The organism is Streptomyces sp. NPDC026394 (assembly GCF_055567735.1).
Map to the genome: position 1 here is coordinate 57,672 of NZ_JBVHPX010000019.1, position 112,202 is coordinate 169,873.

Sequence of the window (112,202 nt, forward strand, 5' to 3'; positions counted from 1 at the left end):
GTCGTCATCGCCCAGCTCAGAGGGGCGGGAAAGCACGGCGCCGGCAAGGGAGCCGGACTGGGCGGGCTGGTCGCGGGGGCCGGCATGGCCCTGGGACCGGTCGTCGGCGGACTGCTCGCCGAACACGCGGACTGGCGCTGGATCTTCTACGTCAACCTGCCGATCGGCCTGGTCGTGCTCGTCGTGTCGGCACTCGTCCTCAGACTCCCCCGCCACGGCGAGCGGCGACGCATCGACTTCGTCGGAGCCGCGCTGGCGGCCGCGTTCTCGACGGCGCTGCTGCTGGTGACGGAGTGGGGCGGCCGGGAGCACCCCTGGGGCTCCCCGGTGACACTCGGCCTGGCCGGCGGGGCCGTGGCGCTGCTCGCGCTGTTCCTGTGGCGGCAGGCCACCGCCGCCGAACCCCTGCTCCCGCTGACGATGTTCCGTATCCGTACGCTGCGTGCCGCCTTCGCCGTCCAGGGCCTGGTCGGCGTGGCCCTGACGGGCTCGCTGGTGTACGTGATGATCTATCTCCAACTGGTGCGCGGCATCGATCCCACCTCGGCCAGCCTGTTCATGATCCCGGTGGCGCTCGGCATCGCCGGTTCGGGCCTGATGACGGGCCGGCTCGGCGCCCGCGGCTGGTCGGAGAAGCGTTCCGTGGTCAGCGGTGCGGCCTGCGCCGCCGTGGCCGCGCTGCTGCTCTCGACGAACGGCGCAGACACCGGCCTGTGGAGCGTACGGGCCGAACTCTTCCTGCTGGGTGCCGGGTTCGGCCAGACGCTCGGGCAACTGATCGTGCTGGCGCAGCAGGCCGCGCCGCGCCACCAGCTCGGGGTGGCGACGACCGGCATCCGCTTCTTCCAGACCCTCGGCAGCTCGCTGGGCGTGGCCTTCTTCGGAACGGTGCTGGCCCGCGTCTACGCCGACCGCGGCCCCGGCGGTTCCACCAGCGCCATACCGGCCCTGAAGGGCGAGGCCCACACCCGCGCGGTGGACGCCTTCGGCTCCTCCATATCCGTCGTCTTCCTCTGCTCGACCGCCGTACTGGTACTGGCAGCGCTCCTGGCGCTCCGCATACGGGGAGGAGATGCGGCCGGGGAGCCGGCGAAGACGGCAGCCGGGAGCGAGTAGGACGGAGAAACGGGGCCCGGGGGGTGAGTGGGGCGGGGACGAGGGCCCAAGGAGGGCAAGTGGCTCGGGGAGGGGCCCCAAGGTGGGCGAATGGCTCGGACGGGGAGCCAGGGGCAAGGGGCAGAGAGGACAGAGAGGGAGGGGGCAGAGAGGGGGCGGGGAGGGAGGGGGCGGGGAGGGAGGGAAGAGGCAGAGGATCTGCCGCTGCGGAGGCCGGAACCGGCAGGGCCTACGACAGTGGCCCGCCCCGGAAGGGACGGGCCACCGTGCGGGCGGACGGCGCCCGGTACGGCGCCCTCCGGCCGGGTCAGCCGAACAGGGACGGGATGGTCGCCTCGTGCGCTGCGCGGAGGTCGCTCAGCGGCAGGGTGAACTGGCCCTGTACGTCGATCGCGTCACCGTCGACCACACCGATGCGGGTGGCCGGGAGGCCGCGCGCACCGCACATGTCGGTGAAGCGCAGCTCCTCGCTGCGCGGGACCGCGACGATCGCGCGGCCCGCCGACTCCGAGAAGAGGAGGACGAAGGGGTCCACTCCGTCGGGGACGACGATCCGGGCGCCCTTGCCGCCGCGCAGGCACGACTCGACGAGGGCCTGGATCAGGCCGCCGTCGGAGAGGTCGTGCGCCGCGTCGACCATGCCGTCGCGGGAGGCCGAGATCAGGATCTCGGCCAGCAGCTTCTCGCGGGCGAGGTCCACCCGCGGCGGCAGGCCGCCCAGGTGGTCGTGGACGACCTGGGACCAGGCCGAACCGCCCAGCTCGTCCTCGGTGTCACCGAGGAGGTAGACGAGATGGCCCTCGTCGGCGAAGGCGACCGGCGTGCGACGGCTGACGTCGTCGATGACGCCGAGCACCGCGACCACGGGGGTCGGGTGGATGGCGGCCTCGCCGGTCTGGTTGTAGAGCGAGACGTTGCCGCCGGTGACGGGCGTACCGAGCTCCAGGCAGCCGTCGGCGAGACCGCGGACGGCCTCGGAGAACTGCCACATGACCGCCGGGTCCTCGGGCGAGCCGAAGTTCAGGCAGTCGGAGATCGCCAGCGGCTTGGCGCCGGTCGCCGCGACGTTGCGGTACGACTCGGCCAGCGCCAACTGCGCGCCGTGATACGGGTCGAGCTTGGCGTAGCGGCCGTTGCCGTCGGTGGCGATGGCCACGCCCAGCCCGGTCGTCTCGTCGATCCGGATCATGCCGGCGTCCTCCGGCTGGGCCAGCACGGTGCCGCCCTGCACGAAGTGGTCGTACTGGCTGGTGATCCAGGACTTGGACGCCTGGTTGGGCGAGGCGACCAGCTTCAGGACCTGCTCGCGCAGCTCCGCGCCGGTCTGCGGCCGCGCCAGCTTGCCCGCGTCGTCGGCCTGGAGGGCGTCCTGCCACGCGGGGCGCGCGTACGGGCGCTCGTAGACCGGGCCTTCATGGGCGACGGTCTTCGGGTCGACATCGACGATCTTCTCGCCGTGCCAGAAGATCTCCAGCCGGTCGCCGTCGGTGACCTCGCCGATGACGGTGGCGGTGACGTCCCACTTCTCGCAGATCGCCAGGAACCGTTCGACCTTCGCCGGCTCCACGACGGCGCACATCCGCTCCTGCGACTCGCTCATGAGGATCTCCTCGGGCGAGAGCGTCGAGTCGCGCAGCGGTACGTCGTCCAGCTCCACCCGCATACCGCCGGAGCCGTTCGAGGCCAGCTCGCTGGTGGCGCAGGACAGTCCGGCCGCGCCGAGGTCCTGGATACCGACGACGAGCTTCTCGGCGAACGCCTCCAGGGTGCACTCGATGAGCAGCTTCTCCTGGAAGGGGTCGCCGACCTGGACGGCGGGGCGCTTGGACGGCTTGCCCGTGCCGTCGGCGCTGTCCGGCGCAGTGTCGAAGGTCTCGGAGGCCAGGATGGAGGCCCCGCCGATGCCGTCGCCGCCGGTCCTGGCGCCGTAGAGGATGACCTTGTTGCCGGCGCCGGACGCCTTGGCGAGGTGGATGTCCTCGTGCCGCATCACACCGATGGCACCGGCGTTGACCAGCGGGTTGCCCTGGTAGCAGGAGTCGAAGACGACCTCGCCGCCGATGTTGGGCAGGCCCAGGCAGTTGCCGTAGCCGCCGATGCCCGCGACGACGCCCGGCAGGACGCGCTTGGTGTCGGGGTGGTCGGCGGCGCCGAAGCGCAGCGGGTCCACGACGGCGACCGGGCGGGCGCCCATGGCGATGATGTCGCGGACGATGCCGCCGACGCCGGTGGCCGCCCCCTGGTAGGGCTCCACGTAGGACGGGTGGTTGTGCGACTCGACCTTGAAGGTGACGGCGTAACCCTGGCCGACGTCGACGACGCCCGCGTTCTCGCCGATGCCGACGAGCATCGCGTCGTTCTCGGGAACCTTCTGGCCGAACTGCTTCAGGTGGACCTTGCTGCTCTTGTAGGAGCAGTGCTCGGACCACATGACGGAGTACATGGCGAGTTCGGCGCCGGTGGGGCGGCGGCCGAGGATCTCGCGGACGCGCTCGTACTCGTCCTGCTTCAGGCCGAGTTCGGCCCACGGCTGGTCGGTGTCCGGCGTCTCGGCTGCGTGCTTGACCGTGTCGAGCGTCATGCGTTGACCAATTTCTTCAGGATCGAGGTGAAGAATCCGAGGCCGTCCGTACGGCCGGTGCCGATCAGCGGCTCGACGGCGTGCTCGGGATGCGGCATGAGGCCGACGACGTTGCCCGCCTCGTTGGTGACGCCGGCGATGTCGCGCAGCGAGCCGTTGGGGTTGCCGTACCCGTCGGCGGTGTCGCCCTCGGTCAGGTAGCGGAAGGCGACCCGGCCCTCGGCCTCCAGCATGTCGAGCGTGCGCTCGTCGGCGACGTACCGGCCGTCGATGTTCTTCAGCGGTACGGAGATCTGCTGGCCGGCGGTGTAGTCGGTGGTCCAGGCGGTGTCCGCGTTCTCCACCCGCAGCTTCTGGTCGCGGCAGACGAAGTGCAGGCTGTCGTTGCGCAGCATCGCGCCGGGCAGCAGGTGCGTCTCGGTCAGGACCTGGAAGCCGTTGCAGATGCCCAGGACCGGCAGGCCGCCCCTGGCCTGTTCGATCACGGTCTCCATGACCGGCGAGAAGCGGGAGATGGCGCCGGCCCGCAGGTAGTCGCCGTAGGAGAAGCCACCGGGCAGCACCACGGCGTCGACCTGCTTGAGGTCCTTGTCGCGGTGCCACAGCGGCACCGCCTCGGCCCCGGCGAGCCGGATGGCGCGCTGGGTGTCACGGTCGTCGAGCGTGCCCGGGAAGGTGATGACTCCGATGCGTGCCGTCATGATCCGGGCCGGTCTTCGACATGGACAGTGAAGTCTTCGATGACGGTGTTGGCCAGGAAGGTCTCGGCCATCTCGTGGATACGGGCGAGGGCGGCGTCGTCGACCGGGCCCTCCACCTCAAGTTCGAATCGCTTGCCCTGACGGACGTCGCCGATCCCCTCGAATCCCAGGCGTGGCAGTGCGCGCTGCACCGCCTGGCCCTGCGGGTCGAGGATCTCCGGCTTGAGCATGACGTCGACTACGACGCGTGCCACTGGCACTCCCGATGGTGTGGTGCGTAAGGCGGTGCCATCACAGTACCGTGTTCGAAAATCTACGCGCATAGATATCGTGACGGCGCGGTCACGGTACGGCGTCGGCCGCGGTAAGCGGTGGGGAAAATCTCAGAAAAGACCTAGGGTCCGCATTGCGGACGGACACGCTGAGGAAATTAACTGGGCTTCACCATGCAATGCCCGCCGCTGTACAAATGAAAATGCATTGATCCCAATCAGCCGGATCTGCAGCGTCCCCCCATGTCAAGGCGGGGTTGCTGCTCGAAAGGACCGATATCCGTGGCGCAGCGCGTAGTAGTCACGCTCTCCGATGACATCGAAGGCGGAGAAGCCGCAGAGACGGTCACCTTCGGTTTGGACGGGAAGTGGTACGAGATCGACCTCAATCCCGCCAATGCGAAGAAACTGCGCGGCACCCTCGCACCGTTCGTGGAGGCCGGCCGCAAGCGGTCGAAGTCCGGCAAGGCGTACCACCACACCTCGGTGACCCCGGACCCCTCCGCCGTGCGCGCCTGGGCCCGCTCCCACCACATGGACGTGCCCCCGCGCGGCCGGATCCCGAAGAAGATCTACGAGGCTTTCGACGCGGCCAACAACTGACCCGGAAGGCCCGCCTTCCCCCACACACCGCCACCCGCCCCCCGCCTCCGTCCGGCCGCCGGTCCGCAGCCGGGCGGAGTGGGAGCGCACGGACCGGGGACAGTCGGACTGGGGATGCACGGAGTGGGGACGCACGGGCCGGGGACGGACGCGGAGGCGAGGAGCGAAGACGGGGGCGGCCGCGGCCGGTTCCGGCTGTCCCGCAGCGGAGTTGCACAGCACCCCCGTTGATCAGCTAGAGTCTGGAGCACGCCGAGGGGCGAGGCCGAAAGGCCGGATCCCGAGGAGTCATGCGGGTGTAGCTCAGTAGTAGAGCGCCCTCTTTCCAAGAGGGAGGCGCAGTGTGCGATCCCTGTCACCCGCTCTGACAGCATCAAGAAGTCCGTACGGACCGATTGATGGTGGTCATGCGGGTGTAGCTCAGTAGTAGAGCGCCCCCTTTCCAAGGGGGAGGCGCAGTGTGCAATCCCTGTCACCCGCTCCGACAGTACCGACCACTCCGGTGGATCAGGTAGAGTAGCTGTCGCGCCGCCCGGTGAAAGCCGGTCGGATGCCTGCGGACGTAGCTCAGTTGGTAGAGCGCAACCTTGCCAAGGTTGAGGTCGCGAGTTCGAGCCTCGTCGTCCGCTCAGGAAAAAGACCCCGGTCATCGCGACCGGGGTCTTTTGTCTTCTCCCGCACCGGACCTCGCCCCGGCCCACCTCGACCCCCGCCTCGGTACCGGGCCCCTCCCTGCCCTCCGGCTCCCCCGCCCCCGCCCCTCCTGACATTTGTCATCTGCGGTGATGACAAGCCGCACTGCCCGGAGCCGGATTCCGGCGGGAGCCTTGAAGCATGAACATCGGGGACACGAGCGGGTGCGTGATCGACGTCACGGGCCTGCGCAGGCGGTACGGGCCGTCCGGGGGCGGCCGGAAGAACAAGAAGGACACCACGTCCTTCGAAGCGGTACGGGGCATCGACTTCTCCGTCGACCGCGGCGAGCTGTTCGCCCTGCTGGGGACGAACGGGGCGGGCAAGACCTCCACCCTCGAAATCCTGGAGGGACTGGCCGCGCCGACCGGCGGGACGGTGCGGGTGCTGGGCCACAATCCGTACACGGAGCGCGCGAAGGTCCGGCCGCGGGTCGGCGCGATGCTCCAGGAGGGCGGCTTCCCCGCGGAGTTGACCGTGGAGGAGACCGTACGGATGTGGGCCGGGGCCACCACCGGCGCCCGGCCGGTCGGCGAGGCGCTGGCCGCGGTCGGCATGACCAAGCGCAAGGACGTACGGGTCAAGCAGCTCTCCGGCGGTGAGCGGCGGCGGCTGGACCTGGCCACGGCGACGCTGGGCCGGCCCGAGGTGCTCTTCCTGGACGAGCCGACCACCGGCCTGGACACCGAAGCCCGCCACACGACCTGGGAGTTGATCCGCGAGCTGCGGGCGGGCGGCACGACGGTCGTGCTGACCACGCACTACCTGGAAGAGGCCCAGGAGCTGGCCGACCGCCTCGCGATCATGCACCAGGGCCGGATCGCGACGGCCGGCACCGTCGCGGACGTGGTGGCCACCCACCCCGCGCAGATCTCCTTCGAACTGCCCCCCGGCTACACGCCGGGCGACCTGCCGCCGCTGGCGGCGCTGGGCGTCGACGGACACGAGACGGTGGGCCGGACCCTGCGGCTGCAGACGTCCGACCTGCAGCGGGCCGCGACCGGCCTGCTGCTCTGGGCACGGGACGAGGGCGTCGAGCTGCGGGGGCTGGACGCCCGCTCGGCATCGCTGGAAGAGGCGTTCCTGCGGATCGCCAAGGGTTTGGAGGACAAGTGAGCGTCGCCGACGTCAAGGCCGTCGAGCAGGAGCCCGGTACGGGCGCCGGGGCGGCCGCCCGTAGGGGAACGCGGGAGCGGCTGACCGCCCTGTTCCGCGCCGAACTGATCCTTCTGGGCCGTAACAAGACCGCGCTGTTCATGACGCTGCTGATGCCGCTGATCATGGCCTTCGCCATGCGGCAGGCGGTCTCCGAGATGCCGTTGCAGGCCAACGGCCTGTCGGTCGGCACGGTGCTGCTGCCGGGGACCATCGGCTTCGTGCTGCTCTTCGCGGTGTACTCGTCCGTCACCGGGTCGCTGGTGACGCGGCGCGAGGAGCTGGTGCTCAAGCGGCTGCGCTGCGGTGAGCTGTCGGACCGGGAGATCCTGGCCGGCTCGGCGCTGCCGGCGGTGCTCCTCGGGCTGGCGCAGATCGTCCTGCTGGCGATCCTCGGCTCAATGGTGCTGGACGCGGGCGCGCCCCGCTCCCCGCACCTGGTCGTGCTGGGGGTGGCCCTGGGCATGCTGATCGCGGTGGCGATGGCCGCCGCCTCCACGGGCATCACCAAGAGCGCCGAGGCGGCGCAGCTGACGACGATGCCGTTCGTCTTCGTCTCGATGGGCGGCTCCGGCATGATCCTGCCGCTGGACATCCTGCCCGACAAGATCGCCAACATCCTGGAGCTGCTGCCGCTCTCCCCGGTGATGGGGCTGGTCCGGGACGGCTGGCTCGGCGAGGGCGACCTCACCGAAACGCTGAAGCGGCTGGTCATCGCGTTGGTCTGGGCCGGTCTCGCGGTGTTTGCTGTACGACGGTGGTTCCGTTGGGAGCCACGGCACTGACGATGTACAGCGATGGGGACGACGGGGGTGCGGAGCCGGTGATCCACGGGCAACTGCGCAAGTTGCGGGGGCGCGGCAGGGTCGCGCAGGTGTACTTGTGGGCGCGGTGGACGCTGTACGTCACACCGTGGCTGCTGTTCCTCGGCTGGCTCGCGGGGCCCCTGGTCGCCGCGGCGGCCGATACGCACCGGGTGCCGCCGCTGCTCGTGGCGACCGTGGTCCTGGGGCTGGTGCAGTGCGGCATCTACGTTCCCGGTGTCCGGCGCGGACTGTCGCACTATGTGTACGGCACTCCCGCGCCGTGGCTGCTGATCGCCGTGTCCGGGGTGCTGTCGGCCGTGTCGGTGGGCCTGCTGACAACGGTCGCCGTCACCCTGCCGTTGCGGGTGGCGGTCTACTGCACGGCGATGCTGTTCCCCACCCTGCCCGCCGGGTCCCTCCTCTCCCTGGTCGTCAAGAAGCGCTGGCAGGCCCTGGTGTGCCTCGTGGTCTCGGTGGTCGCCGTGGGGGCCCTGGCCCTCGTGGGCGTCCCGCTGAAGTACGCAGGAGGGCTGCCGCCCACCTTCGCCTTCTCCGCGGGCTTCGCCGCGCTGACGTGCCGCAGCTGGGCCTGGATCCTCGCCGCGATGCGGGAGCTGGACGAGGCCAAGGGCGACCAGGCCCGGCTGGCCGTCACCGAGGAGCGGCTGCGGTTCGCGCGCGACATGCACGACGTGGTCGGCCGGAACCTGGCCGTGATCGCGCTCAAGAGCGAGCTGGCGGAACGGCTCGCGCTCAAGGGGCGCCCGGAGGCCGCCGGCCAGATGGCGGAGGTCCAGCAGCTGGCCCAGAACTCCCAGCGGGAGGTACGGGACGTGGTGCGCGCCTATCGGGAGGCCGACCTGGAGGTGGAGCTGGCGGGGGCCCGGGCCGTGCTCCAGGCGGCCGGGGTGGAGTGCCTCATCGACCAGGAGGACAGCGCCGGGGTACCGCAGCAGATGCAGTCGGTGCTGGCCTGGGTCGTACGGGAGGGCACCACCAATGTGCTGCGGCACGCCGACGCGGTCACCTGCTGGATGACGCTGCGGGTGACGGGTGACGGTCCGGACGGCGCCGGGCGGGCGGCCACGACGGCACGGACCGGACCTGCGGTGGTGTTCACGATGGAGAACGACGGCGTGGTGGAGGATGCCGTGCGCCGCGGCGGCGGGAGCGGCATAGCCGGACTGCGGGAACGGCTCGCCGCCCTCGGCGGCACCCTGACCGTCGGTCCCCGGCCGGACGGGCGCTTCTGGCTGCGTGCTCACGTACCGCTGGAGAAGGATGAGCCGCAGGGGTACGGGCCGGAGACCACCGCGGACGGGCGGGTTGCCGGGACGCAAGGGTAGGCGCCACCGGGACGCGGGGGGGGAGGCGCGGGGACAGGCCGGGCGTGGGGCCCGCAGGCCATCGGATGCCGCCGGAAGCCCCGGCGCAGGGACGGAACGACGTGAGAGAAGCGGAGAGCATGGTGGAAGCGCAGCGGGCCGAGGGGCGGGGGCCGGACGCGGCTCCGGAGCGGGTTCCGGGTGCGGCCGGGGCTCCGGATGTCACCGGGAATCCGGATACGGCCGGGGCCCCGGCGCCGCTGCGGGTGCTGCTCGCCGACGACGAGCATCTGATCCGGGGAGCCCTGGCGGCGCTGCTGGCCCTGGAAGACGATCTCCAGGTGGTGGCGGAGGCCGCTTCGGGGCCGGAGGCCCTGGCGATGGCGCTGGCCCAGCGTCCCGACATCGCCGTACTGGATCTTCAGATGCCGGGGATGGACGGTGTGGCGGTGGCCACATCCCTGCGCACCCGGCTGCCCGGCTGCCGGACCATGATCGTGACCAGTCACGGGCGTCCCGGCCATCTGAAGCGGGCTCTGGAGGCGGGGGTCAAGGGGTTCGTCCCCAAGACCGTCTCGGCCCAGCGGCTGGCCGAGGTCATCCGCACGGTGCACGCCGGAAACCGTTACGTCGACCCGGAGTTGGCGGCCGACGCGATCAGCGCCGGGGACTCGCCGCTGACCGTACGGGAGGCGGAGGTGCTGGAGTACGCGGAGAACGGCGCGCCCATCGCGGAGATCGCTCAGCGGGCCGCGCTGTCGCCGGGAACGGTGCGCAACTACCTGTCCTCGGCCGCCGCGAAACTGTGCGCGGAGAACCGGCACGCGGCAGCGCGCATCGCCCGCGCCCGAGGTTGGCTATAGTGGAGCCCGCACCGCGCCGCTGAGCGCGGGGCAGGCGGACGTAGCTCAGTTGGTAGAGCGCAACCTTGCCAAGGTTGAGGTCGCGAGTTCGAGCCTCGTCGTCCGCTCAGGGAAAAGGCCCCGGTCATCGCGACCGGGGCCTTTTGCGTACGGGGCCCTCACCTGCGGGCGGGGAGTGACGCCGGTCGCCGCTTCCCGACCGGCGACCGGCGTCGCTCCGTCCCCGGTGTCACGACCAGGGCAGCCCGGTGAGCCGCTCGTACGCCTCGATGTACTTGGCGCGGGTCTGCTCGACCGTCTCCTGCGGCAGCGGCGGAGGCGGCTGCTCGCTCTTGCGGTCCCAGCCGGAGGCGGGCGAGGTGAGCCAGTCGCGGACGTACTGCTTGTCGAAGGAGGGCTGGGCCCGGCCCGGCTGCCATTCGTCCGCGGGCCAGAAGCGCGAGGAGTCCGGGGTGAGGACCTCGTCCGCCAGCGTCAGCCGCCGCTCCCCGTCGAAACCGAACTCGAACTTGGTGTCGGCCAGGACGATGCCGCGTTCGCGGGCGATGTCGCGGGCGCGCCCGTACACGGCGAGGGTGGTCTGCCGGAGCTGGGCGGCGACCTCGGCGCCGACCTGGCGGGCGACCTCCTCGTACGGGACGTTCTCGTCGTGCTCGCCGACGGCGGCCTTGGTGGCGGGGGTGAAGATCGGTCCGGGTAGTTCCGAGCCGTCGGCCAGCCCCTCCGGCAGCGCCAGCCCGCACACCGTACGGGTCTGCTGGTACTCGGCGAGGCCGGAGCCGGTGAGGTAGCCGCGGGCGACGCACTCGACGGGGACCATCGCGAGGGAGGTGCAGACCGTCGTACGGCCTTCCCAGTCCGCCGGGGCGCCGGGGGGCAGGTCCGTGGAGAGCACGTGATGGGGGACCAGGTCGGCGAGCTGGTCGAACCACCACAGCGACAACTGGGTCAGCACCCGTCCCTTGTCGGGGATCTCGGTGGGCAGCACCCAGTCGTAGGCGGACATACGGTCACTGGCGACCATGACCAGGTCGCCGTCGGCGTTCTGGTAGAGGTCGCGCACCTTGCCGGTGTGGAGGTGGGAGAGCCCCGGTACCTCCACGGCCTCGGGCTTTTCTACAAAACCGGACACGCTGCCTCCGCGTAGGTTGATCCAGGCCCCTCCTGCCGATTCTCCCGTATGCGGGGTGGGAACGGCGGCGCAGGGTCCGGTCAGGTGCGGGGCAGGTCCGGACCAGGTCCGGGTCACACCCCGTCCCGGCGTGCCGCACGGCCGACCCCGCCCAGCGTCAGCAGGGCCAGCGCCGCGGCGACCGTGAGGATGACCGGCGGCGACACCGCCGCGCCGACCAGGGTGATCACGTACGGGGCGAAGAAGCCCAGGTAGGCGAGGGTCCAGAAGCGTGCGGTGAGGCGGGCCAGCCGGTGCGGCGGCGCCAGGGCGGCGACCTCGGTGAGCCCGTACGCCACGCACAGCCCGTATCCGCCGCCGAGCACCACCGCGGCGATCAGCGCCACGGCGGGCTGCCCGGCCGCGACGGCGCCGGCGGCGACGAGGAGGCCGAGTGCGACGGCCACCAGTCCGGCGGCCGCGGTGGCGAGGCGGTGCCGGGCGGCGAGCCGGCGGGCGAGGGGCGCGACGAGGAGCCCGGCGCCCGGGGTCACGGCGGTGGCGACGCCCGCGTACACGGTCTGCCAGCCGTCGAGGCGGGCGCCGACGAGTCCGGGCAGGGTCACGAAGGCGATGGTGGGGGCGGCGAACACCCAGGGAGCCACCGGGGCGACCAGCCGCCGGAAGGGGGCGGCGGACGTCCCGTGGGCTTCGGACGTCCCATGGGCGGCGGGCCGGGCCTCGCCGGCGGCGGACTGTGTCTCCTCGGCGGCCGGACGGTGCGCGGCCTCGGCCGCCCGGCCCGTCTCCGGCGCCCGGGCGGCCGCCACCGCGGCCACCGCCGACAGCACCAGGTGCGGGACGTACGCCGTGATCATCGGGTGCGGTGCCCACTGGGCGATCAGTGCGGCGGCCAGCCCGCCGGAGGCGAAGCCCGCGGAGAGGAAGAGCCCGGAGCGGCGGGCCGCCGTGCCGGGTGCGGTGGCCGGGTCGTACGGGGCGGACGAGAGTTCCTTGATCCACACGCTGCCCGCGGTGAGCAGGGCGCCCGCGCCGAGGCCGGTCAGGAAGCGGCCCGGCCACAGCAGCCAGGCGGCGGCCGGACCCGCCATCAGCAGGCAGGTCGCCACGGCGGCGGTGGCGAGCGCGGTGAAGACGACGGGGCGGCGGCCGCGCCGGTCGGCGAGCGGGCCGCCCAGCAGCAGCCCGGGGATCAGGCCGAGGACGTACACCGCGAAGAGGGCGGTGGTGGTGGCCGTGGTCAGGCCCAGGTCGTCGCGGTAGGCGCCGAGGAGGGCGGAGAACTGGTTGGCGCTCCAGCCGGAGGCGGTCATCATCCAGCCGGCGCGCAGCCAGTGGCGGTGGTGGGAGTCGGTGCGGGGACCGGTACGGGAGTCGGTACGGCAATCGGTACGAGGATCGGTACGGCCATCAGAACGGGGCTCGGTGCGGGGCTCGGCGGCGGACGTGCTCATGAGAGCCGTTGTACGAGGCCGGAGGCCCCGCGCGCCGCCTCCGTTCAGGAATCGTGAACGACCGCCGCGACCGGGTGCCGGATCGTTTTATCGTGGCACTCATGGACCTGCGACGCCTGTCTTCCTTCTTGGCGGTGGTCGAGGAAGGACACTTCGGGCGGGCCGCGTCGCGGCTCTTCCTCTCACCCGCCGCGGTCACCCAGCATGTGCAGCAGCTGGAGCGCGAGCTCGGCACCCGGCTGCTGGACCGCGGCAACGGTCCCGTGCGGCCGACCGCCGCCGGCCGGCGGCTGGCCTCCCACGCCCGTACGCTGCTGGCCGCCGCGAACGCCGCCGTGGAGGACGTGACCGAGGCGGCGCAGCGCGCTTCGGCCGCGTCGTCCCTGGCCGCGCGCGGGCTGCGGGTGGGGGTGATGGGCCACGGTTCGGCCGAGGTCACCCCGGCGGCCGTCAACGCCTTCCGCCGGGCCCGCCCGGACGTCCCGCTCCAGCTCGTCCAGCTGACGTTCACGGAGCACTGCAGCGCGCTGCGCGAGGACCGGGTGGACGTCGCGTTCGTACGGCCCGCGATCCGGAGCGAGGACATCGAGGTGGACATCTTGACCACCGAGCAGCGGATCGTCGCCGTCTCGGCGGCGTCGCAACTCGCGGACGCGGCGGCGACGGGCGTACGGGTCGCGGACATCATCGACCTGCCGTACCTGCGGCTGCCCCGGCACACCCCGCGGCCGTTCACCGACTACCTGTACTTCGACGAGGGCGAGCGCCGCGCCCCGGACTGCGCGCTGACCCCGCACGACGTGCTGACGAGCGTCGCGGCGGGCCGCGGCGCGGGTTCCGGACTGAAGTCCTTCGCCCGCTACTACCCGTGGCCCGGGACGGTGTACGTGCCGGTGCTGGACGCGCCGTGCGCGCACAGCGTGCTGGCGACGCGGGCGGGCGACCCCAACCCCGAGGTACGGATCTTCCGGGCGCTGACGGTGGCGCTGGCCCGGGAGCTGGGGGCGTTCGCCGCGCGGTAGCGGCGGAACACCCCGAAGCCCCCGCTCCCCGCTGCTCCCCCACTTCCGTCCCGCTTCAGTCCCGCTTGCAGATGCGGTCGAGCAGGTTGGCCGTGGCGCGCTGCACGCGTTCGTCGACGTGGCCGGGGCGGTCCAGCGCCGGTGACCAGGCGAAGGTGCCGGACGCGAAGACCAGGGCGCCGCTGAGGGCCCGGTACAGTGACGTCTCCTGATGGCGGCGGGTGCCCTCGCCGTCCTCGTACGGGGAGTGCGCCAGCAGGATGCGGTGGCTGTGCTCGGGCAGTGGTGTGCGCGGGAAGTATCGGTCCGCCTCGCCGGCGACGAGGCCCGGCAGTTCGTCGCCCTCGTGGGCGCCGGTCGCCTCCCACATCCAGTGGTCGGCGTTGCGGACGACCAGCGGCGCGGGCTCCGGCACCCGGCCCGCGTACTGGATGCCCATCAGTTGCTGTTCCGGGTCCCCGGCCTCGCGCCACAGGGCGGGCCGCCCGGGGCCCTGCCGTTTCCGGCAGCTGAGCAGCGAGTCCGGTCCGGCGGGCGAGGGGGCCAGTTCGACCTGCCAGTACATGGTGTTGGCGGACAGGAAGACCAGCGAGGTGCCGCTGTCGCGGGCCAGTTCGGCGGTCCGCCGCATCGGCTGGGACCAGTACTCGTCGTGGCCGGGGAAGACCAGGCCGCGGTAGCGGGACGGGTCGACCAGCCCGGCGTGCAGGTCGCGGGCGTCGGCGTAGGCGAGGTCGTAGCCGTAGCGCTCGGCCCAGCGGATGAAGTCGTAGGCGTGGCCGACGTGCAGGGGCAGGCCGGCGCCCGCGTACGGGCGGTCGAAGGAGACGGTGGTGGCGGCGTCCGGCTCGCCGAGCAGCGCGCCGTCCGCGTCCCAGGCGTGGTAGAGGCTGGCGCCGGTGCGGCCGTCCTCCGGGTAGAGGTTGTAGGCCTGCCAGGTGATGTCGGGCAGGAGCAGCAGGAGATCGGCGGGGTGCGCGTCGCGGACCGTGAAGGGGACGTGGCTGCGGTGGCCGTCGGCGGTGGTCAGGACGGCGACGTAGGCGCCCAGCTTCCAGTACGTGGGGACCTGGAGGCGCCAGGACAGCCACCAGTGGTGGCAGGAGACCGTCCGGTCGGCGGCGAGCGGTGCGGGCTGCACGATGCCGGCCAGCCGGGGGCTGGTCGTGATCTTGGCGGCGCCGGTGCCCGCGTAGTGGCCGATGCGGTAGATGTCGATGCTGAAGGGCTGCGGCGGATCGACCGAGACGCGGAAGTCGATGGCCTCGCCGGGGGCGACCGCGCCGGTGCTCACGAAGCCCTTGATCTGCTGCCGTACGTCGTCGGCCGTACGGGGTCCTGCGCTGGAGCGGGGCGAGGGCAGGCGCTTCTCGCCGGGGGCCACCGCCGGGTCGACGTACCAGGGGACCACCTGACCGGAGTCGAAGTAGTTCTCGCTGCCGCGCAGCCAGGGCAACGGGCCCTGTCCGAACGGATCCGTGACCGCGTGCGCGAGTGCTCCCGACTCCCAGCGCCGGATCTGCTCCGTCCCCATTCGTACTCCCCTCCCTGCGTCCCCCCGCCGACTGAGCAGGCCGCCGCGGCACTCAGATGTCGTGCTCGATTGAACGACTGGGGCCGACCCCAGCACATCACATTACGCACTTGCTCCGTCACCCTTCGTCGTGAATTCGCAAGGGTTCCGGCCATGAACGGCGAACTGGAGGGGAACATTCAGCCCGGTCGTGCGGGTGATGCCCGGTGGGTGCCGACAACAGGCGCACTCGGCTCCTTCATGCCCCCGAATGCGCCCCCGTACGCTCCCTACGCGCCCTTGGCGCCCCTCACACGAGCCGGACCGGCTTCTCCGGCCGCACGCCGACCTCGCCGAGCCAGTCGCCCAGCGGGCCCGCGTCTCCGTCGTCGACGAGCCGGAGCACCGGGTGGCCCAGGTCCGAACGGCGCGCGCCGTCCACGAGCAGCACCGGGCCGTCGAGCCAGTCCAGACCGGGGGCGGCGCCGGCGGTGTCCACGGCGGCACAGCACACCATCGCGGTCACATGGTCGGCGAGCAGCTCACGGCCCGTGCGCGGGGGCTGCATCGGGAACAGCGGGAGCCCGTCGGCGAGGCCGTCGCCCCAGGTGACGCCGGGGGAGCCCGGCGCACCCGGTACGCCCGGTACGCCCGTGTCCGGGCCGTCGGCCGCCGGCCCGCGGGCCGCCCGGCGCTCCGCCTCCGCGCGCTCCTCCCGCGCCAGCTCGGCACCGAGCCGGGCAGCCACGAGGTCGCTCGCGCGCTCGTTCGCCGTCAGCCGTTCGATGACCCGTATCAGCGTGGGGCCGGAACTCCCCGGGCCGGGGTCGGCGGACCGCCCGCCCGGCGCCGGGGACTGCGGCCGAGCCGACTGCGGCGCCGGGTGGGGTATGCGGCATTCGGGCCGGGCGGGGCGCTCCGGCTCCGCCGGGGGGCGCGAAGGCTGCGCGCCCTCGCCCGGCTCCGGCGGGAGGGCGTCCAGGACACGGTGCAGACGGGCGGCCTCCTGGCGCCACTTGCGGTCCACGACCTCCTCCGGATACTGCTGCCAGCCGACCGGCGACCAGTCGGGCCCCGGCTCGGCCGGGCCGCCGTGGAAGAGGCGGGCGGCGAGGAGGGAGGCGGCGCGGTCCACGGCGCCGGGCTCCTCCAGGAGGTCGCACGCCGGGCGCTCGCCCAGACGGGAGGTGAAACCTTCGGCCAGACGGTCGCGGCGGGAGAGTTCGGTGAGCGCGGAGACCACCCCGGCGTCCAGCCGGGAGGGCCAGCGGCCCATCCGCCAGGCGGGCAGGGCGACCCGGGTCAGCAGCCGGTCCCAGCCCGCGTACGCCAGCCCGACCTGCTCCTGGGCGACGATCCGCAGCCCGTAGTCGACGCTCTGGGCCCGCTCGGACGCGGCCGCGGCCACGCACCGCTCCATCTCCAGGGCGTGCTCGCGGCAGGCCCGCAGCAGCAGCCGCGCGACCCAGCCGACGAAGGCGGGCGCCGGCGCGGCCAGGGGGCTCTTGGCGCGCGCGGAGACCGCCACCGCGGCGTCCAGCCCCCGTACGAAGCGGCGGGCCGCGGCTATGTCGGGGTTGGCGGAGGGGCCGGTGCCGGCCACGACGGGCGCCAGCAGGGCCCGCAGCTCGGCGACCCGCATCCACCACATGAACGGCGAACCGATCACCAGGACCGGCGCCTGCTCGGCACGCGCGCCGTCGCGCGCTCCCGCGCCCCCGCCACCGCGCGCCGCCCGGCCGCGCGGCGGGGCGTGCGCCCGATGCGTACGGTCCTCCAGCCAGCTGTCGCAGTCCGGGGTCAGCGCTATCGCGGACGGCGCGGGCACCTCCAGGCGGTCGGCGAGGTCCCGTACGAGGCGGTACAGGTCGGGGGCCGAGGACTCGGCTATCGGTACCGACGGGCTCAGCGCGGGCCGCGCCCGGACGACGACGGCCGTGACCAGCGCCGCCAGCAGCAGCACGACCAGCGCGAGCCCCGTCACCGCCCAGCGCGCCGTGTCCCAGCCGCTGGAACTCGTGACCGGGTCGGCGCGGCCGATGCGGCCGGTGAGACCGCCGACGAGCAGCACCACGGCCACCGCCGCGGGCACCAGGGCCACGCCCAGCGCCGCGCCGCGGATCCGCAGCACCGCGAGCGCGCGGGCGCGCGCCGCCTCTGCTCCTGCTTCCGGACCTGCCACCAGCCTGTACACCCCCTGCTGCCCTGACCGACGGACGTTGAGAACACGGGACGAGACGAGAGCGGGGCAACGGTGCCGCGGCCGCGGACGGCTTCCGGCGGCTTCGCTCACTCTCCACCACTGTGGCACCGGCCACCGACATCGCAATGCCGGTGAGCCACTTGCCGGACGCCGCCGTGACAGCCGTGCCGCCGGGCGGCACGGGCGCCACACGACGCTTGCCGGGAACCCTAGTTGGGGCTTCCCTCCCCGTCAGCCGGATGGCGGTGCGGTCACTCGATGGAATGGCTTTGGGTAAAGCCGGGAGCCATTTCCCGGCCAAAATCGTCCGCTCTGCCCGGAACGGCGCGTAGCGGGCACGGCGCGGGCCGGGCGCGGCCCGGACCCAGCCGGACGCCGACCGGCCCGGAAGCGGTCCGGTCCGGCCGAAAGCGGGCCGGTCCGGACCGGAACAGGTCCGGCGGGAGCCGTACCGGCGCCGGTACGGGCCCTCAGCTCTCCCCCGCCGCCCGCGCCGCGATGTCCGTACGGTGGTGGGACCCGTCCAGCGTGATCCGGCCGAGCGCCCGGTAGGCGCGCTCCCGGGCCGCTGCCAGGTCGGTGCCGATGGCCGTCACGGACAGCACCCGGCCGCCCGCGCTGACGACCTCGCCGGTGGCGGCGTCCTTCTCCGTGCCCGCGTGCAGGACGTACGCGCCGGGCGCGTCCTGCTCCGCGACCTCGGTCAGGCCGCCGATCGGGTCACCCGTGCGCGGCGTACCGGGGTAGTTGTGCGAGGCCACCACGACCGTCACCGCCGCGTCGTCGCTCCAGCGCAGCGGCGGCAGCGCGGCCAGCGTGCCGGTCGCGGCGGCGTGCAGCAGCGCGGACAGCGGGGTACGCAGCCGGGCCAGCACGACCTGGGTCTCCGGGTCGCCGAAGCGCGCGTTGAACTCGATGACGCGCACGCCGCGCGAGGTGATCGCCAGGCCCGCGTACAGCAGCCCGGAGAACGGCGTGCCGCGGCGGCGCAGTTCGTCGACGGTGGGCTGGAGGACGGTCTGGAGCACCTCGTCGACCAGCTTGGGGTCGGCCCAGGGCAGCGGGCTGTAGGCCCCCATGCCACCGGTGTTCGGGCCCTCGTCGGCGTCGTGGGCGCGTTTGAAGTCCTGGGCGGGCTGGAGCGGCACGACGGTCTCGCCGTCGGTGACGGCGAACAGGGAGACCTCGGGGCCGTCCAGGAACTCCTCGATGACCACGCGGTCGCACGCCAGCGCGTGGGCGCGCGCGGCCTCGACGTCCTCGGTGACCACGACGCCCTTGCCGGCCGCCAGGCCGTCGTCCTTGACCACGTACGGGGCGCCGAACGCGTCCAGCGCGGCGTCGATCTCGGCGGGGGTGGTGCACAGGTAGCTGCGGGCGGTGGGCACCCCGGCGGCGGCCATCACGTCCTTGGCGAACGCCTTGGAGCCCTCCAGCTCGGCCGCCTGCGCGGACGGCCCGAAGACCGGGACGCCGCGCTCGCGGACGGCGTCGGCGACCCCGGCGACCAGCGGCGCTTCGGGTCCGACCACCACCAGGTCCGCTTCCAGGCGCTGCGCCAGGTCTGCCACCGCCGCGCCGTCGACGGCATCGACGGAGTGCAGCTCGGCCACTTCCGCGATGCCGGCGTTGCCGGGGGCGCAGTGCAGCGCGGTGACGTCGGGGTCGAGGGACAGTGAGCGGCACAGGGCGTGTTCGCGGGCGCCGCCGCCGATGACGAGGACCTTCACGTGAGCAGCCTAGTCGCCGTCGGCACGGGCGCGGGGCGGCGCCCCCGCGGGCTCCCGGCGGCCGGGCGGGAGAGGGGGACGGGACCGACGAGAGAGGCGAACCAAAGAGGCGGAAGCCGTGGAAACCGTACGCCACCGGGCAGTGGCAACTCTTTCGAGTGAGAGCGGGCATGGTCCTATACCTGATTCCGCACCACTTCCGGGCGGAAATATAGCGATCTTGGGGGCGAGGCCCACCGTTCGGCGGTAGGAAGGAGGATGCGCACCGGCCGTCTCGTACGTACCGCGCGCATCGCACGTATCTGCATGAGGGAGTGCACGGGTGAGTCAGCCGGAGATGCAGCCCGAGGGACTCCCTCGGGAGGAGCGCGGGCCCGGGGGCGGCCGCGGCGATCTGGGGAGCCGCACCTTCCCGCTCGGGGACTGGGGCGAGCCGGCTGAGCGCCTCGACGAGCTGTACCACTGGGTCGAGGAGGGCGCCTTGCGGGCCGCTTCCTGGTATCTGCACGACCGGGTGGCCAAACGCCGCGGCGCGCGGGCCCTGCGCCTGGGGGCCGCGGCCGGAGTGGCGGCGGGCGGCCTGATGCCGCTGCTCGACCTGACCGGGGTGGCGCCCGGGGGCGCGAAGTGGGGGTACCTGGCGCTGCTGGTCGCCGCGGTGTGCGTGGCCGGCGACCGGTTCTTCGGGGTGACCGCGGGCTGGATGCGGGACGTGGCGACCGCGCAGGCCGTGCAACGACGGCTGGAGACCTTGCAGTTCGACTGGGCCTCGGAGAACGTCCGCGAGGTCCTCGGCCCGACGGAGGGCACCGCCGGCGAGGCGGCGGAGCGCTGCCTGGGCGTACTGCGCCGGTTCAACGAGGACATCGCGGAGCTGGTGCGGGCCGAGACCGCCGACTGGATGGCCCAGTTCCGTCCGGGCCCGCTGCCGCCGGCCGCGCGGGCGACGGCGCAGTGGGGTCAGCGCCCGGAGCCCGGCGGTCCGCAACCTGGCCGGATCACGCTCCCGCCGGGCACCCGACCGAACATGCCGCGGCAGCGGCCGCCCGAGTCGCCGCGCTGAGGCGTACGCCCGCTCGCACGGACCGGCGACCGCGCCCGCACCGGCCGCCGCCGTCGGCCGTCAGCCGTCAGCCGTCAGCCGTCAGCCGTCAGCCGTCAACTGAAGACGATCATCGATCCTTGGCCCAGGCTGCGCGTGGCCGCCGCGTGCAGCCCCAGCCAGACGTGCCGCTCCCGCGCGAACGGGCTGTCGTCCGGCGGCAGCCCCTCCACCCGTTCCTCCAGCGTGGTGGGCCGCGTCGGGGCCTGCGGCGCGGCCGGCGGATTGGCCGGATCGATACCGATGGCCGGCGCGACCAGTTCGAGGTCACGCAGCAAGCCGTGCGCGGAGCCCAGCGGCCCGCCGCCCTCCAGGAGTTCGTCGGTGGCCAGCGGGTGCGGGAAGTCGACCGGGACGTACGCCCCGGCGTGGTCGTAGTGCCAGACCAGGTGCGACTGCTGGGCCGTGGTCTCGAACATCTCCAGCAACTGCTCGTAGTCGCCGCCCAGTTCGTCCACCGGTGTCACTTCGAGGCCGCAGATCTTCAGCAGGTAGGCGCGCCGCAGGAAGTGCAGGGCGTCGTAGTCGAAGCCCGCCACCGGGGCGACGTCCCCGGAGAGGCCGGGCATGTAGCTGAAGACGGGGACCGGCGGGAGCCCCGCTTCCGTGAGGGCCTGGTCGTAGGCGGCGATCTCTTCGGAGAAAGGGTTGTCGGGGCTGTGGCACAGCACATCGACAAGGGGGACCAGCCACAGGTCACATGCCACGAGACGAGACTCGCTTCCAGTCGGGTGGGGGGCGGTCGGGACAGCGTAGTGCTACCCGGGTCCACCGACGAGGGCGAGGGAGTGCTCGTTGTACTCGCGTACCAGCCGTTGTGCCTCGGTCAGGTCGCGCCGGACGACGGCGCCGACCAGATCGCGGTGGCCGTGCCACAGCCGGCCGCGCAGATCCGGCTCACGCCGCAGCAGCGGCACGGCGAAGACCCAGCTCTGGACCCGCACCCGGTCCAGGAAGTCACTGATGTACGGGTTTCCCACCAGACTGCCCAGTTCGCGCCAGAAGCGCAGGTCGTACCCGATCAGTACGTCCATGTCACCGGCCCGCGCCGCCCGTTCGGCCTCCTCGGCACGGCGCCGGATGGACATCATCACCGCGGGCGAGGCGGTGCTCAGCGCCCGCTCGGCGCGGGTGCGGAAGATGCCCTCGACGATCAGGGTGCGGGCCTCGATCATGGCGCGGTAGTCGGCGGCGGTGAAGGCGTGCACGCGGAAACCGCGGTGCTGCTCGACGTCGAGGAGGCCCTGCGCGCACAGGTCGAGCAGCGCCTCGCGCACGGGCGTCGCGGAGACGCCGTACTGTTCGGCGATCTCCTTGACCGTGAACTGGTCTCCGCAGGGCAGCCGTCCGGCCAGCACCTCGTCGCGCAGCGCGTCGGCGATCTGCTGGCGCAGGGTGTTGCGCCGTATGACTCCGCTGCCTGGGCCGGCGGGCATCGTGTCCGTCTCCTTCGGCGGCCTCGTGGGCCCGGGGGCCCGTGCGACCGCATGGTCCGTAGACCGCGCAAGGAGAGCGGCCCTCGCCCTCACGATAGGCGAGGGGGACGGGCGGGGCGACGGTGGTGCGGGGAGCGGCCCGGGACGGCCGGGGCCCGGCGGCCCGGCCGTGCGCCCGGATCCGGGCCCGGGCCCGCGCCCGCCCCGGCCCTCAGCGCGTGTGCGCGTCCGCCACCGACAGGGCCGCGTCCAGGGCCGCCAGGCCCTCCTTCACCTCGGCCTCCGTGACGGTGCAGGGCGGCACGACATGCGTACGGTTCATGTTCACGAAGGGCCACAGACCGCCGCGCTTGCAGGCCGCCGCGAACTCGGCCATCGGGGCGTTGGCCGCGCCCGACGCGTTGTACGGCACCAGCGGCTCGCGCGTCTCCTGGTCCTTGACCAGCTCCAGCGCCCAGAAGACGCCCAGGCCGCGCACCTCGCCGACCGAGGGGTGGCGTTCCGCGAGGGCGCGCAGCCCGGGCCCGATGACCCGCTCGCCGATCTCCGCGGCGTTCTCCACGATGTTCTCCTCGGCCATCGCGTTGATCGTGGCGACGGCGGAGGCGCAGGCCAGCGGGTGCCCGGAGTAGGTCAGGCCGCCCGGGTAGGGGCGCTGGTCGAAGGTGGCGGCGATCTCGGCGGAGAGGGCGACGCCGCCCAGCGGTACGTAGCCGGAGTTCACGCCCTTGGCGAAGGTCAGCAGGTCCGGCGTGACGCCGAAGTGGTCGGCGGCGAACCAGTGGCCCGTACGGCCGAAGCCCGCCATGACCTCGTCCAGGACGAAGACGATGCCGTACCGGTCGCAGATCTCGCGGACGCCGGCCAGGTAGCCGGGCGGGGGGACCATGATCCCGGCGGTGCCCGGGACCGTCTCCAGGACGACCGCGGCGACCGACTCCGGCCCCTCGAAGGCGATCGTGTCCGCCAGGTGCGCGAGGGCGCGCTCGCACTCCTGGGCCTCGTTCTCCGCGTGGAACGGCGAGCGGTACAGGAACGGTCCCCAGAAGTGCACGACACCGGCCGAGGCGGTGTCGGACGGCCAGCGGCGCGGGTCGCCGGTCAGGTTGATCGCGGCGGCGGTGGCGCCGTGGTACGAGCGGTAGGCGGACAGCACCTTGGTCCGGCCGGTGTGCAGCCGGGCCATGCGGACCGCGTTCTCCACGGCCTCGGCGCCGCCGTTGGTGAAGAAGATCTTGTCGAGGTCGCCGGGGGTGCGCTCGGCGACCAGCCGGGCGGCCTCGGAGCGGACGTCCACGGCGAAGCCCGGCGCGAGGGTGCACAGCTTGCCGGCCTGCTCCTGGATCGCGGCGACGACCTTCGGGTGCTGGTGGCCGATGTTGGTGTTGACCAGTTGGGAGGAGAAGTCGAGGTAGCGGTTGCCGTCGTAGTCCCAGAAGTACGAGCCCTCGGCGCCGGCCACCGGCAGCGGGTCGATCAGGCCCTGCGCGGACCAGGAGTGGAAGACGTGCGCGCGGTCGGCGGCGTGCACCGCCGCGCCGGCTGCCGGGTCGGGTTGCGTCGTGGTCACGGGCACTACCTCGGATCGCTCGGGCCCGCCAAGGGGCACGGTACGGCGGACGCCTTCAGCCTAGGGACGGGTGCGGGGCGTCAGGTACCGACACTGTGTATGGCGCTCACCACGGGCGCGGACAGTCTGTCGGTGGGGCTGGAGGAAACTCCAGGGCCGGCGGCCTCGGCGGCTGCCGGGGCGGCTAGGGCGTTTCTGATGGATCTCCGCGGCGTCACGGAGATCCATCAGAAACGCCCTAGTCGTCATCGTCGTCGTCCGGGGCCGATGCGGCCTGCGGGCGGCCGTCCGCCGCGCAGCGGAGCGTGTAGGAGTGGTCGTCGCCGGAGTGGTCGTCGAGCGGCTCGAACTCGATCGCGGCGGTGGCGGCCGGCCCGCGCCGTACGTCGTCGGCGCGGTAACCGGTGGCCGGGCTCCAGACCGTCAGGTAGATCCGGCCGTCCGTACGGCACTCGGCGGTGGCGCTGCCCCCGGCCAGGCGAACCGTGCCGCCGCCCACGGGGCGGGCGGGGGAGGGGGAGGCGGAGGCGGCCCCGGTACCGGACGGCGCGCCCGACGGCGATCCGGTCCCGGCGGAGCCCGAAGACGCCCTCGGCCCGGGATCCTGGGACGCGGCGCGGGCCGCGGCGAGCTTGTCCCGTACACCCCCGTCGTCCAGCGGTACGGCCCGCGCGTTGCGGCCACCGGTGTCGGCGCTCGCCAGCGACCAGGCGCCGAGTCCGCCCGCCGCGGCCACCGCGCACATCCAGGCCGCCGTCGCCGCCACACTGCGCCACGCCATCGCGCCGTCCTTCCTGCCGTTCCGCCGTACGGCCCCGGCGCCCGTACGGCCCGTGCCACCGTCCCGGGCACCTTCCCGCACCCTTTCCTAACGTCCGGTTAAGGCGCGGACAAACCCCTGGCCCGGCGTGTGCCGTAACTCGCGGCGTCTCCCGCCGCGGCCGGGTGCCTGGTTACGGTGACGGGCATGTCCCATCTCCTCGTCGTCGAGGACGACCCCCAGTTGCGCGGCGCCCTGCTGCGCGCGCTGCGCGACCGCGGCCATGCCGTGGCCACCGCGGCGACCGGCATGTCCGGCCTGGACGCCGCCGTCACGGACCGCCCGGACCTCGTCGTCCTGGACCTCGGACTGCCGGACGTGGACGGCGCGCAGGTGCTCCGGATGCTGCGGGCCGTCAGCGACGTACCGGTGATCGTGGCGACCGCGCGCGACGAGGAGCCGGACATGGTCGCGGCCCTCGGGGACGGCGCCGACGACTACATCGTCAAGCCCTTCGGGGCTGCTCAGTTGGACGCCCGTATCAAGGCGGTGCTGCGCCGCCTCGGCACCGCGGAAGCGGAACCCGCGCTACGGGTCGGCGGCCTGCGCGTGGACGCGGCCGCGCGCGAGGTGTCCCTGGACGGCGAGCCGCTGGACCTGACGCCGCGCGAATTCGACCTGCTCGCCTACCTGGCGCGCCGCGCGGGGCAGGTGATCTCCCGGCGGGAGCTGCTGGCGGAGGTGTGGCAGCAGCCGCTGGGCGGCGCGGACAAGACGGTGGACGTCCACCTGTCCTGGCTGCGGCGCAAACTGGGCGAGACGGCACAGCGGCCGCGCTACCTGCACACGGTCCGCACGGTGGGCGTGAAGCTGGCGGCACCGGAAGCCCCGGACGGAACCGGCCCGGACGACGGCCCCACCCCGCCCCGCAAGCCGTAACCATGCGCCGCAGCCTGCTCCTCCTGACCGCCGCGACCACCGCGCTCGTCCTCGCCGCCCTCCTGGTCCCGCTCGCCCTGCTCACCCGCAGCCACGCCGCCGACCGGGCCACCGCCGACGCCACCTCGCGCGCCCACTCGCTGGCCACCGGGGTCGGCCAGGCGCTGGCCGGCGGGCGGGGCGCGGGTTCCGGCGGGGCGCCGGACGCGCGCCGGTCCGCCGCGGGCATCGTCGACTCCGCCAACGGGCCGGGGCTCCCCCGTACTTCGGTCGTGCTCGCCGACGGCGCCGTGCTCGGGCCCGCCACGCCCGTCACCGACGCGGTACGGCTGGCCCGTTACGGGCGGGCGTTCACGTACGAGCCGCCCGCCGGGGGCCGTACCGTCCTGGTGCCGGTGCAGGGGGTGGCGGGCGGCACCGCCGTCGTCCTCGTCGCGCTGTCGGAGAGCCAGTTGTACGCGGGCACGCTGGCCTCCTCGCTGGAGATCGCCGGGATCGGCGTGGCACTGGTCCTGCTGGGGCTGCTGGTCGCCGACCGGCTCGGTGCCCGCCTGGTCGGCTCGGCGCGCCGGCTGTCCCGGGTCGCCGACCGGCTGGCCGCGGGCGACCTGGCGGCCCGCGCCGAGCCGTCCGGGCCGCCCGAGCTGCGCGCGGTGGCGCGCGAGGTGAACCGTCTGGCGGACCGTATCGACGGTTTCCTGACCGCCGAACGGGAGAACGCGGCCGACCTCGCGCACCGGCTGCGCACCCCCGTCGCCGCGCTGCGCCTGGACGCGGAGGGGCTGCGCGACCCGGCGGAGGCGGAGCGGATCGCGGCGGACGTGGCGGCGCTGGAGCGCAGCGTCGACGACATCATCCGTACGGCGCGCGAACCGCTGCGCGCGGCGGCCGGACGCGGCGCGGCGGGCCCGAGTGCGGCGGAGGCGGGCACGGCGGGCCCGGGGGCGGCATCGGCGGCAGGCACCCGGCGCCCCCCACGCGCCGACCTGGCCTCCGTCGCCCACGAACGCGCCGACTTCTGGCGCCCGCTCGCCGAGGACCAGGGCCGCGAGCTGGGCTTCGCGGCGCCTGACGGACCGGCCGTCGTACGGGCCGACGCGGCCGGGCTGGCCGCGGCCGTGGACGCCCTGATCGGCAACGTCTTCGACCACACTCCGGACGGCGCGGGGCTGCGCGTCACGGTCGCCCGCGAGGGCTCCGGCGGGTGCCTGCTGACCGTCGAGGACGACGGCCCCGGCTTCCCCGCCGGGCACGTCCCGGAGCGCGGTCGCAGTGGCGGCGGCTCGACGGGGCTGGGCCTGGACATCGTGCGCCGGTCGGCGGAGGAGTCGGGCGGCTCGCTGGAGTGCGGCACGGCGTCCGGCGGCGGCGCCCGCGTCACGGCCCGCTTCGGCCCGGCGCCCGCGGACCGCCGCGCCCGAGGCACGGGGCCTCTCTCCCCCGGTGTCTAGGCCGCGGCCCGCGGAAACGCCTCCCCCACCGCCCGCCGCCATTGATTGGCCGTCAGCCCGGGGCGCAGCGCCGCCATCGCCCCGCAGTACTTGGTGAACTCGGCGGCGCGCAGTCCGTAGGTGTGCAGCAGCCGGTCCGCCTCCGTCAGGTGGCCGGTGACCGAGGTCTTCGTCTCGACCAGGACCAGCCCGCCGTCGGCCCGTACGCTGCGGCCGGTGCCCGCGTCCCGGCAGACCAGGTCCGCGTCGCAGGTGATGCGCTGCTCGTCGGCGACGAAGGTGGCGCGCCGGTAGTCGGTCACCAGCGACGGCACCAGTTCCCCGGGGGCGCCGATGCCGTACGTACCGTGCAGGACGGAGGCCAGGAAGCCGCGCGGGCCGCGCCCGAGCGTCGCTTCCCCGGGCAGCAGCGGCTGCCGCCGCTTGAGCGTCTCGCCGCGCCGCCCCTTGAGCTTGATCTCGAACTGCCGTTCCCCGGAGTCCTCGTACAGCCGTTCGCGGATCTTGTAGCGGTAGCGGCGGCCCTGCCGGTGGTCGTGGAAGGTCTGGAGCCCGGGGGTGTCGTAGTAGACGGAGTGGTAGCCGAACCAGCGGCGGCCGTTGATGCACAGTGACCGGAACGGGCCGCCGGGGCGCCGCGGGTCGGTCAGCCGGGCCGCGAAGTCCGCGAAGATCTCGACCGGTACGAGGTAGCTGCGGTCGATGCGGGCCATCAGCTCAGCGCGGGCCTGGAGCTCGGAGAGGGTTATCGGGCGCGCCGCCATGGCGGCGCGGGCGATCGCCCGTACGGCGGGAATCACACGGTCTCCTCGGAAAGGGGACGGGGCTGCGGGTGCGCGGGGGAGCGGGTGATCGTGCGGGGCCGGTTGCGGTCGGTGCGCTGTGAGGTCGTACGAGCGGGCCTGCCGAAAGGTTCCGGCAGACGGAAGCGGACGTCCACCACCATCAGATCCCGGACACAGTCGATTTCCTTGACCGTCCAGGCGCGGGGCTCGCCGCCGAGCCGGCGCGCCAGGTCCTCGCAGAGCGCCCGCTGGTCGGTGTGGACGGCGTCGAGGGTGACGACGGTCCGGCAGGTGCGGGCCATCAGCCGCGGGTGGTCGGCGCCGTACATGACCAGGAGCAGCAGGGCGGTGAGCGTCGCCGCGACGGCGAAGTCCAGGTGCGGCAGGCCGCACAGCAGGCCCAGGACCAGGGTGGTGAAGTAGTACGCGACTTCCTCGTGCTGGATCGAGTCGGACCGCAGCCGGATGATCGACAGCACTCCGAACAGGCCGAACCCGAGGGCCGTGCCGCCCTCGCCGACCTGGGCCAGCGCCGAGACGACCGCGAACAGCGCGACGTTCAGCGCGAGGTAGGCGGGCACCAGGTCGCGGCGCCGGTGGCGCGGGAAGTAGATGGCGAACGTCAGTACGCTCACCGCGGTGAGGTCGAGCACGAGGTGGGCGGCGAGCTGCCCCGGCGTCTCCATGGCGCGTCTCCTGTCGGTCGCTGATCGGTACGCGTCAGACGCTAGGAACGGACGGGTTAACTCCACCCCACTCCACGGGTTAACGCGCACGGCTCACCCGGACGGCCGACACCCCGCCCGCTCCGTTGACAGCTTCCTGTCACCCGGACAGGGTGCTGTCATGCAGGCAGCCCCGCTCGCCCCCGAACTCCTCAGCCGCACCACCCTCGGCGTCTCCCGGCTCAACGGCCGGCTGCTCGCCGTGTCGGAGCGGCTGGCGCGCCCGGCCGGGCTGACCGCCGCCCGCCGGCAGGTGCTCGGCGCCGTGGCGGACGGGCCGCTGTCCGTGGCCGGAATCGCGCGGACGATGGGCATCACCCGGCAGAGCGTGCAGCGGATCGCGGACCTGGTGGTGGCGGAGGGGCTGGCCGAGTACCGGCCCAACCCGGCCCACCGCCGGGCCAAGTTGCTCGCGCTCACCGATGACGGGCTGTCCGCTGTGCACCGCATCGCCGCGGACCACACCGCGTTCGCCGCCGGCCTGGCCGAACAGCTCGGCGGCACACCGGACTTCCGCGCGGCCGTGGAGGCGGTGGAGACGCTGTCGCGCGCGCTAGATAACCTCGGCTACTGAGTGCACCGAAGTGTGGGCTCACGCCCGCGTCCTGACGACCGTTCCGACGACCGCGCCCGGCCGGCCCGGCCCGGCCACACCGCACACCGGCCGCACACGACCCGGCCCGATCACGGCCCGTACGGACACCGGGGAACCGAAACCGGACCGGTGGCGTCGTCCGATACGTTCGCGCCTGCGGCACCGTCCCCGCAGGGCACGTCCGGGAGCACAGGGCGAACAAGCTGAAAGGGCAAGCGGAACGTGAATGAGCGCGCAGAGCGCGGCCGCCTCGGGCAGCTCGGCCCCCAGGACCCGCCGCGGATCGGGGCGTACCGGCTGTTGGGGCGGCTGGGCGAGGGCGGGATGGGCCGCGTCTACCTCGCCCGTTCCGACCGCGGCCGCACGGTCGCCGTCAAGCTGGTCAAGACCGAACTGTCCGGCCAGGACGACTTCCGGGCCCGCTTCCGGCAGGAGGTGCAGGCCGCGCGGCGCGTCGGCGGCGAGTGGACCGCGCCCGTGCTGGACGCCGACACCGAGGCCGCGACACCGTGGGTCGCCACCGGCTACATCGCGGGCCCTTCGCTCCGGCAGGTGATCACCGAGGGCCGTACGCCGCTGCCCGAGCGCTCCGTACGCATCCTCGCCGGCGGGCTGGCGGGCGCGCTGCGCAGCATCCACGCCGCCGGCATCGTCCACCGCGACCTCAAGCCGTCCAACATCCTGCTCACCATCGACGGCCCCAAGGTCATCGACTTCGGCATCGCGCGGGCGCTGGAGGCGGTGACCGTCGGCGGCGGCCTCACCCGTACCAACCAGGCGGTCGGCTCGCCCGGCTTCATGTCGCCCGAGCAGGTGCGCGGCCGGCCCGTCACACCCGCCAGCGACGTCTTCTGCCTCGGCTCGGTGCTGATGTTCGCGGCCACCGGACGGCTGCCCTTCGGTACGTCCGACAGCGGGGTGCACGCGCTGATGTACCGCATCGCCCAGGAGGACCCGGACCTGACCGGGCTGCCGTACGGGCTGCACAGCCTGGTCGCGGCCTGCCTCGCCAAGGACCCGGCGCAGCGCCCGACGCCGGAGCAGCTCATCGCGTACACCGGTTCCGAGGACGACGGCCAGGAGCCCTGGCTGCCGGGCGCGCTCATCGCCGAGCTGGGGCGGCACGCCGTCGAGCTGCTCGACGCGGAGAATCCGAACGGCGCGGGGGACGAGTCCGGGGACGCGCCCTGGGACACCCCCGGAGACCCGTCCTGGGACAAGTCCGGCAACCGGTCCTGGGACGGTTCCGGTGGCCACCGGCCCTGGGAGAGCGCCGACGGCTCCTGGGGCCACTCCGGCGCGGCCCGGGACCGGGAGCAGGCCCCCACGCCCGCGCCGGGGCCCGTTTCGGCGCCCCTGCCGCCCCAGGCTCCCGGCTCCGCGACCCCGCCGCCGTACGCCGCGGCCGGCGCTCCGACGTCCCCGCCGGACGCCACCGTGTCCCCGTCCTCCGGGGGCAGCACGCACGGGCGGCGCCGCAAGAGCCCCACCGGCCGCACCGGACTCGGCAGCATTTCGAGCCACAGCAGTCGTAGTGGGAACAGCGGTCATGGCCACAGCGGTCACGGCAGCCGATCCGGCAACACCGGCCGCGGCCGCACCACCGGTTCCACCGGAGCCGCCGGCTCCACCGGCCGTCCCCGTACCCGCACCCTCGGCCTGGCCGCCGCCGTCGGCCTCGGCCTCGCCACCGCCGGTATCGGCATCGCCTACGTCTGGTTCAGCCCCGACGGGGACGAGGGGAGCACCGCGAAGGCCGACGGCGGCACCGTGACCGCGGCGGACGGCAAGGTCGGCAAGGCGGCGGGCAAGGAGCCCGGCGTCATTGCGCAGGAATTCCTGGGCACCTGGGAGACCAAGCGCGGCAAGGGCGGCAGCGACACCTACCGCTTCACCCTCACCCAGGGCGCGGTCGGCGACACCGTCCTGGCCATGGAAGCGCGCGGCGCCAAATTCCGCTGCGAGTTCAAGGCCATCCTCATGAACGGCGGGCCGCCGCTGCGCCTCGGACCGACCACCGTCGTGGCGGGCCCGGCGACCAGTTGCAGCCCGGGTGCCCCCAGCACCCTGCGCCTGCAACCCGACGGCAAGCTCCGCCGGGTCTTCGACGACGGCAAGCCGACGTTCACGTACACGAAGAAGAGCTGATGCCGGGGCGCTCAGCAGCCGGGCACTGATCGAGGAGAACCACCGGCTCAGGCAGCAGCGGGCCGCCATGACGGGCAGCGCCCAGGGACAGCGGTAGGGGCCCGTACGCCCCCGCCGAACGCCGCCACCTGCGAAAAACCATAAAGCCGTGGCCCCGCTCCGGAGGGGAGCGGGGCCACGGCTCCCGCACGGCTCCCGCCGCGCGGACACAGCGTCCGTCAGTCCAGGAACGAGTTGATCTGGATCGTCTCGTCCCGGCCCGGGCCGACGCCGATCGCGGAGATCGGCGCGCCCGACATGTCCTCCAGCGCCTTGACGTACGCCTGCGCGTTCTTCGGCAGCTCGGCGAAGGTCTTGGCCTTGGTGATGTCCTCGGACCAGCCCGGCAGGGTCTCGTAGATCGGCTTCGCGTGGTGGAAGTCGGTCTGCGAGTAGGGCAGCTCCTCGACGCGCTTGCCGTCGATCTCGTACGCGACGCAGACCGGGATCTGCTCCCAGCCGGTGAGCACGTCCAGCTTGGTGAGGAAGAAGTCGGTGAGGCCGTTGACGCGGGTCGCGTACCGGGCGATGACCGCGTCGAACCAGCCGCAGCGCCGGTCGCGGCCGGTGGTCACACCGCGCTCGCCGCCGATGGTGCGCAGCGCCTCGCCGTCCGCGTCGAACAGCTCGGTCGGGAACGGGCCCGCGCCGACCCGGGTCGTGTAGGCCTTGAGGATGCCGATGACCCGGCTGATCTTCGTGGGGCCGACCCCCGCGCCGGTGCAGGCGCCGCCCGCGGTCGGGTTGGAGGAGGTCACGAACGGGTAGGTCCCGTGGTCCACGTCGAGCAGCGTGCCCTGGCCGCCCTCGAAGAGGACGACCTTGCCGTCGTCGATCGCGTTGTTCAGCAGGAGGGTGGTGTCGGCCACGTAACCCTTGATCTGGTCCGCGTAGCTGAGCATCTCCTCGACGACCTGCTCGGCGACCACCGCGCGGTGGTTGTAGAGCTTGGCCAGCACCTGGTTCTTGAAGTCGAGGGCCGCCTCGACCTTCTGGTGCAGGATCGACTCGTCGAAGAGGTCCTGGACGCGGATACCGGTGCGGTTGATCTTGTCGGCGTAGGTCGGGCCGATGCCGCGGCCCGTCGTACCGATCTTCCGCTTGCCGAGGAAACGTTCCGTGACCTTGTCGACCGTGATGTTGTACGGCGTGATCAGGTGCGCGTTACCGCTGATCAGCAGCTTGGACGTGTCGACACCGCGCTCGTTGAGTCCGCTCAGCTCGGAGAGCAGGACCGCAGGGTCGACGACGACACCGTTGCCGATGACCGGGGTGCACCCCGGCGAGAGGATTCCGGAAGGGAGAAGGTGCAGCGCGTATTTCTGGTCGCCTACGACAACCGTGTGACCGGCGTTGTTGCCGCCCTGGTAACGCACCACATAGTCGACGGACCCACCGAGCAGATCGGTGGCCTTTCCCTTGCCCTCATCACCCCACTGAGCACCGAGCAGCACAAGTGCGGGCACAGGCGTACACCCCTTCCGGGCGGGGCATGTCCAACGTGCGTGAGGCCGTATGCGTGCAGGTGTACGCGTACGACATCGCTGAAGCCGTCGAACCGGTGCCCCGGAATAGACGAAGCCCCTGGCGCAATAGCGCAAGGGGCTCTTGCACCGAGATGCTACCTGAGGAAGGACCGAGGTGTCGGCGCAGCCTTCTGGGCACTCTCTCCCGGACGGGGTCCGGGGGCACCCCCTGCTCGTGGTCATCGACCCGGCCGCCCGCAGTACGGACGGGGAATCCGTACGGATCGCCAAGGACGTCCTGTGCGCGGGCGCGGCCGCGAAGATCTGTTTTCCCGACGGCCCCGAGGAGTACGCGCGGGCGCTCGCCCGCCGCGGCCATCGCCGCCCCGTGGTGATCGGCGACGACCGGGCGCTGCTGCGCGCCGTGGCGCTGCTGCACAAGGAGCGCGATCTGGCGGGGGTGGCGCTGGCGGTGGTGCCGGTGGGCGCGCCGGGCGCGGTGGCGCTGGCCCGCGCGCTGGGCGTGCCGACGGACACCGTCGCCGCCGCCCGTGCGGTCCTGGACGGTACGGAACACCGCCTGCACCTGCTCACGGACGACAGCGACGGCATCGTGCTGGGCGGCCTGGACATCCCGTCCGGTACGGAGCCGGAGCCGCCCGGCAGGCGCTGTCGGCGACACCGGTGGAAGGGGCTCGGCGGGCGGCCGGGACGGCGCCCGGACCGGCGCGACGGCACGGAAACGGTCCCGCTGCCGGGCCCCCGCGCGGCGGCGTGGTGGGACCGGCTCGTCCGGACGGCCCGTACAGCGCTGCTGTCGCGGCCGACGACCGCCCCGCCCGGCCCCTCGGAACCGCCCGGCCCCTCGGCCCTGCCCGGACTCTCGGACCTGCCGGGCCACTCGGCCCCGCCCGGCGGACGGCGTTCCGCCACGGCGGGCCACCGGCTGCGGGTCGAGGCGGACGGCGTGGTGCTGGCCGACCTGGACCGGCCGGTGCGGTGGGTCTCGGTCACGCCCGGCGACGGCGCCGACGGCACCGGGCTGGCCGAGGTGGTGGTGCACTGGCAGGAGACCGGGCCGCCGGTACGGGCCCGCGCGCGGGCGGTGACCGTGTCGGGCGCGGACTTCCGCTACCGGGCGGACGTGGTCGTCGGCGGCCCGGTCAGGACCCGTACGTGGACGGTGCATCCGGACCCGTGGCGGCTGACGCTGCCGCACGACTGACGCGGCGACGCCCCGCGGCGGAGGTTCCCGCAGCCCCCCTCAGCCCTCGCCGCGCAGCTCCTTGTCCCGGTACTCACGCCAGCGCTCCAGCATCCTGGCGAGCTCGCCCTGCATGAACTCGAAGAAGGCGACGGTCTCGGCGACCCTGGCACCGGCCGGGGTGCCCGGCCCGAGCGACTTCGCGCCCTCCCGCAGGACGTCTTCCCAGCGCGTCAGCACGTTGTCGCGGTTGCCCAGCGTCTCGTACCAGAGTTCGTTCAGGAGCCGGTAGCGGTCCCGACGGGTGCCCGGCTCGCGCTCCCGGCGGACCATGCTGACCTGCACCAGGTAGCGGATCGCGCCGGAGACGGCGGCGGGGCTGATCTGCAACCGCTCGGACAGTTCGGCCGAGGTGAGGGCACCGGAGTCGGAGGCGAGCAGCGCCGCGAAGACCCGGGAGGCCATCCGCTGCATGCCCGCCTCGGTCAGCTCCGAGGCGAAGCGCTCCACGAACCGGGAGACCGCCTCCTCGTCGCGCCCGGTGTCCCCGTCCTGCCGCTGCTCTGCCTGCTCGCTCACCCTCTGATCCTCTCCCGTGCTCCCCCGGACGGACGCTTCACGATCACTGACTTTATACGCTTTTTTAACTTCACAAATTTGTGAAGGAAGCGTACGTTCAAAAACATGACGAAGGCAATCTCGGTGTCCGGCCTCCGCAAGTCCTTCGGCCGGACCCACGCGTTGGACGGTCTCGACCTCGACGTCGAGACCGGCGAGGTGCACGGCTTCCTCGGCCCCAACGGGGCGGGCAAGTCCACCACCATCCGCGTCCTGCTCGGACTGCTGCGCGCCGACGGGGGTGGCGCGCGGCTGATGGGCAGGGACCCGTGGCGCGACGCCGTCGCCCTGCACCGCCGGATCGCGTACGTCCCCGGCGACGTCACGCTCTGGCGCAACCTCTCCGGCGGCGAGGCCATCGACCTCTACGGGCGGCTGCGCGGCGGCCTCGACACGGCCCGCCGGAACAGCCTCCTGGAGCGCTTCGAGCTGGACCCCACCAAGAAGGGCCGCACGTACTCCAAGGGCAACCGCCAGAAGGTCGCCCTGGTCGCCGCGTTCGCCTCCGACGTGGACCTGCTCATCCTGGACGAGCCGACCTCCGGGCTGGACCCGCTGATGGAGGAGGTCTTCCAGGACTGCGTCGAGGAGGAGCGCGACCGCGGACGCACGGTGCTGCTCTCCAGCCATGTGCTGTCCGAGGTCGAGGCACTGTGCGACCGCGTCAGCATCATCCGCAAGGGCCGTACCGTCGAGTCCGGCTCCCTCGCCGACCTGCGCCACCTGACCCGTACGAGCGTGACCGCCGAACTGGCCGGCGCCCCCGACGGGCTCTCCGGCCTCCCCGGTGTGCACGACCTCGACATCCAGGGCCACCGGGTCCGGCTCCAGGTGGACACCGACAAGCTGGACGCGGTGCTGCGCTCGCTCAGCGCGTCCGGGGTGCGCAGCCTGACCAGCACGCCGCCCACGCTGGAGGAGCTGTTCCTGCGCCACTACCAGGACGGCACCCGAGCCGCGCAGGGCACGGCCGACGCCGACGCCGCCTCCGCCTCCGCTTCCGCCTCCGCTTCCGCTTCCGAGAAGGCGACGCTGCGATGACCACCGTGACGCTGCCCGCCGCCGCCCGTACCGGCGGCTCCCGCGACCTGGCCGGCACCGGGACCCTGCTGCGCCTGGCCCTGCGCCGCGACCGGCTGATGATCCCGGCCTGGGTGGTACTGCTCGGACTGACCGTCGTCAGCATGGGCAGCACCCTCGACACGCTCTACGACACGCCCGCCAAGCGCGCGGAAGTGGCGGCTTCGATGACCGGCAACGGCTCGCTGCGCGCCCTCTACGGGCCGGTGTTCAGCGACTCCTTGGGCGGCCTGACCGCCTGGCGCATCGGCGGCCTCGCCGCTCTGCTGGCCGGCGTGATGAGCCTGCTGATCGTCGTACGCCACACCCGCGAGGAGGAGGAGACCGGCCGCCAGGAACTCCTCTCCGCCGCCATGGTCGGCCGGCGCGCCCCGCTCACCGCGGCCCTGCTCGCCGCGCTCGTCGCCGACGCCGCGCTGGCCCTGCTCGTCACCGCCGGACTGGCCGCCTCCGGCCGGCCGGCGGACGGGGCGCTGGCCCTCGGCCTCGCCGTCGGCGGCACCGGACTGGTCTTCGCCGGGCTGGCGGCGGTCACCGCGCAGCTCACCGAGAGCGCGCGGGCCGCCAAGGGTCTGGCCGGTGCCGTACTGGGCGCGGCCTTCGTGCTGCGGGCCGCGGGCGACGCCGCGACCGAGGACGCCTCCTCCCCGCTCACCTGGGCCTCCCCCGTCGGCTGGGCCGAGAACCTGCGCGCGTTCGCCGACGAGCGCTGGTGGGTGCTGCTGCTCCTCCTCGCGGGCACGGCCGTCACGGTCGGCGCCGCGTACTCCCTCACCGCCCGCCGCGACCTCGGCATGAGCTTCCTGCCGGCCCGTCCGGGACCGGCCCGCGCGCCCGCCTCCCTGAGCGGCCCCACCGGTCTCGCCTGGCGCCTGCAACGGACCACCGTGTTCGGCTGGTCGGCCGGCTTCCTCCTCGCCGGCGCCGTCTTCGGCGGTATCACCGACGGCGCGTCCGACCTGGTCGGCGACAACGAGCGGACCCGTGAGATCTTCGAGCGGATGGGCGGGCACCAGGGCCTGACCGACGCGTTCGTCGCCGCGCTGACCGGGATGCTCGGCATGGTCGCGGCCCTCTACGCGGCCGGCGCGGTGCTCCGGCTGCGCGGCGAGGAGACCGCCAACCGCGCCGAACCCGTCCTGGCCGGCGCCGTGGGACGCCTGCGCTGGGCGGCCGGGCACCTGGCCGTCGCCTTCCTCGGTACGGCCCTCATCCTCCTCCTCGGCGGCCTGGGCCTCGGCTTCACGTACGGACTGACCGTCGGCGACGTCGGGGGCCAACTCGGCCCCGCGGTGGGCGCGGCACTCGCCCAGACGCCCGCGGTCTGGGCCCTCACCGGCCTCGCGGTACTGCTCGTGGGCGCCCTGCCCAAGGCGGCCGCCGCCACCTGGGCCGTGGTCGGCGGCTGTCTCGGCATCGGCTGGGTGGGCCCGGCGGTCCAGCTCCCCCAGTGGGCGATGAACCTCTCGCCCTTCAGCCACCTCCCGAAGCTGCCGGGCGGTGAGGCCACCGCGGCGCCCTTCCTTTGGCTGCTCGCCCTGACGGCGGTGTTCGTGGCGGCGGGCCTGACCGCGCTGCGCCGCCGCGACATCGGCTGACCGCGGGTACCACCCCCAGCGTGCGGCGCCGGAGCCGTAGCGGACTCCGGCGCCGTACTTCCCGTACTCCCCCGCCCTCCCCCGTACGCCGCCGGTGCGTCATCCGGCGGGAGCGATATCCGCCCGGGGGCGTACGCCGGTCCGGCGCCCGCGCTCCCCACCCGCTCCAACTGGTAGAGACCTCCCGCCGCCACCGCTGCTCCACGAGCGTCCCGGAACGACCAGTGGAGCGAGAGTGGGCCGTTCCGCGCCGGTGTGCCCCGCGCCACGCGGCGGGGCGCGGTTGTCCGCGTTTCCGGCTGGGCACAACTCCCGCGGGCGGCGATGACGGCGCGGAATGGGCCGGCACGCCGCAATTCCACGCCTAGGGGCGGCGGAGGTGTCAGTGAACCGAACGGGACCACGCAGGGCGCTTTGGGTGATGCGGAATCTGGGGGTCGTCCTGACGGCCGGAGCAGCCTGTGTGCTGTTCAGCCTGATCATGACGATGGTGCCCGGACTGCGCACTCCGGGCAGTGGGAACGCGGGCCAGGCCTATGGCGCCGCGGCTTCTTCCACTGCCGTACTGGTGCTGTTCTACATGGCGAGGACGCTGCGTCTGCAACGGGACGAGACCTCGCTGCAACGTGAGGAACTGGAACTGCAACGCGCGGAAATGCGCCTGCAACGGGCCGAGCTGGAGCTACAGCGGGACGAGATGCGCCGGTCGGCGGGCGAGCTGCACCGCAGTGCCGAGGCCGACCTGCGGCACCTGCACATGGACCTGCTCAAGATGAGCATCGGCGATCCGGAACTGGCCGAGGTCTGGCCCGCTTTCGCGCCGGAACTGTCATCGACGGAGAACCGGCAGTATCTGTACGCCAATTTGATCTACTGCCATTCCATGCTCGCGCACAAGCTGGAGATGCTCGACGACCGCGAGGCGCTGGGCCATCTGCGGTACATCGTCCGGTCGCCGGCCTTCCGCGGGTACTGGGAAGCGGCCCGCTCCATGCGCGCCGAAATGGACCCGGCTTCCCACGAACACCGCTTCGCCGCTCTCGTCGACGAGGCACTGACCCAGTCGAACGCACAGGCGCCGCATTCCCCGAACCTGCGTTTGATCGAAGGTCAACACACCGAGCCGTAAAGCGCTCACAGGTGTATCGACCAGCGCTGGAAAGGGAGACTTCCGCAATTCGACTCGCGCTGCCGCATACCGCCGGGGTATTCCGGCCCGATGACGACACTCGACATCTCCCGCCGGCTGGGCGCCACTCCTCAGGAGCGCGGCAGCATGGGCAACGGCAGTTGCCCCGACCTCTTCGAGCTGAGCGACGGCCGCTTCGCCGTCATCGGGACCGACATGACAGCCGACCTGGACGGAAAGCTGCCCGACGACGCGAGCCGCGCCGACTACGAGAGGATCGTGGTGATCACCCGCGACACCCTGCTGCGGGCCAAGTCCGACATCGCACGACTGTGATCCACCGGCCCGGCCCGCCGCTCCTCACCCGCCCGGCGTGACCAGCCGGGCCTCGTACGCGAAGACCGCCGCCTGGGTGCGGTCGCGCAGTCCCAGCTTCACCAGAATCCGGCTGACGTGCGTCTTCACCGTCGACTCGGCCACGACCAGATGCTCGGCGATCTCACCGTTGGACAGACCCTGGGCCACCAGCACCAGGACCTCGGTCTCCCGCTCGGTGAGGTCGCCGATGCGTTCCTGGGTGGGCGCCCGCGGCGTGTCGAGCTTGGAGAACTCCGAGATCAGCCGCTTGGTGACGGCCGGCGCGAGCAGCGCCTCGCCGTTCGCGACGATCCGTACGCCCTCCGCGAGCTGGCCCGCCGAGGCGTCCTTGAGCAGGAAGCCGCTCGCCCCGGCCCGCAGCGCCTGGTAGACGTACTCGTCGAGGTCGAAGGTGGTCAGCACCAGCACCTTGGCGTCCGCGTCGGCGGCGACGATCTCACGGGTCGCCTCCAGCCCGTTCATCTCCGGCATCCGGATGTCCATCAGCACCACGTCGGGCCGCAGCTCGGCGACCTTGGCCACCGCCTGCCGGCCGTCCACGGCCTCGCCGACGACCTCGATGTCCGGCATCGCGCCCAGCAGCACCGAGAAGCCCTCACGGACCATCACCTGGTCGTCCACGATCATTACCCGGATCACGCCGTCTTCCCCTCCGCCGCGCTCTGCGCCGCCGACACCGGGATGAAGGCCGCGACCTCGAACCCGCCCTCTTCGGTGTGGTCCGCCGTCATCTCCCCGCCCAGCATCTGCACCCGTTCCCGCATTCCCAGTACGCCGTGCCCGGCCCCCGGTGACGGTTTGGCCAGGCGGCTCGCCTTGCCGTTGACGATACGCAGTCCGATCCCGCCGAGCACGTACGAGATCTCCACCCGCGCTTCGGCGCCCGGCGCGTGCCGCAGGGTGTTGCTCAGCGCCTCCTGGACGATGCGGTACGCGGACAGCTCGACGCCCTGCGGCAGCGACCGCGGCGAACCGGTGATCACCGCTTCGACCTCCAGTCCCGCACTGCGCACGCTCGCCAGCAGCGAGTCCAGGCTGGCCAGGGTCGGCTGCGGCGCCTCCGGGTCGGCGTCGGCGAAGGCGTCCGGGTCCTCGGACCGGACGACACCGAGGATGCGGCGCAGCTCGGTCAGCGCCGCCACCGCGTTCTCCCGGATGGTCGAGAAGGAGGTGGCCAGCTCGGGCGGGGTGTCCTTGACACGGTACGGGGCGGCCTCGGCCTGGATGGCGATGACCGACATGTGGTGCGCGACCACGTCGTGCAGCTCGCGGGCGATCAGGGCGCGCTCCTCCAGCAGGGTGCGCCGGGAACGTTCCTCGGCGGTGGCGGTCTGCGTCTCGACCACGTTCTGCCGCTCCTCGCGCCAGGCGCGGATGGCGGCGGCGGGGGTCAGCACGAGCACCGCCAGCACCGCGAACGGTGCCATGTGCGAGATCGTCCGGGGCACGAGCAGCACCAGCACCCCGGCCGCGGCCATGGTGACCAGCCACATCTCGGCGGCCAGCCGGGGCCGGGTACGGAGCACGACCAGGACCATCACCGCGGTGTGGGTCATCAGGCCGACCTCGTACCCGGAGGACCCGGTCCCGGTGACGGCGTACGCCAGCATCGAGAAGCCGACCGCCCCGCCCGACAGCCAGAACGCGCCGACCGGCCGGAAGAGGGTCAGCACGATCGGTGCGGCGAGCAGGAAGGTGAAGACCGTCGTGATGAGGAAACCCAGCGCGCTGTCGCGGGCCATCACGCTCGTGGTCCCGAGGAACACCACGGCCGCGACGGCCGTGAGCACGACGTGCGGGGCCCAGCGCACATGGCGGCGCAGCCGCTGGGGGACCCACGACCACCCGGACACGCGGGCGTCGTCCAGGGGCAGCATCGGGCGGAAGGCGAAGGCGTCCACGATCAGGTCCTGGCGCAGCCGGTTCAGCGCGCCACGGACGAGTCGGGCTTCCGAGCGCAGGTCGTCGCGCTGCGTGTGGGTCGTCTGGTTCACGTACACCACGGTATGCAGAGTGCGGCCTCCGGTCGTCCCCTCCTGAGTGGATCCGGTGCCCTCCTCCTCAAGTACTACGCAGGGTGGCGAGGAGGACGCGGAAGGCGGCGGTGCCGGGGGTGACGGGCGCGTAGTGGCCGGTTCCGGCGAGCTCCCGCAGCCGCGGGGCGGTGCCGCCGGCGGCCTCGGCGGCCCGTACGTAGCGGCGGGAGAGTCCGACGGGCACGTCGGCGTCGGCGGTGCCGTGCAGGATCGTCACGGGAACCGTGCCCGGCAGCCGTCGTACCGGGTCCGCCGCGGCGAGCCGGTCCGCCCACCCTGGTTCGGCGCCCAGGAACTCCGCCACGGCGCCGTCGCTCAGTCCCAGCTCGTGGGCGTGCGCGAGGTCGGCGACGGGCGCCACGGCGATGATCCGCCGCGGCGCGTCCGTGGTGCGGCGGTGCGGGTGCGCCGCCGCGAGGAGCAGCGCGAGGTGCCCGCCCGCGGAGTGCCCCACGGCCACCACGGGCCGCCCGGCCGCTGCCGTCGCGGCCGCCACGTCCTCGTACGTGGCCGGCCAGCCCCCGCCCGTGCCGGACCGGCGGTATCCGGCCAGCGCGACCGGCAGCCCGTGCCGGGCCAGCTCCGCGGCGAGCGGCGACAGATGCGTACGGTCGTACGCCGCGCGCCAGAAGCCACCGTGCAACAGCAGCACCACCGGCCCCTCGTTCCGCGGTCCGTACAGGTCGATCACCTGGTCCGGGTGGGGCCCGTACGCCAGCGTCACGTCGGGCGCCACGGGCGCGAGGCCGAGCAGCGACGCCTCCTCGTCCGCGGCGCCCGGACCGCTCACCCCATGACCTCGCCCAGCACCCGCGCGGCCCGCGCCACGTCCGCGAAGGACGTGTAGAGCGGCGTGAGGCCGAAGCGCAGCACGTCGGGATGGCGGAAGTCGCCGACCACTCCGCGCCGGATCAGCTCCGGCATCACCTTTCCCGCGTCCGCGCAGGCCAGCGCGATCTGGCTGCCCCGCTGCGGGTGCTCGCGCGGGGTGACGCAGCGCACCCGCCCTTCGGGTACGTGCGCGTCCACGCACTCCAGGAAGAAGTCGCCGAGCGCGAGGCTCTTGGCCCGTACGGCCTCGACGGACACGCCGTCCCAGACGTCCAGGGCCGCCTCCAGGGCGAGCATGGACAGGATGTCGGGGGTGCCGACGCGGCCGCGGACGATGCCGTCGGCCGGGGCGTACGCGGGGTCCATGCCGAAGGGCACGGCGTGCGAGTTCCAGCCGGGCAGCGGCGAGTCGAAGCGTGCCTGGAGCTCTTCGCGCACATACAGGTACGCGGGCGCGCCCGGCCCGCCGTTCAGGTACTTGTACGTGCAGCCCACCGCCAGGTCGACACCGTGGGCGTCCAGCCGCACCGGCAGGGCGCCCGCGCTGTGGCACAGGTCCCAGACCGCCAGGGCTCCGGCGTCGTGCAGGGCGGCCGTGATGCCGGGCAGGTCGTTGAGCCGTCCGGTGCGGTAGTCGACGTGGTTGACCAGCGCGAGCGCGGTACGGGGCCCGGCCTCGTCGGGAATCCGCGCGGCCGGCAGGGCCCGCAGGGTGCAGCCCGTCATGCGCGCCGCGGACTCCGCGATGTAGCCGTCGGTCGGGAAGGACGCCTCGTCGGCGAGGATCTCGTCCCGGCCCGCGCCCGCCATCCGTACCGCGCCGACCACCGCCTTGAACACGTTGACGCTGGTCGAGTCGCCCGCCACGACCTGTCCCGGCGCGGCGCCGAGCAGCGGGGCGATCCGGTCGCCGACGCGCTCCGGCGCGGTCCACCAGCCCGACTCCTCCCAGGAGCGGATGCGCAGCTCGCCCCACTCCTGGGTGATCACGTCGGCGACGCGGCCGGGTACGTGGCCGGGCAGCGCGCCCAGCGAGTTCCCGTCCAGGTACACGGTGTCGTCCAGGACGAACTTCTCCCTCACGGGGCGGAGGTCGTCCTCCTCGTCCAGCGCAGCGGCGCGCCCTGCCGGGTCAGACATGGCTACGTGCCGTCCACAGCTCCGGAAAAACGTTCTTGCTGGCCCGCTTCTCCAGCCATGCCACGCCCGCCGAACCACCGGTCCCCATCTTGGCTCCCATCGCCCGTCGCGTCGCCACCAAATGATCGTTCCGCCAGCGCCACACCAGCTCCGCGACGTCCGTCAGCGCCTCACCGAGCCGCACCAGCTCACCGTCCCGCGGCCCCGCGTACACCTCGGCCCACACGGCCTCGACCCGCGCGTCCGGCTCGTACCGCTCCGTCACCTCACGCTCCAGCACCTCACGGGGTATCCCGTACCCCCGACGCGCCAGCAGCCGCAGCACCTCGTCCCACAGGCTCGGCTCCTGCAACGCCTTCTCCAGCTCGGCGTACTCACGCGGCGCGCCCCGGTGCGGCACCAGCATCGACGCCGACTTCTCACCCAGCAGGAACTCCATCCGCCGGTACATCGCGGACTGGAATCCCGAACCCTCCCCCAGCGCGCCCCGGAACGCGTTGAACTGCGCCGGCGTCAGCCGTGCCAACGGCTTCCACGCCGCGTTCAGCGCCTCCAGCTGCCGCGACGAGCGCTCCAGCGCCTCCATCGCCACCGGCAGCTCGTCCCGGCGCAACGCCTGCGCCGCGGTGTGCCACTCGTGCACCACGACCGTGAACCACAGCTCCATCACCTGGGTCGTCACCAGGAACGCCATCTCGCCCGGATCGTCGGACAGCGGATGCTGGAGGTGGGTGAGCACATCCGCGTGGACGTAGTCCTCGTACGGCGTCGTGTCCGTACTGCCGATGCTCAGGTCGGGCCGCCGGACCTCATCGGTCTCCGGCTGACACTGCGGGGCGGACTGCTGCGACATGAGGAACTCCTCGATGCTGCTGGCTTCCGGGTAGCGGTCCGCTCCTTCCCGTCGGCAACGGAGCCCCGGTCCCCTCAGGCACGGAATCTTCCGGCCCACTGGCATCATCCGTGCTCCACGAAAGGCGCGCAAGAGGTCGCTCACGGCGTGCGAAGGGCCGGCCGCGCTGGCGCGGCCGGCCCCGATTCCGCCCCGGCGATCAGCCGGAAGCGCAGCTCAGCGCCCTACGAAAGGGTGTCGGCCGCGGTCGGCGACGAGTCCCGCAGGAACGTCGAGCACCGCTCGTACTCCTCCTGCTCGCCGATGGCCTGCGCGGCACGGGCGAGAGCGTGCAGCGCCCGCAGGAAACCCCGGTTGGGCTCATGCTCGAACGGCACCGGGCCGTGGCCCTTCCAGCCGGCCCGACGCAGCGCGTCCAGGCCCCGGTGGTAACCCGTACGGGCATACGCGTACGACTCGACCGTACGGCCCGCCTGGAACGCGTCGTCGGCAAGCTGCGCCCAGGCCAGCGAGGAGGTCGGATACTTCGCCGCGACGTCCGTCGGCGCGGCACCCGAGGCGAGGAGTTCGCGGGGCTCGGGGTCGTCGGGGAGTTCGGTGGGGGGCGGGCCCCCTAGGAGGTTCTGGTGAATGGCCATGCTCCCATCTTCCCGGAGGGGCCAGTCGACTACGTACCTCAGGGGGCTGGGCCCCCGTTGGCGGTTCGCCCCGGTGTTGTTCGTCCCGGCCCGGCGGCACTGTGCGGCGTGTGACGCCCGGGTCACTGCTCCTCATCAGTGAACGGCAGGGCGTCCTGTGCGTAGATGCGGCGCTCGTAGCTGACGTTGAGCTCCCAGACCGCGAGGAAGGTGCGGGGCACTTTCTCGGGGCGACACCGCCCACGGCTACGTGATGCCCCAGACCGCCTGATCAGCGCCCCAAGATTTCTGCACGCCCAGGAAGGAGAAGGGGGAATTCTTACGCATTCCCCACCGGAAGCGACGCCAACACAATCATTCCCCTCACGGAAAGTCCAGCCGGAGATGGCGGTGGAAGGCGTGGATCAACGACGATCGAATGTGGGACCCATCACACGGGACGAGGGGTCACCCAATGAGGTATTTCCTGACCAGGAAAGCAAGTACAGCGGCGATTCCCAGGGACGCGAAGACCACCGCCATATAGAGACCCGATGCCTGCTCCATCTCCTTGCCCGCAGCCCGAAGTTCTTCGTTCCTCTTGATCTGGGGACGGCCGAGGACGATGAGCAGTGCCAGACCTGCCATGCACCAGGCGTACATCTCAAGGGATTCCGCCGCGCCGTAACCACGGGCCGCGGCGCTCCCCCAGATGCCGAGCGCTCCGATGCCGGCGGGAACGACGAAGAAGAGAGGAACCAGCGCCTTCTTCTTCGCTTTCCGGATGTACGGCAGCATGGCGAGGCCGGGGAGAAATGAAGTCGCAGCCGCAAGCGCCATCCACTGGCCGACGGAAAGACCGGAACCGAACATGAAGAACTCTCTCAGACGGGAAGGGTGAATGGCCGGGTGGTGGTGGGGTACCGCCACCCGTCTCTTCTATTTTACTTCTGCTCTCGCGGGACAGAAATCCGCTACCAGGTCAGCTATCCAATGGTGGCGGCTGATCGATTGTCGCCTTCTCCTCGCCGCGGGCACGGGCGATGTGCCGGCCGGTGACGAGGAACCAGTGGATCGCCTCCGGAGTCCCGTCGGCGAGTGCCCGCTCGGCGTGGGCCGTGTACTGAGACACCATTTCATTCGGCGAGGCGGCGGGCCCAAGCGGTGGGAGGGCTCGATGCCTTTGCGGGCGATGCGGTGGCGGATGCCGCGTGCGGCCAGCCAGCGGCGCAGGTGGGGGTAGTCGTGGCCCTTGCCGCCGCGGAGCTTGGCGGGCCGTCGGCGCCGGGGGCCGTGGTGGGAGCGGATCGGGGGAGGGAGGCCGCGGACCAGCGGAATCAGCGCCCGGCTGTCGTGGAGGCCGGCGGCGGAGGTGCCCAGCGACAGGGGCAGGCCGTTCCGGCCGACGAGGAGATGGATCTTCGATCCGTTCTTGCCGCGGTCGGTCGGGTTCGGCCCCGTCAGTGCCCCCCCTTTTCGGGCCCGGACGCTGACGGAGTCGATCGCACAGCGCGACCGGTCGAGCTCCCCGCGCAAGCCGAGTTCGTCGATGACCAGACGGTAGAGCCTGGCCCACACTCTCGCCCGGGACCACTCGGTGAACCGGCGCAAGGCCGCCACCCCTGACAGGCCGAAGCCGGGCGGCAGCCGATTCCAGGTACAGCCCGAGGTGGCCACGAAAACGATCGCGGCCAGCACCTCCCGGGTCACCGTGCCGCCGTCGGCCACCGCCCTGCGGACGCTGCGGAGCCGGTGGCACCACCCGCTCGAACAGCTCCCGCAGATCGTCCGGCGCCATCCGCTCAACAAGCGCCCCCGGCCGAAGGCTGGGGGGGGGGAGTGGCCCCGCTGGAGTGGCCCCGAGCCCTCCACCCACCGGCCCTATCGCGCACGACGCGCGGCCGCTCCAGGCTTGCGAAGGCCCCGGTCCGCGCGTGCGGCGGGCCGGGGCCTCGGGGCCTGGAGGGTTACTTGATCTTGGTGCCGGTGGAGCGGAGGTTGGCGCAGGCTTCGGTGATGCGCTTGGCCATGCCGGCCTCGGCGAGCTTGCCCCAGCTACGCGGGTCGTAGGCCTTCTTGTTGCCGACATCGCCGTCGACCTTCAGGACGCCGTCGTAGTTGCGGAACATGTGGTCCGCGATCGGACGCGTGAACGCGTACTGCGTGTCCGTGTCCAGGTTCATCTTGACGACGCCGTTCTCCAGCGCCGTGGCGATCTCTTCCGCCGTGGAGCCGGAGCCGCCGTGGAAGACGAAGTCGAAGGGGGACTGCTTGCCGTACTTGGCGCCCACGCCCTGCTGGAGGTCCTTGAGGAGCTCGGGGCGGAGCACGACGTTGCCCGGCTTGTAGACGCCGTGCACGTTGCCGAACGAGGCGGCGAGCAGGTAGCGGCCCTTCTCGCCCAGGCCCAGCGCCTCAGCGGTCCGCAGCGCGTCGTCGACGGTGGTGTACAGCTCGTCGTTGATCTCGTGGGTGACGCCGTCCTCCTCGCCACCGGTCGGGGTGATCTCGACCTCAAGGATGATCTTCGCGGCGGCGGCCTGGGCCAGCAGCTCCTGGGCGACGGACAGGTTGTCGGCCAGGGTCTCGGCGGAACCGTCCCACATGTGGGACTGGAACAGCGGGTTCTGGCCCTTGGCCACCCGCTGCTCGGAGACGGCCAGCAGCGGACGGACGTAGCCGTCCAGCTTGTCCTTGGGGCAGTGGTCGGTGTGCAGCGCGACGTTGATGTCGTACTTCTCCGCGACGATGTGCGCGAACTCCGCCAGCGCGACGGCGCCGGTCACCATGTCCTTGTTGTGCTGGCCGCCCAGGAACTCCGCACCACCGGTGGAAATCTGGACGATGCCGTCGCTCTCGGCCTCGGCGAAACCACGCAGCGCTGCGTGCAGAGTCTGCGTCGAGGTCACGTTGATGGCCGGGTAGGCGAACTTGCCTGCCTTCGCCCGGTCCAGCATCTCGTTGTAGACCTCGGGAGTTGCGATGGGCATCTGTCCGCTCCTTGTGATGTGCGGGTGTGCGTTCTTGGCCCTGACCAGGGGGCGACGACATCGCCGTAGCTCATCTTCCCAGACTCGGCGGTTTGCTCCACATCCCGTACACGCCACCGGCACACAAAGGGGTGGCCGGTTTCACGTGAAACCGGCCACCCGTTTGCGATAACCGCTGGTCAGTGCCGGGTTACCGGCAAAGGCTCAGGCGAGGCCGAGGTCTCCGAGGCGGTAGCCGGTGATGTACGGCAGGCCCGCGTCGGCGATCGCCGACTCCGCCCCGCGGTCCACGATCGTGGCGACCGCGACCACCTCCGCACCCGCCTCGCGCGCCGCCTCGACGGCGGTCAGCGGCGAGCCGCCGGTGGTGGAGGTGTCCTCGACGACCAGGACCCGGCGGCCCTTGATGTCCGGGCCCTCGATCCGCCGCTGCATCCCGTGCGTCTTCTGCGCCTTGCGGACGACGAACGCGTCCAGCCGGCGGCCGCGCGCCGCGGCGGCGTGCAGCATCGAGGTGGCGACCGGGTCGGCACCGAGCGTGAGCCCGCCGACCGCGTCGTAGTCCAGGTCGGCGGTGATGTCCAGCATCAGCTGCCCGACGAGGGGCGCGGCCGCTCCGTCGAGGGTGATCCGGCGCAGGTCGATGTAGTAATCGGCCTCCTTGCCGGAGGAGAGCGTCACCTTGCCGTGCACCACGGCCTTGTCCTTGATCTGCTGCAGCAGATCGCCGCGTACGTCGTCAGTCATGCGCACGAGCTTAAAGCGTGTGCCGGGGCCCGGCCGGACTCCGGTCGGCGGGTGGGTCAGGACAGGGTGCGCCAGCTCCAGGTGGTCGAGATCTCCAGCGGATCGATGGGGGTGACCAGGCGCGGCAGCGTGTTCAGGCCGTTCGGCGGGCCGGACTGGGGCTCCACGCAGACCGCCTCGTCCTGCTCGTCGTAGACGACCACCCACTCGGCGCCGCTGGTGACCTTCAGTTCCAGCCGGTCCGGCCAGGTGAGGGTGACGTCCACGCCGTCCGGCATGCCGAAGCAGTCGTCCCACGGGCCGGGCTTCGGGTCGATGCGCCGTCCGGTGGGCAGGTGGTCGTCGCCCCGCTCCTCCTGCCACGCGGCGGTGAAGTCGATCCGTACGTCCTCGCCGCCCCCGTCCAGGCTGCGCAGGAACCACGGGTGCCAGCCGGCCTGGGCGGGGAAGGAGTCGGCGCTCGCCTCGACGCCCATGGTCAGGGTGAGCGAGCCGCCGTCCTCGGCCAGCTCGACCAACTGGGTGACGCGGCCCGGGTACGGCCAGGGGGCGGCGTCCGGGTCGAGCAGTTCGTAGGTGAACGCGGCGCTGGTGGCGTCCGCGCGGGCCGTCTTCCAGGCGATGTTGCGGCCGGTGCCGTGGATCGCGTGCGGCGGGGAGTTGAGCGGCATCTGGTGCACCTCGCCGCCGTTGCGGAAGCGCCCGTTCTCGATGCGGCCGCACCACGGCACCATCGGGAAGGAGCCGTACTTGGTGCCCTGCCGCAGCAGTTCCGTACCGCCGATGCGCAGGCTCGTGAGCCGGCAGCCGTTGGCCGGGTCCACGGTCAGTTCGGTGTCGCCGGCGGCCAGACGTACCTGTCCCTGCGCGACGTTTCGCGTGTCGTTGTCACTCACGGTCCGACCCTAACCGGGACATCGGAGGCCGACACGGTACGGCGGGCGCGCGCCACCGCTCAGCGGCGGCGCCGCAGTACCCGGCCCACCACGACGGCCGACGCGAGGGCGAGGGCTGCGGCCGGTGCCGCCCAGCGCAGGGTGGCGGAGGTGGTCGCCGACTGGGGGGCGGGGACCGGCGCGTACCGGCCGCGCGGTGGCGCGTGGTCGACCTCCTCGGCGCTGCGCCCGATCATCGTGCGCCGTGCGTGCGCGGCCTCGGCGGGCGGTGTGCCGTCCTGGTCGTCGGCGTCGGTGAGCGGGTCGAGGGACGGCGGCGGGACCTCGGTGTCGAAGAGGGCCGCGGTGGCGGGGGGCGCGGCCGGCGCGCCGCTGTCCTGAGTGTCCGGCGGACTGTCGGTGAGGTCCGCCGCGAGGTTGGCGGCGAAGCGGTCCAGGACCCGGCGGCCGGCGGACTCGGCCACCTGGTCGGTGGCTTCGGCGAGGCGGCCCGTACTGGTGACCGTACCGGCGCAGCTCAGGACCGTGGCGGCGGAGTCGTCGGGCCCGTCGGCGAGCCGCACGGTGAGGGACAGCTCGGCGGAGCCGTCTCCCCGTGACTCCATGCCGCTCGCCTCGACCAGGACGGTGTCGGCGCCGCGCACGGTGACGGTGAGGGTGCCGCGGTAGGTGATGGTGGAACTCCCGATGCGCAGCCGCAGCCGCCCGCCGGGGGTGCCGGGGTCCGCGTCGGCGTCGAGTTGGCACCCGGGAATGCAGCGCGCCACGCGCTCCGGCTCGGCCAGCGCCTGCCGCACGGTCTCGACGGGAAACGGAACGTACACCTCGTGCTCCATGGCATGGGAGCCTACCCAGCCCTCCCGGCACACGTGCCCGGTCCGGCACCATTTTCTCCCGCGGCCGAACGGGGGAGGCGGCGGGAGCGGCTCGCCGCCCCGGGCACAGGGCCGGTGGATCGCCGGCAGGCCGGGGTGGGAGGGCCGGCCCTGGTCAGTCCAGGTGTCGTGGGTGCATCAGCGTTGACGGGGGGAGGCCGGGGATGCGGGTGGGGGCGAGGGAGCGGGCGGCGGCCTGGAGGGTGGCGGGCGTCAGGGAGCGGAGGGCGGGGGTGTCCGGGGAGAGGGCCAGGCGGGGGGTGCGGTGGGCCGCGAGGAGGAAGCCCCAGCCGCAGGCGCGGCGGTGGCCGGTGGGCCGGGGTCCGGCGTGGCCCGTTCCGCAGGAGCGTTCCGGCGCGCCGGTGCGGGGCGGGGTACGGGGGACGGTCCGGCCGGGGATGCGGTACGGGACGGTGCGCAGGCCCGCGGCCCGTACGGTCGCGTCGACCGTCCAGAACGTACGGGGCCGGGACGCGGGCTCTCCGGCGTGCACCGCCAGCCGGCCGCCCCGGGTCAGCGCACGGGAGACGAGGCCGTAGAACTCCTGCGAGTAGAGCTTGGTGCTGGCCGTGCTGCCCGGGTCGGGCAGGTCGGCGATCACGACGTCGTACGGGCCGCCGTTCCGGGCCGCCGCGCCGCCCCGCCGCAGCCACTCGAACACGTCGCCCGCGACCACGCGGACCCGTGGGTCGTCCAGCGCGTGCCGGTTGAGCGCGGACAGGCCCGGGTCCGTACGGGCCAGGCGGGCCAGGCCCGGGTCGAGTTCGACGACGGTCACGGCGGTGACGCCGGGGTGGCGCAGGACCTCGCGGGCGGCGAGGCCGTCGCCGCCGCCGAGCACCAGGACCCGGCGGTGCGGTCCGCCCGCCATGGCCGGGTGCACCAGCCCTTCGTGGTACGGGTGATCGTCCTGCGCGGCGGCCCGCAGGCGGCCGTCCAGGTAGAGCCCGAGCGGCCCGCCGGCTCCGGCACCGTTCTTCCCCGAGCCCGGCGCGGGGCCGGCCGGCCCGCCCTGACCGGTCCGGTCCAGGTGTTCGTCCACGGTCCCGGTCCGGTCCGTGGCGGCCGGGCCCGTACCGCCCGTGATCACGACTTCCTGGATGCCGGTACGGACCGCGACCCGCGCCGCCGAGCCGTACACCGCGTCCCGCGCGGCACGTTCGAAGGGGGGCACCAGCGCCGTCCCGGCGGCGAGCAGCGCCAGCACCAGCACGTTCGCGACGATCAGGGACCAGCGGGCCCGTACGGACAGGTCCCTGCGGAAGAGCCAGAGCACCAGCCCGCCGCCGGCCACCGCGTTGACCGATCCGGTGAGCAGGGTGCCGGAGACCTGGCCCAGTCCCGGCAGCAGCAGGAAGGGGAAGGCGAGGCCGCCGACCAGGGCGCCCACGTAGTCGGCCGCGAACAGGTCCGCCACCGCGCCCCCCGCGTCCTGGCGGCGGACCCGCTGGATGAGCGTCATCAGCAGCGGCACCTCGGCGCCGATGAGCATGCCCATGGCCAGCGAGAAGGTGACCAGGACGGAGCGGGACTGGCCGAACCAGGCGTAGCAGGCGTAGAGCGCCATCGCGGAGAAGCCGCCGACGAGTGCGAGGACCGCCTCCAGCGCCCCGAAGCCGACGGCCGCCCGGCAGCGGAGCCGTTTGGCGAGCAGCGAGCCGATGCCCATCGCGAAGACCATGACGGACAGCACGACGGATGCCTGGGTGACCGAGTCGCCGGTCAGGTAGGAGGCGAGGGCGACCAGTTCGAGTTCGTAGACCAGGCCGCAGGCGGCGCAGACGAAGACGGTGGCCAGGACGAGCAGCCGGCCGAGACCGGCGGGTACGGGCAGCCGCGCCGGACTCCCCGCCTCGGGCGGCTCGGGGGAACCGCGGTGGACTGGCTCAGGCGGGTCGATCATGTCGTGCAACGCTACGTGACGACCGGGTGGCCCTATGTCACCCACACGAGCGTAGTGCGCGTTCCACACGGGCGACTTGGAGCGCGACGGGCATCCGCCCCGCCCCGCGAGCCGGTACAAGCGCCCGCGGGATCGCCGTTCAGATGGCCGCCGCCACCCGGACCCCGACCCGCGTACGCGTCGCGACCAGCCGCCCCTCCTGCGGGTAGGCGTGCCAGGTACGCCAGCGCACCTGGCCGTCCTCGCGCTGGGCCAGCATCGCAGTGAACGCGTGCGGCGAACCGGGGAACGTCCCGGCAAGGCCGAGGGGGTGTTCGGCGACCAGGGCGAGCAGCTCCTGGGCGCGCCCGGCGAACGAGCCCTGGGAGAGGGTCTCGACGTGGGCCGCGAATTCGTACTCCCAGTCACCGATGCGTTTCGCCACGCCCAGCGGCAGCGGGGTGCTGCTGCCGGGTATGCAGGCGACGGTCTCGGAGCAGGTACCGCGCTCCTCCTCCAGGAGTACTTGGTGCGAGGCTCCGAGCAGCCTCAACTGCACGCGGGCGTCCGCGAGTTGAAGGTCGAGCACGGCCAGGGCCGGCAGCGGCTCCCTGCCGAGCGCCCAAGCCAGGTCGGATGCGCGGGTATCGGTGTAGGCCGTTTTCAGGGTCGTGAGCATGGGTCGGCTCCGCAAGCACGCAGTGGATGGTGGGCCGGCCTGCCCCGGAGACGGGATCAGGGTTACGACTGTCTGCCGGCTCGTGCCCACGTGGGGTCCGAGAACTGGGATTCTCTAGGGAGAGGGAATCATGAAACGAGCGGGGCCCACAGCGTTTTTACCCATCTTCGCCGGGTTTCCATCCCTCAGAGGGCCACTCAGTTCAGTTGTTCAACAACCCACTCCCCAGCGGCCGTTGGCCCTGCTCCTCGCATATGCGGACCGGCATGGGCCCCCTGCATGTGTACGGGGCAGCAACGCGCCGGCGACTGCCCCGGAAGCCGTCTCCGACCGCCCCTCGGGAACTGCCGCCGACGCACCGCGCAGACGGCCGCCGCCCCTCAGGAACTGCCCCCGCCGCAGCCGCTCCCCCCGCCGCAGGACGAGGACGAGTGATGCCCGCCCCCACCGCCGCCGCACGACATCGACCCGCCGCAGGAGTGCCCGTGGTGGTGCCCGCCGCCCACGCCCGGGTCACCGGCCACCCACCAGCCGGTGCCGTCCCGTCCGCGCTTGCCGAGGCCGCGGCGCCCGCCGCCGTCGCGGCTCTGCGCCGCCGTGACCACCACGGCCGCGACCACCACACAGATCACGAGGAAGACCACAAAACCCATCGTCGCCCCACTCTCCTTTCCGTCCCCCGAAGCGAGGCACCTGCTCCGTCCGCCGCCGTGTCCCCCGGCCCGGCCGAAGCGCTGTCGTACGTGTCGTTCGCGTCCTTGGATCCCTCTCCGGTCCACGCTGATCCACTCCGGATCCGGCGTCCCCTTTCGGGCTGTCCGGTTCCGCGCCGTGTCATCGGTGCGGGGGTCATGCCCGGACCCCGGCGGCCGCAAAGCACAGTTGAGGAAGTCCAGAGGTTCGGCGGAGGATGGCGGACATGTCACGACCGCTGCTCAACCGCCGCCTCGCCGAGTTCGGTACGACGATCTTCGCCGAGATGTCCGCACTCGCCCTGCGCACCGGATCGATCAACCTGGGACAGGGCTTCCCCGACACCGACGGACCGGAGGAGGTCAGGGAGGCGGCGGTCCGCGCACTGCGCGACGGTCGCGGCAACCAGTACCCGCCGGGCCCCGGCGTCCCCGAACTGCGCGCCGCCGTCGCCGCGCACCAGCACCGCTTCTACGGCCACCTCGGCGTCACGTACGACCCGGACACCGAGGTCCTGGTGACCGCGGGGGCCACCGAGGCCATCGCCGCCTCGCTGCTCGCCCTCCTGGAGCCCGGTGACGAGGTCGTCGCGCTGGAGCCGTACTACGACTCGTATGCGGCGTGCATCGCGATGGCGGGCGGCACCCGCGTCCCGGTGACGCTGCGCCCGTCCGCCGAGGACGGCACGTACGCCCTCGACCTGGACGAGCTGCGGGACGCCATCACCGACCGCACCCGCCTCATCCTCCTCAACACCCCCCACAACCCCACCGGAACCGTCCTCGACCGCGCCGAACTGACCGAGATCGCCCGCCTCGCCTGCGAACGCGACCTCCTCGTGATCACCGACGAGGTGTACGAGCACCTCGTCTTCGAGGGCGAGCACCTCCCCCTGGCGTCCTTCCCCGGCATGCGCGAGCGCACCGTCACCATCGGCTCGGCCGGCAAGACCTTCTCCTTCACCGGCTGGAAGGTCGGCTGGGTCACCGCGGGCCCGGAGCTGATCGGCGCCGTCCGCTCCGCCAAACAGTTCCTCACGTACGTCTCCGCCGGCCCCTTCCAGTACGCGGTCGCCGAGGCGCTGGCCCTGCCCGACAGCTACTACACCGGCCTGCGCGACGACCTGCGGGCCAAGCGCGACCTGCTGGCCGACGGCCTCGCCGCCGCCGGTTTCCGCGTCTTCCGCCCGTCCGGCACGTACTTCGTCACCACCGACATCCGCCCCCTCGGCGAGGAGGACGGTTTCGCCTTCTGCCGCGCCCTTCCGGAACGCGCCGGCGTCGTGGCCATCCCCAACGCCGTCTTCTACGACCACCAGGACCAGGGCGCGCCGTACGTCCGTTTCGCCTTCTGCAAGCAGGAGAAGGTCCTCCAGGAAGCGGTCGACCGCCTCCGCGCCCTCTGAGCGGGGTCCCGGACCCGCGCGCTCTGACCGGCCGGCTCCCCCGCGCGCCCCGGTCCGGCGCCCCCGCGCGCCACCCGTTCGGCCTACAGCCGGCCCGCCGGGGTCGCGGGGCGGGCGGGCCGCGCCGAGAGTCGTGGTGTCGGAGTGTGCCGGGCGCGCGGGGCCCGGTGGGTGACCGCCGCGCGCGTACCGGAGGTGTTCCGTGGCCGCCGAGACCGTCGACACCGCAGCCGCCGCGGCGCAACGGCCCGGTTCCGTACGCGTCCACGTCCGGGCGGCGCTGCGCCGCGCGGCGCCCGCCCTCGCGCTGTTCGCGGCCGTCCGCTGCGCGGGCGTCCTGTGCACGGCGCTCTGGGCGTGGCGCACCGGGCGCCACCCGCGGAACCTGCTGGGCGCCACCTGGGACTCCAACTGGTATCTGGGGGTGGCCCGGTACGGCTACGGCTCCCCGTCGCCCCACCACATGTGGCCACCGGACCACCTCGCCGACCTGGCCTTCTTCCCCCTGTACCCGGGGCTGATCCGCGGCGTGTCCAGCGTCCTGCCGGTCGGCGCGCTCCATGCCGGGCTGCTGATCGCGTGGACGGCCTCGGCCGTGGCCGCCTGGGGGATCTTCGCGGTCGGCGCGCATCTCTACGGGCGGCGGGCCGGCACGTTCCTGGTGGTGCTGTGGGCGCTGCTCCCGCACGCCGTCATCGAATCGCTGAGCTATACGGAGCCGCTGCTCACCGCGCTGGCCGCGTGGGCGCTGTACGCCCTGCTCACCGACCACCCGCTGTGGGCCGGCGCGCTGGCGGTGCTGGCCGGTCTGGCGCGGCCGAACGGCCTAGCGGTGGCCGCGGCGGTCATGGTGGCGGCGGCCGTACAGACCTGGCGGCGGCGCCAGCACCGCCCGGGACGCCCTCTGCTGGGGCGTGCACGCCCCCTCTGGCCTTACTGGGCCGCGGCCCTGATCGCCCCCGTCGGCTGGCTCGGCTATGTCCTGTGGGTGGGGGCGCGCACCGGCGCCGGTCCGCGCGGCTACTTCCGGGTGCAGGAGATCTGGGGCTCGCGGTTCGACTTCGGACGGGACACCCTGCGGTCCGTGAAGCGGCTGTTCCTGCACAACGAGCCGCTGGTCCAGCACATGGCCGCCGCGGTCCTCGCCGTATCGATCCTGCTCCTCGTCCTGCTGGTGCTGGACCGGCCGCCCCTGCCGCTGCTCGCCTACACCGCGGTCCTGGTGGTCATGGCACTGGGCGGCACCGGCTACTTCCCCTCCAAGCCGCGGTTTCTGCTGCCGGCCTTCCCGCTGCTCGTACCGGCGGCGGTCGCGCTGGCCCGCGCCCGGCCGCGCTCGGTCGTCCTGGCGACCGGCTCACTGGCCGTGCTCTCCCTCGGGTACGGCGTGTACCTGCTGGCCATGGCGCCACTGCCGCTGTGAACCGGGACCGGCCGCACACGGCGGCGGGCCCCGGAGCGGATCGCTCCGGGGCCCGCCGGTCACCCGGCAACGGGAAGGCTCACGCCTCCGCGTCACCCGGCTTCTCGTCGCCTTCACCCTCGATGTCGGCCTCCAGGCCGAGCTGCTCGACGATCCACTTGTCGAACTCGATCGACGCGCGGACCCAGCTGACCGTGCTCGACACGAAGTGTTCGAGGGCCACGCCGGTGCCGATCAGCATCGACGCCTCGCCGATCAGACGGACCGTGCCGTCGTCGTGGGTGTGGGTGTACGCCTTGGGCCACAGCGTCCGGCGGTTCCAGTCGTCGAGCGCCTCCAGCAGCTTCGGCTTGTCGTCGATGCCGTGCGGGCGGTCGTAGAACGTACGGACGGAGAAGATCTGCTGCTCCTCCTCGCCGCGGAACATGAAGTACGTGCGGAACTGCTCCCACGGGGCGGCGAGGTCACCCTCGTCGTCGACTACGTACTTCAGCTCCATCTGGTCGAGGAGCTGCTTGACCAGGTCCTGGTCGGGCAGGACGGGACCATCAGGCCCCGACGGCTGCGGTTCGGGCTGGCCCCCGAAATTCGGGATCGAGGACGGGTCGATGCTCACCGTGGAATTCCCTTCGTATGGTCCCCGCCATCCTCTCCCATCCCGGCCCTGTCATGGCAAGCCCGCCGCCCACTCTCCGCTGCGGGCTAAAAACCCGGCGGGAGAGACGGCGGCGGGACGCCTCGTGCGACGGCCGGAGGTCAGCGGTGCGGTTCCGGCGCTCCGGTGCGGCTCACCGTACGGGAGCGACCACCAGCGACCTGCCGTCCGCGGCGACATCCACCCGTACGGTGTCGCCGTCCAGCACCTCGCCCGACAGGATCGCCTTGGCGAGCTGGTCGCCGATGGCCGTCTGGACCAGGCGGCGCAGCGGGCGGGCGCCGTAGGACAGGTCGGGCGCGTCCTGCGGCTGGTCCACGACCGGCTCCTGGCCGAGCCAGGCGAGCCAGGTCAGGGCACGCTCGGTGACGTCCAGCGTGAGCCTGCGGTCCGCGAGCCGGCGCTGGAGGTGGTCGAGCTGGATGCCCGCGATCCGCTGGAGCTGGTCGGTGCCGAGCGGGTGGAAGACCACCAGGTCGTCCAGCCGGTTCAGGAACTCCGGCCGGAAGGACGTCCGGACCGTCTCCAGCACCTTCTCCTTCTTCTGGTCCTCCTTCAGCAGCGGGTCCATCAGGAAGGTGGAGCCCAGGTTGGAGGTCAGGATCAGGATCGTGTTGCGGAAGTCCACCGTGCGGCCCTGGCCGTCGGTGAGCCGGCCGTCGTCGAGGACCTGGAGCAGCACGTCGAAGACCTCGTGGTGGGCCTTCTCCACCTCGTCCAGCAGCACGACGCTGTACGGGCGGCGGCGGACCGCCTCGGTGAGCTGGCCGCCCTCCTCGTAGCCGACGTAGCCGGGCGGGGCGCCGACCAGCCGGGCCACGCTGTGCTTCTCGCCGTACTCGCTCATGTCGATACGGACCATCGCCCGCTCGTCGTCGAAGAGGAAGTCGGCGAGCGCCTTGGCCAGCTCGGTCTTGCCGACACCGGTCGGGCCGAGGAAGAGGAACGAGCCGGTGGGACGGTCCGGGTCGGCGATGCCGGCACGGGTGCGGCGCACCGCGTCCGAGACGGCCCGTACGGCCTCGGTCTGGCCGATCAGCCGCTTGCCCAGCTCGTCCTCCATGCGCAGCAGCTTCTGGGTCTCGCCCTCCAGCAGGCGCCCGGCCGGGATGCCGGTCCAGGAGCCGACCACGTCCGCGATGTCGTCCGGGCCGACCTCCTCCTTGACCATGGAGGACTTGGCGTCCTGGGACGCCTCCTGCTCGGCCTCGGCGGCGGCGGCCTCCTCCAGCTCCCGCTCCAGGCCCGGGATCTCCCCGTACAGCAGCTTGGAGGCGGTGTCGAAGTCGCCGTCGCGCTGGGCCCGCTCGGCCTGGCCGCGCAGCTCGTCCAGCTTCTCCTTCAGCTCGCCGAGGCGGTTGAGGCCCTGCTTCTCCTTCTCCCAGCGGGCGGTCAGACCGCGCAGCTCCTCCTCCTTGTCGGCGAGGTCCTTGCGCAGCTTCTCCAGGCGCTGGACGGAGCCGGCGTCGGTCTCGTTCTTGAGCGCCAGCTCCTCCATGCGCAGCCGGTCGACGGAGCGCTGGAGCTCGTCGATCTCCACGGGCGAGGAGTCGATCTCCATCCGGAGCCGGGAGGCCGCCTCGTCGACGAGGTCGATGGCCTTGTCGGGCAGGAAGCGGGAGGTGATGTAGCGGTCGGAGAGGGTGGCGGCGGCGACCAGCGCGGAGTCCGCGATCTGCACCTTGTGGTGCGCCTCGTAGCGGCCCTTGAGACCGCGCAGGATCGCGACCGTGTCCTCGACGGTCGGCTCGGCAACCAGCACCTGCTGGAAGCGGCGCTCCAGCGCCGGGTCCTTCTCGATGCGCTCGCGGTACTCGTCCAGGGTCGTCGCGCCGACCATGCGCAGCTCACCGCGGGCCAGCATCGGCTTGAGCATGTTGCCCGCGTCCATGGCGGAGTCGCCGCCGGCGCCGGCGCCGACGACCGTGTGCAGCTCGTCGATGAACGTGATGATCTGGCCGTCGCTGGACTTGATCTCCGCCAGTACGGTCTTGAGGCGCTCCTCGAACTCGCCGCGGTACTTCGCGCCCGCGACCATCGCGCCCAGGTCCAGGGCCACCAGCCGCTTGTCGCGCAGCGACTCGGGGACGTCGCCCTTCACTATCCGCTGCGCCAGGCCCTCGACGACGGCGGTCTTGCCGACGCCGGGCTCGCCGATGAGCACCGGGTTGTTCTTGGTGCGCCGCGAGAGCACCTGCACCACGCGGCGGATCTCCTGGTCACGGCCGATGACCGGGTCCAGCTTGCCCTCACGGGCGGCCGCCGTGAAGTCCGTACCGAACTTCTCCAGCGCCTTGTACGTGCCCTCCGGGTCCGGGTTGGTGACCCGCCGGCCGCCCCGGCTGTCCTCGAAGGCGCTCAGCAGCTTCTTGGCCGTGGCGCCCTGCTGCGCCAGCAGCTCGCCGGTGCGGCCGCCCTTGGCGGCGATGCCGATGAGCAGGTGCTCGGTGGAGATGAACTCGTCGCCCAGCTCCTTCGCGCGCTGCGCGGCGTCGGCGATGACGGCCAGGGTGTCGCGGTCGGGCTGCGGCGGGGCGACCGTGGAACCCTGCACGCTGGGCTGAGCGGCGAGCTGGCGCTCGGCGCCGGAGCGCAGCGCGACGGCGTCCGCGCCGACGGCGGCCAGCAGGTCGGTGATGTTCTCGTTGTCCGCGCCGGCGAGGAGGGCGAGCAGCAGATGCACGGGGGTCATGTCCGCGTGTCCCGCCGTCACCGCCCGCTCGTTGGCGGCGCTCAGCGCCTCACGGCTCTTGTTGGTCAGCTCGGCGTCCACTCGCGCGCTCCTCCTTGGGCTGGGTGCGTGATCGGTACCGTGGTCCGGCAGTGAAACCTGCTCAGCTCAACGTCCGATAAGTTGAGTCTATTCCACTCAACGCCGTTCCGGGGGCCGCACCGGCGTCTTTTCCCGACATCCCTCGGTTTTCCGGCCCTTCTCCGGGTGCACCGGACGGCCCGGACCATGCCCGCCGCCGTGGCGGAACCTGCCGAAGTCAGACGCTCTTCCCCGGGGCCGTACGGCGGCACCATGGCGTCTTCACGCCTCCTCCACGTTCCCTGCGCTGTCCCTTTGCAGGCCCTCCGCACGGCGCCCCCACAGGAACCCCAATTACTCTTCCGGTCATGGCCCACGACCTGGACGACCTCAGCCCCGAGTACCTCGCCTTCTGGAGCGAGCACCTCATGTGCACGCTGACCACCCTGCGCCCCGACGGCACGCCGCACGTCGTCCCGGTCGGTGTCACCTTCGACGCGAACCAGCGCATCGCCCGCGTGATCACCCGCAAGGACAGCAGCAAGGTCGGCCATGTCCTCGCCGGCGGCCCGGACGGCGCCCGGGTCGCGGTGTGCCAGCTGAACGGCAGGCGATGGGCCACCCTGGAGGGTGTCGCGCGGATCCGTACGGACGCGGACGTGGTGGCGGACGCGGTACGGCGCTACGCAGAGCGGTACGGACGCACCCCGACCCCCAAGCCGGACCGGGTAATGATCGAGATCACCGTCAACAAGGCGCTGGGCCGGGCGTAGCGCACCGGCGTCCGGCCGCCCGGAACGCCGGGCCGGGCGCACCGGGGAACGCCGGGCGGCGGCCGGAAGGTCCGCCATGCGTGCGGACCTGCCCCGCCGCCCGGCACCGCCCCCGCACCGCAGCCGGCCCACGGCGGTATCGTCACCCCCACACTCGCCACGTCCCCAGGGGGCGCGATGAACTCGGTCCGAGTGACGGCGATCGCCTGCCTGATGCCGCTGTCGGGGCTGGACGACGACCCCTTCCTGGTGGACGACCACGGCCGGCACGCCCTGTGCGCGCAGTGGGCCCGGGCCCGCGACTACGAGCTGACCTGCCGGCTGAGCGTGCACCAGCTCCGCGCCGGCCACACCACGCTGTGGCAGGACGTGACGGCCGGCCTGGTCGATGTGTTCATCGCCCCCGACCGCCGCACGCCGGAGAACGCGATCGCCTCGGCCGACGAGTTCTCCGCGCGGTGCACCGCCGCCGGCGTACGGCTGGAGACCGCCGACTGCGACGAACCGGTCCACACCACCGCGATGAGGTCCCACGTGCACCGCCGTCCGTCCATGCCGGCGGCCGGGCACCACGGCTGCTGAAACGGCCGCCGAAACGACGGCGGGGCCGGGATGCGCTGTGCACCCCGGCCCCGCCCGCAGACACCGACGGCCTACTCGGACCGCTTCTTCGGACGCCACACGACCAGCGCGCCGCCCTGCTGCACGTCCTGATACGGCACCAGGTCCCGACGGTACGAGGCGTGCACCGCCGCCTCCCGCTGCTGGATGGCGGCGGCCGCGCTCTCGACCGCGTGCTGGAGCTCGGCGACCCGCTGACGCAGGGCCGTGACCTGGTTCTCCAGCTCGATGATGCGCTTGATGCCGGCGAGGTTGATGCCCTCGTCCTGCGACAACCGCTGCACTTCCCGGAGCAGTTCGATGTCCCGGGAGGAGTAGCGCCGGCCGCGCCCCGCCGTACGGTCGGGCGAGACCAGCCCCAGGCGGTCGTACTGACGCAGGGTCTGCGGATGCAGACCCGAGAGCTGAGCCGCGACGGAAATGACGTACACCGGCGACTCTTCGGTCAGTTCGTACGGGTTCCGACGCCCGCCCCGGCCATCCATCCGACTCAAGCTCCCTTCGCGGCCTGGAACAGCTCCGCCCGCGGGTCCTCACCCGCGGTCGCCTCGCGGTAGGACTCCAACGACTCCCGTGCGGTGTCGCCGAGGTCCGTGGGGACGCTCACCTCGACGGTGACCAGCAGGTCGCCGCGGGTGCCGTCCTTGCGCGACGCTCCCTTGCCGCGCACGCGCATCGTACGTCCGTTGGGAGTCCCGGCCGGGAGCTTGAGCGTCACCGGCGGGCCGCCGAGTGTCGGCACCCGCACCTCGCCGCCCAGCGCCGCCTCCGGGAAGGTGACCGGGACGGTGACGGTCAGGTTGTCGCCCTTGCGGCCGAAGACCGGGTGGGCCTCGACGTGCACGACGACGTACAGATCGCCGTTCGGACCGCCGCGCTCGCCCGGGGCGCCCTTGCCGCGCAGCCGGATGCGCTGCCCGTCGGAGACGCCCGCCGGAATCCGCACCTGCATCGTGCGCGAACTGGTCGCCCGGCCGCTGCCCTTGCAGACGTCACAGGGGTTCTCCGCGATCAGTCCGCGTCCCTTGCAGTCCACACACGGGTCGGTCAGCGAGAAGCCGCCACCGCCGCCGCGGCTGACCTGCCCGGTACCGACGCAGGTCGGGCACACGCGCGGCGTGCCGTTCTTGTCGCCGGTGCCGGAACACGACTTGCAGCCCGCCTGGCTGGACATCCGCAGCGGGACCGTGGCCCCGTCCGCCGCCTCGGTGAAGCTGAGCGTCACCTCGGACTCGACGTCCTGCCCGCGGCGCGGCTGTGTACGCGTACCGCCACCACGGTTGAACAGGCCGCCGAAGACGTCGCCGAGCCCGCCGCCGAAGCCGCCGCCCGCCGTGCCGCCCTGGGCACCGCCGCCGCCTCCGAAGAGGTCGCCGAGGTCGAAGTTGAACGATCCACCACCGGCGCCGCCGGGGCCGGCGCGGAAGCCGCCGTTGCCGAACAGCGCCCGCGCCTCGTCGTACTCCTTGCGGCGCTTGGGGTCACCGAGGATGTCGTTGGCCTCGGAGATCTCCTTGAAGCGCTCCTCGGCCTTGGCGTCCCCCTTGTTGGCGTCCGGGTGGAACTCCCGGGCCAGCTTGCGGTACGCCTTCTTGATCTCCGCCTCGGTGGCGTCCTTCGGGACGCCGAGGACCTTGTAGTAGTCCTTCTCCACGAAGTCCTTGGTGTTCATCCCCGACGTCCCTCCTCCCGAACTGCTTCTTCCGTCGCCGCGTCAGCCCTCTTCCGGGCCACCGCTCTCCTCGTCAGAAGCCTTCACGTCGTCCTCCGAGGCGGCCTTGCCGGGCTGCGCGCCCGGCTGCGGCTCGGCGACCGCGACCCGCGCGGGGCGGATCGTTCGTTCACCGATGCGATACCCCGGCTGGAGGATGGCGACGCACGTGGTCTCCGTGACATCCGGAGCGTACGAGTGCATCAGGGCCTCGTGGATCGTCGGGTCGAAGGGCTCGCCCTCCTTGCCGAACTGCTGGAGGCCCAGCTTCGCGACCACCGTCTCCAGCGACTCGGCCACCGACTTGAAGCCGCCGACCAGCTCGCCGTGCTCCCGGGCCCGGCCGATGTCGTCGAGCACGGGCAGCAGCTCGGTGAGGAGGTTCGCCGCGGCGATCTCCTTCACCGACACCCGGTCCCGCTCCACCCGGCGACGGTAGTTCTGGTACTCCGCCTGGAGCCGCTGGAGGTCCGCGGTGCGCTCGTTGAGCGCGGTACGCACCTGGTCCAGCTGCGCCGTGACGGCTACGTCCTGGTTCGTTTCCCCGGCCGGGGCCGAGCCCGCCGTGTCGGCGGACTCGGCCTGCGCCGCGTCATCAGGGGTCTGTGCGGCTTCGGCGGGGACGTCGGGCTTCTTGTCCTCGAAGCCCGGAGTCTCCTCCGTCACGCGGCACCGTCCTTCTTGGGCTTCTCGTCGTCGACGATCTCGGCGTCGACCACGTCGTCCTCGGCCTTGGCCTGCTGGCCGCCCGCGGCACCGGCGGCGCCCTCGGCACCGCCCGCGGCCGCACCGGCGGCCTGCGCGTCGGCGTACATGGCCTGGCCCAGCTTCTGGCTGACCGCGGCGACCTTCTCGGTCGCGGTGCGGATCTCGGCCGTGTCCTCGCCCTTGAGCTTCTCCTTCAGCTCAGCGACGGCGGTCTCGACCTCGGTCTTCACCTCGGCGGGGACCTTCTCCTCGTTGTCCTTGAGGAACTTCTCCGTCTGGTAGACGAGCTGCTCGCCCTGGTTACGGGACTCGGCGGCCTCGCGGCGGCGGTGGTCCTCGTCCGCGTACTGCTCGGCCTCCTGGCGCATCCGGTCGACCTCGTCCTTCGGCAGCGAGGAGCCACCGGTGACGGTCATCTTCTGCTCCTTGCCGGTGCCGAGGTCCTTCGCCGCGACGTGCATGATGCCGTTCGCGTCGATGTCGAAGGCGACCTCGATCTGCGGCACGCCGCGCGGGGCCGGGGGCAGACCGGTCAGCTCGAACATGCCGAGCTTCTTGTTGTACGCCGCGATCTCGCGCTCGCCCTGGTAGACCTGGATCTGCACGGAGGGCTGGTTGTCCTCGGCGGTGGTGAAGATCTCCGAGCGCTTGGTCGGGATCGTCGTGTTCCGCTCGATGAGCTTGGTCATGATGCCGCCCTTGGTCTCGATACCGAGGGACAGCGGGGTGACGTCCAGCAGGAGGACGTCCTTGACCTCACCCTTGAGGACACCGGCCTGCAGCGACGCGCCGATGGCGACGACCTCGTCCGGGTTGACGCCCTTGTTGGCGTCCTTGCCGCCGGTCAGCTCCTTGACGAGCTCGGCGACGGCCGGCATCCGGGTCGAGCCGCCGACCAGGACCACGTGGTCGATCTCGGACAGCTCGATGCCGGCGTCCTTGATGACGTTGTGGAACGGGGTCTTGCAGCGCTCCAGGAGGTCCGAGGTGAGCTGCTGGAACTGCGCCCGGGTGAGCTTCTCGTCCAGGTGCAGCGGGCCCTCGGCGGAGGCGGTGATGTAAGGGAGGTTGATCGTCGTCTCGGTGGACGAGGACAGCTCGATCTTCGCCTTCTCCGCGGCCTCGCGCAGACGCTGGAGCGCCATCTTGTCCTTGGAGAGGTCGACGCCGTGGCCGTTGTTGAACTGCTTGACCAGGTAGTCGACGACACGCTGGTCCCAGTCGTCACCACCGAGGTGGTTGTCGCCGTTGGTCGCCTTGACCTCGACGACACCGTCGCCGATCTCCAGCAGCGAGACGTCGAAGGTACCGCCACCGAGGTCGAAGACCAGGATGGTCTGGTCGTCCTTCTCCAGGCCGTAGGCCAGGGCCGCGGCGGTGGGCTCGTTGACGATGCGCAGGACGTTCAGGCCCGCGATCTCGCCGGCCTCCTTGGTGGCCTGGCGCTCGGAGTCGTTGAAGTAGGCCGGAACGGTGATGACCGCGTCCGCGACCTTCTCGCCGAGGTAGGCCTCCGCGTCCCGCTTGAGCTTCTGCAGGATGAAGGCGCTCATCTGCTGCGGGTTGAAGTCCTTGCCGTCCAGGTTGACCTTCCAGTCAGTGCCCATGTGGCGCTTGACCGAACGGATCGTCCTGTCGACGTTGGTGACCGCCTGGCGCTTCGCGACCTCGCCGACCAGCACCTCGCCGTTCTTGGCGAAGGCGACGACGGACGGCGTGGTCCTGGCGCCCTCGGCGTTGGTGATGACGGTGGGCTCACCGCCTTCGAGAACACTGACGACGGAGTTCGTCGTGCCCAGGTCGATGCCGACCGCACGTGCCATTTCGATTCCTCCAGTGACTTGAGTGGAACAGACTCAAGCGTGCAGCACCGTCGCCAGCCTGTCAATTGACCTGAGTCGGGCCCGCTCAACTTTTATGTCGGGCTTATCGTCACTCCCTCTTCGGAGGACGCCGCCCGGGGCGGGAAGGGTTGCCTGCGCGACACAGATCACCGGCCGGGCGGCTTCATGGCGCTCGGGATACTGGGTAACCTCAGCGCAGACCCGAAAAGTTACTGCTTAGTAATCGCTGTAGTCCTCGTAACCGCGGACTCCGCGTACCCCTCGTACGTACGCGCAGCCCCTCAAGTATTCCCCGTAACCCCCGCACTCGCAGGCCCGAGGAGCCACCCATGCAACTCGCCGCGATCATCGTGTCGCTGGTCCTAATCGCGGTCGGCGTCGCACTGTTCGGCCGTGCCATCCTGCAGATCGTCCGCCAGCTGCGGCTCGGCCAGCCCGTACCCGCCGGCACCCGGACCGATGCCCCGACGCAACGCACGGTCACGGTGGTCAAGGAGTTCCTCGGCCACACCCGGATGAACCGCTGGGGCGTCGTGGGCGCGGCGCACTGGTTCGTGGCGGTGGGCTTCTTCTCGCTGCTGCTGACGATCGTCAACGCCATCGGCCAGCTCTTCAAGGCCGACTGGCTGCTGCCCGTCGTCGGCGAGTGGGCGCCGTACAACGTCTTCGTCGAGTTCATCGGCACGATGACGGTGCTCGGCATCCTGGCCCTGATCGTCATCCGGCAGCTCAGCAAGCCGGGCAAGCCGGGCCGCAAGTCCCGCTTCGCGGGCTCCAACTTCGGCCAGGCGTACTTCGTCGAGGCCGTCATCCTCATCGTCGGCGTCTGCATCTTCATGCTGCACGCGCTGGAGGGCGCCCAGCACCACGTGGACGGTTACGAGGCGTCGTTCTTCATCTCGTACCCGGTGGTCTCCTGGCTGGAGGGCATGGACGTCGCGACGCTCCAGAACCTCACCTACTTCTTCGCCGGCCTGAAGATCGCCACGTCCTTCATCTGGATGATCACGGTCGCGCTGAAGACCGACATGGGTGTGGCCTGGCACCGCTTCCTCGCCTTCCCGAACATCTGGTTCAAGCGCGAGGCCGACGGCGACGTCGCGCTCGGCGCGCTCCAGCCCATGACCAGCGCGGGCAAGCCGATCGACTTCGAAGACCCCGGCGAGGACGACCAGTTCGGCGTCTCCCAGGTCGAGCACTTCTCCTGGAAGGGCCTGCTCGACTTCTCCACCTGCACCGAGTGCGGCCGCTGCCAGTCGCAGTGCCCCGCCTGGAACACCGGCAAGCCGCTGTCGCCGAAGCTGATGATCATGGCGCTGCGGGACCATGCGCACGCCAAGGCCCCGTACCTGCTCGCCGGCGGCGGCAAGGACGAGGAGGGCGCCGAGAAGGCGACCGCCGCCCAGCTCAAGGACGTGCCGGCGACGGCGCTGGCCGAGGCCGAGCGCCCCCTGATCGGCACCCTCGAAGAGGGCGGCGTCATCGACCCCGACGTCCTGTGGTCCTGCACCACCTGCGGCGCCTGCGTCGAGCAGTGCCCCGTCGACATCGAGCACATCGACCACATCGTCGACATGCGCCGCTACCAGGTCATGATCGAGTCGAGCTTCCCCAGCGAGGCCGGCACGATGCTGAAGAATCTGGAGAAGAAGGGCAACCCCTGGGGCCTCGCCAAGAAGCAGCGCCTGGCCTGGACCAAGGAGGTCGACTTCGAGGTCCCGGTCGTCGGCAAGGACGTCGAGGACCTCACCGAGGTCGAGTACCTGTACTGGGTCGGCTGCGCGGGCGCCCTGGAGGACCGCGCCAAGAAGACCACCAAGGCGTTCGCCGAGCTGCTGCACATCGCGGGCGTGAAGTTCGCGATCATGGGCGGCGACGAGAAGTGCACCGGTGACTCGCCGCGCCGGCTGGGCAACGAGTTCCTGTTCCAGCAGCTTGGCGCGGAGAACGTCGCCTCGCTCAACGCGGCCTTCGGCGAGGACGACGAGGACCCGGCGACGAAGAAGCCCAAGTCCGCGAAGAAGATCGTCGCGACCTGCCCGCACTGCTTCAACACGATCGCGAACGAGTACCCCCAGCTCGGGGGCGAATTCGAGGTCATCCACCACACCCAGTTGCTCCAGCACCTGATCGACGAGGGCAAGCTGGTCCCCGTCACCCCGGTCGAGGGCCTGATCACCTACCACGACCCCTGCTACCTGGGCCGCCACAACAAGGTCTACACACCGCCGCGCGAGATCATCGCGAAGGTGCCGGGCCTGCGGAACGAGGAGATGCACCGCCACAAGGAGCGCGGCTTCTGCTGTGGCGCGGGTGGCGCGCGGATGTGGATGGAGGAGCGGATCGGCAAGCGCATCAACAACGAGCGCGTCGACGAGGCCCTGTCCCTCAACCCGGACATCGTCTCCACCGCCTGCCCGTTCTGTCTGGTCATGCTGACCGACTCCGTGAACGGCAAGAAGAACGACGGCGTGGCGAAGGAGTCCGTCCAGGTCGTCGACGTGGCCCAGCTCCTGCTGGACTCCGTCAGGACTCCGGTGGATCCGGCGGGTGAGGACGCGTCGGCGGATGCGGCTGAGCCGGAGACGGTGAAGTAGCGACCGGTTTTCTGCTCGGCCCACGGCCGGTTCCGCTTCGGCGGGGCCGGTCGTGGTGGTTTGTGCTGACGCACGGCTCGCGTTGCGTTCGTTGTGAGTGCGGGAGCGCGCAGGAGGCCAACTCTCCCCCAGCCTTCGGCCGGGGGTACCCCCACCAGCGCGCCAGGCCTGTGCCACTGCACAGCCCGGTCACTCGGCCATACGTACCGAAGTCGTCGCGACGTGCGGCGCCGTCACGACGTACCGTCCCGTACATGAGATCCGCTTCCGCCGCCCTGGCCACGGCCGCCGCGCTCACCGCACTCGTCACGCTGACCGGGTGCGGCGGCGCGTCGCGGGCGGCGGATCCCGGGCAGCCGTCCGCCCGGCCCTTCGAGGGCCTGCCCTTCACCGGTGTCCTGATCGCCGACGGCGAGCACTACTGCACCGCGAGCGTCATCGACAGCCCGAAGGGCAACATGCTCGCCACCGCGGCGCACTGCGTGCACTTCCAGGGCGAGGACGCGTCCGAGGGGTACGAGCCCGGCCCGATCACCGGCGACATACAGTTCGCGCCACGCTTCTCCGGGGCCGGGGAGGGCACGTTCCCGTACGGCAAGTGGAAGGTCAGCAGCGTCCATGTGCCCACGGCGTGGACCGAGGACGACGACCGCGGTGACTACGCCTTCCTGACCGTCGAGCCGGACGCCCAGGGCCGCTCCGTGCAGGAGGTCGTCGGCGCCGCCACCCCCGACTGGTCCTCGGGCCCCCGCCGCCACGTCACCGTCGTCGGCTACCCCAACGAGTCCTACAACCCCGGCAACCGCCCCATCACCTGCACCACGGACACCCGGCGCGACGACGACGAGCCGTACATGCTCCAGATGCGGTGCGGCGGCTTCTACGACGGCACCAGCGGCGGCCCCTGGCTCGCCGACCACCACGACGCCCGCCGCCCCGGACGCCTGATCGGCGTCCTGAGCGGCGGCGACACCGACGCCGAGTCGACGGCCGTGCTCTTCGGCAAGGAGGCGCGGGAGCTGTACGAGCGGGTGGCGCGGGGCACGGCGAAGTCGGCCTGATCGGTACTGTCGCATTCCGTCCCCGCCATTGCGCCGTCCATGACCGCCCTGCACCATCACCAGCGACCGACGGTGCCAGACGGTTCTACTGGGCCTCTTGAGGCCGGACGGGACACGGTGGACGCATGCCCGGACGAGGACGAGGACGAGGACGAGGACGAAGACGCGGGCGACGTACGCCCGCGAACGGCCGAAGACCGGTCCGGAGTGCCTTGGTCCTCGCCGCGGCCCTCCTCACCGGCTGCGACCCCCTCGCGCCCGACGGCCCCGACCGCCCCGCGACCCACGCCGAGCACCCCGTCGGCCCCGCCCAGCGCCCCGTCCCCCACGGCGCCGGCAGCAAGGTCCCGTACGACTTCAACGGGGACGGCCACCCCGACCTGGTCGTGAACGACCTGCTCAACCGCGGCGGCCGGGCCGCACACGACGACGACCCCGGTATCGGCATCGTCTACGGGTCGGCCCGCGGCCTGGTGCCCGGCACCCGGCAACTGCTCACGCCCTCCCGCAACGCCACCCCCACCAAGGGCGTCGTCCCCGCCGCCTTCGAGGCGAGTGCCGCGTGCGACCTCGACCGGGACGGCTTCACGGATCTCGTCGTCACCACCGACCCGCCGTACGACGGCGTCGGCCGGCCGCCCGTACCCGTCCAGATCCTGTTCGGCTCGCCACGGGGACCGGCAGCCGCCCGCGCCGTACCGCTGCGCATCCCCGAGCGGGCCCGGGAGGGCGACGAGTGGCCCGACCAGCCGGTGTGCGGCGACTTCGACGGCGACGGCGCGACGGACCTCGCGGTGACCGCGTCCGGGCCGCGGATCAGTTACCTGCGGGGCCCGTTCACCCGCGAGGGCGCTCCGCGGGCCGCCGCCGCACCCCTCGGCGTACCCGGCACGGCGCTCGCGGCGCTCCCCGGGCCGCTCGACGCCGACCGCGACGGCGCCGACGACCTTCTCGTCCGGACCGCCGACCCGGGCACCGCCGCCCCCGGCCGGCTGGCCCTCGGCGGTCCCCGGGGCCCGGTCCGCGCGGGCACCGCTTTCCCCGCCGGTCACGCACTCGCCTTCGGCCGCTTCCGACGCGGCCCCGGCACGGACGCGGTGGTCGCCACCGGTTCCCGCCTGCTCCCCCGTTACGGCCTGACCGGTGACGCACCGCCTCTCCCGGTACGCGGCCGGGCCCTGCACGCCGCCGACGTCACGGCGGACGGTTACACCGATCTGGTCGTCAGCGACGCGGATCCCAGCGGCACGGAGCTGACGTCGGGCGACGCCGCTCCCACCGGATCGGCACCTCCCGCGCCGGCCTTCCTTCCGGGCTCCGCCACCGGCCTGTCGCCCCGGAAGGCCCGTCCGCTCCGCCGGCCGGCGCTTCCGGGCACCGGCCCCCTGCGCACCACCGTCCTGGCCCTCACCGACTACGACGGTGACGGCCACGCCGACCTCGTCCTCCTCACGCGCCGCATCCCGGCCCAGGACATCCCCGCCCACCACACCGCCACCGCCCAGGACCGCGTCACCGTCCACCCCGGCACTCCCACCGGCCCCGGCGCCACGCCCGAAGTCACCTTCTCCACCACCGCCTTCACCGTCTTCTTCACCGACGGCTGACCCGGCCGCTCCCCGGGGCGCGGCACGCCGTCCGCGGAACGCCCCGTGACCGGGAGACCCCGTATCCGGATATTCCGCCCCGGCACCTGGGGGTGCACCTATTCTTTCCCCGTGCGCAGGTGAGGCAGCCGGGGCCGGACGGACGGTTCTGTCTGCCCGGGGGAAGGGTCGTACTGAACATGTCTGCGGAGCCGGGGGCCGCCGTCCCGCCGGTGCCTTCGGTCCTGTCCCTGCGGACGGCGGACCTGGACGAGGCGCGGTGGGCGATCGGCGAGACCTTCTACGCCAGCCGCATCGACCGGCTGTCCCGGGACGACGATCTCGGCGCGCGCTTCGACGTCGTGCGGCTCGGGGCGGTCACCGTCGGCGAGGTGGGGTTCGCCGCCGAGCTGCGCCTGCGGTTCGGGGAGTTGGGCGCGTACCACGTGGACGTGCCGCTGAGCGGCTCCATCCAGTGGCGGCAGGGGACGCAAGAGCCGCAGACCACCACACCGGAGCGGGCCGGGGTGTTCCAGCCGGACGGCGTCACCACCATCGACCGGTGGAGCGGCGGCTGCCGGCTGCTGGCGGTGAAGATCCGTACGGCGGACCTCGAACAGCATCTGGAGCACCTGCTGGGCAGGCCCGTCCGCACCCCGGTGCGCTTCGCCCCCGGCCTCGACGTGTCACGGGGCCCGGGGCGCGGCTGGGTCCGGCTGGTCCGGACCGCCGTACGGGACATCCAGGACGCGGGCGGGCTGATGCGCCAGCCGCTGGTCGCGGCGCCGCTGCAAGAGGCCCTGCTGAGCGGCCTGTTGCTGGCCGCCGACCACCCGCACCGTGAGGAGCTGGCCCAGCCGTCGGCCTCGGCGGCGCCGTCCTACCGGCCGGCGCCCGTGAAGCGCGCGGTGGACGCCATCCAGGGGCGGCCCGAGCATCCCTTCGACACCGCCGAGCTGGCCGCCGTCGCGCGGGTCAGCGTGCGGTGGCTCCAGGAGGGGTTCCGCCGGCACGTCGGCATGTCGCCGATGGCCTACTTGCGTGACGTACGGCTGAGCCGCGTACGGGACGAGCTGCGGCGGGCGGGGCCGGGGGAGCTGAGTGTGGGCGAGGTGGCGTACCGGTGGGGGTTCGTGCATCTCGGGCGGTTCGCGCGCAGTTACCGGGAGCGGTTCGGGGAGACGCCCTCGCAGACGCTGCACGCGCCGTGAGCGGGCGGTGCACCGGGGGCGACGGCATTACGACCGCACCCGGCCGGGCGCGGATCAAGTGGGAACCGAGCGCGACCGGTGCGCACCCCCGCGGCGAACACGCAGCGTGATCCGGATACCGGCTGCGCAGAATGGATCATGCACGTGCCCCCGTGCCGCTACGGTCTGGGGTGCCAGGGCCGAGTCGGCGACACCGATGCGTTCGCCCGTCAGCGCATGCCGACGGCGACATCCACCGGTGGCCGACCCCTGGGTACCGGCCGGTATCCCCCCGTAACCGCAGCCGGACCCCCACCCATGAGGCGTCGGATCACGACGGTCCGACGCCTCATGGGCCGGTGGCACCACCGCTCCGGCCCGGCCACCGCGCAGTCCCCCGGACCGTCCCCGAGCTGCCCTCCGCGCCGTCCATCTGCGCCCCGCCCGCCTCCCTGGCCTCCCCGGCATCCCTGCACCTCCCCCACGCCACCCGTGTCCCCTCGGGGATCCGCCCCCGCTCCCCTAAGGGATGTCACAGGTCGGCAGCAAAGCCGCCCCGGGCGCCCGGGCCCGGCCACGCGGCCTCCGAGACCAGGTACGTTCGACGCGTGGCTGGATTCAGGATGGGTCGCGGACGGGACGCCCGCTCCGCGCAACAGGGGCAGCAGCAGGGGCAGCAGACTCCGTACGGGCAGCAGGGACAGCCGTACGGGCAGCAGCCCCCGTCTCCGCACGGGCAGTGGCAGCAGCAACCGCACCGGCCGCCGCAGCCCCCGCAGCCGTACGGCGGCCCGCATGCCGCGGGCCCGCACGGCGGGGACCGGCACGGCGAGCCCGAGTACTTCGGTGACGGCGGCTACCAGCCGCAGCAGCAGTCCTACGCCCCCTACGCCAACGACAACAGCCCGGGCCACACCCAGCAGTTCAGCGTCGGCGAGGCCCCGGACGCCTACGGCCCGCCCGGCGGACCGTCGAACGGCGGGTACGACGACGGCGGGTACGCGCCCGGCCCCGGAGGCCCAGGTGGTCCCGGCGGCCCCGGCGGCCCGTACGGCGACGACGGGTACGCCGACGGCGGCACCTACCGCGCCGGCCAGACCTCGGCCCCGCCGGCCGGCCCCCGCCTGCCCTGGAAGCAGTTGCTGACCGGTCTGGTCACCCGCCCGAACCCGACGTTCTGGCAGATGCGCGACCACCCGGTGTGGGGCCCGGCCCTGATCGTCACGTTCGTCTACGGCCTGCTCGCGGTCTTCGGCTTCGACAAGGCCCGCGAGGACGTGCTGAACGCCACGCTCTCCAACAGCATCCCGTGGGTGCTGATCACCGCGGTGATGTTCGTCATCGGCGGACTGATCCTGGGCGCGGTCACCCACACCCTCGCCCGCCAGCTCGGTGGCGACGGTGCCTGGCAGCCGACCGTGGGCCTGTCCATGCTGATCATGTCGATCACGGACGCGCCGCGGCTGCTCTTCGCGATGTTCCTGGGCGGCGACAGCACCCTGGTGCAGGTCGTGGGCTGGGCCACCTGGCTGGCCGCGGGCGCGCTCTTCACCTCGATGGTGAGCAAGTCGCACGACCTGCCGTGGCCCAAGGCGCTGGGCGCCTCCGCGATCCAGTTGGTCGCGCTGCTGGCCCTGGTCAAGCTCGGAACGCTCTGACCGTACGTCCCTTCCGACCGTAGACCCTGCCGTACACGCCAGGCCCCGCTCCTCTCCCGGAGCGGGGCCTTTCGCGTGCGGCGGGGGCGTACGCGGACCCGTACGCCCCCGCGCTCGACCGCCCGGCTACACGAACCGCTGTGCCGCCGACCCGTCGCACTTCTGCAGCCGTACCGCGTCCTTGGCCGAGCCCAGCGTCAGGCACAGCCCCGGCGCGGCCGCCGGCCGGACCGATCCGCTCGCGGCGTCCCTGGTGAACTGCTGGTTGGCCGCGCCCGAGCAGTTCCACAGCACCAGGCCGGCCCCGGCCTCGTACTTCGCGCCCGGTACGTCCAGGCAGCGGTCCTGTGTCAGCCCCACGTGCACGGAGCGGCGCTGGGTGTCGTGCCACCAGTCCTGGTTCCGCTGGCCGTTGCAGTCCCAGCCCAGCACCGCCGTACCGTTACTGCTGCTCGCGCCCTTGGCGTCCACACAGTTGCCGGTGCCGGCGTTCTTCAGCGGCTTGTACACGTCGTCCCAGGCCAGCGGGTACAGCCGCGGCTGCCCGGTGCTCGCGGGGTCGGCGCAGGACGCCTCGCGCCGGTCCGACGCGTACAACTGCGTGAGGCAGGAGGCGAAGGCGCCGTGGCCGCGCGCGTTCGGGTGGAAGGACTGCCGTACGGAGTTGGCGTCCGGCGGGAAGGGGTTCGCCAGGTCCACGTACAGGCCGCGGGCCCAGGTGTCCTCCATGCACACCTCGTGCCCGTGGAAGAGCCGCGAGTTGTCCAGGTAGGTGGCGCCGGTGTCCGCCGCGACCTTCCGCATCCCCTTCTCGAAGGCCGGTACGGCCGTGTCGCGGCCCCACGCCGAGTCGGAGGTGTAGCCCGTGCACCCGCCCGGCAGTTTGCCCGGGAACTTCGGGTTGTCCTCGATGTCCGGGCCGATGGGGCTCGGGTAGCCCATCACGACCAGCTTGTAGTCGCCGTCCGCGTACCCCGCGTCGCGCATCACGGTCCGCAGGTCGCGCACGCTCTTCTCGACCTTGGGCACCAGCGCGTCGACCCGGCCCTGCCACCCCGGCCGGTACTTCGGCTCGCACGGTCCCTGCAAAGTGAACCAGCGGGTGACGCAGTCCGTCATCACCGGCCCGAACTGGAGGTCGTCGTTGGCCCCGGCGACCAGCAGCACCACCTTCAGCCGGGTGTTCCTGGCCTTGATCGCCAGGCTGTCGCTCTGCACCAGCTCGTCGGCGTACTGCTTCGTACCGCCGATGACGATGTTTCCGGTGTACGCCCCGGAGCAGGCGACGTTGTACGTCACGTCCGCCGCTATCCCGGTCCGGTGGATGGCCGCGTCCGGCGAACGGTGACACCAGTTGTCCGGCCCGTTCGTGCCCTGCTCGTACGTCCCCACCCCCTCCCCCGATATCTCGCTGTCCCCCAGCGAGATCAGGGACGACTTCCGCTGCGCGGCCGGCCGCTCGGCGGCGTCCCCGTACAGCTTGACGGCCTCGGCCGCCCGGATCTTCTCCAGTTCGGGCGGCAGCGGCTTGGCCGCCGCGGGGCCGGCCGGGGCGGCCACCGCCGTACCGGCGCCCACCCCCGCGACTCCGCCCGCTCCGCCGAACCCCACCGCCAACGCCGCTGCGACGGCCGTCAGCCGCCCCGCTCTCACACGCACCCTTGGGCCTCCCCGGCTTCCGGTCTGCTGTCTCCGCCGGTTTCTACTCGTAGGTAGGCAACGGTGGAACACCCGGAACGGGATTGGCCCGAAATCACAGCCCGCGCTCCAAACAACAAGAAGCGCACCGGGCCGTCACCGCCCGATGCGCTTCCCAGCGCCCATGTGTCTCTCCGACAGCCCCTCAGGCGTCGAGAACCTGCCCCTCGCGCCGCACCACCGGCGGCTCGACGCTCCACGGGAAGTTGATCCACTCGTCCGTGCGCTTCCACACGTACTCGCACTTCACCAGCGAGTGCGACTTCTCGTAGATCACCGCGCTGCGGACCTCGGCCACCGTCCCCAGGCAGAAGTCGTGCACCAGCTTCAGCGTCTTGCCGGTGTCGGCCACGTCGTCCGCGATCAGCACCTTCTTGTCCGAGAAGTCGATCGCGTTCGGTACGGGCGCCAGCATGACCGGCATCTCCAGGGTCGTACCGACGCCCGTGTAGAACTCCACGTTCACCAGGTGGATGTTCTTGCAGTCCAGCGCGTACGCCAGGCCCCCGGCCACGAAGACGCCGCCGCGCGCGATCGACAGCACGATGTCGGGCTCGTACCCGTCGTCGGCGATCGTCTGCGCCAGCTCACGGATCGCGCCGCCGAAGCGCTCGTACGTCAGGTTCTCCCGCACACCACTCACTGGTTCTCTCGCACTCTCAGACCTGTGTCCGATGAAAATTCTGGAACGACCGCGAGGGCGTCGGCCCCCGCTGGCCCTGGTACCGCGAGCCGTACTTGGCGGAGCCGTACGGGTGCTCGGCGGCCGACGTCAGCCGGAACATGCACAGCTGCCCGATCTTCATACCGGGCCACAGCTTTATCGGCAGCGTCGCGACATTGCTCAGCTCCAGCGTGACATGTCCGCTGAAACCCGGGTCGATGAAGCCGGCCGTCGAGTGCGTCAGCAGCCCCAGCCGCCCCAGCGAGCTCTTCCCCTCCAGCCGCGAAGCAAGATCGTCGGGCAGCGTGATGACCTCGTACGTCGACGCGAGCACGAACTCGCCGGGGTGCAGGATGAACGCCTCGTCCCCCTCCGGCACCACCTCGCGCGTCAGGTCCTGCTGCTCCACGGCGGGGTCGATGTGCGGGTACCGGTGGTTCTCGAACACCCGGAAGTACCGGTCGAGGCGCACATCGATACTCGACGGCTGCACCATCGACTCGTCATAGGGATCGATGCGGACCCGGCCCGCGTCGATCTCGGTCCGGATGTCCTTGTCTGAGAGAAGCACGCATCGAGGATACGCGCCCGCCCCCACCCCTCCGCACAACGAACGCCCACCTCCCCCTACGACAAGGACCCGGCCCCCACCGCAGGGAACCGGGCCCTCGCCCACACATCTCACAGCCGCTCCACCGGCTGCCGTCCCTTTCGCCTCCGCCCCACCGGGGGACCGCCGCCCGACGGCGCACGGTCAGCGCCCGGCGGCCTCGGCCTCAGCGCTTCTCGAACCCCACCGGCACCGAGTGCCGCAGCCGCGCGCAGCGCGGACACCGCAGCAGCCGGGCGGGGCCGAGCCGGTCCGTGGTCTGCATGGGAAACGAAGCGGTGCTGAACACGTGCCCCTCGGCACAACGTACGACGGTGCGCTCCATCAAGTCCTCTCCCAAGTGCGTGGACAACAAAAGCCACATTAGGGGATGAACTGGACGCCACCACACGCGGCACTCCGCGCCCCCACCGTACGCCCCAACTCCCGCACCCCACACCGCAACCCACCTCCCACACACGACCGGACCCCACGGCCAACTGCACCGGGGGTCCGCGATGGGGTAGAGTGTGCGACGCTGCACCGCCCTCACAGGCGGCGCCCAAGCGGGTGTAGTTTAATGGTAGAACATGAGCTTCCCAAGCTCAGAGCGCGGGTTCGATTCCCGTCACCCGCTCCAGAGTTAAGGCCCAGGTCACAGACCTGGGCCTTATTTGTTGTCTAGACCGGCTCAAGCCTCCCGTGCCCGTTGCGTGCCCGATCGCTCTTGATCACGAGCCGCCTTGGCCCTCACCCGCTCAGCACGGACATGCGCGTCGATGCCGCCGGCCACCTCCTTCTGCCGCTCCAGGCCCGAGTGCTGGTAGATCAGCGCGGCCCGCTCCGAGGACTGGCCGGCACGGACCATCGTGTCCTTGAGGGTCGCGCCGGATCGCGTCGAGAGCGTGTGCCCGGTGTGCCGAAGATCGTAGAACCGGAAGTCATCGGGCAACCCGACCTTCGCACGAGCCTTGCGCCACTTTCGCCCGAAGGTGGACCGGCGGAACGGCTTGCCGCGCTCCCCCACGAACAGCAGTCCGTTCGGCTCCTTCTCCGCATACCAGTCGAGATGCCGTTCCAGATCGACCGCCATGAACTTCGGCAGGACGAGAAAGCGCTTCCCTGCCGCCGACTTGGTGTCGCCGGGCGCCCGCCGACCTGTGGTCAGCTCAGGTTCGGCTGTGCGAATCCACACACCGACGTTCTCCAGGTCCACATCGAGGCGGCGCATAGCGGCCTGTTCCTCCGGCCGGGCAGGACCGTACGCGGCGATGTAGACCATCAGCCGCCAGCGGGGCCCCATGGCGTCGGCCAAAGCGTCCACCTGCTCAACGGTGGCGGTGGGCCGCTCCTTCGCCGACTCCTTACCGGCCCCCTTGATCCGGCACGGGTTACGCCGGATCAGCTCATCTTCTACGGCCGTCTCCATGATGGCCTTCAACAACCGGTACGCCTTGGCCACGGTCGTGGCGGCCCCGGTCGCGTTCAGCCGCTCAGTCCGCCAGGTCCTCACTCGGGGCGGAGTGATCTGGTCGAGGTCCAGTCCCTCGAAGGTCGGCAGAACGTGCAGCCGCAGCAAGCGGCGGTACAGCTCGTCCGTGGTCGCCGCCAGCCCGCGTTCCTCCACCCACTGCAAGGCGTAGACCTTGAAGTTCACCGCCCCCGCGTCGGGGTCCTGCCAGCCACCCGCACGGATCTCACTCTGCCGATCCGCGAGCCAGTCATCCGCCTCCCGCTTCGTACGGAAGGTGTGCGGTGCCGGTCGGTCGATCCCGTCGGGGCCCAGGTACCGAGCCTGGTACCGGCCGGACGGGAGCTTGCGGACCCGGCCGAACGAACGCTTCTTCCCTGCCATCAGGCGGCACCCCGCAGACGACGAACGGCGGGCGCGACCGTGTGCGACGCCACGAAGGCATTCACGGCCCGCTCAGGGATGCGGACGTGTCGACCGATCTTCACGTACTCGATGCGCCGTTCCTCGATCAGCCGCCGAGGGAAACGCACCGTCGTGCCGAGCCGGTCAGCGACCTGTTCCACGGTCAGCAGGCGATCAGCCATGGTCACCGCTCCCCTTCAGTGTCGAGTGCGGTGCATAGTTCACGGGCGGTGTCACGGTCGTGCTGGCTGTCACGGGCGAGGGATTCGGCGAGCCAGGTTTCGGCGTTGGTGAGGCCGGTTCCGGCGTAGACCCAGTGGGCGAGGACGAGGGTGGTGTCCAGGGCTGTCTCGGACTCTGTGGCGGCTTGGGCGCGGCGCCATTCGGCGCGGGCGTCGCGGAGGGCGCCGAGGGTGGTGGAGTAGCGGCGGGACTTGGTGGAGAAGTGGCCGCGGAAGCCGAGCATGTGAGCCCAGGCCCGGAGCCGGAGGTCATCCAGTTCCTTGCGGGCGCCGAGGGTCCAGGCCGTTCGGATCAGGCGGCGGGCGTGGTCGCTGATGTCGAGCTGGGCGAGTTCGGCGAGGAACTTCAGCGGGCGGTCGAGGGCTCCGGTCGCGGTTTCGGCGCCCTTGGTGGCGTACTTGGCGATGTACGCGGCCACGGCCCGTTCGGTCAGCTCCTGGCCGCCGTCGAAGTCGGCCGAACGGATGGTGCGTACGTCGAGCTGGCGGCCGAAGGCGAAGACGTGTTCCCGGCCGTCGATGACTGGACCGTCCACGCGGGCGGCGGTGGCGGCGGCCTGGATGGCGTCGGCGAGTAATTCGGCGGTGGCCCAGGCGGGCGGGGGAGCGTCACTACCGGTCGGGCCGTCGAGGCGGATGACCGCGTGGAAGTGAACGGCACCGCGCTTCTGGTACTCGGCGACCTTGGCGAAGGACACTCGGGCGTACTGCCGGAACGCGCGCTGAGTGAGGCCGGCGCGCTTGGCGACCTCCCGGCGCAGGTAGATGGAGAAGCGCCGCCAGAGGGCACCGGCGTGCGCGTTCCAGAGCACGGCCGCTTCGTAGTCGTAGGTGTCGGGGTCGAGGGCGGTGCCGAGGGCGGCGCCCTCCTGGTCGTGGAAGGCGCCGCAGCGACAGCGGCGGACCGAACCAGTCGGCCCCGTGGGGCGGTTGTGGACCGGACCGAAGCCGGGCGCGGTGAAGGTGGCGAAGACGCGCGGGTGAGCGGCGACGCGTTCCGGGACGCCCTTGCCGCCGCGCAGGCCGGAGGTGATCAGTTGGAAGGTGTCGCGGCGGTAGACCTCGGAGCAGGCCGCGCAGCGGGTCGTACGGCGGTTGTTGCAGCGGACCAGGAGGTGACCGGCCGGGAGGCTGGAGGAATCGAGGTGGTGGAGGACGTTGCCGATCTCGCCGGTACGGGTGTTGAGAGCGTGTTCGGTGCGGTGGCCGTCGAGGCGGATCGGATGGGTGCAGCCGCCGAGGCCGGAGAGCTGGCGCAGGAGTGCGGGCATGGTGCCGAGAGCGGCCAGTTCTCCGAGTTCGGTCAGCGGGGGCGGGGTGGCGGGGGTGATGATGGCCTTTCTCCTTCTGGCTTCGGCTGGAAGGGGGAGGGCCCCCGGGGCGGCGGATGCTTGGCGGTATCGAGGCCGGCCCGGGGGTTCGGTGTGCTGCTGGTCTGTCAGCGGCGGTGCTGGTCGCGGAGGAGCGAGCGCAGGACGACGGCGGCGACCGCCACGGACACGGCCGAGACGGCGACGGCGGCCAGGAGCGCGGTGAGCACGACCCCGCCGATGAGAACAGCCGCGACGGCGCCGGTGCTGACGGAGATCTGAGGGACGGGCCGCCGGGCGGGGGCCGGGGCGGCCGTGCTGAGGGTGATGTGCGTGGGCGGCGTCGGGCTGTCGGGGTACTTGGGCAGGAACACGGCGGAGATCTCCTTATCTACTCGTCTAGTCATGGGAGCCGTTGATGATGTTTACGCCGGAGCGCGTGCCGTTCTCGATGGCCGGCGCCATGAAGGTGTGCGAGAGCCAGAAGCCGAAGAGTGCGATCACCACGACGATCCAGATGCGGACGCCGAGGTACTTGACCGCACCCCAGGCGAAGAGGCCGAGGACGACGACGAGCGGGAGGCTGACGGTCACGGGGCGGAATCCTTTCGGCGCATGAATCAGCGGACGGGGCAGCGGTGGGTGCGGGCGGCCAGTTCGGCGGCGGCGCGGCTGTCGTAGTCGGCGGAGAAGCCGCAGCGCGGAGCCGTGCAGGCGGCGGTGTGCTTCTCCCGGCCACGACCGTCGTAGGACGTGCCGACCTGCACCGGGCCGATGCGGGTGACCGAGCGGAAGCGGCGGTTGGCGCTCATGTGGATCTCCTCTCAGAGCTGGGCGGCGATGGCGTCAGCGATCGGCAGGGATACGCCGAGGCGGGCGCGCAGGGTCGGGGTGTCGATGGCGGTGCCGGTACGGGTGTGGTGCTCGGTGGCGACCTTGCGGGCGTGTTCGACCAGGGCGGCCGGGACGGAGACCGCAGGGGGCGCGGGAGTCGGTTCGGGGATCGGTGGCGGCGGGAGGGCCGGTGCCGGGTCGGGCGCGTCCTCCTGATCTTCGACGACCGAGGGCTCCTCCTGGCCCTCGGCGTCGGGTGCCTCTGCCGGAGCCGCTGCGGAGTGAGCGAGGAGCGTGCCGCCGAGGAAGGCGACCGCAGGCCAGCCCGCGACGAGGATGCGCAGCCAGGCCGGTACGTGGTTCAGATCGAGCAGTCCGGCGGTGGCGACGTTGGCGCCCAGGGATGCGCCCAGTGCGATCACGAACCAGCACCACCCGGCAGCCTTCTCATCGCTGGTTCGCAGCCGCCGCCAGGCGGCCACCAGCAGCAGGTCGACGGAGACGGGGTACGCCCATGCCTTCCACCCGTCCTGACCGGCCGCCGAGGCGATGTCGTGCAGGTGGGCGAAAGACAGTGCGGCGGCGATGACCGCCTGGACGAGCACCGCATCAACGCGGGCCAGCAGGGCGCGCATACTGCGGCTCCTTCCGGATTCAGGCATGGCGGGGGTAGGGACACGGCGCGAGGTGGTCACGCCAACCGGGTGGGAAGGTGGAGTTCAGCCGGTTGTCGGTTGCGGCCGTACGGCCGGGGCCGGGGACTTGACCGGCCGTACCGGCACAGCAGGCCGGAAGGGCTGGAGCGCGGGCAGGTCGGGGACCAGGTGGGCCGATGCGTGGCAGGTCTCGGCCGCCTCAGCGAGCGACAGATACGGCGTACGGACGCGGGACCAGCCGCCGGATGCGTCACCGATCACGGCGAGCCCGGGCTGTTCAGGGGCGATGGCACAGGCGGCGGAGACCGCTTCGGGCGCGATGTCGCCCAACGCCATCTTCGCAGAGGCTTCATCGTTCACGCGATGGCAGACACGGCCGGTCAACTGGGCCCGCAACATGGTCGCCCCCTTGCCCAGTTCGGCACCGAAGCGCTGCCCGCAGATCTCCAGGTAGACGCCGGCCGCCCGGCCGAGCTGGGCAAGCCGGATGAGCTGGGTGACCATCTCGTCCCGACGCTGTTCGTCCTTCTTCGTGGCGACGAGGAAGAGTTCCGCCACCTCGTCCACGAACAGCACGACAGGCACGGGTCGTTCATGCTCAGGCAGGCCCCAGATGTCCGAGGTGATTTCCTCATCCGGTGTGTCCGGGGCGATGCCCTGCCGGGCCTTGATCAGGTCGTACCGGTCCTCCATCTCCTCAATCAACACGGGTAGCAGCTCTGCCGCCTGCTCAGGATCGGTGGCCAGCGCCGAAAGCCGGGCTGCGAAGGGCGCCAGCTCCACGCCCCGCTTGCAGTCGATGCCGACCAGGGCGACGGGCTGCTGGGCCAGCCCGGTGATGAGGTGGCGCAGGTACATGGACTTGCCCGACAGTGTCGCGCCGAGGGTGAGCCCGTGCGGAACGGTGCGGTAGTCCCGTACGAAGGCCGTGGCGTCCTCCCGCAGCGCCACCGGGACCTTCAGCAGCCCCGCCGGGAGCTTGCGCGGCATACGGACCTTCCGCAGCACGTCGAAGCCGACCAGCCGCAGGTCGATCACGCCGGGCTTGACGGGTGTCACGTACACGGCGTGCACGCCCCACGCATGACGCAGGCGTTCGGCCGAGGCCGCCACGTCGGCGGGTTCCTGCCCAGGGGCGAGCCGGAGCCGGAGCCGTAACCCGGTGGTGGTCGGCCGGATGATGCCGCGACGCGGCGGTACGGGCCGGACCTCACGGCGGGTGGTGGCCTTGACCGCCAGGACCCGCAGCCGGGAGGGAGTCACGGTCAGGCCGCACGCTTCCATGACCGAGCTGTACGAGCCGAGCAGCCGGGCTGTTGAGACCGGCAGGCCGACCGTGGACCAGTAGACGCCCGGGTGCCGTGCCCGGGCGTAGGCGGCCCCGCCACCGAGTGCGACGACGGGACCACCCACCTCCAGAAGCGTTGCCAGGTCGCTCATCAGGCCGCGTCTCCCATGGCGGCCGGGAAGGCGGCCGGAGTGACGGCGGCGGCGCGGTAGGCGATGCCGTGCCGCTGCTGGCCGTTGAACACCGACTCCCACGGCCGGGCAACCAGGCCGGGCAGGGAGACCGGCGCACCGAGCGCCAGCCCCTCGGAGACACCGCCCTCCGGAACGGTGACCTTGATCAGGGACGACTCCCCATCCTCGATGTAGACGACGCCGATCGTCATCAGCGCTTCGCCGTTGTTGGCGTCCTTGGCGATCTCGCCCGTCTTGCGGTCGCGTACTTTGGGCTCGGGCGCCTCGGTCAGCAGGATCGTCGCGGCCGAGGTCTCCACACGGATGGTGCGCAAGGCTTCTTCCCATCTACTCGTCTAGACAAGTTGCAGTCTTCGCGCCCGGCTCTTCCGGGAACGCGGACCACCATGCCACACAACTCGCCCACTCGTCTATACGAGTATGCGTGTCGGGGTGTACGAGTCCGAAGAAGTGACCTCGCGCACCGCCGGTCAGGTAGCCGGGAGTTGATAGGAGAGGACGTACGCGTCCGCCGCCATCACCGTGTCGCAGACCTCCACGGCCCGCTGTTCCGTGTCGTACGCCGTGCGGATCAGGTGGATCACCGGGACGCCGGACGCCAGTTGCAGCGTCTTGACCTCGGCAGGGGAGGGCATCCGGGCACGGATCTCTTCCTCGAAGTGGTCGAGGTGATGGCCCAGCTCCTCCAGTCGGGCGTAGATGCCGCCGGGGCCGGGATTGGGCTCGGCGATCTGAGTACCGCGGGCGATGTCGAGCGGAAGGTACGAGGTGGCGAACTCGACCGGCCGGCCGTCGAGGAGGTAGCGGCGCCGGCGGGCGAGCACTCGCCGTACGGAACCGAGCCGGGCGGAGATGTCCTGACTGGCCTTCTCCTCCTTGACCTCCAAGCCGTCCACCTTGGGGTGACTGCCGACGGCGTCAGCCTCCACGATGAACGCGGATTTCCCCTGCTCGCGGTGGCGCCGGGCGAAGCGGTCGGAGGCGAGGCGCCGGACGGGTGGGCGCGGCCGGACGAAGACGCCCTTGCCGTGCTCGGCGTGGACCAGGCCCTCGCCCTGGAGGACCGAGAAGGAGTTGCGCACCGTCATACGGGAAACCCCGTAGTGCTCCACCAGCTCAGCTTCCGAGGGCAGCTTTTCCCCCTCTTTGAAGCGCCCGCGATCAATGGCCTCGCGCAGTTGATCGGCGATCTGTCGAAAGACCGCACGATCACTCGTGGGGTCGAGAGCGCCAAGAACGCTCGGAAGAGACGTCACGTGGACTACTCCTTTAGGTATCTAGACGAGTGGGCGAGTGCTATTGCTACGGTGGAGAGCCTAGCCATCCGAAGGGGTCGAGGAACGTGAGCACCGACCGTCCGCACTCCGTGAGCGTCGCCGGAGTCATCGTTGACGACCAGGGCCGGACTCTCCTGATCAAGCGACGCGACAACGGTCACTGGGAGCCGCCGGGCGGAGTCCTCGAACGCGAGGAAACCATCCCCGAAGCCCTCCAGCGCGAAGTCCTCGAAGAGACCGGCATCAAGATCGAGCTTCCGGCGACCTTGACCGGTGTCTACAAGAACATGACGGGCTTGATCGTTTCTCTGGTCTTCCGCTGTCGGGCCGCCGACGGCACCCCCACCACCGGGGATGAAACCCGCGCGCTGCGGTGGGCCACCCGCGAAGAAGTCACCGAACTCGCCGACGAGGCTTACGCGATCCGCGTCTTGGACGCGCTCGACGCCATGACCCCGCCGGCCGTCCGCGCCCACGACGGCGTGAAACTCGTCTAGCCCGAACCCGCTGCACATGGCGGCCTACCAGCACGAAGGAACTTGTATGCACGAGTATACGAGTAGAGTCCAGGTCTGGGGGCTCAGTTGCCCAGGTTCCCCGGAAGAGGTGAGCCGGGCCCGCCGGTGGACCCGCGACATACTGCGCGATTCCCCGCTGGCCGAGGACGCCGAACTGATCGTGAGCGAGCTGAGCTCGAACGCGATCCTGCACACCGCCAGCGGGCGGGATTCCGGCAGCTTCCATCTGTCTCTCGCGGTCACTCCACAGGTCATCGCCCTGTCGGTCACGGACGGCGGAGGCGCAGGCGCAATCCCGAAGGTTGAGGACCAGGTCCAGGAGCAAGACCCGGACGCCGAGCACGGTCGCGGGCTCGGCATGGTCAACGCGATCGCTCACCGCGTGGTGGTTCACAGCAGTCAGGGCGCTCACACCATCACCGCCGAACTCTTCACGAGCAACCGACCAGGAGCCCACCCATGCTGAAGACCGACAAGCCCCGCCGCGGCTACTGGTGCGAGTGCTGGACGCAAGACCTCGCGAACCCGACCGAGAGGCCGGCCCTCCACGCATCCTTCGACGCCTACTCGGCCCACCAGGCCGACAGGTGGGTAGCAGTCGCCCTCCGCACCATCACACCGGCCCTCTCCCCGGACGCCTCACACGAAGCCTGGACCTGGCTCTGCGAGGGACGAATGAAGGCCAGGGCAGCCCTGCTCCACCGGCAGCCCTACACGGTGACCGTCACCCAGGCCACCACTCGCATCACCTGGACGATCCGCCCCGTGATCTACCTGCCCCTCGCCCACCGACAGGGCACCGTACTCCCCGCCTGCACAGAGGACTTCAAGCCCCTCCCGCCAGCCTGAGTTACAACTTTCTCTACTGGTTCAAGCCCCGCCCTGCGGGCGGGGAGGGGGTGGGTGGGAGAGGAGAGCACTCCGGGAGCTCCCACAAGAGGATTGCTATTCCCGGCCGGGCCACCCTGACGCCGACTGCGTACGGACGCAAAGCCCCGATGGAAGTCCGTGAGCAGCTGGCGAGAGCGCGCAGACAGGTTCGCTCCCGTCGGCCAAGCACCCAGCAGCCCGTCCGTCGCCGGGGCGGGCACTGCGGGGGACGGTGTTGGCCTTGTGGGTGCTCTTGCCTTCGGCATCCGGCGCGCGGGCAACGGCTTTGGCAGCCGCCGCTACGAAGCACACCCCACCGGCCCGCACGGCGGGCCGGCGCGGAGCTCGGGGGCTCGGGCGCCGCTCCTGCCTCCGGCCCGCTCCGCCCGGCCCCCGGCCCCGCGCCACCTGACGATGCCACGGGGTGCTTCGCACACGCTTTGCCCCGCCCAAAAGCAGCGCCGGAACGAGCAAACACCCCACCAGCCAACACCACCACCCGCGATACCCGCCCCGCATGACCAGGCCGCAGGCGCCCACCACCAGGACGAGCCGAGCAGCGGCACCAGAGCCCATGGTCCAGGAGGGCAGGCCCGGCGGGGAGCCCCGGGGGAGGCGGGAAGGGTGCAGATGAGAAGTGGTGAAGGTGGAGGCGGAAGCGGTGAGCGGTTTACGTGACGGGCGCGCTGCCGACCGCCCCATAGGCCGTAGTCCTGTAGAGGCAGGCAGGCTACGGGAGAGGCGGGATTGGGGACGCTGGGCACTCCGGGCACAACGGCCGGCCGGAGCTGGGCGCCGTACCGTCGCCGTCACAGATGCCGCAGCGTGAACGGACCGGGCTCCGATCCTTGGTTAAGGGGGAGCAGCTGCTGCCGCGATGTGGCGAAGGTCCACAGGCGTTCCACTCGACGCGGCGCCGTCGTGGCCCATGAGCGTGCCGCGCCTACGGACCGAGCCATCACCCCGCCGCGGCGACTCACTAAGTCCCAGGGACCGGCCTCACGCCACGGTATGTGGGCCGACGGCAGACGGGACGGAAGTCTGGACGAGTGGTGGGTTCAGGGTCAGTGCGTCTGCGGGGATCACCCAGGCGGCCTACGGCTAGACAGGCGAGCGATTCGTTGAGTTGTCGTGATCGCAAAGGATGAACACGGGCAAGCCATCGCGCGATGTGGATACGTCGAAGGTGACGATGGATGTCCGTATCGGGCCGTTGACCCCCTTGCAGACGTCAGGCTGTGCCGGTACCACCTGTTTCAGGCTCGGTGCGAGATCCGAAATCAAGAAGCGGTAGGTCAGCCCGTTCACTGGGCCACGATGAAGCCTGATCCACTTCCTGCGGGATGCGTGGCGAAGCCAGGAGGCCTAGCCCGTGAGATCCCGGCGACGTTCTCAGGCTGTCACTAACCGCGCTGTACAGCAGTGAGGTGCCGCAACCAGTCCGACCGATTCCGTCTACAGCTACCCGGGGACAGGCGTCCAGGCAGCGGCGCAGCGCCCACGGACCGCCCTGCCGGTAGTCCGCAACGAGCAGCAGCCAGCGCCCCGTCCGGACCGTCCCTGGGCCGTGCGGGGGTACTCAGTGATGACCAACAAAGACAGTCGATGACGACTCAGCCGCAGGTCAGGCGACATGGTAATGATGCATCCGCTGGTCACAGGCTTGGCGCGTCACTCTGAGAGCCCGGCAATCCGGCAACATGCTTCGCATGGACCTCTCTTCGATAGCCGTCGCCGGCCCGCTCTTCACCAGCGGGGCGGCACTCATAGTCGCCGGTGTCACACGTTGGACCCAGCGTGGGGTTGCCCGTGATCGGATCCACTGGGAGGCGCGGCTTGAAGTAGCCAAGCTGAGCGAGGCTCGCTTTGCTGCGGCTTTGGACCACCTGATTCAGGCGGCCGACGCAGCGAACCGCTACATCGTGCGGTCAGGCGACATCGACGTCACGGATTACGACGAGAGAGAGCCCTACGTCCTACCCATCTTGGACACAATCGGCCGGGCCCGTATCGAGGTGGCGGCGCTGCCACCCTTCGAGGGTAAGGGGGAGGTCGAGCAGGCAATCAAGACACTGGAAGGCCTAGTGGTTCCGCCTGAGAGCGCGAAGGAACTGAAACGATCATGGGAGCCGAAGGCGATAGGCGAAGCGATCACCTTGCTGAGTAAGGAACGAAGTCTCTACGTTGAGAGAGCCCTCGGCATCGCACCGCCCGGTGAGGAATCACGGCGCTGGCTGCGCGTCAGGCGCCCCAGACTCCCTTAAAAATGCTGCCATGCAGCCGTGCCCGATGCGTGCCCGGTAGGCCGGGGAACTGCGGTGAACAACGGGCTCAGCGAGGGTTCTGGCCGAGCCTCACTCGCGGCCGTCGCTGCAGGTCAACGACACTGGCGGTCCCAGATCTCCCGTGATTCCCAAGCTCAGAGCGCGGGTTCGATTCCCGTCACCCGCTCCATGACGAAGTCCCGGGTCAACGGCCCGGGACTTGTTTGTTGTCCAGGCCGGTGTGAGGCGCGTGGCCTTTTCGTGCCTCGAAGCAGGGGCACCGGCCGGGGGCGAATAGCCCGGGGAGCGTCTTGGTGCGGTCCCGCTCCGTCCTTTCGGCACCGCCGCAGTAAATGCGCGCGCCGCATCCCGGCGGCCGGGGCGCCCGTCAGGTCGCGATGGTCACGGGAAGGCCTTTGCCGCATTGCGTCCGGCATTTGCTGCGGGTGCGACGGGAAGCTCCGAGAGGAACTGACACCCGCTCAGGCGCGAACCGGGAAGTGCTCACCTCGATTTCCCCATTCCGAGAACTCAGGGCGATTACCCCATTGGTGGAGCCGGTCCGGGCAGGTCGAGGCAACGCGTCGCCGGCCCGGTACGTCCTTGTCACTGCACCAAGGGGCGTGAGCCTCGCAGCCCTCGGAAGAGACAGTGAGCACCACCATGAACGCGTCCCCTGTCACCGCCTCGGTGCCCCGCACGAGCGGAAGAACCTGGGTTTGCGCCACGGTGTCGGCGTGTGCCGGAGGGCTCCTTCTCGGCGTGCTGACCAACCTGGCCCAGGGGTGGCTTCCGGGGGCCTGGAACCAGATCACCAACTCCGGCGCGGTCTGGTCCGTCGCCGCGTTCGCCGCGGGCGCGCTGTCGGCCCGGCGGGTCAGCCTGGCCGCGACCGCCGTCGCGGGGCTGTGCGCCGAGTCCGGTCTCGTCGTCGGTTACTACGGTTACGCGGAGGTCGCGCGCGACGGCATGGGCTCTCTGCTCGCTCCCCTCGTCTGGCTGGGCATGGCGTTCCTCGCCGGCCCCCTGTTCGCGGTGGCGGGCTCTTGGTGGCGTGGCATCAGCCCGCGCCGCCGCGTTGTCGGCCTCGCCGCCCTCGCGGGCGTTTTCGGCATGGAGGCGATCCACTACGCCCGGGTCCTGCACTACGTCCCCCAGGCATGGGCCTGCCTCGCCGTTCTGGTCCTCGTGGCGCTGCTCATGGGCCGCACCCTCCGGGAACGCGTCCTGACCCTCCTGACCGCCCTCCCCCTCTCGGTACTGGCCTACCTCACCTTCTACGCAACGATTCTGGCGACGGTCCTCGGCTGATACACCTTTCGGACACTTTCCTCCCGGAACCGGAACGACTGCTGCCGCTCTCCGCAGCGCCGTCGGCCCTCGTGCCGCAATTCGTTCCCGCGCAACACGTCGCCTGTGAGACGTACCGGAGCGATCGGCGGAGCCCCGGGAAGCTGCCCCGTTTCGCGAAATTCGCCCGCGTCGCCAAAACCGTGCCTTTTCGTTTTCGCGGTGTGTCAACGGCCTATTCCCGGAGATTCACCAGATGGTGTGGAGCATCAGCACTTCGATGGTCCCGCCGTTCGGTCCCGCCCGATGATCGGAGAGCGCCCGCCGTCCTCCGGGGAAACGTTGTCCGTGACCTTGACGTGCCCGGTCGCAGCATCATCCGCCCCACAGAGACGAGCCATCGTGCACTTGACTCCGCATGAGCAGGAGCGCCTGCTCCTTCACGTCGCAGCGGACGTGGCAGCGAAGCGCCGTGAACAGGGACTGCGACTCAACTACCCGGAGGCCGTGGCGCTGTTGACCGGCCATGTCCTCGAAGAGGCCCGCAAGGGGAAGACGGTCGGCGAGGTCATGGACACGGGCCGACGGCTGCTCACCCGGGACGACGTGATGGACGGCGTCCCGGAGATGATTCCGGTCGTCCAGGTGGAGGCCACCTTCCCGGACGGCACCAAGCTGGCCACGATCCACGACCCCTTCCCGGAGGCCGCCGAGGAGCCGGCGCTCCACCCGGGCAAGATCGAACACCCCCGGCCGCCTCGCACCCCGGACTGCCCGGCCGGCTGTCACGCCGGCAGGTCGGCCTACTGCTGCGAGCAGTGCGACGACCGTGCGGTGTGGCACGAAGCGATCGCGTTCAACGAGAACGTGCAGGGCAAGCCCCTCACCCAGGGCAACCTGCAGGACGACCTGAAGACGATCAAGGTCAAGAACACCTCAGACCGCCCCATCCAGGTCGGCTCCCACTACCACTTCGCCGAGATCAACCCCGGCCTCAAGGTGATCACCGCTCAGGGCACGCAGGTGGAGCTCACGAACTGCGCCGACGCGATGGGGCGACGCCTCAACATCTCCGCGGGCTCGTCCGTACGGTTCGAACCGGGCGACGAGTGCTGCGTCGAGCTGGTCACGTTCGGGGGCCGGGCCAAGACCGACACCAAGGCGATTCTGGGACTGCGCGAGGGGACCGTCTGATGGCGGACGCACCGGAGCGGACGGCCGAGAACACCGCCATGAAGGTGGCTCCGCAGGACGCACCGGGGTCAGCGGCGGCCCCGGCAGGGAAGCAGCCCAGTTCGGCGGGACCGCCGAACCTGCCGGTGCCGCCGACGCAGAGAAAGCCGACGAGGACGAACAACCTGCTGACGCGGGCGGACTACACCGCTCGCTACGGGCCCACCACCAAGGACCGGGTCCGCCTCGCCGACACCGACCTCGTCGTCGAGATCGAAGCCGACTGGAGCGGCGGTCCGAAGTACAGCGGCAACGAGATGCTCTTCGGCGGCGGGAAGGTGATCCGCGAGTCGATGGGCATGTCCCACATCGCAAGGGACCAGTACGACGACGCGAAGAAGAATCCCGTGGACACCGTCATCACGGGGGCACTGATCATCGACTGGTGGGGTGTGGTCAAGGCCGACATCGGCATCAGGGACGGCAGGATCCAGGCCATCGGCAAGGCGTACAACCCCGAGACCATGGATCCGATCACGCATTTCGAGAAGCCGCGGCGAATCGCGAAGATCGAGGCCCCGCCGAAGCCCCCACCGACGACGCCGGTGACGCCCATGCCCCCGGAACCGACGCCGCCGACGCCGGAGAACTTCGTGGTCGGCCCGAGCACCGAGGTCATCTCCGGCAACGGCAAGATCCTCACCGCGGGCGCTGTCGACACCCACGTGCACTTCGTCTGCCCCGAGGAGGTCCACGAGGCCCTGGCCTCCGGCGTGACCACGCTCATCGGCGGAGGCACAGGCCCCGCCGCGGGCAGCACCGCCACCACCGTGAACCCGGGCGCGTGGCACCTGACCAAGCTCTTCGAGGCCCTGGACGACTACCCGGTCAACATCGGTCTGCTCGGCAAGGGCAGCACGATGAGCAAGCAGGCCCTGGAGGAGCAGGTGCGCGCCGGCGCCATCGGCTTCAAGGTGCACGAGGACTGGGGCGCCACACCCGCCGTGATCAAGAGTGCTCTGGATGCCTGCAAGGACCTCGGGGTCCAGGTCGCCCTGCACGCCGACTCGATGAATGAGTCCGGCTTCCTGGAGGACACCGAAAAAGCTTTCCACCACCAGACCATCCATGTCTTCCATGTCGAAGGCGCCGGCGGGGGCCATGCCCCGGACATGATCGAGCTGGTCAAGAACCCGCGGGTGCTGCCCGCCTCGACCAACCCCACCCGGCCCCTGACGGTCAACACCGTCAAGGAGCACATCGACATGCTGGTCGTCGCGCACCACCTCAACCCGGACCTGCCGGCGGACCTGGCCTACGCGGATTCCCGCATCCGCCCGTCCACCATGGCGGCGGAGGACCTTCTCCACGACATGGGGGCCATCTCGATGATGTCCTCGGACGCCCAGGCGATGGGGCGCATCGGCGAGATGATCATGCGGACGTGGCAGACCGCGCACGTGATGAAGTCCCGTTACGGCACGCTGCCGCAGGACCTGGCGTACGCGAACATCTCGGCGAACCCGACCCGCGACACGAAGCACAAGCACCGGGCCGCCACGACGGAGCCGAACGACAACTACCGGGTACGCCGGTACGTCGCCAAGTACACGATCAACCCGGCGATCACGCACGGTATCGACGACTATGTCGGTTCGGTGGAAGCGGGTCCGGAGAAGCGGGCGGACCTGGTGCTGTGGGAGCCGAAGTTCTTCGGCGTCAAGATGCACGCGGTCCTCAAGGGCGGCCAGCTCGCCTACGCGCAGAACGGCGACGCCAACGCCTCGATCACGACACCGCAGCCCTACCAGCCACGGCCGGTCTGGGGCTCCACCGGGCGCGCCCCGGGGCGCAACTCGGTGAACTTCGCCGCCCCGGGCGTGGCCGACGCGTTGAACACCCGTTACGAGACCACCGGGCAAAGGGGCGAGTACCAGACGACACAGAAGGGCCTCGCACTCAACAAGGTGTTCGTCGACATCAAGGACACCCGGGGTCTCACGAAGGGTCACATGAGGCTGAACGGCGTGCTGCCGCGGCAACTCGACGTGGACCACAACAGCTTCGAGGTCAACCTCGGCGGCGAGACGACGGGGGACTCCCCCACCATGCTCAACGGTGCGATCGTCCCGCGCTCCTACGTCGACCAGGTTCCCATGGCGCAGCGGTACTTCCTGTTCTGATCCGGCCTCCGTCCGACCGGTGGCGCCACTGCTCCGGTCGGGCTCCGGTCCAGCCCGGTACGCCCGCCAGGACCGCCTCACCATCACCCGTCCCGTGTCCCTGTGAAAGGCGGCCGCTCGCCGATGAGCCGCGCAGCCCTGCTCCTCCTGGCCGACGGCCGCTTCCCCGCCGGTGGGCACGCCCACTCCGGCGGCGTCGAGGCCGCGGTCGCCCATGGATCCGTACACGACACCGCCGGCCTGGAGGCGTTCTGCCGTGGGCGTCTGCACACGACCGGTCTGACGACGGCCGGACTGGCCGCCGCGGCCGCCGCCGGACATGACCCGTTGTTGCTCGACGCCGCCGCCGACGCGCGCACCCCCGCCCCCGCGCTGCGTGCCGTCGCCCGCAGGCTCGGCCGGCAGATGATGCGCGCGGCCCGCGCCACCTTCCCCTCGGCCGCTCTCGAAGCACTGGCCGTCGCGCGTCCCCGGGGCGCCCACCAGCCCATCGTTCTGGGTCTCGCCGCCCGCGCCGCCGGCCTCGCCCCGGTGGACGCCGCCCAGGCCGCCGCGTACGAGAACATCAGCGGGCCGGCCACCGCGGCCGTGCGCCTGCTGAGCCTCGACCCGCTCAGCGCCTCCGGGCTGCTGGCCCGTCTCGGCCCCGAGACCGATGCCGTCGCCCAGGCCGCGGCCGACGCCGCGCACCGCGCGGTGACCGAGGGGCTCGACGCCCTCCCGTCGGCCTCCGCCCCCCTGTCGGACATCACCGGAGAGCAGCACGCCGCCTGGGCCGTCCGCCTCTTCGCCTCCTGACCCGAATCCCCCCGCAGACCGGAGTCGACATGCACCTCGACCACGCTGAGATCTTTCCCCGGCGGCACACGCACAGCGCCGAGCCGCTCCGCCCCGACGGCAGCCGCCGTGCCCTCCGGGTCGGGCTGGGCGGCCCGGTCGGCTCCGGCAAGACGGCCACCGTCGCCGCGCTCTGCCGCACCCTGCGCGACCAGTGGCAGATCGCCGCCGTCACCAACGACATCTATACGCGCGAGGACGCCGAGTACCTGCGCCGCGAAGCCGTCCTGCCGGCCGAGCGCATCACCGCCGTCGAGACCGGCGCCTGCCCGCATACCGCGATCCGCGACGACATCTCCGCGAACCTGGAAGCCGTCGAGCAGTTGGAAGAGACCCACCGGCCCCTCGATCTCGTGCTCGTCGAGTCCGGTGGCGACAACCTGACCGCCACCTTCTCCAGGGGCCTGGTCGACGTGCAGATCTTCGTCATCGATGTGGCCAGCGGCGACGACATCCCCCGCAAGGGCGGCCCCGGCATCACCACCGCCGACCTCCTCATCGTCAACAAGACCGATCTCGCCCCGTACGTCGGCGCCGACCTGGACACCATGGCTGTCGACGCGCGGCGACAGCGCGGGGACCTGCCCGTCGTCTTCACCAGCCTCACCTCCGACGACGGCATCCGTGAGGTCGCCGACTGGGTCACCGGCCACCTCGCGCAGTGGCGCGCCGAGGCAGCCGTATGACCCCGCCCGCTCAACTCGCTCCCGCGCGGCGGGCAGCGTCCGCCCCTGACGTCCCCCCGGCCGGTGCCCAGGAGCCCGCCGGACACCCGCACGGCGTACGCGCCACGGCCCGGATCCGTGCCGCGCACAACGGACGCGTCACCACCCTCCCGCAATTGCACAGCGACGGCCCCTTCCACCTGCGGAGCATGCACACCGCCGGAAACGCCGCCACGGTGGGCATCCTCGGGGCGATGAGCGCCCCGCTCGGCGGCGACCGGCTCACCCTCGACATCACCGCCGAGGACCGGGCCGAGCTGGAGGTCACCACGGCGGCCGCCACGCTCGCCCTGCGCGGCCCCACCACCGACGCGGCCACCTACGACGTCCGCCTCACCGCCGGAGAACACGCCCGGCTGCGCTGGTTGCCCAAGCCCCTGATCAGCGCCGCCGGCAGCAACCTGCGCCAGACGTGCACGGTCGCACTCGCCGCCACCGCACGACTGGTCCTGCGGGAGGAGCTGCTCCTGGGCCGGGCCGACGAGGAACCGGGCCATCTCGTCAGCCGGCTCCTGGTCCACCGCGCCGGGCGCCCACTCCTCGACCAGCACACGGCGTACGGGGCCCCGGAACCCGGCTGGGACGGCCCGGCCGTCCTGAACGGGCACCGCGCCGTCGGCCAGCTCCTGGTCGTGGACCCACGCCTCGACACCCGACAAGCCCCCGTCCTCCTCGGCGAAGGCACCAAGAACGGGTGCGCCGTCCTCGCCCCGCCGGCCGACGGCCCGGCCCTCCTCGCCACCGCCGTCGCCCCCACCACGTCAAGGCTGCGGGACCTGCTCGACGAGGCACAGGAACACGCCCTCGCCGCCGGCTCCGCCAGGCCGTAGACATGACAGAACAGCCGGTGGTCCGCCGTCGGCAGGTCCGGCCGGCTGAGCACGGCGCGAGACCGGATCCGTCGGCGGGGCGCCCGGGTGGGAAGGACCTGCCTCCCCTACCTTTGCGATGCCGGCGGCTCCCAGGATCCTGATGCGTCAGCGCCCGGAAACCTGTAGCGGCCACAGTAGACATTGCGGGGTCTCGGCGTTATGGTTGGGCACGTAGCCAGAAGTCGAAGAACGGCGCGGCAGAGGCGAACCGCCGCGCAGGCCGTGCCAGCAGTGCGGCTCGGCAGTGGAGTGGCGGGGCCGGAAGTGCGTACAAGGGTTCCGCCGCTGACTGCCGGGCCGACGGCCCCCAGGGGTCGTGACCGAACCGCACGGTCCGCAGTACCGGCAAGGTGACCAGCAGGAAGAAAAAGGAGGCAGACGCCATCAGGATCGCCCGGGCGAGGAAGGATCCGCCCGGGTACCGCAGGCCCCGAAAGGACAGGTGGTCCCCGGTCACGCATCCGCGATCCCCGCACGCCCCACGCCCCTTTCCGGGCAGTGGGATGCGGATACACAAAGCCGGCCCACAGTCGGCCGGCAGATGGTGTTGAAGTCCCCTCGGGGCCCTGGTGCCGTACGGCACCAGGGCCCCTCGATGTGTGAAACACAAGAGGTGAAAGTGACAGAAGAAAAATCCCTCAGCCCCGCCGGCCCTCTCGACGACGACGACTACCCCGCGTACACCATGGGCCGCGCCGCGGCGATGCTCGACACCACCCCGGCCTTCCTGCGCGCCCTCGGCGAACACCGCCTGATCACCCCGCTGCGCTCCGAGGGCGGCCACCGCCGCTACTCCCGCTACCAGCTACGCATCGCCGCCCGCGCCCGCGAGCTCGTCGACCAGGGCACCCCGATAGAGGCCGCCTGCCGCATCATCATCCTCGAAGACCAGCTCGAAGAGGCGCAGCGCATCAACGAACAACTGCGCCACCCCGCCGGCGAGGCCCGCCGCACGGACGGCGGCTGACTCCCGCCCCGGCCGCTCCAGGGCCGGCCTCGCCCCGGCACCCGCCGGCCGGCCGGACCGCCCGGCCGGACCCCCGGCGGCCCCCGATGCTCCGCACGGGCCTTTCGGCCGGGTTCGCACCATACCTGTGCCCGCGGAATGAGAAATACAGACGGGGCGCCGTGAAAACATTTCCCGCGGCGCATCTGATGGAATTTCCCACTATCTGTTTCCGTCATCGGCGTGGTACTGTCGATCCCAGTTGCAGTTGTGGTTCCCAAAAACTTCGAGTGCTCTTCACCGGCGCATCAGCCGTGCGGAGCCCTCTCGTTATTCTCGGTCTTTTTCCGAATGGGGCAATCATCGCAGCGACACGGTATCGGCACAGTGCGGATACCGGGCACTGCCCCGAAGGAGAATTGACATGGCATCTGGCACCGTGAAGTGGTTCAACGCGGAAAAGGGTTTCGGCTTCATCGAGCAGGACGGTGGCGGCGCTGACGTGTTCGCCCACTACTCGAACATCGCCGCCCAGGGTTTCCGCGAGCTGCTCGAAGGCCAGAAGGTGAACTTCGACATCGCGCAGGGCCAGAAGGGCCCGACGGCCGAGAACATCGTTCCCGCCTGATCGCGCACCGTACGAGCAGGGGCCCGCACTTCGGGGTGCGGGCCCCTGCTCGTTACCCGCAGCCCTCTCGTCGTCAGAGGGCGATGCGGCGCGGCGCAGCGCCGCGACGGGCCGGTGTCCGGCGGTTCCGCCGGATCGGCCCTCGTCACCCGGTCGGCAGCCCGCTGCCCGGGCCCGGCACGCACAGGACCGGACAGGACGCCGAAGCGTGTCTCCGCCGGAACCACCCGACGTGTTCCAGCGACAGTCCCTCGCTTCTTTCCCTGCGTCGCACTTGTATTCCTGTATCCATTTCGGCTCGTTCTCGCGATTCCCTGCGTTGCTCTTCTGCTGTGGGAATTCCTTGGTACGCGCCGCGCCAAGGAGGTTCCGTATGAACCGCACACGCACGAACGACCGATCGTCCCGCTCCCGCGCAGCCGGTCACGGTCGCCGGCCCGCCGCTGTACACGGCGAGTTCGCTCCCCCGAAGACGACGACTCCGGCGCTGCCCGCCGCCCAGGCGTTCGCCGATCTCGACATGCCCCGGCGACTGCTCGAAGAGCTGAGCTCGCAGGGAATGCGGGTGCCGTTCCCGATCCAGGGCGCGACCCTGCCGAACACCCTCGCCGGCCGTGACGTGCTCGGCCGTGGGCGGACCGGTTCCGGCAAGACGCTGGCCTTCGGCCTCGCGCTGCTGGCCCGTACCGCCGGACAGCGCGCCGAACCCCGGCAGCCCCTCGCACTCGTCCTCGTCCCCACCCGGGAACTCGCGCAGCAGGTCACCGACGCGCTCACCCCTTACGCCCGCTCCGTCCGGCTGCGGCTGGCGACCGTCGTCGGCGGGATGTCGATCGGCCGCCAGGCAGGCGCGTTGCGCGACGGCGCCGAAGTCGTCGTCGCCACGCCCGGCAGGCTCAAAGACCTCATCGAGCGCGGGGACTGCCGGCTGAACCAGGTCGGCATCACCGTGCTGGACGAGGCCGACCAGATGGCCGACATGGGCTTCATGCCGCAGGTCACCGCGCTGCTCGACCAGGTCAGGCCCGAAGGGCAGCGGATGCTGTTCTCCGCCACCCTGGACCGCAACGTCGACCTCCTGGTCCGGCGCTACCTCACCGATCCGGTGGTCCACTCCGTCGACCCCACGGCCGGCGCGGTCACCACGATGGAACACCACCTGCTGCACGTCCACGGCGCTGACAAGCACGCCGCCGTCACCGAGATCGCCGCCCGCGAAGGCCGGTCGATCATGTTCCTGGACACCAAGCACGCCGTCGACAAGCTCACCCGGCACCTGCTCGGCAGCGGCGTCCGTGCCGCCGCCCTGCACGGGGGCAAGACCCAGCCACAGCGCACCCGGACGCTGGCCCAGTTCAAGGCCGGGCATGTCACGGTACTGGTGGCCACGAACGTCGCCGCCCGCGGCATCCACGTCGAGGACCTCGACCTCGTCGTCAACGTCGATCCGCCCAACGACCACAAGGACTACCTGCACCGCGGCGGTCGCACGGCCCGCGCCGGCGCCTCCGGCAGCGTCGTCACCCTGGTCCTGCCCAACCAGCGCCGCGCGATGGACCGCCTGATGACCGACGCCGGCATCACCGCGCAGTCCACCCGGGTCCGCTCAGGAGAGGACGCACTGCACCGCATCACCGGTGCCCAGGCCCCCTCCGGAATTCCCGTCACCCTCGTCACCCCGGCCGAGCCCTCCCGACACGGCGGTGCCGCCCGGCGCGGCCGGCGCAGCCGCACCGCGCAGGCCACACGCCGAGCAGCCCAGCGGCAGCCGGTGCGCAACGTGGCGGCGTGAACATCGTTCGTGAACAGGGCATCGGTCCCAGCTCCGCAGGAGGTACCTTGTGAGAACGGTTCAGCTACGCCCCCACCCGGCGACCCCCGCCCCCTCCGACACCGCGGCCACGGACGCCGCCGGGCCCCGGGTCTGGGACGACATGACCGTCGAAGTGGCCCTGTCCGTCATGGCCGGCGCCCGTACGGAACGCCTGCTCGTCTGCGACGACGACGGTCAGGGAACCCGTGTGGTCACCCAGGCCCAACTCGCCGCCGTCCGCGCCGGTTCCACGTACACCGACCAGGCCCGCCTTCGTGAGATCCCCGGTGGCAGCGCCCCCTTCGCTTCGCCCCGGGCGGCCGACACGGCCGCGTAAGCGCCCCTGTCCCGTCGAACCGGCTCCCCCCGGCCCGGCCTTCCCACCCCCATCCTGCGAGGTCTCATGCGCTGTGTCATCGCCCGCTTCCCCTTCGACCTGACCAAGGCCGGGGTACAGCAATCGATGCAGGCCGTCCGGCCCGAACCGGTCACCGGCGAGTCCGTGACCATCGGCCGCCGCCAGTACCCCCTCAAACAGGTGGGCCAGGTGATCACCCGCCAGGACCGCCGCGACTTCACCGCCGCCGAAGTCCTGCGGGCCATGACCCGCCTCGGCTTCACCTGCCACACCGCCCCCGTCCAAGCCGCCCAGGCGGAGATGGCCGCGCCCGGCCTCAGCCCGCTCCAGAGGGCGTCCGCGATGCTCGGCGCACCCGGGTCGGCCTGACCCTCCGCGCAGGCGAGCGGCGAGAAGGCGGACCGAGCGCGGAGCGCGGGTTCGATTCCCGTCACCCGCCCCACAGACAAAGGCCCAGCTCAGGAGTCGATCCCCGAGCTGGGCCTTCGTGTTGTCCGGGTCGGCGGTCAGCCCCGGACCGGTGGGCCGGCGCTGCCTGCCGGGTGGCGTGCTGCCGTACTGGTGGCGTGCTGCCGTCAGGCTGCGATGGTGGTGAGCTGTTCGATGCCGTGGCGTTTGCGCAGGGCGACGATGGCTTCGGGGCCGGACTGGTTGTTGACGAGGGCGGACAGTTCGCGGAGGTAGTCCTCGTGGCCGGCCGGGAAGGACAGGAACAGCATTCTGGCTTCGGTGTCGGTCGGGTTGGCGAAGGCGTGCGGGCAGCCGGGCGGTACGAAGATCATGCTGCCGGGGCCTGCCCGCAGTACGGAGCGGCCGTCGCGGGAGCGCCATGCGCGCCAGTTGTTGTCGGTGGTGCTGTCCGGTTCGAATGCGAGCAGGTCGAGCTCGCCTTCCAGGACGTAGAAGAGTTCCTCGCCGTGGTCGTGGCGGTGGGCCCCGACGTCGAAGCCCGGGGGGACGACGACCTCGAACGCCGAGTTCAGCCGGGCGTCCTTGGCGGAGACCTTCACCTCGATCCGGAGTCCGCCGATCGTGATGCGGTCGCCGTCGCCCGGGTGGAGCATCAGGCCGTCGGTCGCCGCCGAGGTTTCTGCCCCTGCTGACCCTGCTGACATGGATGGCGCTTCTGTCATTGTTTGCCTCCGTTCGGTCAGTTCTGATTGTTCAGCTGCGGCTGGGGAACCGGCAGGGTCCCGGGGCCCTGTCCGCGCCGGGTGGCCGCGGTGACGACGACGGCCAGGACGAGGCCGACCACGGCGAGCAGGGCGCCGAGCCAGACCGGCGCGGTGTAGCCGAAGCCGGCCGAGATGACGAGGCCGCCGAGGTAGGCGCCGAGGGAGTTGGCGATGTTGAACGCGGACTGGACGGACGCGGAGACCAGTGAGGCGCTGTCGGGGGCCTTGCTCATGATGTAGGTCTGCATGATCGGGCCGAGGCTGAATCCGGCGACGCCGGACGCGAAGAGCCCGACGGCCGCGGTGATCTTCAGCGGGGCGGCGAGTGCGAACAGCACCAGGACGACGGCCAGGACCGCCAGGGCCGTGTAGAGGCTGGGGACCAGGGCGCGGTCGGCGGCGCGGCCGCCGATGACGTTGCCCACCGTCATGCCCACACCGAGCAGGACCAGGAGGTAGCTGACGGAGGTGGGGGTGAAGCCGCTGGCCTCGGTCAGCAGGGGGGCGACGTAGCTGTAGACGGTGAAGATGCTGGCGAAGCCGACGGTGACGGTGCCCAGCGCCAGCCAGACGTCGCCTCGGCGGAACGCGGCGAGTTCGTCGCGGACGGAGGTGGGGGCGGACTTCGGCTGCCGGGGAATCATGAGGGCGATGGCGATCACGCTGAGTACGCCGATGGCGGCGACGACCACGAACGCGGAGCGCCAGCCCAGCGTGGTGCCGAGGTAGGTGCCGAGCGGTACGCCGGCGATGTTGGCCAGCGCGAGGCCGAGGAACATCATCGACACCGCCTTGGCGGTGCGGTCGGCGGTGACCATGCCCGCGGCGACCACGGCGCCCACCCCGAAGAAGGCCCCGTGCGGCAGGCCCGCCACGAACCGCGTCACCAGCATGACCGGTTCGTTGGGGGCCAGCGTGGTGGCGATGTTGCCGATGGTGAACAGGGCCATCAGCGACAGCAGCGTGGTCTTGGCGGGCAGCCGCCGGGCGGCCAGGGTGAGCAACGGGGCGCCGATGACGACCCCGAGGGCGTACGCCGAGACCAGGTATCCGGCGTCGGGGATGGAGACGTCCAGGTCGTGCGCGACGGTCGGCAGCAGGCCCATCACGACGAACTCGGTGGTGCCGATGCCGAAGGCGGCCAGGGTGAGTGCGGCCAGTGCTAGGGGCACGGGTCCTCCTCCGTGGAGCGGGCGGGGGGGGCGGCGGTGTGGGGGCCCGGCCGGGGCCGCGCGGGCCGGGCCGGGCCCGCGTGGTAGCCGACGGGCGGTCAGGTGCGGGCGGGGCCGCACCATTCGGTCAGGGCGGTGCGCAGGCCCGCGTCGCTGACGGGCGCGTCACCGGCCCAGGCGAGACAGCCGTCGGGACGGATGAGGAGCACGGCGGCCTCCGCGTCGGTGTCCAGGGCGGCGACGGCCCGTATGCGGTCGCTCCAGGGCTCCGCGGCGCGTACGGCGTCGGAGGTGCCGGTGAGGTCCAGCAGCAACGGGCGTCCGCCGCGCAGCAGTTCCGCCAGGCGTACCGTTCCGGCGTCGGTCTTGAGCTGCCGGTCGGCGACGAAGGTACCGACGCGCGGGTCGGCACTGCCGCCGTAGTGGATGTCGGTGCCGTAGATCGCGTCGGTCAGGTAGTTGTTGACCTCGTCGAAGCCCATGAGGACGGTGAACAGCTCGCGCAGCGCGTCGACCTGAGGCCCCGGGCGCATCAGGGCGACCTGGGCGCGGGTGTTCTGCAGGACCCGTTCGGCGACCGGGCGGCGCTCGGCTTCGTAGGTGTCCAGCGGTTCGGGGCGGCCCTGGCAGGCGGCGGCGAGCTTCCAGCCCAGGTTCACGGCGTCCTGGAGGCCCAGGTTGGCTCCCTGGCCGCCCGCGGGGAAGTGCACGTGCGCGGCGTCTCCGGCGAGCAGGACGCGCCCGGCCCGGTACTGCGCGGCCAGCCGGGTGCTGTCGGTGAACCGGGAGACGAAGCGGACGTCGGTGAACTCGATGCGTTCGCCGGTGACCCGGTGGACGGACTCGACCAGTTCCTGGGCGGTGGCCGGCGTGTCGGGCACCGGCCGGTCCCACTCGGTGGTGGAGATGCGGCCGTCGGGCATCCGCATGAACCAGCCGCGCTCGCGCCGCTGCCAGCCCATGGGAAGGCGGTCCACGTCGGTGATCGTGCCCAGGCCCATCCAGTTGACCAACTGCGGTTCGGTGCCCGGGAAGCCGATGCCGGCGAGCTTGCGTACGGTGCTGCGTCCACCGTCGCAGCCGACCACGTAGCCCGCCCGGATCACGCTGCTGCCCTGCTCGTCCCGCACCGTGACGGCCACCCCGTCGGCGTCCTGGTCGAGCCCCGTGACCTCGGCGCCGTGCCGGACGACGGCTCCGGTCCCGGTCGCACGGCGGGTCAGCACGGCCTCGGTGGCTTCGCGGGTCAGCGCCAGTTCCTGGGGCTGTTCTGCGGTGACGGTACCGCGGCCCAGTACGAACATTCCGGCGAAATGCCCGCGCGCCGAAGTGTTCGCCAGGCGGCGGCGGTACTCGTCCAGATTTGCCGTGTCCTTTTCGGCCGCCAGGAAATCGGTGAGCAGATCGCGGCGGTCCATGATTTCGAGGGTCCGGGCGTGGATCGTCAGGGTCCTCGGCTCGTTGGCCCCGGGCGCGAGGCGCTCCACGACCAGCGTGGACACCCCGTACATCCGCAGCTCACCGGCGAGCATCAGCCCGACCGGGCCACCGCCGGCGATGAGGACGTCGTAATCGTTGCGCTGCATGACCAGCACCAGCCGCCTATCTGTATATAAAACACGCGCGGGAATTCCGGATGTCCGGAATGCGGCTGCCGCCCGGGAGTTTTCATTCTCAGGCCCTACGGCGGAGTCGCCAATTCATCAGTATCGATCCCACGGTATCCGCGGCACCAGGCATCACAAAATGCAATTCCGATAAGGCAGCGTTGCCTTCGGGGGCAATGGGCTGGTGCGGGCCAGTCAGGCGGGGGTGGGCTCGTCGAGGCCGCTGCCGCTGTCGGCGTGCAGGCTCTCGAAGACACCGCGGACGCAGTGCCGGAACCAGGTGTGCGTGGGGTCGGCCTGGTGCCGGACGTGCCAGGACTGCGCGATGACGATGGGCGGGAGCCGCAGCGGAATCCGTACGGTGCGCAGGTCGAGGAGACGGACGGCCTGACGGCTCAGCTTCTCGGTGGCCAGCCCCACCAGGTCGGTCTGCGCCAGCATGTGCCAGGAGGCCACCCAGCTCGGTACGACCGAGACCACCTGCCGGTGCAGCCCGCGCTCGGCGAGGTGGTCGTCGATGGGCCCGGTGAGCCGGCCGCGCCGGGAGACGCTGATGTGCTGGGCCCCGGCGAACCGCTCCAGGGTGACCTCGCCGCGCAGCAGCGGGTGCCCGGCGCGGACCAGGGCCAGCACCCGGTCGACGACGAGCCGTTCGCTGTTGACCTCTCCGGAGGCGGAGTCGGCCACGCTGATCACCAGGTCGGTGCCGCCCTCCCGCAGTTTGGGGGTGCTGTCACCGGAGTCCTCCGGCACGAACCGCACCGTGACGTTGGGCGCCTGCCGGTGGACGGCGCCCAGCAGGGGCTGGGCGAGCGCGCCGACCACCATGTCGTTGGCCTGCACGGTGAACGTGGTCTTCAGCGAGCCCAGGTCCGGCACGCCGGTCTCCAGGAACATCCCCGTGGCCTGCTCGACCAGCGAACGCACCTGCTCACGGATGGCGAGGGCACGCGGCGTCGGCACCATCTGCCGGCCGGCGCGCACCAGGAGCGGGTCGCCGAAGGCCCGTCGCAGCCGGGCCAGGGTCCGGCTCATGGTGGGGGTGGAGGTGCGCATGCGCTCGGCGGCGCCGGAGACGCTGCCTTCCTCCAGCAGGGCGTCCAGCGCGATGAGGAGGTTCAGGTCGACAGATTTCATCTGGCACAACCTCCGGTTATCAGGATTGATGTGGACGGCGAGCCCTGCCCCGGCTTACTGTACAGGGAAAGTAGTTTGGCGCGTGGCATGAGCCCGAATTGCCCCCGTGCGGTCCACGCTGCTTTTTCGCGCACCTCCGGTCGAATTTCACCCATGACTTTCAAAAGTTACGGCAAACCGCACGGTGCAGTGGGATCACGTCGCCTCAGGCGACCATTCACCGATGGAAAATCGCCCGCCGAGGGACGGAACGGGGCACTCCGCCCGCCACCTCGTCCGATTTGCGCCTACGCAATCACCACGGAAAAGCAAAAGACAGATAAAGCCGAACCATGTCCACCAGGCCGTTGGCGCCGTATTTACGCTGAGATGGCGAGACGGGTGATCTCCGTCTCACCGCAGTTGCCCGGACCGAAGAACACGGTAATGTTTTCGACGCTGTGGCCGGCCCTGCGCCATTCCTTGCGGGCACTGCCGGCCGATGACGTTTTTTGGAAGGGTTCTAAGCAGGGAACGCTTAGCTCACCAGATGGGGGACCAAAAGCATGTCAGGCAAACCCGGACGAAAATTCAACATAAGTTCTCGCAGCGATTCCCTATCCGTCAACCTTCCGTCCGGGCCCCTCTCGAACTGTTCCTGCGGTGCTCCGGTCGCCCCCTACGTGGTCGTGCCGAACGGCGCCGCCGAGGCTGCCGACCGGGCGCCCCGGGAGACACCGGGAACGTGCTCGGGACAGTCGCGGGCCACGGCGGGTACCGGTGGACGGGACCTGGTCCTGTGGCACATCCGCGAGGACCACAAGAAAGACCTCGCGCACGTGCCGTGCCTGGTCTCCACCTGGGGAACCGTCCTGGTCTGCCCGCGCGCGGGCAGAGGCGCGGGCTCGCCGGAGGCCTTGGCCGCTCCCGCGCTCACCTATTTACCGGGCGGTGAACACCCGACGGCCGGGGCCGGCCGGGAAGGCGTTTCCGACCGGGAACGGGACATCATGAACGGCCTGTCGCGCGGTTTCACCAATACCGAGATCGCGCAGGCACTGTTCATCAGCGAGAAGACCGTCAAGAACCACATCAACCGGCTGTTCGCCAAGCTGGGTGCCCGCCACCGCGCCGAGGCCATGGCGATCTGGCTGGGCCTGGCCCGTACCGAGCAGCCGGACGAGCGGGCGGGCGTAGCCGGTGACGGCCGGTGCGACCGTGCGAACCGTCCCGCCGTCCCCTGGGAAGCGGACCGGGGCCGTTGCAAGGTGTCCGCCTGAGACAGACAACAGCCCGCGGGCGGCGCTCCGGCCGGGTGCCGGGGCGCCGCTCGCGCGATCTGTCCGGAGCTTCGGGCCCGTCGGCCTGATCAGACCGCGGCCAGCCCGGGGAAGAGGAAGGCGGCAGTGTCCCGGGCCGCTGCCCGCCGCTGCCGCTCGTCCAGCACCTCGGTACGGGCCAACTCCTCGCGCCACCGGTACACCAGATCCCGTGGAAAGAACGGCAGGTCGGTCCCGTACAGCAGGCGCAGCGGATCGGCGATGCGCAGCAGCGTCTCCAACTGCCTCGGCAGAGCGGGGCCTGACAGGTCGTAGTACAGCGAACGCAGGGCGCCCAGTACATCGATCCGGGTGCCCGGGAGCATGGCCGCGGCCAGGGCGTCCACCCGGTCCGCGAGCACGCCCAGCGTCGCTCCGGCGTGGGGCACGATCCACCGGATTCCGGGGAACTCGGCCAGTGCGCCCGACAGCACCAGGTCGATGACGGCCCGGGTGGTGTCGAAGGGGAATTCCAGCAGAGCGCTCGGCGGCCGGCGTACGCCCGGCACCTCCACGGTGGGCGCCGAGGTCGGGTGCAGCAGCACGGTGGCGTTCCGGCGGTCGAGTTCGGCGAGGACGGGCCGGAACACGGGATCGCCGGGGTAGCGGCCGCCGTTGTTGGTGAACAGGACGTACCCGTGGACCTCCGGCCGGTCCGCCGTGGCCGCGATCTCCGCCGGCGCCGCGTCCGGGTCGGTGAGCGGCAGGCAGGCCAGCAGACCGAGCCGCCCTCCGGAGCCGGCGACGATCTCGGCGCTCTCGTCGTTGATGCGGCGGGCCAGGTCAGCGGCGCCCCGGGGGTCGCCGAAGTTCACTCCCGGCGAGGGAACACCGACGGCCGCGGCGCTTACGCCCGTACGGTCCATGTCCGCCAGCGCCGTGTCGAGGGACCACTTCGGCAGGGCGGGCATGCCGTCCCGGTGGGCCGGCGGGGCCGCGTGCCAGGCGCGGTCGAAGGAGGGCGGCACCAGGTGGGCGTGGACATCGATCCAGCCGGCACCGTGCCGCCCGCGGCCGGGCCCGGCGGGAGCCTGCCCGGAACGGCCTCCGTCCTGCCCGTCACCGGCCGCCATGCGGGGTACCGTCCTCGCCGATGCCCAGTGCGGCGCGCATGGTCTCCAACTCCCGTACGGACCAGTGCTCGACGACCCGGCCGCCGGCGATCCGCAGGATGTGGGCGGCCTGTACCCGCATCGTGCGCCCGGTGGGCGGCTGCTCGCCGAACGGGCCGGTGTTGGTGCCGGTCACGATCTCGTGGACCAGGACCTTGTCCCCGTCCGCGAGCACGTGCTCGGTGTGGATTCGGACGTCGGGGAACGCGGTCTTGAAGCGGACCGCCGACTCCTTGAGGTTCTCCCGCTCGAACGCGTTGCGGCCGAACATCGGGCTGTGGTCGACCAGGTCCTCGGCGATCAGCTCGTGGATCACCGGTACGTCGGCGTCCTGGAGAGCGGTGAACAGTTTGCGGGCGATGGCCGCGGTTTCCGTCATGTCCTGTCCGTCCTTCGTCTTCTTCCCGGTGTCTGCAAGGCCGTCCGCGGCCGGTGTCCCGCCCTGGGTCTCCGTCCGGCCCACGGCTGTCGTCCCGCCCGTGTCCCGGGCCGCGCCGGTGGCCGTCATCCGGCCGCCGCCTTCTTGCGCGGGGTCGGCCGCCAGCGCACGGGGTCGGGCTTGCCGACGGTGTTCTCCAGCCAGCCCGCTCCGGCGATCTCCAGGCGTACGGTGTCGCCGGGCTGCAGCTTGCGCCCCAGCTCCCAGCCGCTGCCACCCGCCACCGTGCCGGTGCCGATGACCTCCCCGGGGACCAGTGGCTCCGAGCGGGAGGCGTAGCTGAGGATCTCCTCGATGCTCCACACCAGCGAGCCGCTGTTACCGCGGGACCACTCCTCACCGTTGACGTGAGCGGTCATCGTCAGGTCCGTCAGGTCGAGTTCGTCGGTGGTGACCACCCACGGGCCCACCGCGGTGGAGAAGTCCTTGCCCTTGGCGGGGCCGAGCCGTCCTTCCATCTCGTACCGCAGCAGGTTCCGGGCGCTGAAGTCGTTGAAGACGGTCACGCCGAACAGGGCTCCGCGGGCCGTCCCGGGCGTCAGGTCACGGGCCGGGCGGCCGATGACGAGGCCCAGTTCGAGCTCGTAGTCCAGGTGCTCGCAGCCGGCCGGCCAGACCACCTCGTCGCCGGGTCCGACCAACGTCGACGGGTTGATCTTGAAGAAGAGCGGGACCTCGAACCACACGTCGGGCGCGGTGGCCTCGTGGTTCTTGAAGGCGTTGAAGTCCCGCAGCACCGGCGGGTCCACCGGCGGCAGCCAGTGAACCTGCGCCATGGGGAGGCCGGCGGCCGGGTCGGCGTCCGCCAGCACCCGGCCGACGGCCTCGGTGAAAGCGGGCCCGGTCTCCAGCGCCTCGGTCAGGCTGCCGGGGAACTGCGCCGCGGCCAGCCGCGCCGCCCGGCGCGCCGAGGCACCGGCTTCGACGAGCCTGCGCCGCTCCTCGGCGGCCAGGTCGAGCACCGTCCGGGTCTCCGGGTGCACCGACACCAGCCGGGGCACCGGCCCGTCCACGCCGTCCCGCAGGACGCGTCCGATCTTCATGCCGTTCTCCTCGTACGAGAGTTGTGTGCGAAAGTGCGCCGTCAGGCCCGGCAGCGCAGCGGCCGGCCCGCGAAGGCCGTCATCATCGGCGCGATCTCCTTGCGCTGGAGCGGCGTTCCGACCGGCTCGCCGTCCATCTCCGAGTACGTCCGCGCGATGTTGGCCACCAGGCGCTCGCTGTCGTTCCAGGCGGCGTACGCGCCCAGGTCCACCGCCCGGGCCGCTTCCAGCGGGTTCAGTCCGCGAGCGCGCCCCTTACGGGCGGCGTCCTCGACGAAGTCGAAGTACTCGTCGGCGGCGTCGAAGACCTCGGGGCCCGCGAGCGGGCCGTGGCCGGGGACCACCACCTCGGGCCGCAGCGCGCGCAGGGTCTGCAACGCGGTGCGGATGCCGGACAGGGACCCGTCGGTGATCACCGGCGTACAGCCGTTGAAGATGATGTCCCCGACGAAGAGCACCCGCGGCCCGGGGAGCCACACCACCACGTCGCCCAGCGTGTGGGCCGGGGCGACCGGGACGACCTCGGCCGTGAGGCCGCCGAGCGAGAGCGTCAGGCGGTCCTCGCACAGCACCGTCGGCGGGCGGACGCTGATGTCGCCCCACTCCACGGTGTCGAAGTACGGGACCACGGCCAGCCCCTCGCTGATGATCTTGTCCCGGCAGTACGGGTGGCCTATGACGGCGGCCTCGGGGAACTGGTGGTTGCCGAAGGTGTGGTCCCCGTGGTGGTGGGTGTTGACCACGTACCGCACCGGCGCGTCGCTGACCCGGGCGGTCTCCTCACGCAGTCTCGCGGTCCGCCGCTCGGTGAAGCAGGTGTCGACCAGCAGGACGCCCTCGTCGGTGGCGACCACTCCGCTGTTGTTGAGGCCCCAGCCCCAGTCCGGCTGGGTGAAGGCGTAGACGTGGTCGGCCACCGGGGACAGCCGCCCCAGCTCGGCCGTGTCCCGCGGCTCGTCCGTCGTCGCGCAGCAGGACGGCGCCGTGGAGTCGAAGGCTTCGACGCTCATGCCGCCCCCGCCCGTACGCCGTCGGCCGACAGCCGCGTACCGGCGGTGAGGGCCGCGCTCACCGCGGCCACCCGCACGCCGAGCAGCCGACAGGTTTCCAGGTCGGACTTGTGCAGCCCCTCGTCCCCCAGGTCGGCGGGCGACTGCGCGCCGGCGCCGAGGAAGAGGCCCAGGCGGTTGGGGGTGTCCATGCTGTCGGTGCTGGCGCTGAAGCCCGGCTTGAGGCCGAGGTTGACCCAGTGCATCCCGTGCTGGGCGGCCAGGATCGTCAGTGCCTGCAGCACCTGGAGCTTGTCGCCGCTCAGGCAGCCCGAGTTGGTGAAGCCCGCCGCGATCTTGTCCTGCCACACTCCGTCCAGCCAGCGGCGTGAGGTGGCTTCGGCGAAGGCCTGGAACTCCGAGGAGACGTTGCCCATGTAGGTGGGGCAGCCGAAGACGATCGCGTCGGAGGCGTCCAGCAGGCGCCAGCCGTCCTCGTCGATACGGTCGACCGCGATCAGATGGGCCTGCGCCCCGGCCTCCAGCGCGCCGTCGGCCACGGCCGCGGCCAGGACGGCCGTGTGGCCCTGCCGTGAGTGGTGGGCGATGCTGACAGTGGTTTCCGGTGTGTGCGGCATGACGGTTTCCTTGGTCGTGGGTGGGCCGGCGGTGGTGTGCGGACCGGCGGACGGCGCGGGCCGGGCCGTCGAGGGCCTGCTGGACCGCCTCACGCCTGGGCGAGGCGCCGGGCGGTCAGGGAACCGGCGAAGTCCGTCAGCAGCTCCCGGCTGCCGGGGCCTCCGGTGGCGGAGCCGTACACGGCGAAGTCCGGGCGGATCAGTACGCAGTCGGCGCCGAGTTCTGCCAGCCAGTCGCCGTACGCCCCCGTGACGTCCGTGAGCGGGGCCGGGGACCCCTCGGGGCCCACATGGGCGACGGTCACGCCGGCCGCGTCCAGCACGGCGCGCAACTCCGGTGCCAGGGAGGAGACGGCGGCGACGGCCTCGGCGGAGCTGGTGAGCAGGACGAATCCGTGCCCGACGACCTCGTCGAACATCCCCTGGCGGCTACCGGCCCGGACGTCCGCCTGGATGCCGGGCCTGCCCGCCGCAGGGTCGCCGCCACGGGCGAACGCCCGGGGGCCGGGCCGCTGGGCGGGGACCGGGCGCAGCGCGGGATCGGCGAGTTGGGCCCGCATCGTGGCGTTGCGGCGCTCGATCTGCTCCGGGTCGAGGACGATGCACGGCTCGCCCACCTGCCGCGCCTGGTCCATGCAGCTCTGTACGTCGTCCTTGCGGTCGGCCGTGTAGGTGTCGAGGACCGAGGCGTCGGCGGCACCGCGGTACAGCAGGTCCAGCCGCCAGGCCAGCGCCGCGGCGTCGCGCATGCCCGAGCACATGCCCTGCCCCGCGAACGGCCACATGGCGTGGGCCGCGTCACCGGCCAGGAAGCAGCGGCCGGCCTGCCAGGTCTCCGCCATCAGCTCGCGGAAGGTGATCACCGGCCGGCGCAGCAGCGTGAAGTCGTCCGGGCCGCCCCACGGGGAGAGCAGTTCCCAGGCCCGCTCCTCGGTGAAGTCCTCGGCGGCTTCGTGGTCGAAGAGCTGGAACTCGAAGCGGCGGTGTGCGGCGCCCAGGCGGAAGAGGCAGCCGGGCCGCTCGGGGTCCAGGAAGTGCCCGTTCTCGAACGCGAAGGACATCGGGTGCCTCTCCTCCACGTCCAGGACGAGCCGGCGGGGCCCGCCGCTGCCGCGGGTGACGGCGATGCCGAGCGCCTCGCGGACGAAGCCGTCCGCACCGTCGGCTCCGACCAGGTGACGGGCCCGTACAGTGCGGCGTTCACCGGTGGCGGAGTCGGCCACGGTCAGCGTCACACCGTCCGCGTCCTGCTCCAGCGCCACGGCCTCGGTGCCGAAGTGGACCGTGACCGAGGAGCAGTCCCGCACCCGGCGGTCGACGGCGGCTTCGAGACGGGGCTGGTAGAAGCTCCAGTGCTCGCGCCAGCCGTGCCGGCCGATGCCGCTCCAGTCGAAATGGCGCAGGAGTTCACCGCCGAATGCCGCGGTCCTGGTGTCGTACGTGTCCCAGCACACGGCGCCTTCGCGGATCTCCGCACCCGCACCGATCTTCTCCATGAGCCGCATGATCTCGTCGTCGATATGGATGGCACGCGGCGAGCAGGCGATGCCCGGCTGTTTCTCAAAGGCGGCGACGTTGTACCCGGATTGCCCCAGCAGGGCGCTCAGCACTTGCGCCACCGGGCCGTAACCGACCACGGCCACGTCACAGATTTCCACCGTGTCCCCTTGCCTCCTCGAATGCAGCACGAAATGGCCCGTCTTTCACACAGCCTTCCAGCTGCACCCGGAACGAGACAGGGCCTCAGGACCCAAAGAACCCCCGGGGCGCCGAAACACCACGTCACAGGGGTACGGCGGGACAGGGGAACGGAGCCGGGCACGGCCGGGCACACGGAATCCATGCCGGGTGGCAACTTTTTTCCGTTGGGCCCCCGGACCCTTCCAGCCGCCACCGGAACACCGTCAGCATTCAGGAACACGAGCAGACATCCGCAATTCAAGACGGTAAGGCTTAGGGGGATTCGAGCATGCTGCCGCCAAGGCGCGTAGTGATCACCGGAATCGGCGTGGTGGCCCCGCGTGGAATCGGTGTCAAGAATTTCTGGGAAACCTTGACGAGCGGGCGGAGCGCCACCCGGAACATCACCGCATTCGACGCCACCGGCTTTCGCTCACGCATCGCGGCCGAGTGCGACTTCCGGCCCGAGGAGAACGGGTTCACCGAGGAGCAGGCACAGCGCATGAGCCGCTCCTCCCAATTCGCCCACGTGGCCGCGCGGGAGGCCCTGGAGCAGTCCGGCCTGGAGGTCACCGACCGGGTCGCGGCCCGGATGGGCGTGGCACTGGGCAGTGCCGTGGGCTCGGTACGCGAACTCGACCGCGCCTACCGCGACATCAGCGGGGACGGCGCCTCCTGGGAGCTGACGCCGGGGAAGGCCGGCCCGTACCTGGCGGACTACAACACCCCCAGCTCGCTGGTCCGCGAGATCGCCTGGCTCACCGGCGCCCAGGGCCCGGCCGCCATGATCTCCGCGGGCTGCACCTCGGGGCTGGACTCCGTCGGGTACGCCTGCGACATCCTGCGGGAAGGCAGCGCAGACGTCGTGATCGCCGGGGCCACCGACGCCCCCATCACGCCCATCACCGTGGCCTGCTTCGACGCGATCAAGGCCACCTCGCCCAACAACGCGGACCCCGGCCACGCCTCGCGGCCCTTCGACCGCGACCGCGACGGGTTCGTGCTCGGCGAGGGCGCCGCGGTCTTCGTCCTGGAGACCGCCGAGCACGCCCACGCCCGCGGCGCCCACGTCATCGCCGAGGTGGCGGCGTTCGCCGCCCGGTGCAACGCCCACCACATGACGGCGCTGCGCCCGGACGGCCGGGAGATGTCCGCCGCGATCGACTCCGCGCTGGCCACCGCGCGGGTCGCCCCGGAGGCCATCGACTACATCAACGCTCACGGCTCGGGCACCAAGCAGAACGACCGGCACGAGACGGCCGCGTACAAGCGCAGCCTGGGCGACGCCGCGCGCACGACTCCGGTCAGCTCCATCAAGTCCGTGATCGGCCACTCCCTGGGCGCGATCGGCTCGATCGAGCTGGCGGCCTGCGCCCTGGCCATCGAGCACGGCGTCATCCCGCCCACGGCCAACCTGCACACGCCCGACCCGGACTGCGACCTGGACTACGTGCCCTTGGAGGCACGCGAGAAGCGGGTCGACGTGGCCCTGAGCGTCGGCAGCGGCTTCGGCGGTTTCCAGAGCGCGGCCGTACTCGTCAAGGAAGGCGCCAACCGATGAACACGGAACTCCGGGCAGCGTACGGACCGTCGGCCACCGGGCGCCGCGCGGTGTCCGACGACGAGCTGCCGGTCGTCACCGGCGTCTCGGTGGCGGCCCCCAACGGCCTGGGCACCGAGGACTTCTGGACCGCGACCCGCAAGGGCGTCAGCGGGCTCGGCCCCATCACCCGCTTCGACGCCTCCTCCTATCCGGTCCGGGTCGCCGGTGAGATCAGCGGCTTCGAAGCAAGGGAGCACATCCCCAGCCGGCTCATCCCGGCCACGGACCGCGCCACCCAGTTGTCCCTGGCCACCACCGAGTGGGCCCTGCGCGACGCGGACCTGGACCCGGCCGCCTTCGAGGAGTTCGCCGGTTCGGTGGTCACCGCCAACGCCGTGGGCGGGGTGGAGTTCATCCAGCGGGAACTGCAGAGCCTGTGGAGCAAGGGCCCCCGCTACGTCACCGCGTACATGTCCTACGCCTGGTTCTACGGCGTCAACACCGGCCAGGTCTCCATCCGTCACCAGCTCAAGGGCCCCAGCGGCGTGGTCGTCACCGGGCAGGTCGGCGGCATCGACGCCCTCGCCCAGGCCCGGCGGCGGCTGCGTGCCGGGCAGCGCTTCGTGGTCGCCGGCGGCGCCGACGCCCCGGTCTGCCCGTACGGCCTGACCGCCGCCATGACCGCCGGAAACCTGAGCACCGGTGCCGACCCGGCCACCGCGTACGCCCCGTTCGACCGCTCCGCGTGCGGCCATGTGCCCGGTGAGGGCAGCGCCATGATGATCGTGGAATCCCTCGGTGCCGCCCGGGAACGCGGCGCACGGAACCTCTACGGCGCCATCACCGGCT

The 112,202-nt window shown here is 71.7% G+C and carries 106 protein-coding genes, 5 tRNA genes and 2 pseudogenes (2 of these 113 cut by a window edge); 50 read left to right on the forward strand and 63 right to left on the reverse strand.

The window, feature by feature from the left end; all coding sequences use genetic code 11:
* Positions 1 to 1,116 carry the 3' portion of an MFS transporter gene (locus ACZ4QV_RS32175; RefSeq protein ID WP_467763767.1) on the forward strand. It extends 360 nt beyond the left edge of the window, so 1,116 of the gene's 1,476 nt are visible here — the last part of the coding sequence; the start codon falls outside the window, past its left edge; it ends in the stop codon at positions 1,114 to 1,116.
* 307 nt (positions 1,117 to 1,423) lie between these two features.
* Here the strand turns inward: ACZ4QV_RS32175 and purL are convergent, their stop codons facing one another.
* The 3 genes from purL to purS are packed head-to-tail and all read right to left on the reverse strand — an operon-like array spanning position 1,424 to position 4,652.
* A complete protein-coding gene (gene purL, locus ACZ4QV_RS32180; RefSeq protein WP_361157237.1) occupies positions 1,424 to 3,697 on the reverse strand; it encodes a phosphoribosylformylglycinamidine synthase subunit PurL in 2,274 nt (757 codons plus the stop codon).
* Complete coding sequence (gene purQ / locus ACZ4QV_RS32185; protein WP_361616709.1) at positions 3,694 to 4,398, reverse strand: phosphoribosylformylglycinamidine synthase subunit PurQ; 705 nt, start codon at positions 4,396 to 4,398, stop codon at positions 3,694 to 3,696. Before purQ ends, purL begins: the two co-directional genes overlap by 4 nt.
* A complete protein-coding gene (gene purS, locus ACZ4QV_RS32190) occupies positions 4,395 to 4,652 on the reverse strand; it encodes a phosphoribosylformylglycinamidine synthase subunit PurS (protein WP_361157243.1) in 258 nt (85 codons plus the stop codon). Before purS ends, purQ begins: the two co-directional genes overlap by 4 nt.
* A 300-nt stretch (positions 4,653 to 4,952) precedes the next feature.
* On the opposite strand from purS, the gene ACZ4QV_RS32195 reads away from it, so the two are divergent.
* The 9 genes from ACZ4QV_RS32195 to ACZ4QV_RS32235 all read left to right on the forward strand — a co-directional run bounded on the left by ACZ4QV_RS32195 (position 4,953) and on the right by ACZ4QV_RS32235 (position 10,222).
* Positions 4,953 to 5,273: a histone-like nucleoid-structuring protein Lsr2 gene (locus ACZ4QV_RS32195; protein ID WP_361157246.1), complete on the forward strand. Its 321-nt coding sequence runs from the start codon at positions 4,953 to 4,955 to the stop codon at positions 5,271 to 5,273.
* A gap of 292 nt (positions 5,274 to 5,565) precedes the next feature.
* Positions 5,566 to 5,637 (forward strand) — tRNA-Gly (locus tag ACZ4QV_RS32200).
* A gap of 45 nt (positions 5,638 to 5,682) precedes the next feature.
* A tRNA-Gly gene (locus ACZ4QV_RS32205) sits at positions 5,683 to 5,754 on the forward strand.
* A gap of 75 nt (positions 5,755 to 5,829) precedes the next feature.
* Positions 5,830 to 5,902: transfer RNA gene (locus ACZ4QV_RS32210), tRNA-Gly, on the forward strand.
* 205 nt (positions 5,903 to 6,107) lie between these two features.
* A complete protein-coding gene (locus ACZ4QV_RS32215; RefSeq protein WP_361157249.1) occupies positions 6,108 to 7,082 on the forward strand; it encodes an ABC transporter ATP-binding protein in 975 nt (324 codons plus the stop codon).
* Positions 7,079 to 7,906 carry an ABC transporter permease gene (locus ACZ4QV_RS32220; RefSeq protein ID WP_361616707.1) on the forward strand — a complete coding sequence of 276 codons (828 nt, stop codon included), beginning with the start codon at positions 7,079 to 7,081 and terminating at the stop codon, positions 7,904 to 7,906. Before ACZ4QV_RS32215 ends, ACZ4QV_RS32220 begins: the two co-directional genes overlap by 4 nt.
* Positions 7,888 to 9,273, forward strand: coding sequence for a sensor histidine kinase (locus ACZ4QV_RS32225; protein ID WP_467763768.1), 1,386 nt, complete (start codon positions 7,888 to 7,890; stop codon positions 9,271 to 9,273). Before ACZ4QV_RS32220 ends, ACZ4QV_RS32225 begins: the two co-directional genes overlap by 19 nt.
* A gap of 119 nt (positions 9,274 to 9,392) precedes the next feature.
* Positions 9,393 to 10,115: a response regulator transcription factor gene (locus ACZ4QV_RS32230; RefSeq protein ID WP_361581184.1), complete on the forward strand. Its 723-nt coding sequence runs from the start codon at positions 9,393 to 9,395 to the stop codon at positions 10,113 to 10,115.
* 34 nt (positions 10,116 to 10,149) lie between these two features.
* A tRNA-Gly gene (locus tag ACZ4QV_RS32235) sits at positions 10,150 to 10,222 on the forward strand.
* Between the two features lie 122 nt (positions 10,223 to 10,344).
* On the opposite strand, the gene ACZ4QV_RS32240 is transcribed toward ACZ4QV_RS32235, so the two are convergent.
* Both ACZ4QV_RS32240 and ACZ4QV_RS32245 read right to left on the reverse strand, forming a co-directional pair.
* Positions 10,345 to 11,247, reverse strand: coding sequence for a phosphoribosylaminoimidazolesuccinocarboxamide synthase (locus ACZ4QV_RS32240; RefSeq protein ID WP_467763769.1), 903 nt, complete (start codon positions 11,245 to 11,247; stop codon positions 10,345 to 10,347).
* A gap of 113 nt (positions 11,248 to 11,360) precedes the next feature.
* Positions 11,361 to 12,701 carry an MFS transporter gene (locus ACZ4QV_RS32245; protein WP_361157262.1) on the reverse strand — a complete coding sequence of 447 codons (1,341 nt, stop codon included), beginning with the start codon at positions 12,699 to 12,701 and terminating at the stop codon, positions 11,361 to 11,363.
* Between the two features lie 101 nt (positions 12,702 to 12,802).
* On the opposite strand from ACZ4QV_RS32245, the gene ACZ4QV_RS32250 reads away from it, so the two are divergent.
* Positions 12,803 to 13,723 carry a LysR family transcriptional regulator gene (locus ACZ4QV_RS32250; RefSeq protein ID WP_361157265.1) on the forward strand — a complete coding sequence of 307 codons (921 nt, stop codon included), beginning with the start codon at positions 12,803 to 12,805 and terminating at the stop codon, positions 13,721 to 13,723.
* A 55-nt stretch (positions 13,724 to 13,778) separates the two neighbouring features.
* Here the strand turns inward: ACZ4QV_RS32250 and ACZ4QV_RS32255 are convergent, their stop codons facing one another.
* The 3 genes from ACZ4QV_RS32255 to purD form a co-directional block, all read right to left on the reverse strand.
* On the reverse strand, positions 13,779 to 15,257 hold the full coding sequence (locus ACZ4QV_RS32255) for a N,N-dimethylformamidase beta subunit family domain-containing protein (RefSeq protein ID WP_361157267.1): 1,479 nt from the start codon (positions 15,255 to 15,257) through the stop codon (positions 13,779 to 13,781).
* A 289-nt stretch (positions 15,258 to 15,546) separates the two neighbouring features.
* Positions 15,547 to 17,418 (reverse strand): hypothetical protein, encoded by a 1,872-nt coding sequence (locus ACZ4QV_RS32260; RefSeq protein WP_361616698.1) that lies wholly within the window; start codon positions 17,416 to 17,418, stop codon positions 15,547 to 15,549.
* Between the two features lie 491 nt (positions 17,419 to 17,909).
* On the reverse strand, positions 17,910 to 19,169 hold the full coding sequence (gene purD / locus ACZ4QV_RS32265) for a phosphoribosylamine--glycine ligase (RefSeq protein ID WP_361157271.1): 1,260 nt from the start codon (positions 19,167 to 19,169) through the stop codon (positions 17,910 to 17,912).
* 322 nt (positions 19,170 to 19,491) lie between these two features.
* Here purD and ACZ4QV_RS32270 point away from each other — a divergent pair, with 322 nt between their 5' ends.
* Positions 19,492 to 20,232 (forward strand): SLATT domain-containing protein, encoded by a 741-nt coding sequence (locus tag ACZ4QV_RS32270; protein WP_361157274.1) that lies wholly within the window; start codon positions 19,492 to 19,494, stop codon positions 20,230 to 20,232.
* A gap of 95 nt (positions 20,233 to 20,327) precedes the next feature.
* Here the strand turns inward: ACZ4QV_RS32270 and ACZ4QV_RS32275 are convergent, their stop codons facing one another.
* The 4 genes from ACZ4QV_RS32275 to ACZ4QV_RS32290 form a co-directional block, all read right to left on the reverse strand.
* Positions 20,328 to 20,978 (reverse strand): hypothetical protein, encoded by a 651-nt coding sequence (locus ACZ4QV_RS32275; RefSeq protein WP_361157276.1) that lies wholly within the window; start codon positions 20,976 to 20,978, stop codon positions 20,328 to 20,330.
* Between the two features lie 51 nt (positions 20,979 to 21,029).
* Positions 21,030 to 21,707, reverse strand: a complete 678-nt coding sequence (locus tag ACZ4QV_RS32280; RefSeq protein ID WP_361157279.1) for a GntR family transcriptional regulator — start codon at positions 21,705 to 21,707, stop codon at positions 21,030 to 21,032.
* Between the two features lie 211 nt (positions 21,708 to 21,918).
* Positions 21,919 to 23,277, reverse strand: coding sequence for an aspartate aminotransferase family protein (locus ACZ4QV_RS32285; protein ID WP_361157281.1), 1,359 nt, complete (start codon positions 23,275 to 23,277; stop codon positions 21,919 to 21,921).
* A 238-nt stretch (positions 23,278 to 23,515) separates the two neighbouring features.
* Entirely contained in the window at positions 23,516 to 24,058 is a 543-nt protein-coding gene (locus ACZ4QV_RS32290) for a hypothetical protein (RefSeq protein ID WP_467763770.1), read from the reverse strand.
* A 186-nt stretch (positions 24,059 to 24,244) separates the two neighbouring features.
* Between ACZ4QV_RS32290 and ACZ4QV_RS32295 the strand changes: the two genes are divergently transcribed.
* Entirely contained in the window at positions 24,245 to 24,976 is a 732-nt protein-coding gene (locus tag ACZ4QV_RS32295; RefSeq protein WP_361157286.1) for a response regulator transcription factor, read from the forward strand.
* 2 nt (positions 24,977 to 24,978) lie between these two features.
* The gene (locus tag ACZ4QV_RS32300) at positions 24,979 to 26,427 is read left to right on the forward strand and encodes a sensor histidine kinase (protein ID WP_467763771.1); all 1,449 of its coding nucleotides are present in this window, start codon (positions 24,979 to 24,981) and stop codon (positions 26,425 to 26,427) included.
* Here ACZ4QV_RS32300 and ACZ4QV_RS32305 read toward each other — a convergent pair.
* A complete protein-coding gene (locus ACZ4QV_RS32305; protein WP_361157290.1) occupies positions 26,424 to 27,227 on the reverse strand; it encodes a polyphosphate polymerase domain-containing protein in 804 nt (267 codons plus the stop codon). The genes ACZ4QV_RS32300 and ACZ4QV_RS32305 overlap by 4 nt on opposite strands.
* Positions 27,224 to 27,898, reverse strand: a complete 675-nt coding sequence (locus tag ACZ4QV_RS32310; RefSeq protein ID WP_361157292.1) for a DUF4956 domain-containing protein — start codon at positions 27,896 to 27,898, stop codon at positions 27,224 to 27,226. Before ACZ4QV_RS32310 ends, ACZ4QV_RS32305 begins: the two co-directional genes overlap by 4 nt.
* A gap of 160 nt (positions 27,899 to 28,058) precedes the next feature.
* Between ACZ4QV_RS32310 and ACZ4QV_RS32315 the strand changes: the two genes are divergently transcribed.
* Together ACZ4QV_RS32315 and ACZ4QV_RS32320 are read left to right on the forward strand one after the other, a co-directional pair.
* Positions 28,059 to 28,511 (forward strand): MarR family winged helix-turn-helix transcriptional regulator, encoded by a 453-nt coding sequence (locus tag ACZ4QV_RS32315; protein ID WP_361157299.1) that lies wholly within the window; start codon positions 28,059 to 28,061, stop codon positions 28,509 to 28,511.
* Between the two features lie 243 nt (positions 28,512 to 28,754).
* Positions 28,755 to 30,680, forward strand: coding sequence for a serine/threonine-protein kinase (locus ACZ4QV_RS32320; RefSeq protein ID WP_361638424.1), 1,926 nt, complete (start codon positions 28,755 to 28,757; stop codon positions 30,678 to 30,680).
* Positions 30,681 to 30,898: 218 nt separating this feature from the next.
* On the opposite strand, the gene ACZ4QV_RS32325 is transcribed toward ACZ4QV_RS32320, so the two are convergent.
* Positions 30,899 to 32,185, reverse strand: a complete 1,287-nt coding sequence (locus ACZ4QV_RS32325) for an adenylosuccinate synthase (RefSeq protein WP_361157304.1) — start codon at positions 32,183 to 32,185, stop codon at positions 30,899 to 30,901.
* A gap of 229 nt (positions 32,186 to 32,414) precedes the next feature.
* Here ACZ4QV_RS32325 and ACZ4QV_RS32330 point away from each other — a divergent pair, with 229 nt between their 5' ends.
* Complete coding sequence (locus ACZ4QV_RS32330; protein WP_467763786.1) at positions 32,415 to 33,410, forward strand: diacylglycerol kinase family protein; 996 nt, start codon at positions 32,415 to 32,417, stop codon at positions 33,408 to 33,410.
* 39 nt (positions 33,411 to 33,449) lie between these two features.
* Here ACZ4QV_RS32330 and ACZ4QV_RS32335 read toward each other — a convergent pair whose 3' ends face one another.
* Positions 33,450 to 33,968: a GbsR/MarR family transcriptional regulator gene (locus ACZ4QV_RS32335; protein ID WP_361157309.1), complete on the reverse strand. Its 519-nt coding sequence runs from the start codon at positions 33,966 to 33,968 to the stop codon at positions 33,450 to 33,452.
* 105 nt (positions 33,969 to 34,073) lie between these two features.
* On the opposite strand from ACZ4QV_RS32335, the gene ACZ4QV_RS32340 reads away from it, so the two are divergent.
* The 4 genes from ACZ4QV_RS32340 (at position 34,074) to ACZ4QV_RS32355 (ending at position 38,150) form a co-directional block, all read left to right on the forward strand.
* On the forward strand, positions 34,074 to 35,048 hold the full coding sequence (locus tag ACZ4QV_RS32340) for an ABC transporter ATP-binding protein (protein ID WP_361581156.1): 975 nt from the start codon (positions 34,074 to 34,076) through the stop codon (positions 35,046 to 35,048).
* Positions 35,045 to 36,685 (forward strand): ABC transporter permease, encoded by a 1,641-nt coding sequence (locus ACZ4QV_RS32345; protein ID WP_467763772.1) that lies wholly within the window; start codon positions 35,045 to 35,047, stop codon positions 36,683 to 36,685. Before ACZ4QV_RS32340 ends, ACZ4QV_RS32345 begins: the two co-directional genes overlap by 4 nt.
* Positions 36,686 to 37,148: 463 nt before the next feature.
* Complete coding sequence (locus tag ACZ4QV_RS32350) at positions 37,149 to 37,814, forward strand: DUF6082 family protein (protein WP_361157317.1); 666 nt, start codon at positions 37,149 to 37,151, stop codon at positions 37,812 to 37,814.
* Positions 37,815 to 37,904: 90 nt separating this feature from the next.
* Entirely contained in the window at positions 37,905 to 38,150 is a 246-nt protein-coding gene (locus ACZ4QV_RS32355; RefSeq protein ID WP_361157320.1) for a hypothetical protein, read from the forward strand.
* A gap of 24 nt (positions 38,151 to 38,174) precedes the next feature.
* On the opposite strand, the gene ACZ4QV_RS32360 is transcribed toward ACZ4QV_RS32355, so the two are convergent.
* The 16 genes and pseudogenes from ACZ4QV_RS32360 to ACZ4QV_RS32435 form a co-directional block, all read right to left on the reverse strand.
* On the reverse strand, positions 38,175 to 38,819 hold the full coding sequence (locus ACZ4QV_RS32360) for a response regulator (protein WP_031005084.1): 645 nt from the start codon (positions 38,817 to 38,819) through the stop codon (positions 38,175 to 38,177).
* An 8-nt stretch (positions 38,820 to 38,827) separates the two neighbouring features.
* Positions 38,828 to 40,186 (reverse strand): sensor histidine kinase, encoded by a 1,359-nt coding sequence (locus ACZ4QV_RS32365; protein ID WP_361157323.1) that lies wholly within the window; start codon positions 40,184 to 40,186, stop codon positions 38,828 to 38,830.
* Between the two features lie 67 nt (positions 40,187 to 40,253).
* A complete protein-coding gene (locus tag ACZ4QV_RS32370) occupies positions 40,254 to 41,018 on the reverse strand; it encodes an alpha/beta hydrolase family protein (RefSeq protein ID WP_467763773.1) in 765 nt (254 codons plus the stop codon).
* Complete coding sequence (gene kynU / locus ACZ4QV_RS32375; protein ID WP_467763774.1) at positions 41,015 to 42,199, reverse strand: kynureninase; 1,185 nt, start codon at positions 42,197 to 42,199, stop codon at positions 41,015 to 41,017. Before kynU ends, ACZ4QV_RS32370 begins: the two co-directional genes overlap by 4 nt.
* Positions 42,192 to 43,052, reverse strand: coding sequence for a tryptophan 2,3-dioxygenase family protein (locus ACZ4QV_RS32380; protein ID WP_361581143.1), 861 nt, complete (start codon positions 43,050 to 43,052; stop codon positions 42,192 to 42,194). The genes kynU and ACZ4QV_RS32380 overlap by 8 nt, the downstream gene beginning before the upstream one ends.
* 224 nt (positions 43,053 to 43,276) lie before the next feature.
* A complete protein-coding gene (locus ACZ4QV_RS32385; RefSeq protein ID WP_030023205.1) occupies positions 43,277 to 43,690 on the reverse strand; it encodes a DUF3151 domain-containing protein in 414 nt (137 codons plus the stop codon).
* Between the two features lie 447 nt (positions 43,691 to 44,137).
* Positions 44,138 to 44,599, reverse strand: a complete 462-nt coding sequence (locus ACZ4QV_RS32390; RefSeq protein WP_361638432.1) for a hypothetical protein — start codon at positions 44,597 to 44,599, stop codon at positions 44,138 to 44,140.
* Positions 44,600 to 44,651: 52 nt separating this feature from the next.
* Positions 44,652 to 44,801, reverse strand: coding sequence for an ALF repeat-containing protein (locus ACZ4QV_RS32395; RefSeq protein ID WP_361638434.1), 150 nt, complete (start codon positions 44,799 to 44,801; stop codon positions 44,652 to 44,654).
* Positions 44,801 to 45,467, reverse strand: a pseudogene (locus ACZ4QV_RS32400) (IS5 family transposase); the annotation flags it as partial. The pseudogene ACZ4QV_RS32400 and the gene ACZ4QV_RS32395, both read right to left, overlap by 1 nt.
* A gap of 169 nt (positions 45,468 to 45,636) precedes the next feature.
* Positions 45,637 to 46,659 (reverse strand): class II fructose-bisphosphate aldolase, encoded by a 1,023-nt coding sequence (fbaA, locus tag ACZ4QV_RS32405; protein ID WP_361638436.1) that lies wholly within the window; start codon positions 46,657 to 46,659, stop codon positions 45,637 to 45,639.
* A gap of 204 nt (positions 46,660 to 46,863) precedes the next feature.
* Entirely contained in the window at positions 46,864 to 47,406 is a 543-nt protein-coding gene (pyrE, locus tag ACZ4QV_RS32410) for an orotate phosphoribosyltransferase (protein ID WP_150237071.1), read from the reverse strand.
* A 56-nt stretch (positions 47,407 to 47,462) separates the two neighbouring features.
* Positions 47,463 to 48,302, reverse strand: coding sequence for an aldose epimerase family protein (locus ACZ4QV_RS32415; protein ID WP_361157342.1), 840 nt, complete (start codon positions 48,300 to 48,302; stop codon positions 47,463 to 47,465).
* A 59-nt stretch (positions 48,303 to 48,361) separates the two neighbouring features.
* Positions 48,362 to 49,138 carry an SRPBCC domain-containing protein gene (locus ACZ4QV_RS32420; protein WP_361581136.1) on the reverse strand — a complete coding sequence of 259 codons (777 nt, stop codon included), beginning with the start codon at positions 49,136 to 49,138 and terminating at the stop codon, positions 48,362 to 48,364.
* Between the two features lie 154 nt (positions 49,139 to 49,292).
* A complete protein-coding gene (locus ACZ4QV_RS32425; protein WP_361581133.1) occupies positions 49,293 to 51,080 on the reverse strand; it encodes a spermidine synthase in 1,788 nt (595 codons plus the stop codon).
* A 139-nt stretch (positions 51,081 to 51,219) separates the two neighbouring features.
* Positions 51,220 to 51,738: a DUF2617 family protein gene (locus ACZ4QV_RS32430; protein ID WP_361157350.1), complete on the reverse strand. Its 519-nt coding sequence runs from the start codon at positions 51,736 to 51,738 to the stop codon at positions 51,220 to 51,222.
* Positions 51,739 to 52,118: 380 nt separating this feature from the next.
* On the reverse strand, positions 52,119 to 52,391 hold the full coding sequence (locus ACZ4QV_RS32435; protein WP_361157353.1) for a hypothetical protein: 273 nt from the start codon (positions 52,389 to 52,391) through the stop codon (positions 52,119 to 52,121).
* 266 nt (positions 52,392 to 52,657) lie between these two features.
* Here ACZ4QV_RS32435 and ACZ4QV_RS32440 point away from each other — a divergent pair, with 266 nt between their 5' ends.
* Positions 52,658 to 53,836 carry a pyridoxal phosphate-dependent aminotransferase gene (locus ACZ4QV_RS32440; RefSeq protein WP_361157355.1) on the forward strand — a complete coding sequence of 393 codons (1,179 nt, stop codon included), beginning with the start codon at positions 52,658 to 52,660 and terminating at the stop codon, positions 53,834 to 53,836.
* Positions 53,837 to 54,038: 202 nt separating this feature from the next.
* Complete coding sequence (locus ACZ4QV_RS32445; protein WP_361581129.1) at positions 54,039 to 55,259, forward strand: hypothetical protein; 1,221 nt, start codon at positions 54,039 to 54,041, stop codon at positions 55,257 to 55,259.
* Between the two features lie 79 nt (positions 55,260 to 55,338).
* Here ACZ4QV_RS32445 and ACZ4QV_RS32450 read toward each other — a convergent pair whose 3' ends face one another.
* Together ACZ4QV_RS32450 and clpB are read right to left on the reverse strand one after the other, a co-directional pair.
* Positions 55,339 to 55,875 carry a YbjN domain-containing protein gene (locus tag ACZ4QV_RS32450; RefSeq protein WP_125055437.1) on the reverse strand — a complete coding sequence of 179 codons (537 nt, stop codon included), beginning with the start codon at positions 55,873 to 55,875 and terminating at the stop codon, positions 55,339 to 55,341.
* 172 nt (positions 55,876 to 56,047) lie between these two features.
* On the reverse strand, positions 56,048 to 58,687 hold the full coding sequence (gene clpB / locus ACZ4QV_RS32455) for an ATP-dependent chaperone ClpB (RefSeq protein WP_361157361.1): 2,640 nt from the start codon (positions 58,685 to 58,687) through the stop codon (positions 56,048 to 56,050).
* Between the two features lie 347 nt (positions 58,688 to 59,034).
* On the opposite strand from clpB, the gene ACZ4QV_RS32460 reads away from it, so the two are divergent.
* The gene (locus ACZ4QV_RS32460; protein ID WP_361157363.1) at positions 59,035 to 59,439 is read left to right on the forward strand and encodes a TIGR03618 family F420-dependent PPOX class oxidoreductase; all 405 of its coding nucleotides are present in this window, start codon (positions 59,035 to 59,037) and stop codon (positions 59,437 to 59,439) included.
* A gap of 177 nt (positions 59,440 to 59,616) precedes the next feature.
* Positions 59,617 to 60,021: a hypothetical protein gene (locus ACZ4QV_RS32465; protein ID WP_361157366.1), complete on the forward strand. Its 405-nt coding sequence runs from the start codon at positions 59,617 to 59,619 to the stop codon at positions 60,019 to 60,021.
* Positions 60,022 to 60,092: 71 nt separating this feature from the next.
* Here the strand turns inward: ACZ4QV_RS32465 and ACZ4QV_RS32470 are convergent, their stop codons facing one another.
* Genes ACZ4QV_RS32470 through dnaK form a run of 4 tightly spaced genes read right to left on the reverse strand, consistent with a single transcriptional unit; the run spans position 60,093 to position 64,302 of the window.
* Positions 60,093 to 60,545 carry a heat shock protein transcriptional repressor HspR gene (locus tag ACZ4QV_RS32470; RefSeq protein WP_361581124.1) on the reverse strand — a complete coding sequence of 151 codons (453 nt, stop codon included), beginning with the start codon at positions 60,543 to 60,545 and terminating at the stop codon, positions 60,093 to 60,095.
* Between the two features lie 5 nt (positions 60,546 to 60,550).
* Positions 60,551 to 61,732 (reverse strand): molecular chaperone DnaJ, encoded by a 1,182-nt coding sequence (dnaJ, locus tag ACZ4QV_RS32475; protein WP_361157373.1) that lies wholly within the window; start codon positions 61,730 to 61,732, stop codon positions 60,551 to 60,553.
* Positions 61,733 to 61,774: 42 nt separating this feature from the next.
* Positions 61,775 to 62,437, reverse strand: coding sequence for a nucleotide exchange factor GrpE (gene grpE / locus ACZ4QV_RS32480; protein WP_361157376.1), 663 nt, complete (start codon positions 62,435 to 62,437; stop codon positions 61,775 to 61,777).
* Positions 62,434 to 64,302, reverse strand: coding sequence for a molecular chaperone DnaK (gene dnaK, locus ACZ4QV_RS32485; protein ID WP_361581120.1), 1,869 nt, complete (start codon positions 64,300 to 64,302; stop codon positions 62,434 to 62,436). The genes grpE and dnaK overlap by 4 nt, the downstream gene beginning before the upstream one ends.
* Positions 64,303 to 64,652: 350 nt before the next feature.
* Between dnaK and ACZ4QV_RS32490 the strand changes: the two genes are divergently transcribed.
* From ACZ4QV_RS32490 to ACZ4QV_RS32510, 5 genes are all read left to right on the forward strand, one after another.
* Positions 64,653 to 66,920, forward strand: coding sequence for a (Fe-S)-binding protein (locus ACZ4QV_RS32490; RefSeq protein ID WP_361581117.1), 2,268 nt, complete (start codon positions 64,653 to 64,655; stop codon positions 66,918 to 66,920).
* A gap of 254 nt (positions 66,921 to 67,174) precedes the next feature.
* The gene (locus ACZ4QV_RS32495; RefSeq protein ID WP_361581115.1) at positions 67,175 to 67,981 is read left to right on the forward strand and encodes a trypsin-like serine peptidase; all 807 of its coding nucleotides are present in this window, start codon (positions 67,175 to 67,177) and stop codon (positions 67,979 to 67,981) included.
* A gap of 212 nt (positions 67,982 to 68,193) precedes the next feature.
* A complete protein-coding gene (locus tag ACZ4QV_RS32500; protein WP_361581112.1) occupies positions 68,194 to 69,588 on the forward strand; it encodes a VCBS repeat-containing protein in 1,395 nt (464 codons plus the stop codon).
* A gap of 179 nt (positions 69,589 to 69,767) precedes the next feature.
* Positions 69,768 to 70,778, forward strand: a complete 1,011-nt coding sequence (locus ACZ4QV_RS32505; RefSeq protein WP_361157389.1) for an AraC family transcriptional regulator — start codon at positions 69,768 to 69,770, stop codon at positions 70,776 to 70,778.
* 602 nt (positions 70,779 to 71,380) lie between these two features.
* Complete coding sequence (locus ACZ4QV_RS32510; protein WP_361581310.1) at positions 71,381 to 72,415, forward strand: Yip1 family protein; 1,035 nt, start codon at positions 71,381 to 71,383, stop codon at positions 72,413 to 72,415.
* A 126-nt stretch (positions 72,416 to 72,541) separates the two neighbouring features.
* Here ACZ4QV_RS32510 and ACZ4QV_RS32515 read toward each other — a convergent pair whose 3' ends face one another.
* The 4 genes from ACZ4QV_RS32515 to ACZ4QV_RS32530 all read right to left on the reverse strand — a co-directional run bounded on the left by ACZ4QV_RS32515 (position 72,542) and on the right by ACZ4QV_RS32530 (position 75,712).
* On the reverse strand, positions 72,542 to 74,074 hold the full coding sequence (locus ACZ4QV_RS32515) for a ricin-type beta-trefoil lectin domain protein (RefSeq protein WP_467763775.1): 1,533 nt from the start codon (positions 74,072 to 74,074) through the stop codon (positions 72,542 to 72,544).
* Between the two features lie 184 nt (positions 74,075 to 74,258).
* Entirely contained in the window at positions 74,259 to 74,756 is a 498-nt protein-coding gene (locus ACZ4QV_RS32520) for a phosphoribosyltransferase (protein WP_030017816.1), read from the reverse strand.
* Between the two features lie 16 nt (positions 74,757 to 74,772).
* Positions 74,773 to 75,348 (reverse strand): dCTP deaminase, encoded by a 576-nt coding sequence (gene dcd / locus ACZ4QV_RS32525; protein ID WP_030017817.1) that lies wholly within the window; start codon positions 75,346 to 75,348, stop codon positions 74,773 to 74,775.
* Between the two features lie 205 nt (positions 75,349 to 75,553).
* On the reverse strand, positions 75,554 to 75,712 hold the full coding sequence (locus tag ACZ4QV_RS32530; protein WP_361157393.1) for a hypothetical protein: 159 nt from the start codon (positions 75,710 to 75,712) through the stop codon (positions 75,554 to 75,556).
* A 220-nt stretch (positions 75,713 to 75,932) separates the two neighbouring features.
* Here ACZ4QV_RS32530 and ACZ4QV_RS32535 point away from each other — a divergent pair.
* Positions 75,933 to 76,006, forward strand: a tRNA-Gly gene (locus ACZ4QV_RS32535).
* Between the two features lie 51 nt (positions 76,007 to 76,057).
* On the opposite strand, the gene ACZ4QV_RS32540 is transcribed toward ACZ4QV_RS32535, so the two are convergent.
* From ACZ4QV_RS32540 to ACZ4QV_RS32585, 10 genes are all read right to left on the reverse strand, one after another.
* Positions 76,058 to 77,221, reverse strand: coding sequence for a tyrosine-type recombinase/integrase (locus ACZ4QV_RS32540; RefSeq protein WP_361638446.1), 1,164 nt, complete (start codon positions 77,219 to 77,221; stop codon positions 76,058 to 76,060).
* Positions 77,221 to 77,424: an excisionase family DNA-binding protein gene (locus ACZ4QV_RS32545; RefSeq protein ID WP_361638448.1), complete on the reverse strand. Its 204-nt coding sequence runs from the start codon at positions 77,422 to 77,424 to the stop codon at positions 77,221 to 77,223. Before ACZ4QV_RS32545 ends, ACZ4QV_RS32540 begins: the two co-directional genes overlap by 1 nt.
* Positions 77,425 to 77,426: 2 nt before the next feature.
* The gene (locus ACZ4QV_RS32550; RefSeq protein WP_361638450.1) at positions 77,427 to 78,755 is read right to left on the reverse strand and encodes a replication initiator; all 1,329 of its coding nucleotides are present in this window, start codon (positions 78,753 to 78,755) and stop codon (positions 77,427 to 77,429) included.
* 167 nt (positions 78,756 to 78,922) lie between these two features.
* Positions 78,923 to 79,168 (reverse strand): SpdD protein, encoded by a 246-nt coding sequence (locus ACZ4QV_RS32555; RefSeq protein WP_467763776.1) that lies wholly within the window; start codon positions 79,166 to 79,168, stop codon positions 78,923 to 78,925.
* A 25-nt stretch (positions 79,169 to 79,193) separates the two neighbouring features.
* The gene (locus ACZ4QV_RS32560) at positions 79,194 to 79,388 is read right to left on the reverse strand and encodes a hypothetical protein (protein ID WP_030023165.1); all 195 of its coding nucleotides are present in this window, start codon (positions 79,386 to 79,388) and stop codon (positions 79,194 to 79,196) included.
* A 26-nt stretch (positions 79,389 to 79,414) separates the two neighbouring features.
* Positions 79,415 to 79,606, reverse strand: a complete 192-nt coding sequence (locus ACZ4QV_RS32565; protein WP_004986816.1) for a mobile element transfer protein — start codon at positions 79,604 to 79,606, stop codon at positions 79,415 to 79,417.
* A 12-nt stretch (positions 79,607 to 79,618) separates the two neighbouring features.
* Complete coding sequence (locus tag ACZ4QV_RS32570; protein WP_361640560.1) at positions 79,619 to 80,263, reverse strand: DUF2637 domain-containing protein; 645 nt, start codon at positions 80,261 to 80,263, stop codon at positions 79,619 to 79,621.
* An 84-nt stretch (positions 80,264 to 80,347) separates the two neighbouring features.
* Positions 80,348 to 81,724 (reverse strand): FtsK/SpoIIIE domain-containing protein, encoded by a 1,377-nt coding sequence (locus ACZ4QV_RS32575; protein ID WP_467763777.1) that lies wholly within the window; start codon positions 81,722 to 81,724, stop codon positions 80,348 to 80,350.
* Positions 81,724 to 82,080, reverse strand: coding sequence for an SCO3933 family regulatory protein (locus ACZ4QV_RS32580; protein ID WP_467763778.1), 357 nt, complete (start codon positions 82,078 to 82,080; stop codon positions 81,724 to 81,726). Before ACZ4QV_RS32580 ends, ACZ4QV_RS32575 begins: the two co-directional genes overlap by 1 nt.
* A gap of 156 nt (positions 82,081 to 82,236) precedes the next feature.
* Positions 82,237 to 83,022 carry a GntR family transcriptional regulator gene (locus tag ACZ4QV_RS32585; RefSeq protein ID WP_467763779.1) on the reverse strand — a complete coding sequence of 262 codons (786 nt, stop codon included), beginning with the start codon at positions 83,020 to 83,022 and terminating at the stop codon, positions 82,237 to 82,239.
* 110 nt (positions 83,023 to 83,132) lie between these two features.
* Here ACZ4QV_RS32585 and ACZ4QV_RS32590 point away from each other — a divergent pair, with 110 nt between their 5' ends.
* From ACZ4QV_RS32590 to ACZ4QV_RS32600, 3 genes are read left to right on the forward strand one after another with little or no spacing between them, the layout of a single operon-like run.
* Positions 83,133 to 83,540: an NUDIX hydrolase gene (locus ACZ4QV_RS32590; protein ID WP_467763787.1), complete on the forward strand. Its 408-nt coding sequence runs from the start codon at positions 83,133 to 83,135 to the stop codon at positions 83,538 to 83,540.
* A 46-nt stretch (positions 83,541 to 83,586) separates the two neighbouring features.
* Positions 83,587 to 84,027, forward strand: coding sequence for an ATP-binding protein (locus ACZ4QV_RS32595; RefSeq protein ID WP_467763780.1), 441 nt, complete (start codon positions 83,587 to 83,589; stop codon positions 84,025 to 84,027).
* Positions 84,021 to 84,410 carry a hypothetical protein gene (locus tag ACZ4QV_RS32600; RefSeq protein WP_467763781.1) on the forward strand — a complete coding sequence of 130 codons (390 nt, stop codon included), beginning with the start codon at positions 84,021 to 84,023 and terminating at the stop codon, positions 84,408 to 84,410. The genes ACZ4QV_RS32595 and ACZ4QV_RS32600 overlap by 7 nt, the downstream gene beginning before the upstream one ends.
* Positions 84,411 to 85,532: 1,122 nt before the next feature.
* On the opposite strand, the gene ACZ4QV_RS32605 is transcribed toward ACZ4QV_RS32600, so the two are convergent.
* Positions 85,533 to 85,739, reverse strand: a complete 207-nt coding sequence (locus ACZ4QV_RS32605; protein ID WP_361639873.1) for a hypothetical protein — start codon at positions 85,737 to 85,739, stop codon at positions 85,533 to 85,535.
* A gap of 401 nt (positions 85,740 to 86,140) precedes the next feature.
* Here ACZ4QV_RS32605 and ACZ4QV_RS32610 point away from each other — a divergent pair, with 401 nt between their 5' ends.
* The 13 genes and pseudogenes from ACZ4QV_RS32610 (at position 86,141) to ACZ4QV_RS32670 (ending at position 97,889) form a co-directional block, all read left to right on the forward strand.
* On the forward strand, positions 86,141 to 86,695 hold the full coding sequence (locus tag ACZ4QV_RS32610) for a hypothetical protein (RefSeq protein WP_361639871.1): 555 nt from the start codon (positions 86,141 to 86,143) through the stop codon (positions 86,693 to 86,695).
* Between the two features lie 663 nt (positions 86,696 to 87,358).
* Positions 87,359 to 88,006, forward strand: coding sequence for a DUF6518 family protein (locus tag ACZ4QV_RS32615; RefSeq protein WP_361616751.1), 648 nt, complete (start codon positions 87,359 to 87,361; stop codon positions 88,004 to 88,006).
* Positions 88,007 to 88,387: 381 nt separating this feature from the next.
* Positions 88,388 to 88,681, forward strand: a pseudogene (locus ACZ4QV_RS32620) (urease subunit gamma); the annotation flags it as partial.
* A gap of 171 nt (positions 88,682 to 88,852) precedes the next feature.
* Positions 88,853 to 89,179 (forward strand): urease subunit beta, encoded by a 327-nt coding sequence (locus ACZ4QV_RS32625; RefSeq protein ID WP_361616783.1) that lies wholly within the window; start codon positions 88,853 to 88,855, stop codon positions 89,177 to 89,179.
* Positions 89,179 to 91,341 carry an urease subunit alpha gene (locus tag ACZ4QV_RS32630; protein ID WP_361616753.1) on the forward strand — a complete coding sequence of 721 codons (2,163 nt, stop codon included), beginning with the start codon at positions 89,179 to 89,181 and terminating at the stop codon, positions 91,339 to 91,341. Before ACZ4QV_RS32625 ends, ACZ4QV_RS32630 begins: the two co-directional genes overlap by 1 nt.
* Before the next feature lie 123 nt (positions 91,342 to 91,464).
* The gene (locus tag ACZ4QV_RS32635; protein ID WP_361616756.1) at positions 91,465 to 92,139 is read left to right on the forward strand and encodes an urease accessory protein UreF; all 675 of its coding nucleotides are present in this window, start codon (positions 91,465 to 91,467) and stop codon (positions 92,137 to 92,139) included.
* A gap of 29 nt (positions 92,140 to 92,168) precedes the next feature.
* On the forward strand, positions 92,169 to 92,864 hold the full coding sequence (gene ureG, locus ACZ4QV_RS32640; RefSeq protein ID WP_361157405.1) for an urease accessory protein UreG: 696 nt from the start codon (positions 92,169 to 92,171) through the stop codon (positions 92,862 to 92,864).
* Positions 92,861 to 93,733 carry an urease accessory protein UreD gene (locus ACZ4QV_RS32645; RefSeq protein WP_361581103.1) on the forward strand — a complete coding sequence of 291 codons (873 nt, stop codon included), beginning with the start codon at positions 92,861 to 92,863 and terminating at the stop codon, positions 93,731 to 93,733. Before ureG ends, ACZ4QV_RS32645 begins: the two co-directional genes overlap by 4 nt.
* Positions 93,734 to 94,460: 727 nt before the next feature.
* Positions 94,461 to 94,742 carry a MerR family transcriptional regulator gene (locus tag ACZ4QV_RS32650; RefSeq protein ID WP_467763788.1) on the forward strand — a complete coding sequence of 94 codons (282 nt, stop codon included), beginning with the start codon at positions 94,461 to 94,463 and terminating at the stop codon, positions 94,740 to 94,742.
* Between the two features lie 403 nt (positions 94,743 to 95,145).
* Entirely contained in the window at positions 95,146 to 95,349 is a 204-nt protein-coding gene (locus ACZ4QV_RS32655; protein WP_028810498.1) for a cold-shock protein, read from the forward strand.
* Between the two features lie 373 nt (positions 95,350 to 95,722).
* On the forward strand, positions 95,723 to 97,141 hold the full coding sequence (locus ACZ4QV_RS32660) for a DEAD/DEAH box helicase (protein ID WP_361157413.1): 1,419 nt from the start codon (positions 95,723 to 95,725) through the stop codon (positions 97,139 to 97,141).
* A 49-nt stretch (positions 97,142 to 97,190) separates the two neighbouring features.
* Positions 97,191 to 97,499, forward strand: coding sequence for a CBS domain-containing protein (locus ACZ4QV_RS32665; protein ID WP_361157416.1), 309 nt, complete (start codon positions 97,191 to 97,193; stop codon positions 97,497 to 97,499).
* A 66-nt stretch (positions 97,500 to 97,565) separates the two neighbouring features.
* Positions 97,566 to 97,889, forward strand: coding sequence for an SCO5918 family protein (locus ACZ4QV_RS32670; protein ID WP_361157419.1), 324 nt, complete (start codon positions 97,566 to 97,568; stop codon positions 97,887 to 97,889).
* Positions 97,890 to 98,095: 206 nt separating this feature from the next.
* Here ACZ4QV_RS32670 and ACZ4QV_RS32675 read toward each other — a convergent pair whose 3' ends face one another.
* From ACZ4QV_RS32675 to ACZ4QV_RS32690, 4 genes are all read right to left on the reverse strand, one after another.
* Entirely contained in the window at positions 98,096 to 98,635 is a 540-nt protein-coding gene (locus ACZ4QV_RS32675) for a cupin domain-containing protein (protein WP_361157422.1), read from the reverse strand.
* Between the two features lie 35 nt (positions 98,636 to 98,670).
* Positions 98,671 to 99,867: an MFS transporter gene (locus ACZ4QV_RS32680; protein WP_361616760.1), complete on the reverse strand. Its 1,197-nt coding sequence runs from the start codon at positions 99,865 to 99,867 to the stop codon at positions 98,671 to 98,673.
* Positions 99,868 to 99,965: 98 nt separating this feature from the next.
* Entirely contained in the window at positions 99,966 to 101,453 is a 1,488-nt protein-coding gene (locus ACZ4QV_RS32685) for an FAD-dependent monooxygenase (RefSeq protein ID WP_361616763.1), read from the reverse strand.
* 216 nt (positions 101,454 to 101,669) lie between these two features.
* Complete coding sequence (locus ACZ4QV_RS32690; protein WP_361157430.1) at positions 101,670 to 102,611, reverse strand: LysR family transcriptional regulator; 942 nt, start codon at positions 102,609 to 102,611, stop codon at positions 101,670 to 101,672.
* Between the two features lie 662 nt (positions 102,612 to 103,273).
* On the opposite strand from ACZ4QV_RS32690, the gene ACZ4QV_RS32695 reads away from it, so the two are divergent.
* Positions 103,274 to 103,870, forward strand: a complete 597-nt coding sequence (locus tag ACZ4QV_RS32695; RefSeq protein ID WP_361157432.1) for a helix-turn-helix transcriptional regulator — start codon at positions 103,274 to 103,276, stop codon at positions 103,868 to 103,870.
* An 89-nt stretch (positions 103,871 to 103,959) separates the two neighbouring features.
* Here ACZ4QV_RS32695 and ACZ4QV_RS32700 read toward each other — a convergent pair whose 3' ends face one another.
* The 6 genes from ACZ4QV_RS32700 to ACZ4QV_RS32725 all read right to left on the reverse strand — a co-directional run bounded on the left by ACZ4QV_RS32700 (position 103,960) and on the right by ACZ4QV_RS32725 (position 109,788).
* The gene (locus tag ACZ4QV_RS32700) at positions 103,960 to 104,982 is read right to left on the reverse strand and encodes an amidohydrolase family protein (protein WP_361639861.1); all 1,023 of its coding nucleotides are present in this window, start codon (positions 104,980 to 104,982) and stop codon (positions 103,960 to 103,962) included.
* Positions 104,969 to 105,529: an ester cyclase gene (locus tag ACZ4QV_RS32705; protein ID WP_467763782.1), complete on the reverse strand. Its 561-nt coding sequence runs from the start codon at positions 105,527 to 105,529 to the stop codon at positions 104,969 to 104,971. The genes ACZ4QV_RS32700 and ACZ4QV_RS32705 overlap by 14 nt, the downstream gene beginning before the upstream one ends.
* On the reverse strand, positions 105,526 to 106,503 hold the full coding sequence (locus ACZ4QV_RS32710) for a fumarylacetoacetate hydrolase family protein (RefSeq protein WP_467763783.1): 978 nt from the start codon (positions 106,501 to 106,503) through the stop codon (positions 105,526 to 105,528). Before ACZ4QV_RS32710 ends, ACZ4QV_RS32705 begins: the two co-directional genes overlap by 4 nt.
* A gap of 41 nt (positions 106,504 to 106,544) precedes the next feature.
* Positions 106,545 to 107,513, reverse strand: coding sequence for an MBL fold metallo-hydrolase (locus ACZ4QV_RS32715; RefSeq protein ID WP_467763784.1), 969 nt, complete (start codon positions 107,511 to 107,513; stop codon positions 106,545 to 106,547).
* Positions 107,510 to 108,130, reverse strand: coding sequence for a flavodoxin family protein (locus tag ACZ4QV_RS32720; RefSeq protein ID WP_361157446.1), 621 nt, complete (start codon positions 108,128 to 108,130; stop codon positions 107,510 to 107,512). Before ACZ4QV_RS32720 ends, ACZ4QV_RS32715 begins: the two co-directional genes overlap by 4 nt.
* A gap of 89 nt (positions 108,131 to 108,219) precedes the next feature.
* Entirely contained in the window at positions 108,220 to 109,788 is a 1,569-nt protein-coding gene (locus tag ACZ4QV_RS32725) for a bifunctional 3-(3-hydroxy-phenyl)propionate/3-hydroxycinnamic acid hydroxylase (RefSeq protein ID WP_467763785.1), read from the reverse strand.
* Positions 109,789 to 110,099: 311 nt separating this feature from the next.
* Between ACZ4QV_RS32725 and ACZ4QV_RS32730 the strand changes: the two genes are divergently transcribed.
* Positions 110,100 to 111,371: a beta-ketoacyl-[acyl-carrier-protein] synthase family protein gene (locus ACZ4QV_RS32730; RefSeq protein ID WP_361157452.1), complete on the forward strand. Its 1,272-nt coding sequence runs from the start codon at positions 110,100 to 110,102 to the stop codon at positions 111,369 to 111,371.
* Positions 111,368 to 112,202: the 5' portion of a beta-ketoacyl synthase N-terminal-like domain-containing protein gene (locus tag ACZ4QV_RS32735; protein WP_361157455.1), read on the forward strand. 446 nt of this gene lie beyond the right edge of the window; the window shows 835 of its 1,281 coding nt (coding positions 1-835); it begins with the start codon at positions 111,368 to 111,370; the stop codon falls past the right edge of the window. The genes ACZ4QV_RS32730 and ACZ4QV_RS32735 overlap by 4 nt, the downstream gene beginning before the upstream one ends.

Excerpts from the sequence above, each read along its gene's own strand:
- ACZ4QV_RS32615 (WP_361616751.1), top strand. The coding sequence starts at position 87,359 with ATGAACGCGTCCCCTGTCACCGCCTCGGTGCCCCGCACGAGCGGAAGA.
- ACZ4QV_RS32280 (WP_361157279.1), bottom strand. The coding sequence starts at position 21,707 with ATGCCCGCCGGCCCAGGCAGCGGAGTCATACGGCGCAACACCCTGCGC.
- purL (WP_361157237.1), bottom strand. The coding sequence starts at position 3,697 with ATGACGCTCGACACGGTCAAGCACGCAGCCGAGACGCCGGACACCGAC.
- ACZ4QV_RS32530 (WP_361157393.1), bottom strand. The coding sequence starts at position 75,712 with ATGGAGCGCACCGTCGTACGTTGTGCCGAGGGGCACGTGTTCAGCACC.
- ACZ4QV_RS32630 (WP_361616753.1), top strand. The coding sequence starts at position 89,179 with ATGGCGGACGCACCGGAGCGGACGGCCGAGAACACCGCCATGAAGGTG.
- ACZ4QV_RS32435 (WP_361157353.1), bottom strand. The coding sequence starts at position 52,391 with ATGGGTTTTGTGGTCTTCCTCGTGATCTGTGTGGTGGTCGCGGCCGTG.
- ACZ4QV_RS32215 (WP_361157249.1), top strand. The coding sequence starts at position 6,108 with ATGAACATCGGGGACACGAGCGGGTGCGTGATCGACGTCACGGGCCTG.
- ACZ4QV_RS32700 (WP_361639861.1), bottom strand. The coding sequence starts at position 104,982 with ATGGCGGCCGGTGACGGGCAGGACGGAGGCCGTTCCGGGCAGGCTCCC.
- ACZ4QV_RS32425 (WP_361581133.1), bottom strand. The coding sequence starts at position 51,080 with ATGATCGACCCGCCTGAGCCAGTCCACCGCGGTTCCCCCGAGCCGCCC.
- dnaK (WP_361581120.1), bottom strand. The coding sequence starts at position 64,302 with ATGGCACGTGCGGTCGGCATCGACCTGGGCACGACGAACTCCGTCGTC.
- ACZ4QV_RS32490 (WP_361581117.1), top strand. The coding sequence starts at position 64,653 with ATGCAACTCGCCGCGATCATCGTGTCGCTGGTCCTAATCGCGGTCGGC.
- ACZ4QV_RS32315 (WP_361157299.1), top strand. The coding sequence starts at position 28,059 with ATGCAGGCAGCCCCGCTCGCCCCCGAACTCCTCAGCCGCACCACCCTC.
- ACZ4QV_RS32710 (WP_467763783.1), bottom strand. The coding sequence starts at position 106,503 with ATGAAGATCGGACGCGTCCTGCGGGACGGCGTGGACGGGCCGGTGCCC.
- ACZ4QV_RS32310 (WP_361157292.1), bottom strand. The coding sequence starts at position 27,898 with ATGGAGACGCCGGGGCAGCTCGCCGCCCACCTCGTGCTCGACCTCACC.
- ACZ4QV_RS32505 (WP_361157389.1), top strand. The coding sequence starts at position 69,768 with ATGTCTGCGGAGCCGGGGGCCGCCGTCCCGCCGGTGCCTTCGGTCCTG.
- ACZ4QV_RS32715 (WP_467763784.1), bottom strand. The coding sequence starts at position 107,513 with ATGAGCGTCGAAGCCTTCGACTCCACGGCGCCGTCCTGCTGCGCGACG.
- ACZ4QV_RS32460 (WP_361157363.1), top strand. The coding sequence starts at position 59,035 with ATGGCCCACGACCTGGACGACCTCAGCCCCGAGTACCTCGCCTTCTGG.
- purQ (WP_361616709.1), bottom strand. The coding sequence starts at position 4,398 with ATGACGGCACGCATCGGAGTCATCACCTTCCCGGGCACGCTCGACGAC.
- ACZ4QV_RS32595 (WP_467763780.1), top strand. The coding sequence starts at position 83,587 with ATGCACGAGTATACGAGTAGAGTCCAGGTCTGGGGGCTCAGTTGCCCA.
- ACZ4QV_RS32430 (WP_361157350.1), bottom strand. The coding sequence starts at position 51,738 with ATGCTCACGACCCTGAAAACGGCCTACACCGATACCCGCGCATCCGAC.
- ACZ4QV_RS32675 (WP_361157422.1), bottom strand. The coding sequence starts at position 98,635 with ATGTCAGCAGGGTCAGCAGGGGCAGAAACCTCGGCGGCGACCGACGGC.
- ACZ4QV_RS32440 (WP_361157355.1), top strand. The coding sequence starts at position 52,658 with ATGTCACGACCGCTGCTCAACCGCCGCCTCGCCGAGTTCGGTACGACG.
- ACZ4QV_RS32385 (WP_030023205.1), bottom strand. The coding sequence starts at position 43,690 with ATGGCCATTCACCAGAACCTCCTAGGGGGCCCGCCCCCCACCGAACTC.
- ACZ4QV_RS32660 (WP_361157413.1), top strand. The coding sequence starts at position 95,723 with ATGAACCGCACACGCACGAACGACCGATCGTCCCGCTCCCGCGCAGCC.
- dnaJ (WP_361157373.1), bottom strand. The coding sequence starts at position 61,732 with ATGAACACCAAGGACTTCGTGGAGAAGGACTACTACAAGGTCCTCGGC.
- ACZ4QV_RS32545 (WP_361638448.1), bottom strand. The coding sequence starts at position 77,424 with ATGGCTGATCGCCTGCTGACCGTGGAACAGGTCGCTGACCGGCTCGGC.
- ACZ4QV_RS32645 (WP_361581103.1), top strand. The coding sequence starts at position 92,861 with ATGACCCCGCCCGCTCAACTCGCTCCCGCGCGGCGGGCAGCGTCCGCC.
- ACZ4QV_RS32495 (WP_361581115.1), top strand. The coding sequence starts at position 67,175 with ATGAGATCCGCTTCCGCCGCCCTGGCCACGGCCGCCGCGCTCACCGCA.
- pyrE (WP_150237071.1), bottom strand. The coding sequence starts at position 47,406 with ATGACTGACGACGTACGCGGCGATCTGCTGCAGCAGATCAAGGACAAG.
- ACZ4QV_RS32650 (WP_467763788.1), top strand. The coding sequence starts at position 94,461 with ATGGGCCGCGCCGCGGCGATGCTCGACACCACCCCGGCCTTCCTGCGC.
- ACZ4QV_RS32720 (WP_361157446.1), bottom strand. The coding sequence starts at position 108,130 with ATGCCGCACACACCGGAAACCACTGTCAGCATCGCCCACCACTCACGG.
- ACZ4QV_RS32510 (WP_361581310.1), top strand. The coding sequence starts at position 71,381 with ATGGGTCGCGGACGGGACGCCCGCTCCGCGCAACAGGGGCAGCAGCAG.
- ureG (WP_361157405.1), top strand. The coding sequence starts at position 92,169 with ATGCACCTCGACCACGCTGAGATCTTTCCCCGGCGGCACACGCACAGC.
- ACZ4QV_RS32380 (WP_361581143.1), bottom strand. The coding sequence starts at position 43,052 with ATGTCGCAGCAGTCCGCCCCGCAGTGTCAGCCGGAGACCGATGAGGTC.
- ACZ4QV_RS32670 (WP_361157419.1), top strand. The coding sequence starts at position 97,566 with ATGCGCTGTGTCATCGCCCGCTTCCCCTTCGACCTGACCAAGGCCGGG.
- ACZ4QV_RS32470 (WP_361581124.1), bottom strand. The coding sequence starts at position 60,545 with ATGGATGGCCGGGGCGGGCGTCGGAACCCGTACGAACTGACCGAAGAG.
- ACZ4QV_RS32685 (WP_361616763.1), bottom strand. The coding sequence starts at position 101,453 with ATGCAGCGCAACGATTACGACGTCCTCATCGCCGGCGGTGGCCCGGTC.
- ACZ4QV_RS32690 (WP_361157430.1), bottom strand. The coding sequence starts at position 102,611 with ATGAAATCTGTCGACCTGAACCTCCTCATCGCGCTGGACGCCCTGCTG.
- ACZ4QV_RS32570 (WP_361640560.1), bottom strand. The coding sequence starts at position 80,263 with ATGCGCGCCCTGCTGGCCCGCGTTGATGCGGTGCTCGTCCAGGCGGTC.
- ACZ4QV_RS32550 (WP_361638450.1), bottom strand. The coding sequence starts at position 78,755 with ATGCCCGCACTCCTGCGCCAGCTCTCCGGCCTCGGCGGCTGCACCCAT.
- ACZ4QV_RS32255 (WP_361157267.1), bottom strand. The coding sequence starts at position 15,257 with ATGGGGACGGAGCAGATCCGGCGCTGGGAGTCGGGAGCACTCGCGCAC.
- ACZ4QV_RS32420 (WP_361581136.1), bottom strand. The coding sequence starts at position 49,138 with ATGGAGCACGAGGTGTACGTTCCGTTTCCCGTCGAGACCGTGCGGCAG.
- ACZ4QV_RS32345 (WP_467763772.1), top strand. The coding sequence starts at position 35,045 with ATGACCACCGTGACGCTGCCCGCCGCCGCCCGTACCGGCGGCTCCCGC.
- ACZ4QV_RS32610 (WP_361639871.1), top strand. The coding sequence starts at position 86,141 with ATGGACCTCTCTTCGATAGCCGTCGCCGGCCCGCTCTTCACCAGCGGG.
- ACZ4QV_RS32230 (WP_361581184.1), top strand. The coding sequence starts at position 9,393 with ATGGTGGAAGCGCAGCGGGCCGAGGGGCGGGGGCCGGACGCGGCTCCG.
- ACZ4QV_RS32705 (WP_467763782.1), bottom strand. The coding sequence starts at position 105,529 with ATGACGGCCACCGGCGCGGCCCGGGACACGGGCGGGACGACAGCCGTG.
- ACZ4QV_RS32355 (WP_361157320.1), top strand. The coding sequence starts at position 37,905 with ATGACGACACTCGACATCTCCCGCCGGCTGGGCGCCACTCCTCAGGAG.
- ACZ4QV_RS32575 (WP_467763777.1), bottom strand. The coding sequence starts at position 81,724 with ATGAGCGACCTGGCAACGCTTCTGGAGGTGGGTGGTCCCGTCGTCGCA.
- ACZ4QV_RS32635 (WP_361616756.1), top strand. The coding sequence starts at position 91,465 with ATGAGCCGCGCAGCCCTGCTCCTCCTGGCCGACGGCCGCTTCCCCGCC.
- ACZ4QV_RS32295 (WP_361157286.1), top strand. The coding sequence starts at position 24,245 with ATGTCCCATCTCCTCGTCGTCGAGGACGACCCCCAGTTGCGCGGCGCC.
- ACZ4QV_RS32565 (WP_004986816.1), bottom strand. The coding sequence starts at position 79,606 with ATGAGCGCCAACCGCCGCTTCCGCTCGGTCACCCGCATCGGCCCGGTG.
- ACZ4QV_RS32340 (WP_361581156.1), top strand. The coding sequence starts at position 34,074 with ATGACGAAGGCAATCTCGGTGTCCGGCCTCCGCAAGTCCTTCGGCCGG.
- kynU (WP_467763774.1), bottom strand. The coding sequence starts at position 42,199 with ATGTCTGACCCGGCAGGGCGCGCCGCTGCGCTGGACGAGGAGGACGAC.
- ACZ4QV_RS32250 (WP_361157265.1), top strand. The coding sequence starts at position 12,803 with ATGGACCTGCGACGCCTGTCTTCCTTCTTGGCGGTGGTCGAGGAAGGA.
- ACZ4QV_RS32600 (WP_467763781.1), top strand. The coding sequence starts at position 84,021 with ATGCTGAAGACCGACAAGCCCCGCCGCGGCTACTGGTGCGAGTGCTGG.
- ACZ4QV_RS32245 (WP_361157262.1), bottom strand. The coding sequence starts at position 12,701 with ATGAGCACGTCCGCCGCCGAGCCCCGCACCGAGCCCCGTTCTGATGGC.
- ACZ4QV_RS32655 (WP_028810498.1), top strand. The coding sequence starts at position 95,146 with ATGGCATCTGGCACCGTGAAGTGGTTCAACGCGGAAAAGGGTTTCGGC.
- ACZ4QV_RS32465 (WP_361157366.1), top strand. The coding sequence starts at position 59,617 with ATGAACTCGGTCCGAGTGACGGCGATCGCCTGCCTGATGCCGCTGTCG.
- ACZ4QV_RS32300 (WP_467763771.1), top strand. The coding sequence starts at position 24,979 with ATGCGCCGCAGCCTGCTCCTCCTGACCGCCGCGACCACCGCGCTCGTC.
- ACZ4QV_RS32730 (WP_361157452.1), top strand. The coding sequence starts at position 110,100 with ATGCTGCCGCCAAGGCGCGTAGTGATCACCGGAATCGGCGTGGTGGCC.
- fbaA (WP_361638436.1), bottom strand. The coding sequence starts at position 46,659 with ATGCCCATCGCAACTCCCGAGGTCTACAACGAGATGCTGGACCGGGCG.
- ACZ4QV_RS32290 (WP_467763770.1), bottom strand. The coding sequence starts at position 24,058 with ATGGCGTGGCGCAGTGTGGCGGCGACGGCGGCCTGGATGTGCGCGGTG.
- ACZ4QV_RS32360 (WP_031005084.1), bottom strand. The coding sequence starts at position 38,819 with ATGATCGTGGACGACCAGGTGATGGTCCGTGAGGGCTTCTCGGTGCTG.
- ACZ4QV_RS32540 (WP_361638446.1), bottom strand. The coding sequence starts at position 77,221 with ATGGCAGGGAAGAAGCGTTCGTTCGGCCGGGTCCGCAAGCTCCCGTCC.